This window comes from Paeniglutamicibacter gangotriensis Lz1y (assembly GCF_000348945.1).
In the GTDB taxonomy this organism is placed as follows: Bacteria; Actinomycetota; Actinomycetes; order Actinomycetales; family Micrococcaceae; genus Paeniglutamicibacter; species Paeniglutamicibacter gangotriensis.
Genome location: NZ_AOCK01000011.1, coordinates 112,650 through 196,607 on the forward strand (window position 1 = coordinate 112,650; position 83,958 = coordinate 196,607).

Here is an 83,958-nt window from a genome sequence, read left to right on the forward strand (position 1 = left end):
GCAAGGTGGAGGACGATTCCGTCGCCGAACTCACGGCACTGTGCCGCAAGCTGCAAGACCAACAGCCCGGTTCCCGGGTCCCGCTCATCGATCCGGTCCACGACGTTGATGAGGCCAGGGTTATTTCCCTGCAAATCGCGCCAGGTCCGGGAACCTCATCAGGTTTCCTTTCTTTGCGCAACGATGATCCCACCGCGGCACGGCTTGCTGCAGTCTATGAGGCTGCCGGGCTGGAGCCGCGTTTTGGTATCCCGTGGAATGTGTTTCCGTGGGAACTGCCTGAAGGTGGCACCAAGCTGACCCCGGATCAGGTCAAGGCAGGTATCCGTCCGCTGAAGCAGCTCATGAACATCGCGTACCGCACGTCGGCAATCGTGGCTCATGGGACCGAGGCCAAACGTCTGGTTCAAGCGTGGATCAAGGCCGGCGGTGACCAGGTCATCAACAAACGCGGCATCAAGATCTATGAGGTTCGGTCCACCGCTGACCGAGCATTCCTAGGTTCTGCCGAAAAGCAGCAGGCCTGGTTCGATGAAATGGTCGCGGCTTACACCGATGCCATGGCACGAGCCGGATTGCGTCCAGCCGTTAAGTGAAAATCCTGATTCTCGGTGCCGGGGACCTCGGCACCGAGGCGGGGCTCCGCTTCGTGGCGGCCGGCCACCAGGTCACGGCCTGGCGCAGGCGCACCGAATTACTTCCTGCGACTTTCGCCGCCCAACGGGTCGATCTGGGCGATCCCGCTGCCGACTGGCCGCGTATCGACGCCGAGACCGACACCGTGGTTTTCACTCCCGCTGCGCCCGAGCGTAGCGAATCGGCGTACCGCCGTACCTATCTGCAAGCGGTCCGTCGCCTCGCTCAGACATTGGTACGCGACGGCGTTGCTCCGAGGCGTGTTCTGCTGGTGTCCTCCACCGCCGTGTACGGCGATGCCGGGGGCGGATGGATTTCTGAAGGTGATCCCGTATCTCCGCAAACCCCTACAGCGAAAATTCTGGCCGAGACCGAAACATTGGTCCGCGAAACCCTGAACCACGCCGTGGTGCTGCGCTTGTCGGGCATTTACGGCCCCGGTCGCAACCACCTGGTGAACCAGCTGAAAAACGGAACCGCGCGCAGACCCGAGCGGACCACCTGGACCAACCGGATTCACCGTGACGACGCGGCCGCTGCCATCGTGCACCTCTGTACCATGGACGCTGCTCCCGAGCCGCTCTACCTCGGTGTTGACCACGAACCCGCGGACCTCGCCGAGGTTCAGGGGTTTCTCGCCGAGCAGCTCGGGGTCGCCGCGCCAATGCCGGGCGAAACTGCGGTGAGCCGGGGAGGCGACAGACGGTTGTCCAATGCGCGCCTGCTCTCCACTGGCTTCACGTTCACCTTCCCGAGCTATCGGGAAGGTTATGCCAGCGTGTTGGCCGGCGACGGCGTCCGCCACCCCTGATCCCCCCCCTGCGCTAGCGAGGCGCCGGAGCAACCACCACGGTTAGAGCGGCCGTCGCCGGTTAACGAGGTTCTACTTGGACCAAATGTCGTCGCCACGCAGCGTAGCGTCCGCACCGCCATCAATGTAGATCGTCTGGCCTGTGACGTGTGAGTTTTCCTCGCTGGTCAGCCAGGCCAAGAGACGGGCGATGTCCACCGCTTCGGAGTGGTGGTTCAAGGGCATCGGGACATTGTCATCGGCCAGTTTGCGGCCTTCTTCGGTGGCGAGCATCTCGCGGGTCATATTGGTGATGACGGTTCCGGGGGCCACGGCATTTAGCGGGATGCCGGCACCGGCCCAGGCCGCGGTGATGCATTCGCGGCGCACCCAGCGGGAGATTGCGCGTTTGGATGAGGAGTAATTAAGGTATCCCGCTCGAGGGCCCTGCTCCTCCAGTGCCGCACCTAGGCGCAGCGCCTCCGCCTCGTCGCCCGACAGCATGGCCTCGACCAACGCCTCGGAGTTCGCTTGCAGGGACGCCATGGAGGAAACCACTGCCACGCGCGGAGCCGAGGACTGCGACAATGCCGGCAACAGCCCCTCAAGGAACGCGGTCACCCCGAAGAAGTTGACCGCGAGGGTGAAGGCCTTGGGCGCCGATACCCCGGCAGCCGCGATGATCGCATCGACCCGTCCCCCGGCCGCGGCCAGAGTTTCGGAGATCGCGGCCGCGCGTCCCGCCGCCGTGGAGAGGTCCGCGTTCACTTCGGCGTCGCGCAGATCCACGCCGATCACCTGATGGCCGCGTTCGCGCAGCAATTGGGAGGTTGCTGCACCGATGCCCGATGCGGATCCCGTGACGACGTATGTTCTCATGGAAGCTGGCCTTTCCCGGGGGCCGCGGACGGCCGGGGCGTTTTGCCCCGGGCTCATTCCTGTTGGGCCTGCCCTGTGCTGCCTACGCTACGCCCCAAAGCCCGCACCTGCTGGACGCGTTCACCAACAGCGGGAAGTACACAGAAAGCAAAAACCATTGCTATGTACTGTTTTTACATGGTCCTCGAGTTGCTGGTTAACGTGCGGGACCCCGGTTGATCAGCGCGCGAACTCGGTCCGCACTGATCACCGGGGTCCCGATGGTTCTTCTTATGGGAGCTTAGAAGCCCTTGCGCAGCGGGTTGAAGTGACGGGCCACGGACGGCTTTTCCTTGCCGAGGATGCCTGCGGCGATCATCTTGCCGGACAGCGGACCCAGGGCCACCCCCCACATACCGTGTCCGCCTCCAACGTGTACCCGTGGCGAGCGGGTCACGCCGACCAACGGCATGCCATCGGCGGTGCAGGGGCGACCGCCAACCCATTCTTCCTTGCGGTTTTCCCAGTTGATGCCCGTGTATACCGGGGCGGCAGCAGCCACGATTGCCTCAATACGCTTGGGCTCCAACGGGTGGTTGGCGTCGCGGAACTCCATGGTTCCGGCGATGCGGAAGCGATCCCCGAGCGGGGTGCAGGCAACGCGTTGGGCCGGGAAGTAGATCGGGTGGGTCGGCATGACCTCGGGCTGGACCGTGAAGGAGTACCCTCGGCCTGCCTGCACCGCGACGTTTACGCCAAATTTCTTGGTCAGGTCGTTCAACCAGGCGCCGGTGGCCATAACCACATGATCGGCGGTGATCGAGCGGCCCTCGGAGCCGATGATCGTCACCGATCCACCGTTGTCGCGGATGTCGGTGACGTTGTAGGAACCGATGATGTCGCCGCCGCGGGCGATCACGGATTCGGCCAGCGATTCCATGTACTTCGGCGGATTCAGGAAGCGCTGGTTCTTGATGGCCACGCCGGCTGCCACATCGTCCGACAGGGTCGGTTCGATGGCTCGCAGCTCGTCACCGGTCAGCAGGTCGTATTCGACGGTACCGCCGGTTTTCCGGATCATGTCGAATTCGCGAATGAGTCCCTCACGGTCCTTCAGCGAATTGAAACCGGTCAGGAACGGCTCAGCATTCTTGGTCTTCTCAACCACGCCCGGTCCGGCACTGGTGCCCGCGGCGAGCTCGTCGAACGCGTCGAGCCCGGTGGTGCCAAGCTCGGAGTAGATGCGCATGGCCTCCTGCCACTTCTTGGGAGTGCTGTGCCAGGTGAACCCGATCAGGAAACGAAGCAGTTTCGCGTCGGCCTTCAAGGGGATGTACAGCGGCGAGGCCGGATCCAGCATCATCTTCAGTCCGCTGGAGAAAATGGAAGGCTCGGCGATCGGAAGGGTCAGGGCCGGGGTCAGCCAGCCGGCGTTGCCCCAGGATGCTCCCGAAGCCACGCCACCGCGGTCGACCACAGTGACTTTGACGCCCTCCTGCTGCAGGTACCAGGCGGCGGACAGGCCGACGAATCCGGCGCCGACGATGACTACATGCTCAGGTGTCGTAACGCTGGCCATGGTTCACGCTCCATTCAAGATTTTGCAAACACTTAGTCTCAACCTTGGCGGGAATCGTGCCGGGAATCAACGGCACCTAGCTTTTCGCCGGTGACGCATCACACAGAACCGTGTCGTTTGCATAAAATACGGTTATTTTTTCTTAGATCGCTGTTAATACGGCTACTACTCGGAGAGCCCGTCTTCTGACCCGCCAAGTAGCGTTTAGCTCGCCTTCCTCGCCACAGACACGAGCCCGCTTCTGGCCCCGTCGCCGACAACATCTGTGAAGCTTCGACCATTACGGCCAATGCACCTGCCTCGACGGGAAGCGTGGCGTGGCCATGGAGCAGCTCGATGCAGCACTCGCACGCACCCCACCGAGCCGGCGGAACTACGGATGGAGGACACCAGCCGGCCGCTTCCCCGATACTCAACTCTCCCAAACAGCACCTTGCACCTCTCCACTCCCCCGAGGGTGGTGGGCCGCGGAACTGCTGCAGGACGGCCCGCCCAGCCACCATCGCGCAGTCGCCGATAAAAGATGGTCAAGGCACTTGAATCGGGGGTCGCCCTTGCCCCGGTCGGCCATCGCCTCGGATTCAGCCCTCAGTCGCAGTGCAACGGTTTTAGCACCACTGTGTCGGTGCCCGCCTTTAGACTTGTTACATGCTTTCAGGATCCCCGCTCCTCAATTCCACCACATCGATTCGCGACCTCGTCGGTGCCCTGAGCATGGACCGCGGAGCTACTTATGCGTCGCAGGGACGGGTATTGGACGTCAACTGGGTGCCTGCGATGGGCTTCGTTCGCGCCAGCGTATTGGGCAGCGGCGGCAAAAAATACATCACGGCAGTGCACTCCCAAGTGCGCAACGGTGAACTTATGCCGCAACTGGGAACTTGCACCTGCCCGGTGGGAACAAATTGCAAGCATGCGGCCGCAGCCTTGTTCGCCTACATGTGGGACGAAACGAACTACGAGGACCCCGACCCGCGAGCTCCCTGGGAACGCACCCTGGATTCACTCATCGGCGAGGGCAAACCAGGGACTGGCGACATCGAGGAACGTGCTCTCGGCATCCAGTTCGAACTGCGCCCCAAGACCCTGGCCCGCTACCAAGCTTCGGCACTGCAAAAGATCAAGGCCGGGGCCATCCCCCACACCTCGAAACTTGATCTACAGATTCGTCCGGTACAGCTCAACGAGAAGGGCCGCTGGGTCTCAGGCAACCTGGCGTGGCAGCATTTTCGCTACACCCGGACCGGCGGAATCCCGGTGCTGCCGTTCGACTACGCCTATGACCAGGATCAGGTCGCTTGGTTCTGCACGCTATTGCAGTTGAATGCTTTTGTCGCGTGGAATGGAACCCACCTTTCGACCAGCGATTTCCTCTCGCCCATGATCTGGGAACATTTGGCTCGGGCCGCCGCTTTGGGCATCGAGCTGCGCGGGCAATCGGCGAAGTCTACCGTGACGCTTCACAGCCCCGTCGCGGTGCGCACCGATATCTCTTCCGAAGCAAAGAAACTTCGGGTCCGCCCTTCCCTGGACGTGCTGCCTACGGATTTCGATAGCGACTTCCTCGGGGCCGTTGCGGACCACGGAGTCTTCTGGTGGGATGCCACCGAAGGAATGAAACATGTGAATCTGCATCTGGCACCATCACGGGCCAAGTTGCCAGCATTGGTCACCGGTCTGTTAAACACCGACAAAAAGGTCACCATTCCCGCTAACGGACGGGATGCTTTCGAACAGGAATACCTGCCCAAGCTGGCCAAAGCCTCCGAGCTTTCCTCCATCGATCAGTCGATCGAGGTTCCCACGTCGTTGGAGCCTCACATGGTTCTTCGTATCCAGCACCGCACCGGCGACGAAGGGATGACAGCCAAACAGCTGAAGGCCTCCGCACCGGTGCCGAGTATCGTGCTCCACTGGGGCTTCGCCTACGGCCAACAATTGGTTCCACTGAACCAGGAGCTGGGCCTCACCGAACGCAATCCCAAGGCCGAGCTGGCCCTGCAACGCGAAGTTGCTGCAGCCATCCCCGGTTTCCCCGAGTCCTTCGCCGAGGTCTTCGCCATCCAAGCGCGCAACCGTCCGGCGGGCCTGTGGAATCCTTCGCTCAAAGGTGTGGCCGCGGCGCGATTCGTCACCGATGCGCTGCCCGTCCTCCGACAGCTGGAAAACCTCGAAGTGCTCGTCGAGGGCGAAGAGCCGGAATATGAGGAGCTCACCGCCGACCCGTTGATCACCGTCAAGGCTGAAAACACTGAAACCAGCGACTGGTTCGATCTTGGGGTCGAGGTCGCCATCGACGGCACCAAGATCCCCTTCACCGAGCTTTTCACGGCCCTGGCGCGGGGAGACGAGTACCTGATGCTCCCCGACGGCAAGTACTTTGCCCTCGCCCGACCCGAATTCGAGCAATTGCGCCGACTCATCGAGGAAGCCAAGGCGCTCTCGGATTCCACCATCGACGGAAGCATCCGGATTTCCAAGCACCAGGCATCGTTGTGGGCAGATCTTCAGGAAATTGCCACCAACGTCGAGGCGTCGGAAACTTGGACCCGTTCCATGGAAGGGCTTAACAACATCCTCGAGGTGGCCCAGGCCCCGCTGCCTGCCTCCATCAATGCCACCTTGCGTCCGTACCAGCGCGAGGGTTTCGAATGGCTTTCATTCCTGTACGACAACGGGTTGGGCGGGGTGCTCGCCGATGACATGGGGTTGGGAAAGACGCTGCAGACGCTGGCGCTGATCCAGCATGCCAAGGACAACCACAACAGTGCCGAAGGGAAGATGCCACCGTTCCTGGTGGTGGCGCCCACCTCCGTGGTGTCCAACTGGGAGGCGGAAACCAAGCGCTTCGCCCCGGAACTCCGCAGTATCTACATCACCGAGACCGTACGCCGCGGAGGGGTCACGACCCAGCAGATGGCCGAAGATGTCGACATCATCATCACCTCCTACGGCTTGTTCCGCATCGATCAGGACGAATACGCCGCTACGAAGTTCTCCGGGCTCATCTTGGACGAGGCACAATTCGTGAAGAACCCTGCGACCCAGGCGGCCAAACAGGCCCGGGACTTTCCAGCCCCGTTCAAGCTGGCCATCACCGGCACCCCGATGGAGAACAACCTCTCCGAGCTGTGGTCAATGTTTGCCGTTGCTGCTCCGGGGATCTTCCCCACGCTCAAGCGCTTCGATGAGACGTACCGCAAGCCCATTGAGAAGGAGGGCGACAACGAGGCTTTGAAGCGACTGCGCCGCCGCATCCGCCCCTTGATGCTTCGGCGCACCAAGGAACTGGTCGCCACGGACCTGCCGGAGAAACAGGAACAAGTCCTGGAACTCGAATTGAGTCCCAAGCACCGAGTCATATACCAACGTCACCTGCAGCGCGAACGCCAAAAGGTGCTGGGCATGCTCGAGGATATGGACAAGAACCGCTTCGCGGTCTTTTCTTCCCTCACCAAGCTGCGCCAGCTGTCCTTGGACGCCTCGCTCATCGACGAAGAATACGCCGAGGTTCCCAGCAGCAAGCTCGATGCCCTCCTCGAGCAGCTCGAGGACCTCACCGCAGAGGGCCACAACGCGCTGGTCTTCAGCCAATTCACTTCGTTCCTGTCCAAGGCCAGCGACAGGCTCAAAGCAGCCGGGATCGAGCATGCTTATCTGGACGGCTCGACCACCAAGCGCGCCAACGTCATCGAGTCCTTCACCTCGGGCAAGGTCAAGGTGTTCCTGATTTCGCTGAAGGCCGGCGGATTCGGGCTGAACCTCACCCAGGCGGACTACTGCTTCCTGATGGACCCGTGGTGGAATCCGGCCTCGGAGAACCAGGCCGTCGACCGAGCGCACCGCATCGGGCAGAAGCGCAACGTCATGGTCTACCGGATGATTTCCAAGGACACCATCGAGGAAAAGGTCATGGCGTTGAAGGATAAGAAGGCCAAGCTGTTCACCGCGGTGCTTGATGACGACGCGGCATTCGCCTCCGCGATCAGCGCCGATGACGTGCGAGCGCTCTTTTCCGACTAAGCATCGGCATTTACCGATCCACCAGGACTTTCCGAGAATCAGAGGGGGAACGACACCGACATGTCGAAATCGAAATCGGCCAAAAAGGCCCGCGCCGGACATCCTGGCCGCAATCCGAGGGCAGGAGCGTCCAAGTTTGAGGACCAGGTCCGCGCCGCAATGGTTCCCTACCTCGCCGAGCTGCGCGCCTTCTTCAACCAGCGCCATTCACCCGCAGATTCCGATGCGGGTGTCGAAGGGCTTGTCACGCTGCTGACCGTACACGCCAGGCTCCGCAACAAGGTTGCTGTCGCGGAACTGGAGCATGAAGCACTGGCCATCCAGTTCAAGGACCTGCGGGAAATCGGTGACGAGGTAGCCCAGGCCTGCGCCAGCATGCTGCGCGAGTTCATGCTTTTCCTGGCCGAAAGCGGTCGCTGGTCAGGATCGGTCGAAGAATTCAAGATGGTGTTCGACCTGTTGTCAGTCCAAGGTGGAGAATCCCCCGTGGTTGTCCCCGAACTGGACGAAGCCAGCGCGGATGAACGATGGGCAAAGCTGCCCATCGTTTCTGTGGCACGGGCCCTGCTGGCATGGGTGGGCGAGGGCCGCGAGGTGGATGGTGACGGGTTGCTGCTGGACGCGGATCTTGCTTCCGCTGCCGCAGCGGTGGGCCTCGACGTACGCTACGACCCCGGGGCGGGGCAGGTGCCGGCCCGCTGGCTTCCTGCGGCCGGCTCCGGTGTCTCTTCGCTGGCTCAACTCCCCAAGCTGGGCTCCTACTGGGATGCGCTGCTGCGCGCCGGCGTCTTGAGCTTCCAGACAGACAAGGTTGTCCCTAACCCTGTGGTGGCCGAGGCGTTGGAAGGCGAGCAGGGATTCAGCGCCCGTGGCGCGAAGGACCTGATTGCCGAGGGCCTCTACGCCCACGTCCTGCTCCATGCGGTAGGCCCCGAAGGCGACCACACTGTTACACAGATGACCGCGGCCTTGCTGGCCAAGGCTGGATCTGCCAATCCACCACGCACTGAGCTGGCTCTGGCCATTCCGGCGCCCGGTGAGCTGGAACCGGAACAAGAACACCTGCAACCGTTGTTTGCCCAGACCATTCCCGCGGCTGAGGCGCTGCTGCGGGCCCTCGAAGCGGAGGGGATGGTCCGGCTGGGCAAGCACATCAGGGTGCCGCGCGTACTGCGCGCCCCACTCGAACGCGCGCTGACTCGAGTAGCCGAGGAAGTCTTGGGTCAATAACCAGCCTTAACGCCGCGGGGCGGTGAAGATGCAGTGCATCTTCACCGCCCCGCGGCGTTGCTATGACAGTGTGTCAGATGCTGGTTGTCGCAGCGTCGTTGTCCAGACGCGGCAAACGGTCGAACCACGGGTTATCGCCCGGGGTCCCGACATTGACGATCAGGAAGGAATGGTTGGAGGTTCCCTCATTGATGACTGAGTCCACGCCTGCTGCGTCAAAGCCACCCATGGGTCCGGCATGAAGACCGGCGGCGCGGACTGCCATGATGAAGTAGCCCGCCTGCATCCACGCATTGTTCTTGGCGATTTCGGCCCGCGAGGTGGCATCTTCATCGAACATGGCCTTGCGCTCCGGCGCGTGCGGGAAGAACACCGGGAATTGCTCGTGCCAGTTGGCGTCGTAGCTCAGCACCGCAAGGGCCGGCGCCGTCAAGGACTTGGCGCGGTTGCCTTCCATCATCTTTGCCACAACAGCCTCGCGAGCTTCCTGGCTCTTGACCCAAGTGATGCGCAACGGCTGGTTGTTCATCATGGTCGGACCCATTTTGGTTAGCTCATAAATGGCTTCGAGGGTTTCTTCGGATACCGCATCCTGGGAAAAGGTGTTGGCGGTACGGGCTTCGAGGAAAAGTTTGTCGGCAGTCTCAGCGTCGATCGACAGCTGGTCATAGACAGTAGCGGCGGTTTCAACGCTCATGTGAGGGGTGTGCTCCTTGCGGTTCTGCGGTAGTTGCCGCTGAGAAGAACCAGAACTGTATGCCAAAGTATTCCAAAGACAGCGGTAATGCGCGTCACGCCGCGAAGTTGCCGGCAAGAGTTGAGCCGTTTTCAAGGTTAAACATCAGCACGCCCGACGACGCCGTTGGTGGCCACTCTTGGGGTAGTGGCTACCGAGGAATCTTCAATGCCAAATGCTCCTTGGGGGAAAGCATTTGACGCGATTCCTAAGTGCGGAACAACTTGGGGGCATGTTCCACATTTTGGCGTCGTCTGGCGTGCTGGAAATGGAGTCCAAGAATGCCACTCGCAAAACACTCTTGGTTCCCATCGATCGGCTAAAGCGCCGATGTAGTTACAAGCATATCCGCGGCGCCAGGGCTAGCACATTAGACCTTTGGCCATAGTTGATGAGGTAACCTCAGGACTTCACTGCCGGTCCAGTATCTTGATCTGCTTCTTTTCTGGCCCTATCGATAGAGGCGGCCGGCAGTTCAGCGCGGACGACCCAGTCCCCGCGAACGCGCTTCGCCGAGAGCGTTCCTCCGAAGGCTGCCATTCGGTCAGACATTCCGACGATCCCGGAACTGGGCCCTCCAACTTCGCCCCCTTGGTTCACCGCTTGGCGGGGCAACGCGTTCGCGACTTCCAGCAACACTCGATCCGCAACCACAATAGCCTCGATACGGCAGGCCGCGTTCTGCTCAGCGTGCTTCACAATGTTGGTCGTGGACTCTTGCAAGACCCGATACAGCGCCGCCTGCGCTGATTGAGGCAACGCTGCTAGCCTGGGGTCGACGGTCATCTTCGTTGGATGCCCAAGGTCAATCAGTCGTTCGGCAAAAATTTCAACACCAATGAGTATTTCGAGACTGCTTGCGGCATTGCCTGCGGAGTCAACCAGTGAGCCATCCACCCGAGTAGCGGGCCCATCGGACCGCAGTACATTAAGCATGACCCGCAGATCCTGCAGAGCCTCCTTCGACGTGACTCCTATGACCTTGAGTGCGGCTTGGGCCACGGCGGGGTCACCGGAGAAACCAGCGGCCTTGGCCTGCATGGAAATCACCGTGATGTCATGGGCAACAATGTCGTGAAGGTCCCTAGCAATGGCCTTGCGTTCTGCTTCTACGGCTTCTTTTTGCTTGCGCCGAAGCTCTTCGATGCGCCTTCGGTCAGATTCACGTTGTTCTTGATACTTTCTGGCGAAAAGTGCCACGAAGTAGGCGATTCCAATGAGAGGAACCAGAAGAATCAAGAAACCAACGTCGTAGGTACGTATGACCACGATCGAAGTTGCCCATAGAAGCGTGACGCCGAGATACCGGAAGGAAAACTTGCGTGTTTGGGTCAGAGTGACAAGCCCGAGCAACAAAGGCACTACGAGAAGAGAAAAGAGATAGTGGCCAGTAATAAGCGCCAAAATCATAGGAATAACGGAAACCATTACGGCGGATTTGGCGTTGAACCATAGAAGCCCAAGTGCCAAAGTAAAAGTGATACTGACGACTGTTGCGGCAGCACGTTCACGGAATCTGGCGGGGTCTCCCTCACCCACTAAAGTGACAATATCGGTGACGAGTAACAGAGCAACAATTCCGCTTGAGATGAGAAGGATCGTGCGTCCCAAGGGAGTCGCTGATCGAAGGTTGGTAGCTTGTTCTGTCATCGAGCTAATCATGTAACTATTGCTCCTGGAGTCGGGGCTCACGATAGTGAACCCCGACCATCAAGAATACTTAACGGCCACACAGTGCTCCGAGGTTGCGGCAAACCCAGTCATTGAACGCGTCAGACGCGCCGGCGGGTGAAGCCATCGGAAGGGAGAAGCCCTGGGACGCGGGTCCTTGGGCGACTGCGGCCTGTGCAGGCACTGCGGCCGGCAGAAGTAGGGCCACGGACATTGTTACAGCAGCGAAGATGCGAGTTTTGCGAGTCATGATGCTTATTCTTGCACTAATTCTGTGAAGTCAACAGGTATTTATCGATTATTCGTGCTACACGAGCACTTGGCTCACATTGCCGAGCAAAAGTTTCACTAGACTCTCTTCCGTGACTGTCATCCAAGTTCTCGTTGTTGATAATGAACCACTCATGCGCCAGGCCCTCAAGATCATCCTTGAAGCAGCGCCCGGATTCCAATGGTTGGGGGAAGCAACCAATGGAATCGAAGCCGTCGACTTTTGCGCTGGAAACAATCCTGATGTAATCCTCATGGACATGCAGATGCCGCGCATGGACGGCGTCGAAGCAACAAGAATCATCACCACGAACTATCCCGACGTCGGTGTCCTCGCCATCACTGCGTTCTCCTCCGAGGAATACCTCGTTCCGGCACTCCGCGCCGGAGCCGCTGGATACCTAGTCAAGGACGCGGAGCCCACCGAGATCCTTACGGCCATTCAGGCCGTGCACGATGGAAATGCAGCGATCTCTGCGTCTGTGTCGCAAGATCTCATTCTTGCCATCCGTGATGCACACGAAGTGAAGCCGAACAGCACACTGGGACAGATCCCCATAGCGCTATCTGATCGCGAGCACGAAGTACTGCAGTTGTTGGCGCGCGGCAGAAACAACCCCGAAATGGCCGCCGAAATGCACGTTTCGGAAGCCACCGTCAAGGCTCATCTCAGCCGTATCCTCGCAAAACTTGGCGTCAGGGACAGGGTGCAGGCATTGATCCGGGCTGCCCAATACGGGCTGGTTGAACTGCACATGGACTAGAGCGGGCACCATAGTTCTTGACCTAATCCAAAACTCCATGGTTCAACCAAACCCACAAGCGTGATCGCCGACGACGTTCGCTTCAATGGTCCTCGACGTTCCTCAGCTTGGCCAGGAAACCAAATCGGTATTTCCGAAGCCGTGCTGAATTCACAGCATCTTAGGATTATCCAAATCGGGTGGGATAAGCCACGTTTTTGGAGGTCACCCACTGCAATCGCATAAGCTCAAAAAATGACAACTGAACAGAAAAAGGTGAGCTCTTCGCCACCGGTACACCGGTGGGTGTTTTGGCCAGCGGCCATCATCACCATAGTTTTTGCCACTTTCGCCATGACCATGCCTGGCACGGCTGAGACGTTCTTCTTGTCGGTGCAGTCCAAGATCATCGGCTATTTCAATTGGTATTACGTACTGATCGCAACAGGCTTCGTCGTTTTCAGCCTTTGGCTGGGCTTCGGAAAGTTTGGCGAAATCAAGCTTGGCAAAGACGAAGATGAGCCTGAGTTCTCTCTCGGGTCATGGTTCGCATTGCTCTTCGCTGCGGGAATGGGAATCGGACTCGTCTTCTACGGCGTCTCCGAACCACTAAGTCACTTTGCATCGCCCAAACCCGGAGCTTCGGGTTCCCCCTCCGATCTTGCCCAACAGGCACAAGCCCAAACTTTCCTGCACTGGGGAGTCCACGCGTGGTCAATCTACGTGGTCATCGGTTTGGCCCTTGCCTACGCGATCCACCGCCGCGGGCGCCCCATCTCGATTCGATGGACACTCGAACCGTTGTTGGGGCGCAAGGTCCATGGTGGCTTGGGTAATGTCATCGACGTTGTTGCCCTGGTTGGCACGATATTCGGTGTAGCCACCTCGCTGGGCCTAGGCGTCTTGCAGATCAGTGCAGGCCTGGAAAGTGCCGGACTCATCAAGGCGTCCGAATTCATCAACATCATCATCATTGCCGTCGTCACCGGGATGGTACTCCTATCCGTGCTGTCGGGAGTTGGCAAGGGGATGAAATGGCTTTCCAATACCAACCTGATCCTTGCTGGCGTCTTCGTCTCCTTCCTGTTGATCATGGGTCCGACGCAGTTCCTGCTGAGAAACTTCGTTCAATCGGTCGGCAACTACCTGCAAAACTTCCTCGCTATGTCCTTCAATGTCAGTGCCTTCACCGGCGCCGAAGGCGAGGCCTGGCAGGGCGTGTGGACCACGTTCTACTGGGGCTGGTGGATCTCCTGGGCCCCGTTCGTCGGCATCTTCATTGCCCGAATCTCCAAGGGCCGCACCGTGCGCCAGTTTGTTGGCGGCGTCATTCTCGTTCCCACGGTTGTCACGATGCTTTGGTTCTCCGTTCTGGGTGGAACCGCGCTCTACGGCCAGCTGCAGGGCACCGGCAATCTGGTGGGTTCGGATGGTTCGATCGACACTGAAGGTTCATTGTTCGCCATGCTTGATGCCATGCCTGCAGGTGCCTTGCTCACCATTGGCGCGATCATCATGATTGTCATTTTCTTCGTTACCTCCGCCGACTCTGGGGCTCTGGTGATGGGCATGATCGCCACCGGCGGTGAAGCGGAACCGAAGAACTGGATTCGCATCTTCTTCACGCTCGCCACGTCCCTTCTGGCCGCTTCACTTCTACTGTCCGGTGGTTTGGAAGCACTTAAGACCGCAGCGATCATCATTGCGCTTCCGTTCAGTATCGTGCTGATCATGATCTGTTGGTCCACCTATCTAGCCTTCTCCCGTGAAGTGAAGGTTTATGAGAAGGCCCGCCGCATGGCCTTCGTGGACCACATCGGTGATTTCTACGGCTTGGAAGTCGAGGGGCCGAACAGCGATTCACAGCTCCTCAATCTTCATAGGTTGACCGCGCGACTGCGCCGGGCGGTTCCCAAGGACCCAGATGCAGATCGTGCAGTGCCGCTGACGCTGCTTACCTCGCACCCCGCTGGAAATATCGGCGAGCCGGATTCCAATGGTGGAGCAACCGGACGGCCGCCCGCGGACAGCAACTAGCCGCTTCCAGCCCATATTGAGATAGATCATTGGTTTGCCCTCCCCGAATTCGGGGAGGGCAAATCTCTTGCCGTTGAAAATGGGTAGTCACGGTCTCGCAGACTTAGCCGGTCAATCCGGTTGGTCTGTATCCTGTTGTGGTGCAGGCCCGAACATCGTTGCCGCGGGCCCTTGCGGGGTTGTTCGCGCGCTGAGCTCGGGGTGGTGCAAATCCACCGCGGGTCGTTCCGAACGGATCCGTGGAATCGAATGAAAGTTGTGGCGCGGCGGCGGACAAGAGGTCGCCCATTCCAACGATGCCCCAAAACCCCATGGGTCATCCACGACGATCTTCTTGCCGTGACGATGTGTGGTCCAGACATTCCAGAAGAACGGGATCATTGACGCGCCCAGAATGAAAGAAAATACGCTCGAGAACTGGTTCATGGTGGTGAACCCGTCTTCGGGCAGGTAGTCCGCGTAGCGACGCGGCATCCCCATGACACCCAACCAGTGCTGGATCAGGAACGTGCCGTGGAAGCCCACGAACAGCATCCAGAAGTGGATCTTGCCCAGACGCTCGTTAAGCATGTGGCCAGTCCATTTTGGCCACCAGAAGTAGAAGCCCGCGAACATCGCAAAGACGACGGTTCCGAAGACCACGTAGTGGAAGTGCGCGACCACGAAGTAGGTATCGGTCACCTGGAAGTTGAGTCCCGGAGCCGATAAAACGATGCCGGTGAGTCCCCCGAAGAGAAACGTCACCAAAAAACCGATACTCCAGAGCATCGGGGTTTCGAACGTGACCGACCCCCGCCAGAGGGTGCCGATCCAGTTGAAGAACTTCACTCCGGTGGGCACCGCGATCAACATGGTCATGAAGGCGAAAAACGGCAGCATGACCTGACCCGTTGCATACATGTGGTGTGCCCACACCGAGACGGACAGTGCAGCAATCGAGATGGTGGCGAAGACCAGGCCCTTGTAGCCGAAGATCGGCTTGCGGGAAAACACCGGGAAGATCTCGGTGACGATGCCGAAGAACGGCAGGGCAATGATGTAGACCTCGGGGTGCCCGAAGAACCAGAACAGATGCTGCCACAACATCGGTCCACCGGCTTCCGGGTCGAAAACGTGGGCACCGAATCGTCTGTCAGCGCCGAGTGCGAACAACGCGGCAGCCAGCGGCGGGAAGGCCATCAGGATCATGATGGCCGTGATCAGCGTGTTCCACGTGAAAATGGGCATGCGCCACATGGTCATGCCCGGTGCGCGCAGACAGAGGATGGTGGTGATGAAGTTGACGGCGCCGAGAATGGTGCCGAATCCCGACAGCGCCAGTCCGAAGACCCACAGATCTCCGCCCACACCGGGGCTAAAGGTCGTATTCGCCAAGGGCGCATACCCGGTCCAGCCAAAGGCCGCCGCGCCCTGCGGGGTGAGGTAGCCAGCCAATGCGACGGTCGAACCGAAAGAGAAGAACCAGAAGGCCAGTGCGTTCAGACGTGGGAACGCCACATCCGGCGCGCCGATCTGCAACGGCATCATCACGTTGGCGAACCCAGCAAAGAGCGGCGTTGCAAACATCAACAGCATCATGGTGCCGTGCATGGTGAACAGCTGGTTGTATTGCTCCTTGGTTTGCATGATCTGCATGCCGGGTTGGAACAGCTCCGCACGCATCAGCATCGCCATTACTCCGGCAAGGCAGAAGAAGACGAACGAAGTGATCAGGTACATGTACCCGATTGTTTTGTGATCGGTAGTGGTCAGCCAGCCGACAATCAATTGGCCTTTGCGGATGGGGACTACGCGTGGCTGCGTGGGAGCCAGTTCATTCGTCGCGTACTCATACGTTGCCATTTTTCATCTCACGGTTTCCCAAACCGGTGGGTCTGGTAGCTGAGACTGGCCATTGCCGTCCAACAAACGGCCCACGAGGTTTCTGCGCTAAGAAGGGTGCGGTCCTTTCCACCATCCTCCACTTTTCATCAGGTTACTAGGTCGCGAGAGTCTCCAAATCGTCGCCAGCTGCCAGGACCAGCCGACGGTCCCCTCGCCCCCTCTCAACCCGTTACCCGGCGGCTCTTCATCGGGAGGTGAACCAAAGCCGAGCGGCCCGGTACCCGATCCCCACAGCGAACATGGCCAGACCGCCGGCGACAGCGCCGAACGGCAACGTCGCCACGAGCAAAACGCAACCCATTGCCCCGGCAACTCCCAGCCATGCCGGTCCCAAGCGTTCACCGGCGGGTTGCTTGGAGGCCGCGATGTTGGCGATCAGGTAGTAAACGAGCACGCCAAAAGACGAAAAACCAATGGCAGTGCGCAAATCGAGGAATGCGACCAGCACGATGACGATGGCACCGACTGCCAGCTCCGCACGATAGGGCGTGGAAAAGCGGGGATGGATGCGGGAAAAATAGTGCGGAAGGTCGTGCTCGCGTGCCATGGCCATGGAGGTCCGCCCGATCCCTGCTATCAATGCCAACAGGGCACCGAGGGAAGCCAGCGCCGCAGCTGCCTGGACCAGCGGAAGAGCCCAGGAGTTGCCCAGCGCGACAGCCAACGGCTTGGCACTTTGGGCAATGCCACCGGCGCCCAGAACATTGAGCAGCACCACCGCGACCGCTGCATACAGCACCACGATGATTCCAAGACCGATGCCGATGGCTCGCGGAATGCTCCTGGCAGGATTGCGCACTTCCTCACCCAGAGTCGCGATCCGCGCGTAGCCGGCAAAGGCAAAGAACAGCAGCCCGGCGCCTTGCAAGACACCAAACACGCCATTGCCGGGGCCGGCGATGTGCAGCGGTGGATCCTGATCGCCGCCGAGGATGACGGCCACGACCACACCCAGGAGCACCAGGACGGTCGCCACAATGATCCTCGCCGCTGCTGCAGTACGGGTGACACCCAGGCAGTTGACGCCCACCAAGACTGCCACGGCCAGTGCCGCAACCGGCTTCACCCACCCCTCGGGGACCGTGTACGTGGCAAATGTCAGGGCCATGACAGCGGCCGAGGCGATCTTGCCGATGACGAACCCCCACCCTGCGATGAATCCCGCCCATGGACCCAATACTTCGCGCCCGTAGGCGTAGGTGCCGCCCGAGGTCGGATAACGGGCAGCCAGTTGGGCACTGGATCGCGCGTTCACGTAGGCAATGGCGGCGGCGAGGACAAGAGACACCAGGAGTGCGGATCCTGCAGCGGAAGCCGCGGGTGTGAATGCGGAAAAGAGGCCCGCGCCGATCATGGCACCCAGGCCGATCACGACGGCGTCTGAGGTGCACAATCGACGTTGAAGGCCCGGTTCCACTTCGTCCTTGTCCAAATTGCGCATCCTTCATGTCTACTCGGCTGAGGTTAACGGTAGGTGGATGCAGGTTCGGGCGCCATTGATTGCCAGTCACCGTGCCCGTGTGCCGAGGAACCGCGGGACCAGGTTGACCACCATGGCACCGTGGCCTGTCTTGCCTCCATGCGCCTTACCTCGGGGCGCGGCCGTGCGTCTAGTATCAGATGACATCATTGCTTTCAGGTTGCAACCGGGGGACTTCCATGGGCCAGGGATATTTTGCCGTCATCGATACGGAAACCACGGGGCTGTTCCCGGGAAACCACGATCGCATCGCAGAAATTGCCGTGGTCACTCTGGACCGTTCCGGCACTGTCGTTGACAGATGGGAGACGCTGGTCAATCCCGAACGGGACCTCGGGAAGCAGGCCATCCACGGGATTCGGGCTAAAGACATCCTCGAGGCCCCTCGATTCGCTGATATTGCCGAAGAATTGGACTGGAGGTTGTCCGGCACCACAATCGTTGCCCATAATCTCGGATTCGATGCCAGGTTCCTGCTTGCGGAGTTCCAGCGAGCGGGACGTGCCTTGCCCGATTTTTACCTCCCGCGCGGTCTGTGCACCATGCAGATGGCACGCGAATACCTGCCCGGGGCAGGCCGTTCCCTCCAAGACTGCTGCGATTCATTCAGCATCGAATTGCGCCACGCCCACAGTGCCGGCGACGATGCCGAAGCCACAGCAGTGCTTCTCTCCCGATATATGGAACTCGATCCGGATCTCGACGACTGGGACTACTTGCTCAACGAGGCCGCGGCCACCTCGTGGAATGACTCTCCCCCGACAGCCCGGCTCATCCCGGCCCTTCGTTCATCGGCGGATTCCGAGGAAACACATTTCATTGACCGGATCGTCGTTCACCTCCCAGAAATCCCCGGAGCCGCTGCACACCAGGAATACCTGGCACTGCTTGATCGCGCCCTGCTAGACCGCTATCTATCCGCCCATGAACAATCCATGTTGGTGTCGACGGCATCCGACCTGGGCATCGACCGCAGCACCGTCATGGATCTTCATTCGCGCTACTTTCTGTCCATTGCAGATACTGCATGGGCGGACGGGGTCCTGAGCGTTGAAGAACTCAGCGATCTGGCCACGATCTCCGCGCTTCTCGGGCTCCCTACGGAACTACTCGACGCTGCGACACTGGCACATCCGACGTTTCCTATGCAGCCCCAACACGTGGACGCCAGTTCTGGTTTTTTCCTGCAGTCCGGCGACATGGTCGTACTGACTGGGGACATGACACGGCCACGAAGTGCCATCGAAGCCGATCTTGAATCCGCAGGGTTCAAACCGCACGGGGCGGTGACCAAGAAGGTGAAACTTCTTGTGGCAGCGGACCCGGACAGCATTTCGGGCAAGGCCCGCAAAGCGCGACAGTACGGTATCCCTGTCGTCGGCGAGGAGTACCTCTGGAAACAGGTACTGCGAGCTTCCGACCTCCAACACTAATCCGGGGATACCGGGCGCTGTTCAAAGCGTGGTTGCGCGCTAGTATGCTCAAAGGATCAGCGGCGGTGCCGTTCCATCGGACACGGCCGGCAGCCCCAACTTATGCGGAATGATCATGTCTCACGACGGCCCCAAATCAACGCCCAGGGACGACTCGGAACCAGGCACGGCGGCGCCCGGCCCGATCGTCGTCGACATCGACGTGCACCGCATCCGCCGGCATCTGCTCCTTGTCATCCCTGACTTCGAGACCTGGTGCGTGGACACCAATTTCGATGTCGGTGGCGAAAAGCTCCGCTCCCGAATCACCACTTTTCTGGCCCACTACGCCCGGATTAACGGAAATGATGAAATAACGTTCCTGAATGTTCCTGCCTTCGCGGCAACACTTAATGATTTGATGTTCGTCGGTGGGACCAACGAGTTCCTGGAGATGACACACGTTTTCGGAGCGTATCTCGAGTTCATTCACGCCACCGGCAGATGGACAGGAACCCACGAGGAATACGAACAGGTCCACCACTATTTTCAGTGCGTCAGGTTGCCTGAATTCGAGCCCGATTATTCACCGGTCACCGAGCTGCAAGCGGCCATCATCACCGTTCCGAAAATCACGGAGCAAAATGCCTTCGAGGAAATCCAAAAGCTGCCGGCAACCAGACAAATAATCTCGTTCCTGCAGTGGTTCGGCCCAAAACGCGAAATCACCAGTCGTCGGATCCTGAACAAGAAACACGTCAAGGAAGCTGCCGCTTCTCTCGGAATCGATGCCCTTCCGCTCACCGGTGCAACGCCCGTCGGAGGGCCTCCCAAGACCGGGCCCGTCCTGTTCAAGAGCGCTTCGAATATCGGAGTGCTGTCGTTTTACTGGGACGCTTTGGTGGCTGCGGGCCTGATCGAACTAAGCACAACACGGGCGTATCCAACACGCGAAGCCCTGGAATTCTTGAAGGACCCGAACGCCAAGCTCGTCGAAGTCGTGCGAATCGTCGCCAGCAAAATGTATCGTGCGTTCTCCGTGGAAATCGACGACAACTACGATGCCATGGAGACGGGCTATCTGACCCGGTACTTCCTGCTGGAAGCCGCGGTGGAGCCGATCAGCATAGAAGTGCTCAGGCACCCGGTTCGTGGCCTGGACGATGACGATCCACGCTCGGATCGGAACACCATCGAGCGCGCATGGCGAAGACTGGAACGGTTGCGCGACGAAGGCCTGGTCACGATCGGTTCCAGGCTTTCCATCCCGCCGGTATTGCTCAGACCCCTGGTCCTTGAACTTGCAGGGGGCTCCGAAGTTGCGTACAGGTTTGCGGATCCTGCCGAAGAAGCATCCGATCCGCCTGGCCGTCCCAATACCTGAAACCGAAAGCACCGGCAGGCCTCAGGCCTCGAGTCCAATGTTGTTGGTCGCGAAGTCTTCGGCGTAGGCCCGCGCGGAGGTTGCAGGCACCCGCGGAAGGGTCAGCCGGCCAGCGGGGAAGCGATCTCAGCGCCGTTGACGCTCCGCACCGCCCAAGCACCTTCGTCATTGTCGAGCATCGAGACCGATCCGTTGAGAATGCTGTCGAATTCGCGGTCGGCGAGCGCCGAAAGCGTGTAGCGGATGATCGTCCCGTGGCACACCACTGCAACATTCTTACCAGGGAAATCCGCCGCAATCTGTTCGATCGCCGCGCGTCCGCGCTCCACCACGGAGTCCAACTTCTCGATCCCGCCACCGTTCTTGTTGGGCCACAGCTTTTCCCATTCCGGGTCCTTCATTCCCTCGGCTTGGCCATAGTCCCGCTCGATGAGTTCCTCATAGCTGCGACCCAGTTCGATGCCCAGCCCGGCGGCAATGATGCTGGCGGTCTCGCGTGCCCGGGACAGCGGGGAACTGACGATGGCATCCCAGCTACCTGCGCCGAGAACCGATACTGCGTCGTTGGCCTGCTGCCTCCCCACGTCGTTCAAGGGGATGTCGCTGGAACCCTGCAGGCGTCCTTCCGCGTTCCAATTGGTCTGTCCATGTCGAATGAATCCAAGTTTCATGTATCCATTCTCCCGCGTTAGGCACCGTGTTCCGATTCGGGCGACATAAATTTGCCGACCCGGTGCCGTCGAGACCTTTGAAGACCTCAGCGTCACCTAACCGGAGGCCTAGGTTGAACCGCCGACAGGCACACCCGTCCCATCCCACCCCCTGTCCAAGGATCGGGTTCCGTGCGATCCTCTAAGGGTTGAGAGGTGGGAGACATGAGGCCACATCGGATGGAGGCAGCCCTGGCGGCATTTGAGGATCCGGCCGCCAAGGCCAGGTCCCTGGTGCCGCTGCACCGCGCCTGGGCCGACACCGCGGCCATCCCCTCCCCCGTCCGTGCGGTGGTCGCTCGGTCGTGGCAGCGCCAGTCGCTGAAGAACCCTGCCCTTTCCCCCTTGGGTACCCAAGGGATCACAGACCGCAGGGAACGCGCGGCCGTGCTGACCTCGCTGGTTCCGATGCTTGAGGATCGCCTGCTGCAGTTGGCCGCGGACGCCGGCAACGAGTTGGTCATCAGCGACGACGAGGGCTACGTCCTCTGGGTGGCGGGGCCCTCCCCCATCCGCCGGCGCAGCGAGGACATCGGCTTTGTGGCAGGAGCCCGTTGGCGGGAAACCGATGTCGGCACCAACGGGCTGGGCGCCGCGATGGCCGAACGCACCCCGGTGCAGATCTTCGGGCCCGAGCACGCCCGCGAGGAGCAGCACACCTGGGTGTGCACCAGCGCCCCGATCATCGAGGAACGCACCGGAGAACCCGTCGGCGCCATCACGCTCTCGGGTTCCTACCGCACCGCACACCCCCACACCCTGGCACTTGTCAGCGCCACCGCCAGGGAGGCAGCGGGGTTGCTGGCGGCCAGGCACGACCGGGAACTGCACGCCCTGGCGCTCAGCGCACCCACGCCCGCCGGCCGGTATGTGCTGGTCGACGCCCAGGGCTGGGTTGCAGCGTCCGAGGGCTTTGGCACCGGAGCCCGCCTGCGGCTTCCTGGAAACCTGGTGGCAGGAGCCTGTTGGCTGCCCGGGCTTGGGGCGGTGGTCGCAGAACCCCTCTCCGGAGGATGGCTGCTGCGCGGCACCGGTGTCGCCTCCACGGCATCGCTGGAACTTCGCTGGTCGCCCGCTCCCGTCGCCGTCATCGTCCAGGCCGGGCTACGCACCGAGATCCGGCTCAGCCCGCGGCACGGGGAAATCCTGGCGCTGCTGATCGCCAGTCCCGGCGGACTGGATGCGCACCAGATCATGGAGAGGCTTTCCCACGCGGGCACCCCCGTCACGGTGCGGGCCGAGTTGTCGCGGCTGCGTGCCAAGCTTGGCGGCATCATCGAGTCCCGCCCCTATCGCCTGTCCATTCCCGCCGCCATCCTCCCGTGATCCCGGCCTTGCAACCTCTTGCAACTCTCGCGGGCATGTGACCCGGCTCATAGCATCGTCTTCATTGCACCCTGCTTTGACAAGGAGACGGACATGATGGAATTGAACGCTGCCGCCACGGCGGGCCAATGGCTCGCGGAGCTGGGGCAGGCACTTGAGGCGGGAAACACCGAGGCGGCGGCGGCCCTCTTCGGCACGGAATCCTACTGGCGGGATCTCTCCGCCCTGACCTGGAACCTGCACACCTCCGAGGGGGCCGGGGAGATCAAGGCCATGCTGGACGGGGTCGGGCCCGACGCCTGGCCGCGGGACCTGGCCCTGGCCTCGGCCACCGACGCCGAGGGCGTGATCGAAGCCTGGTACACCTTCACCAACAAGGCGATCGATGGCAAGGGTCTGCTGCGCCTGCGCGACGGGAAATGCTGGACCTTGCTGACCACGGCACAGGGGCTGCGCGAATTCCCCGAGCCCGCCGGAGCGCTGCGCGAACGCGGGGCGGACCATGGCACCCAGATGTCCAGCGAAAACTGGTTGGACCGCCGCACCCAGCGCGAATACGAATTCGGCATCACCGAGCAACCCTACGTACTGGTCATCGGCGGCGGCCAGGGCGGCATCGGGCTCGGCGCACGGCTCAAACGACTGGGCGTCCCGGCCCTGATCATCGACAAGCACCCGCGCCCGGGCGACCAATGGCGTTCGCGCTACCATTCCCTGGCCCTGCACGACCCGGTCTGGTACGACCACATGCCCTACATCCCCTTCCCCGACCATTGGCCGGTGTTCACCCCCAAGGACAAGATGGGCGACTGGCTCGAAAGCTACACGCGGCTGATGGAACTGGACTACTGGTCCAACACCGAGGCCACCTCCGCCATCCACGACCCGGACACCGGCAGCTGGAGCGTCCAGGTGGTCCGCGAGGGCCAGCGGCACACGCTGACCCCCACCCACGTGGTCATCGCCACCGGAATGTCCGGGATCCCCAACGTCCCCTCGTTCCAGGGCCAAGACGTTTTTGCCGGTGAACAGAACCACTCCTCCACCCATGCCGGCGGCGACGCCTACCGGGGCAAGAACGTCGTGGTCATCGGGGCGAACAACTCCGCCCACGACATTTGCGCGGACCTGCACCAAAACGGCGCCAAGCCGGTGATGGTGCAGCGCTCCAGCACCCACATCGTGCGTTCCGAGTCGCTGATGGACACGGTGCTGGGCCCGCTGTATTCCGAGGAGGCACTGGCCAACGGCATCGACACCGACACCGCCGACCTGATCTTCGCCTCCATCCCCTACAAGGTCCTGCCCGACTTCCACCGACCCGCCTTCGAAAAGATCCGCGCCGACGACGCGGATTTCTACCAGGGACTCACCGACGCGGGGTTCGATTTGGACTTCGGCGACGACGACTCCGGGTTGTTCCTCAAATACCTGCGCCGCGGCTCGGGCTACTACATCAACATCGGTGCCTCCGAGCTGGTCGCCGACGGATCCATCGCGCTGGCCAACGGCGACGTGGCGCACCTGACCGAGGATTCGGTGGTGCTCAGCGACGGCACGGTGCTGCCGGCCGATGCCGTCGTCTATGCCACCGGGTACGGGTCCATGAACGGCTGGGCGGCGAAGCTGATCTCCCAGGATGTTGCCGACGCGGTGGGCAAGTGCTGGGGGCTGGGGTCGGAGACCACCAAGGACCCCGGACCGTGGCAGGGCGAGCTGCGCAACATGTGGAAGCCGACCCGGCAGGAAAACCTCTGGTTCCACGGCGGGAACCTGCACCAGTCCCGGCACTATTCCAAGTACCTGGCGCTGCAGCTCAAGGCCCGCTTCGAGGGCATCGAGACCCCGGTGTACGCGCTGGCCGAAACGCACCACACCTCCTGAAGCCCCGCGGTGCCCCGATGACCCGGTATTTGGCCGGGCCTCGGGGCACAATGGTGCTGTGAGCCCCACACACCGCGACCCGGTCCAAACCGAGCTTCCCCTGGATGGTGAAGCCGCTGTTGCCCCGGCGCCGAGTCGCTCGCGGATCTCGGCCCGGGCACAGCCACGGCGCACGACGACGTCGAAGCCCCCTCACCGGTCATTGCCCGTGCCTACGAGGAACGCTCGCCGTCGCACAGGGGTCTGGGGGTTCACCCCCAGCGTCCGGCCCAGGCATCTGCATTAAATAGGTAGGCAGCGTGGCTTTCCGCCCCGACACCAAGGGATGGATGCCACGCTGCCGCCGTTGCGCCAGACGGCGATCTAGCGCAACGGGTTGAAGTGCCGCATCACCGCCGGAGTCGAATCCCCGGTGATCGAGGCGGCCAGCATCTTGCCCGTCAGGGGGCCCAGTGCCACGCCCCACATGCCGTGGCCCCCGGCCACGTGCACGCGCGAAGAACGAGTGGCACCAATCAGTGGCAGGCCGTCGGTGGTGCAGGGCCGGGAACCGACCCATTCCTCCTGGCGGTCCTGCCAGTTGATGCCGGTGAAAAGCGGGGAGGCCGCGGCGACGATGGCTTCAATGCGCTTGGGCTCCAGCCGGTGGTCGGCGTCCCGGAACTCCATGGTCCCGGCAACCCGGAACCTGTCCCCCATCGGGGTGCAGGCCACACGCTGGGCGGGGAAGTAGATCGGATGGGTCGGCATGACCTCGGGGACCACGGTGAAGGAATAGCCGCGACCGGCCTGTACCACGCGCTTGACACCGAACTTCCGCGCCAGCTTGCCCAGCCAAGCACCGGTGGCGATGACCACTGTGTCGGCGCCATGCGTACGTCCTTGCGCGTCGACGACTTCGACCCCGCGGGCATGTTCGCGGATGTCGGAGACCTCGAAGCCGGAGATGATTTCCCCGCCGCGGGCAATCACGGAATCGGCCAGCGAGTCCATGAACTTGGGCGGGTTGATGAAGCGCTGGTTGTGGATCTGCACCCCTGCTTGGACACCATCACCGAGGGTGGGTTCCATGGCACGGATTTCCTCGGCGCTCATCAAATCAAATTCGACCTGCCCGCCGGCGGCGCGGATGCCCTCGAACTCGTGCAGCAGCCCGTCGCGGTCTTTGAGGCTTTTGAAACCTGTCAGGAACGGTTCGGCCGGCTTGCTGGGCTCCACGACGCCCGTCCCCAGGGTGCTGGTGCTTCCGTTGTTTCCGGAGGATCCGCCACCAACGGAGGCATGGTCCTTGGCAGACCGGGTGACGGTGCTTCCCTCGGTGATCTCGTCGAAGGCATCAAGCCCGGTGGCGCCGATCTCGCTGAAAACGGCCATGGCCTCGCGCCACTTTCCGGGCGTGCAGTGCCGGGCAAAGCCGAGCAGGAATCGGATCAGCGAGGGCTTGGCCGAGAATGGAATGTAGAGCGGGGAGGCCGGATCGAACATGGTTTTCAGGCCGTAGGTGAGCACCGAGGGCTCGCTCAGCGGGAGCGTCAACGCCGGGGTGAGCCACCCTGCGTTGCCCCATGAAGACCCTGCGGCGACGCCGTCGCGGTCCATCACGGTCACCTTGACACCGCGTTCCTGGAGATACCAGGCGGTGGCAAGTCCGACCATGCCTGCACCTATGACGACCACGTGTTCCGGATTCGTTGTGCTCATTTCACGCTCCACTCTCTTGCTCGCCAGGCGGGTTCCGGGACGTCGCTGTCCAGGCCAGGCCAGGCCGAATTGCCGATGTTCAAGGTTCGGGGTGCGTGGCCGGGAGTGCGCCGGAAGGTGCATGCGCCTTCCGGCTGTGTCTCTCCCAGCCACGGGGTCTTGCGGTCGGATTTACGGTTTAGACGTAATCCTTGTACTTCTCCAGGTGGCGGACCGGGGTGGACAGCGCATCGCGGCGGAACGGGTCTCCCAGTTCGCGGGTGCACATGACCTCGATGACAGTGGTCTTGCCGTCGGTCATCTGGGCATTCAGCGCTTCCTTGAGGGCCGCGCCGACGTTTTCCAGCTTGTCCACCACGATGCCCTCCGCACCCATGCTGCGGGCCATCTCTGCGAAGGACTCGCCGTTGTCCAGCTCGCCGGCGATGAAGCGGCGGTTGTAGAACTCGACCTGGTTCTTCTTCTCCGCGCCCCATTGGCGGTTGCGGAAGACGACCGCAGTGACCGGTAGGTCGTGACGGACCGCCGTGAGGACCTCGCCCATGCTCATGGCCCAGGCTCCGTCGCCGGCATAAGCAACCGCCGGGCGGTGCGGGGCCGCTGCTTTGGCGCCGATGATGGTCGGCAACGCGTAGCCGCAGTTACCAAAGGACATCGGGGCGAAGAAGCTGCGTGGCTTCTCGAAGCGCAGGTAGCTGTGCGCCACCGAGTTGATGTTGCCGATGTCGGTGGAGATCATGACGTCCTCCGGCATGGCATTCTCCAACTCGCGCAGCACCTGGCGCGGGTGCAGCCAATTGCCTTCCTCGCCCTTGGCTTCCTCGATCACGTCGAGGGAATACTCGTCCTTCTCGTGCGTCCATTCGGAGAGCTCCTGCTCCCAAGCGTTCTTTTCGGCCTTGATGTTCGCAGCACGTGCGGCCTTGGTGGCGTCCGACGCCAGTTCGGTGCCCTCGAGGCGCTTGGACAGTTCAATGGCCACGGCTTTGGCATCGCCGGTGATGCCTACGGAGATCTTTTTGACCAGTCCGAGCTTGGTGTGGTCCGCGTCGATCTGGATGATCTTGGCCTCGGTGGGCCAGTAGGCCTGGCCGTACTGTGGCAGGGTGCCGAACGGGCCGAGGCGGGTACCCAGCGCGATCACGACGTCGGCCTCGGAGATCAGCTTCATGCCGGCCTTTGAGCCCTGGTAACCCAGCGGGCCGGCCCAAAGCGGGTGGCTGGCGGGGAAGGAATCGTTGTGCTGGTAGCTGTTGACCACTGGTGCCCCGAGGCGCTCGGCCAGTGCCTTGCATTCCTCAACGCCGTCGGCCATGACCACGCCGCCACCGGAGACGATGACCGGGCGCTTGGCCGTCTTGAGCAACTCGACAGCGTCGTCGAGGGATCTGGTGCCGCCGGCACCGCGGTCCACGCGGCGCGGTTCCGGGATCTCGGTGATGGACTCGCCGTAGAAGTAGTCGCGGGGGATGTTCAGCTGGGTCGGGCCGTTTTCGCTCATGGCCCGGTCGAAGCAGCGTGCGGTATACTCCGCCATGCGGTTCGGGTGGGTGACGTGTCCCTGGTACTTGGTGAACTCCTGGAACATCGGCAGTTGGTTGGTTTCCTGGAAACCTCCCAGACCGATGGTGTTGGTTCCGGCTTCCGGTGTGACGATCACGACCGGGCTGTGGGCCCAGTAGGCGGCGGCGATTCCGGTAACGCAGTTGGAGATGCCCGGGCCGTTCTGGCCGATAACCACGCCATGGCGGCCAGAGGCGCGTGCATAACCGTCGGCCATGTGTGCCGCTCCCTGCTCGTGCACGACGGGTACCAAGCGGATGCCGGCTGGTGCGAAGATGTCCATGGCATCCATGAAGGCGGAGCCCATGATGCCGAAGATATCGGTGACGTCGTTGGACACCAGCGTCTCAACGAAGGCTTCCGATGACGTCATCTTCTGCGCACCCTTGACGACCTCGCGGGATGTGGCCTTTTCAGTCATTACAAGTCTCCTTCGTGGATCAAGACGCCGCAATCACGCAATGTCTCAAAAAATGATTCGATTTGCTCCCAAAAACGGGATTAATGACAAAGCTATGCGATCCAGCTCACATCCGTCAAGCCCCTATTCCATTTTTTCTTCATACTGATACGATTTAATGAAACTTCACTCATCGGCAGATTGGATCAATCATGGAAAACCTCACGGAACCGGATCTCGGGCCCGCGGGCGCTGTCCAAGGGGAAACACCGGCCCTGCGCCTCTTTGCACTCCTTGAGCTGATCACCACGCGGGACCAACTCTTCACCCTGCAGTCGCTGGTGGACCAGACCGGTTTGCCCAAGCCCACCCTGCACCGCATGCTGCAGCAGCTCGAAGGTGCGAACCTCCTGACCCGGCAGTCCGACGGCCGACACTACGGCACCGGTGCGCGCATGCGCCGCATGGCCGAGGATGTACTGCTCAACGACAGCCGGCACGGCACCCGGCACGCGATCCTGCGCGGATTGGTGGATGAAATCGGTGAAAGCTGCAACATCACCGCGCTGTCCGGAAACGAAGTCATCTACCTGGACCGGGTGGAAACCAACGAACCGCTCCGCGTGCACCTGGGACCGGGTTCGCGGGTGCCGGTGCACTGTTCGGCCAGCGGCAAGCTGATCCTCGCCCAGTTCGGCCCCACACAGCGCGAACGCGTGCTGGCCACCGGTGCCCTGCAGCGCTTCACGACACACACACTCACTCAAATGGACGAGCTCGAGACCGAACTGAACCAGATCCGACTCAATGGATTCGCCGAGGACCGCCAAGAATTCCTGGACGGTCTGGTCTGCCTGGCCGTACTGGTCCCCAACCCTTCTGGCCGCTCCAACCTCTGCGTCGCGGTGCAGGCACCCCTGATGCGCAAGAGCTCCGCGGACCTGATTACGCTGCTGCCCGCCCTGCGCCGGGCGGCCGAAAGCATTTCCCGGATCGAGGACCATGCGGATCTGGGGTCCCCCGAGGCCGAGTCGGTAGCGGCGGGGTGGTAAGGGAGATGAACCAGCAAGCACCCGTTATTCCGCAGCAGGAAACAGTCCGCGTCCGCGAAACCTTCGGCATCGACAGCGACCTGCGAGTCCCCAAATTCACCGAAACCTCCGAACATGTGCCGTCCATTGACCCGGCCTACCGGTTCAATCCCGATGTCACCCTGGCGATCCTTGCCGGGTTCACCCACAACAGCCGGGTGATGATCCAGGGGTTGCACGGCACCGGGAAATCCACCCACATCGAGCAGGTCGCCGCCCGGCTGAACTGGCCGCTGATGCGCGTGAACCTGGACGGGCACATCAGCCGCCTGGATCTGGTCGGCAAGGACATCGTCGTGATCCGGGACGGCGCACCGGCCACCCTCTTCCAGGAGGGTGTGGTTCCCTGGGCGATGGTCCAACCGATGGCCCTGGTCTTCGACGAGTACGATGCCGGGCGCCCTGATGTCATGTTCGTCATCCAGCGGCTGCTGGAGCGCGACGGCGGCTTCACGCTGCCGGACCAAAACCGAGTCATCCGCCCGCACCCGCATTTCCGGCTCTTCGCCACCGCCAATACCGTCGGGCTGGGCAACCTCAACGGCCTCTATCACGGGGTGCAGAGGCTGAACCACGCCCAGCTGGACCGCTGGAACATCGTTGCGGCCCTGGACTACCTGCCGGTGGCCGACGAGGTGGACATCGTTGCCGCCCGCGTCCCTGACCTGGCGCAGAAACCTTCCGGGATGGAACTGATCCACTCCATGGTGCAGGTCGCCAACCTCACCCGGGACGGCTTTGCCGCCGGGGACATCTCCACCCTGATGTCCCCGCGCACCGTGATCACCTGGGCGGAAAACATCTCCATTTTCCGCGATCCCGAACTGGCCTTCCGGCTCTCGTTCATCAACAAGTGCGACGAGGCCGAACGCTTCATCATCTCCGAGTACTACCAGCGCGCCATGGCCACCGAGCTCGACGAGTCCTACGCGCTCGTTCCTGCCGGGGCCTAGCGGACGCCGGCCGCAACGCCATGGACAGCACGGGAATCGCCGAACGCCGCGCCCAGGAAATCCGCCAGCTGTGCGCCGCATCCCTGCGCGCGCTCGGCGCCGACCCGCGCCTGGAGCTGCTTGGCTCCCGGCCCTACCGGGGCAACACGGTGCTGCCTTTCAACGCGCCGCACCTCTACCCGCCCTCCCCCGGCACGGCGTTCGAGTCCTTCCGCGGCGCCAGCGACGGGATGGCGCTGCGCACCCTGCATTCGGACACCCCTGCGCACCTGGCCCTGCTCCCCAAGAACCCCAGCGCCCGAATGGTCTTCGAGGTGCTCGAGCAATTCCGTTGCGAATCCCTGGCCACCCTGCCCGGGGTCGTTTCCAACCTGCGGGCCCGGCACGAGGCCTGGTCCAAGGAATACCTGGCCTCCGGCCTGGCCGAAACCTCGCTGGGCATGCTGCTGTACACGATCCTGCAGGTCACCCGCTCGCGGATCACCGCCGAACCGGTGGTCGCCGAATCCGAGGACATGATCGAGGCGACCCGCGCGAACCTGTCCCCGGTGCTGGGCCCGCTGCTTCCCGCCCTGCGCCGGAACAAGCTCAGCCAGGCCGCCTTCGCCCCGCCCGCGTTGGAGATCGCACGTCTTGTCGCCGACGCCGTCCAGGCCCTGGAATCCCGAGCATCTGCCCGCAAGGCGCCGAAGGCGAAGGAGTCCAAGGCGGCGGCGTTTTCCCTGCTCGTGGACGTCGAGCGGGAGGCCGCGCTGATCGGGAGAACCGGCACCGGAACCAGCGGCACGCTGGAGGCCGCGGCAGCCGGCTACATGGTCTTCACCCGCGCCTATGACGAGGAATCGGCGGCCCGGGGCCTGGTCCGGGAGGACCTGTTGCGCGGCTACCGCGAACGCATTGCCGCCCGGGTGCACACCGAGGCGGTGAACACGACACTGCTGGCCAAGAAGCTCCAGGGGCTGCTCTGCGTCCCGGAGCGCTCCGGGCAGGATTCCGGCGCGGAGGAAGGCCTGCTCGATGCTTCCCGGCTGGGCCAATTGATTGCCTCCCCCACCGAGTCCAGGCTGTTCAAGACCGAACGCTTCGAGCCGGTGGCCGCCGCAACCATCACCTTCCTGGTCGACTGCTCCGGGTCGATGAAGCAGCACGCCGAGGGGCTTGCCGCGTTCCTGGACGTGCTGGTCCGGGCGCTGGAACGCATCGACGTGCCCTGCGAGGTCCTGGGCTACACCACCGGGGCATGGAACGGCGGGCGCGCGCTGAAGGACTGGCGCCGCGCCGGCACCCCGGAAAATCCCGGGCGGCTCAACGAGCTGAGCCACCTGGTCTTCAAGGACGCCGCGACCCCGTGGCGCACCGGGCGCCCGGGGCTGGCGGCGATGCTCAAGTCCACGCTGTATCGCGAGGGCATCGACGGGGAAGCCGTGCGCTGGGCACTGAGCCGGCTCGAAACCCAAGGCCAGGAACGCCGGATCCTGGTGGTCATTTCCGACGGCAGCCCGGCGGACGGCGCCACGGCAAACGCCAATGACGAAAACTACCTGCAGCAGGATTTGGCCGCGGTGCTGCGCGGGGCCGAGGCCGCCGGCTCCACGACCATCCTGGGCCTGGGCCTGGGGCTGGACATGAGCGAGTACTTTCGCCGCAGCACCATCCTGGATGCCGGGCGGCTCGGCGGCTCCGAGTCAGTGCGCGACCTGCTGGGCCTGCTCGAGCGCTCGCTGCGTCCCGGGCGCTGATCCGGCGCCGCCGCAACGCGTGCTTCGCTGCCCCTGCCGCACGGTGCCCCGCGGGGGCTTCACCGGACCGGGGGTACGCTGGGTTCCCCAGCACCATCGCAAGGAGAACCATGGCCGCGAAACTGCCCGCAATGTCGCCGTCCGACCTGCCGGTTGCCCAGGTGCTGGACCGGGCCACGGGGCCACGGCGCGCCGAAGCCGAGGAACTGCTCGCGATGCTCGGCGGGATCAGCGGCGAGACGCCGGTCGTGTGGGCCGGGCGCATCATCGGCTTCGGAGACTACGAGTACCGCTACACGAGCGGGCACTCGGGACGCTCCCCCTTGCTCGCCTTCGCGCCGGGACCGACAAAGCACACGATCTACCTCGTCAACGATTTCTCCCAACGCTGGCCGGAGCTACTGGACCGGCTCGGGCCGCACCGCGCGTCCAAGGCCTGCCTGTACCTCACCCGCTTGAGCGGGGTGGACCGCAGCGCGCTGCGCGAATTGCTGGTGCACTCGCTCGCCGAGACGATGTCGCCGGGGCGCTGAACACCGCACGTTCTCGAACAGCCGCGGAGGTGGCACGATCGAAATAACGCGGGGACGGCAGCTTGGCCCGCGACATTCGGACGTCGTGAAGGTGAACGCCATGTTGGCCGCCTCGTTCAGTACCGGAACTGTTCACGGGCAGCCGGTGCGTGGCCCCGCCATGCGCGTGGGCCTACCCGCAATCTGGGTGCATAAGTCCCCGTTGCCTTTGTTGTTCCCGTCCAAGCCGGTTTGGCCTCCCCCCGGTCTGGCTGGCCGCTGCACATTGTGTTGGTCCGCTTCGACACCCGGGAAACCGCCAGGTTCGCAAACGCCAGGCTCGACGGTGTGCCGCCGGCGCGATTGGGCTTTGGCGCGGACGCGCGGTGCGGCCACGGCGCGTCCGCGCCGGTCTCGCTGGTGGAACCGGCGTAGAACAGGATCCGCCGCGGAATGCCTGACGCCACGGCAGTGAGTCGTGGCGGGGCAGGATCTGCATGGCCCGTCTTCAGGCTCAGGTTCCGCAGAAGGTCCGGTAGGGGCCGAAGCCTTCCGGGGCCGCGACGGCGAACCGCTCGAGGCCGGGACGCTCTTGGAAAGGTGTGCTCAGCGCAGCCAATAGCCGCGAGAGCGGCTCCTGGTCGCCGTCGACGGCGGCGGCGAGCGCCTCCTCGACGAGGTGGTTCCGCGGGATGTAGACGGGGTTGGTCCGGTCCATCAGGTCAGCGTCCGGTTCCAGGGCCCGCCAGCGTTCCAGCCAGGCGTCGAACGCGGCAGGGACGGGGAACATGGAGCGCGCGGACTCAGCCTCACCCCGCGCGGCCGTGCCCAGGGCACGGAAGAAGGACGTGTAGTCCACGCGGGCCTCCTGCAGGAGGGTGAACAATTCCCCGGTGAGTGACGTCGCTGATTCATCGTCGAGACCGTCGGCCAGGCCGAGCTTGGTTTTCATTCCGGCCAGCCACGCGGCGCTGTACCGGGTGTGAAAGGCGCCCAGGGATTCCTGGGCCAGGGCAACGGCCCGCTCCTGGTCCTCGTGGAAGAGTGGCAGGAGGGCCTCCGCGAGCCGGGCGAGGTTCCACTGGGCCACCAGGGGCTGGTTGCCGTAGGCATAGCGCCCGGCTTCGTCGATCGAGCTGTAGACCGTGGCCGGATCGAAAACGTCCATGAAGGCGCACGGCCCGTAGTCGATGCCCTCCCCCGAGATGGTCATGTTGTCGGTGTTCATGACGCCGTGGATGAAACCCACCAGCATCCATTGCGCCACCAGCGACGCCTGGGCTGCGACCACCGCTGCGAACAGGGCGAGATAGGGGTTCTGGCCCTCCGCCGTTCCGGGATGGTGGCGCGCGATCGCATGGTCGGCCAGGCGGCGCAACAGGTCCTGATTGTCCATGGCCCGGGCATATTGGAAGCTTCCCACCCTCAGGTGGCTGCTGGCCACCCGGGTCAGCACCGCTCCGGGCAGCATGCTCTCGCGGCTCACCGGCCGTCCCGTCGCCACCACGGCCAGGGAGCGCGTGGTGGGAATGCCCAGGGCGTGCATCGCCTCGCTGATCACGTATTCACGGAGCATCGGGCCGAGCGTGGCGAGCCCGTCACCACGACGGGCAAAAGGCGTGCGCCCCGAGCCCTTGAGGTGGAGGTCCCGCAGGCGGCCCTCGGCATCGGCAATCTCGCCGAGCAGCAGCGCCCGGCCGTCGCCCAGGCGCGGCGAGTAGGAGCCGAACTGGTGGCCGGCATAGCCCTGCGCCACCGGAGTGGCACCATGGGGCAGCGCGGTACCGATCAGCAACCCCAGGCCCTCGGCGTTGCCCAGGGACTCGGGGTCGAGGCCCAGCTCGGCGGCCAGCGGCTCGTTGAGCACGACCAGTCGCGGATCCGGAGCCTGTTCCGCCTGCCAGGGAACGGCCAGTTCGGGAAGTTCACGGGCAAATTGGCCGTCCAGGAAGACGGTGGATTGTGCGTCGACACTCATCTTTCAAGCGTACCTTCGATATGGTGCGGTCCGCGGGGAAAGACGGAAGCAGGCAACTGCCACGGCGTCGAAGACGCCCCCTGACCTCCGGCGCATCACCATACCGAAAAGCAGGGAAGGGCTCCTCCGCCGGAAACCATCCCGGCAGACGAGCCCTTCGGCTCGGTTCTTGCAACCCCTGCCCTAGAGCTGCAGCAGCAGGACCCCCGCGTAGCCCAGGCCCGCGATCAGCGCCCAGGAGCACAGCGCCATCAGGATCGAGGCGCCCTTTGAGGCGAAGAGTTGGCTGATCCGCACCGCGGAACCCAGCCCGAAGAGCGCGGCGGCCAGCACGATGTCCTGCACGATGGTGGCGGCATCCAGCAGTTCGGCTGGGACGTCGAAGATCGAGCGCACGGCCACCAGTGCCACGAACCCGATGATGAACCCGGGAATGATCGGAGGCAGCTTCAGCCCCTCACTTTCCGAGCCAGCTCCGTGGTTGGTGCGGCGGCTGATGATGCCCGCGGCGGCAACCATCGGCGCCAGGGTCAGCACGCGGGTGAGCTTGACGATGATGGCGATGGCCAGGGCAGAACCCCCCGCGGTCTGCGCGGTGGCCACCACCTGGCCGACATCGTGCACCGACGCTCCGACCCAGGTGCCGAAGGCCTCCGGGCCCAGGCCCAGCGGAACCATCAGCAACGGCAGCACGGCAATGGCAAGGGTCCCGCACAGGGTCACCAGCGCTACCGGGATCACGGTGTCCTTCTCCTTGGACCGGCGCACCGCGCTCATTGCGCCGATGGCCGAGGCGCCGCAGATGGAGAAGCCCGTGGCGATCAGCAGCGGCTGGTCCCCCGGCAGTCGGAACGCCTTCCCCAGCAGGTAGGTTCCGCCAAAGGCCAGCAGCACGATCGCCACAACCACCGCGAAGGTTGCCCAGCCCAGTTCCAGGACGTCGACGATGCTCAGCTTCAGGCCCAGCAGCACGATGCCGGCGCGCATGAGCTTCTTGCCCGCGAACCCCAGCCCGGCCTTCCAGGGTCCCGACACCAGTCCGGACAGGCCCGGGATGTTGGCCGAAAGCACACCGAGCACCACCGCGGTGGTCATCACCGGAATGGAGGGGACCAGCAAGTGCACAGCGAAGGACAGCGGAACGGCCAAGGCACAGGCGGCCAGTCCGGCCCAGTGCTTCACAGTCCAGGAGCGGGCCTTGCCCGCGGGGGAGGAACCTGGACCCTTGGACTGCACCACCGGTTCATGTGTTTGGTTGGCCATGAGGGGGAAGCTCCTTGGAAAAGAGGCGCGGTCGTGGTGCGGCCTGTGGCCGCACCACGAACCACGCATTGGTTATGGTTACCAGTGTGCCCCGAGGCTCACCCGGATGTCAGTTTTCCGCCGGCGGCCGAGGCCTTGAACTTGGTGCCTTCCGGACGCGGAGCGCCCAGCACCAGGACGTCGACCTGTTCATCGGACAGGGTCTTGTTGTGCTTGCGGCGCACCATGAAGAACACGACGCCCAGCAGGGTCCAGACGGCCAACGCCGTCATGGATTCCTTGCCCAGCACCCCCGGGGATCCCGGGATCAGCAGCAGGGCCATGAAGACCAGTGCCGTGACGGCACCCATGGCGCTGAGCACCTTCTTGGAGGTCGAACGGGTGCCTTCGAGATCACCGGGCCGTTCAATGGAGTTGGTTGGACGGAAGATCTTGAACGCGCACAGACAGGTGTAGAGGTAGGCGACGGTCACTCCGACCGCGGACATGTCCACGACCCAGGTCAGTGCCGCACGGCCGAACCACGGGCTGATCAAGCAGACAGCTCCGACGAAGATGACTCCGACGTAGGGGGTCTTGTACTTGGGGTGCAGGCGGGCAAACATCTTGGGAACCATCTGTGCCCGGCCCATGCCCAGCAGGATGCGGCTGGCCGAAACGTAAAAGCCGTTCAGGCCGGTGCTCACGCCCATGGTGATGCCAATGGTCAGCAGCAACATTCCGGATCCACCCAGGACACCTGTCAACGCGTCGGCGGTGCCCCATGCGGAGTCGCCAGCCACGAGGGCCTCCCAGGGTGCGGACATGGCAACCGCGGCGATCATGGCCGCGTAGAGCAGCGCTGCGGCCAGTAGCGCCAGCACGATCAGCTTCATGGCCTTGGCCGGCGGAAAATCGAATTCTTCTGCGGCCTGCGGCACGTTGTCAAAACCAATGAAGGCCCACGGTGCGATTGCCACGATTGCGGCAATCGCGGCAATCGGGTTCACGCCCTCGGGAAACGCGGGCACCGCATTGGCGAAGATGACCTGCGGGCTGGCGATGACGGCCGCCAGGATGCAGACCACGGCGATGAGCATGATGACGCAGGCAATGAACTGGATGCGCCCGGACAACGCGGTGCCGCGGATGTTCAGGTACGCAAATACCGCCAGGGCAGTCATCGAGATGAGGATTTCCACCAGGTACACATCCCAGCCGGCCACCGTGTAGAGGTAGCCCTGCTGCACCACATCCGGCATGAGCTTGCGGAAGAGCAACGCCAGCGCCGAGGCGTTCAGCGCCACGATGCAGGTGTATCCCAGGGTCAGGAACCAGCCGCAGAAGAAGGCGTGGGTGCGGCCGAAGCCGACCAGCGCGAAGGCCAGTTCGCCGCCGGAGACGGGGAACGACTTGATCAGGAATCCGTAGCTGACGGCGATGAGCACCATCAGCGCACCGCCAATCAGGAAGCCGGAGATCGCCCCGAGCGGCCCACCCATGGCCAGCCAGTCGGTGGGCAGGATGAACGCACCCCAGCCCACGGCGGAACCCAGGGCAATGGCCCAGACCCAGTGGGCCTTGAGCGTTTTTGCCAAGCGCTCCGGCTGGCCGTCGTCCGGACCTGGCGAAGCCGAAGCCATGGGAGTTACCACCGTCTTATCTGTTGTGGCTTTCATTTTAACCTCGTTCTGCACGGCGACGCCTGCGTCACCATAGGGGTTTGTCGGTTCGCCCTGGCGGGCGGACCTGTCGGGGTCAAGATTTCTGGGATTGCATCATGCTGATCAGTGAAACGTTCACGATGTCGGCCACTGTTGCGCCGCGGGACAAGTCGTTGATCGGTGCGGCCAATCCCTGCAGGATCGGGCCGTAGGCTTGGGCGCCGGCGAGGCGTTGGGTGATTTTGTACCCAATGTTTCCGGCGGCCAAGTTGGGAAAGATGAAAACGTTGGCGTGGCCTGCCACCGATGACGCTGGGGCTTTGGAGACAGCCACCGATTCAAGCAGTGCCGCATCGAATTGCAGTTCCCCATCGATCTGCAACGTCGGTTCTGCAACACGTGCCAACGTCGTGGCCGCGCGGACGGCGGAAATGCTCTCGTGTTCCGCAGAGCCGGCAGTGGAGAAGGAGAGCATGGCGACCGCCGGTTCTTCACCGGTGAGAGTGGCGAATGTATGGGCTGTAGAGGTGGCGATCTGCGCCAGTTGGGTGGAATTCGGGGTGGGGATCACGGCGCAATCGCCGTAGCCCACGTAGCGTCCGTCGTTCAGCCGCATGAGGAACGAGGAAGAGATGGTGCCCCCTTTCTCGTGGGTTCCCACGATCCTCAGGGCTGCGCGCAAAACGTCGGAGGTCGGCCGGGTGGCCCCGGCGACAGCGGCCACCGCCAGCCCCGCCGGAACAGCGGCGACGGCCAGGGACAACGGATCGTCCATCCACCCGGCGGTCTTGGCCTCACCGAGCTTCGCGACGATTCCCGTCAGGTGGGCTCCGGCGGCCCCTTCACGCAGTTCGGCAGTGTTCATGATGGTGGTGGCCTCGGTGAGCGTGACACCCCCGGTGAACGCGAGGGCTTCAATGTCCTCGCGCTCACCGACCAGGATGACTTCCATGCCGATCTCGTTGAGCACCCCCGCTGCGGTGATGGCCCGCGCGTCGTGCCCGTCGGCCAGGATGATGCGGCCCGAGGCGCCGGCCGTGTGGCCGGACATGAAGCGGGCCAGCATGATTTCGTCGACCCCCTGGGGCCGCACCGGTGAAATGGTCATCTACTCTGGTTTCCTTGTTGCCTTCGGTCCTAGACGGAGGCCAGGGCGGCAGGGGCCTTGAGGTAGCTGTCCACTGCGCCCATGACGTGATCAACCTTGTTCAACAGGTCGTCAAGGACGTCCTGATCGGCGACCAGCGGCGGGGAGAGCACCAGCATCGTGGCACCGCGGTTGTCCGGGCGCGTGATGAGATTGACCTCGCGCATGGCCTGTGGCATCACCTGGGTGAGGACGGCCTTGGATTCTTCGGCAGTGAGCTCGCGACCGGTTTCCCGGTTGCCCATGAGCTCGATGGCGTAGAAGAATCCGGCCCCGCGGTATTCCCTGATGCTGCTGTGAGCGGCAACGATCGCATCCAGTCCGTTTTGGAAGTACGGTTCGAGGCTGCGCACGTTTCCCACGACGTTTTCTTCCTTAAGTGCCGTCAGGTTGGCGACGGCGGTGGCCGTAGCCACCGGGTGCCCTCCCCAGGTGGCCCCATGGCTAAAGATCCCTGCCAAAGGGGAAGCAAGCATGCCGTCGGCCAATGGCTTGCGGATGATCACCCCGCCCAGCGGTGCGTAGCCGGAGGTCGAGCCCTTGGCGAAGGTGATCATGTCCGGGACTACGCCGTATTTGATGCTGCCGAACCACTCGCCGAGTCGGCCGAATCCGGTGATGACTTCGTCGGCGACCAGCAGGATGCCGTGTTCGTCGCAGATGGAGCGCAGTTCCTGCCAGTAACCGGCCGGCGGGACCAGCGCGCCGCGGGAGTTCTGCACCGGCTCGGCGAAGAGCGCGGCGATGGTGTGCGCCCCTTCGCGGGCGATGACCTCGCGGATGGCTTGGACGGAGGGAAGGTCCGCGGCGGAGCCGCCTTCCGGAACGACCTCGCCGAGCGTATGGGGTACGTGGAAGACCCCGGGCATCAGCGTGCCGAAGGCCTCCTTGTAGGCGGGGATACCTGTGACCGCCAGGGCGCCGAGGGTGGTGCCGTGGTAGGCCATGTCGCGGGCGATGATCTTGGTGCGCTCGGGTTCACCCTGGCTGCGGTGGTACTGGCGGGCGAACTTGATGGCGGATTCGACGGCCTCGGAGCCGGAGTTCACGAAGAAGACAACGTCCAGGTCACCGGGGGCCAAATCCGCGATCGCGGTGGCCGCGTTGACGGCGGCCGGGTGTGCCGAGCCCCAGTTGGTCCAGAAGGCCAACTTCGACATCTGCTCGTACGCGGCCTTCGGGATGTCCTGGCGTCCGTGGCCGATGTTGGCGCAGAAGAGTCCGGCCAACCCGTCCAGGAACTTATTGCCGGATTCATCGAAAAGGTAGCTTCCCTCGCCCCGCGTGATGATCGGCAGGTTCGGGTCGTTCCACACCTGGCCGGTGGTGAAGTGCGGGTAAAGATGCCGCTGGGCACGATTGCGGATATCTGAGTTGGTCACGGGACCCCTCCATTCAAAGTTTTCCTGACAGGACCCGAAGCAACCTCGCTTCGGTCCTCGCCACCCATGTCTTGCTGTGGTGCATATCACTCTGCCCGCATGCTGGGTCCTTTCCCAGACCCAAATTGGCTTCCCTTTTTAGGTACCAGTTAGCTGCCTACAAGTAGATCCGTGGCACCCTGGACCCGATGCGCGTCAGCACCTCGTAGGGAATGGTCCCCGCGGCCCGGGCCCACGCCTCCACATGCGGCTCCCCGGAATCCCCCGGTCCGAAGAGCAGCGCCGCGTCCCCCGCAGCAACTGCGTCGTCTCCCACATCGATGACGAACTGGTCCATGCAGACCCTGCCCAGCACCCGGTAGTCCTGGGACCCGATCCGCACCGGGCCCGCGGAGCTGGCACCTCGGAAGACGCCGTCGGCGTAGCCCAGCGGCACCACCGCCAGCGTGGTCTCCCGCGCGGTGGTTTCGGTGTGCCCGTAGGACACCCCGGCCCCGGCCGGGGCGCGCTTGGTCTGCACGACCGCGGCACCAAGGGTCATGGCCGGACGCAGGGCCGGGCAGCTTCCGCGGTCTTCCTCGGCCAGCGGATTCACCCCGTAGACGGCCAACCCGGGGCGGACCATGTCGAAGTGCGCTTCGGGGCTCGCCAGGGTCGCGGCGGAGTTGGCGATGTGGCACAGCTGTGGCTCCAGCCCCAACGCCCGGGCGGTGGCGATCGCCACCCGGAAGACCTCCAACTGCGCGGGGACGGAGACGTTGCCCGGCTCGTCGGCACAGGCCAGATGGGACCAGACGCCCAGCACCCGGATTCTGCCGTCGATTTCAAGCTCTCGGGCCGCGGCACACAGCTGCGGCCAGTCTGAGGGCGCGGCCCCGCCGCGCCACATCCCGGTGTCGATCTTCAGGTGGATCCTCGGGACCATTCCGGCCAGCGCACCGGCGTCGGCGATATCCCGCAGCTGGCCCAGCGAGTAGGCGGCAAGTTCGATGTCCTCGCTGATGGCTCGGGCGTATGGCGCCCCGGGCGCGCAGAGCCAGGAGAACAACGGGGCAGTGATTCCGGCGGCGCGCACCGCGAAGGCCTCTTCGAGCACCGCCGTACCGAGGTAATCGGCGCCGCCTTCCAGGGCAGCCAGTGCCGCGGGCACGATGCCGTGCCCGTAGCCGTCGGCCTTAAGTACCGCCATGAGCTTGGACCCCGTCGCAGCTCTGCGCAGGGCACGGACGTTGGCCGTGATTGCGGCGGTCTCGATGTAGGCGGCGCGTTGCGGGACGAACCCCTCGGCGTTGCGGTACGCGGATGCGGTGGTGTTTTCGAGCGTGCTGGACCGGTTCATAGCGTGGACTCCTTCGTCCTGGATGCACTTTAGCGTTGTTGGATTCAACTCTTCTTCACCGATGGCCGCTGGCCCAGATCCAGATCGGGGGTGCTTCCATGGGTCCAACGGGCCGCGGCGGGACGCTACTGCGCGTCGAGCTCAGCGATGACCCGGCCCAGTTCCTCGATGCCGGGACGGATGGCCTCCAGCTGAATCGCGGCGAACCCCAGACGGAAGTGGTTGCGGTTTGCCGCCGGGTCGTCGAAGAACACGTCCCCTCGCTCGATCACAATCCCGGCCCGAAGTGCCGCGGCGGCCAGCGCCACGCAGTCCAGGTCCGCTGGTCCCTGGATCCAGATGCTCACCCCTCCCGGAGGCGCGGTGATCTTCCACGGCAAGAAGTCCTCCAGCGCTTCGGTGAGCACCTGCCACTTGCGCTGCAACTGGGTGCGCCGCCGGGAAATGGTGCGGTGGTACTGTCCGGATTCGATCAGCAGGGCCATGGCCCGCTGGGGGTGTCCGGGAATATGCCGAATTTTGTAGCGCCGCTGGTTCCGCAGCTCGGTGATCAGCTCCGATTCGGCCACCAGATAGCCCATGCGCAGGCCGGGCGCAAGGAATTTGGTGAACGATCCGAGATAGATGACGTGTTCGGAGTCGGGCAGCGCCTTGAGCGCCGGGGTGGGCTTGCCACGGTAGCGGAACTCGGAATCGTAGTCGTCTTCGATGACCAGCGCCCCTGCCTGCCGTGTGCCGGTCAGGATTTGCCGCCGCCGGCTTCCCGAGAGCGTGACATTGGTGGGGCTGTGGTGGCTTGGGGTCAGATACAGCAGGTCCAGTTCGCCCAACGAATCCGGCGGCACCAGTCCGTGCTCGTCCACGGCCAGCGGGCGCAAAGTGGCCCCGGTGCGGGCAAAGGTGTGCCGGGCGTCGACGTAGCCGGGATTTTCCACTCCCACCACGGTTTCCCGTCCCATCATGGTCTGCGCCAACAGGTCCAGGCCCTGCTGGGAGCCGGCGGTGATCAGAATGTTCTCCGGCTGCACGATGATGCCGCGGGCCGGCAGTACCCGCTTGCACAGTTCCTCGATCAGGAACGGGTCGTCTTCGTCCACCGAGTCACGCAGTGAGTAGAACAGATGCGGTGGATCCAGTGAGTCTCGCAACGCCCGCGACCAGGCCAGGCGTGGGAAGTCGCGCACATCGACCTGACCCGCCACGAATGGATACGGGTAGGCCGACCAATCGCGCACCTTGGTGATTTCCGGCATGCCCGCGTCCTCTCGGGGCCGGATGTGCCGGGACCAGTCGATCGCCGAAGCATCCATCGGTGCCGGGCGCCCTGCCGGAACGGCTTTGCGCAGCATTTCGGTGTTGATGAAGTAGCCGCGCCTCGAGTGCGACTCGATGATGCCCGACGCCAGCATTTCTTGATAGGCAGCGTTGACAGTGTTTCGCGAGAGGCCGAGCTCGCGCGCCAGCTCCCGGGAGGACGGCAACGGCTGGTTCGGCACGAGCGAACCGGAGAATATCTGGTGCTCGAGCGCCTGACGCAGTTGCCGATAGAGCGGCTCAGCGGATTCCGTGGATACCGCAATGGGCGCCCTGACCCCATCGCATGCTTCCGCTGGTTGCCGCTGGGCGTCCGGGCCCGGGAGACGCCGGTCCCTAGATATATCCATGGTGGGCGTCCGCCGGGACGAGGACATAGAAGCGCGGGACAACCACGATGGGAACCGGAAGTGCGCGCAACATCTTGTTCGCGGTGGATCCTAGGAAAATCCTGCTCCGCTCCGCCAAGCGGCTCGAACCAAGCAGGACGATCTCGGATTCGTCCCAGTCAAGGGCTTCAACGGCGGCTTCGGTCGAGCGGCCCTGGGCAACGTCGGCTGTGACGATTGTTCGGTTCCGCACGCCCGCGATGGCGGTTTCGAGGGTCTTCCGTGCGTGGACGCGTGCCGCATCAATCCGGTCGCCGCGGTATTTCTCGCCATCCATGGCCACCAGGGAGACCAACCTCAGCGGAACGTGGCGGACGGCGGCCGCATCCACGGCGGCCTCCAGCACCGAGTCTGCACCGGCACGGGTGCCCAGCGCGCACGTGATGCGGGTAATTTCCCGGGGCGGGAGGTATCCCGAGGGCGCCAACGCCACCGGAACCGGAGATGAGTGCAGCAGGGCATTGGCCACTGAGCCGACCGTGAACCGGCGCAGGGGCCCACTACTGGCCGCGCCCACCACCACAAGGTTCGCTCTGAACACGGCTACGGCTTCGAGCAGCCCCTCGGCCATCGACGCCGCAAAGCGTATGTGGGTACGCGCGCTCATGCTGGAGGGCACAAGAGCCAGCGCGCGGTCCATCCATTTCTGGGCGCCCTGCTGCAGGAATTCCTGATACACGCGCTCATTGCGGGTGGCCGCCTCCGCCGGCGGAACGCCCGGGATGATGTGGACCAGCTCGAGCTCGGCGTTCGTGGGCTCGGCTAGGGATCGGGAAAGCGCCAACGCCAGGGAAATCGCCTCGCGTCCGCGTTTGTCCTCGGTGCATCCAACGACATACCTCATGGCGTGCGTTCCTCTTCATTGGGAGTCGGTTTGGGTAATCCCCTCATGCCTACCAGTTCGCGTCGCGCTGCGGAAAGAATGACTGGCATATGACGAGAGTCACTATCGGTCACCCGAGTGCTGGGCCAGAAAAGAATATACCTCGGTCTCATCCACCCCGGGGAAGGCACCTTGCGGCATGGCGGCCAGCAGATGCGTCTGTGCCCTGGCGCTGGGCCAAGCCTGCCCCGCCCATTGCTGCTGCAGTGCCAACGGCGGACGGCGGCAGCACGAATCGTCGGGGCAGGTTGAGGTGGATCGTTCGGTGGTGTCGCGCCCGCGGAACCACTTCACATGCACATACGGCACCCCGATGCTCAGCGAAAACTTCCCTGCATTGGACCGTTCGGTGCGCGCGGTGCACCAGAAGGTGCCCACCGTGGTATCGGTGTACTGGTTGTAGGCACTGAATTGGTCGGCCACGTCGAAGACCTCGCGGCTGGTCCAATGCCTGCACACCGTCTGGCCCTCGATGGAACCGGTGTGGTCCATCGGGAAGTTCACCCCGTCGTTCTCGTAGGCCTTGTGGATGATGCCCGATTCGTGGACCTTCTGGAAGTGCACCGTGATGCCCAGGTGTTCGGTCGCCAGGTTGGTGAAGCGGTGGGCTGCGGTCTCGTAGGAGACGGCAAAGGCATCGCGGATGTCCTCGACGGCAAGTTCCCGGGCACTCTTGGCGCGCTGCAAAAAGTCGACCGTGGCCTTTTCCGGCATCATCAGGGAGGCAGCGAAGTAGTTGGTGGCCACCCGTTGACGCAGGAACTCGGCGTAGTCGCCCGGAGTCCTATGCCCCAGGACGTGGTGGCCAAAGGCCTGCAGCAGCACCGAGCGGGTGGAATGTTCCGAGCGCTGGGACTGCGTGAGGTAGATGCGCATGTTTTTCAGGTCCGTCACCGATCGGGTGGAGTGCGGCAGGTCCGAGACGTTGTGCAGCGAAAAACCCAGGTGCGTGGCGATGTCCGCGACCTGGTGGTGCGACAGTGGGCCGGCCGCATGCCCGATGGCCTTGAGTAGCCTGGCAGATTCCTTCTCAATCTCCGGGAAGTAGTTGTTCCGTTCCTTCATCTCGCCGCGAAGCTCGGCATTTGCTCGGCGGGCTTCCTCCGGCGTTGCCGATTGCTCGTTGAGCCGGCGCTCCAGCTCTCCCTGCAGCCCGACCAGGGACTCGAGCACATCCATGGGCAGCCGGGCGGATATCCGCACCTTGGGCAGATCAAGTGCCTGGTAGAGCGGGCCCCGCTGGGCGCGCTCCAGCTCGATTTCCAGGGCCGCCCGCCGGGTGGGCGGTTCGGAGCCCAGGAGCTCATCCAGCCCGACGCCGAAGATCCCCGCCAGGGTTTTGAGCATGCTTAGTTTGGGCTCGCGCTTGCCGTTTTCCATCAATGAAAGCTGGCTTGGCGCGGTGCCCACGGCCTCGGAGAGGTCATCGAGGGTCATCGCCTTGGCCTTGCGCAGGTGGCGTATCCGCCTGCCGAGGGAAATGATGTCCAGTTCCTCGGTGTCTTCCGGGGACAGGATGTGCTTCTCCGGCATCGCGGGCCGGTTCCATGTGGGGGTGCTCACGTTTTCAGGGTACGCGAAGAATCGGAGATCTTCCCGTCGCTTCACCCAGCGGCATCGTTCAGGAAGCACCAAATGCACGTCTTCAGCAATTTCTTCCCCTGGATCGACAGTGTGCCGTGCCCGGGGGCTTTCACCATGTTTTGCCCCCCGCTCATGGCTTTCGCCCAAGGATTCGCCGATCCGGGAGCCTCCTCCCAGCAGGGGATTGTCCCGGAGGCGCGGCCCTGCAAGCATGAACCCGATGGCAGAGCCCAATAAATACCTCAAGGCCTACAACGATCAGCTGCGCACCGACGCCGAGACTCCCAGTGCCATCCAGGTGGAGAAGCTGGATGTCCTGCGTCTGGCGACGTTTGCCGGTGGACGCGGCTTCATCACCTACCGGGATCTGGGCTCCTAGAACGAAGACGGAATCAGCGCACTCGTCGGCGGTCGCTGGAGCATTTCCGCCGGGACCCGGAGATCACCACTATCGAATGGAAAAGCAAGGGGCCACGACCATGCTCCGGGGCTGCACGAGGCCCTGCTGGCCCATGGCTTTACCCCGAATGAGCCCGAGTCGATCATGATCGGTCCGCTTGAGGCTTTGTGTTCCGATGCGCCAACGCCCGACGGGGTCCACCTGCGGCAAGTCACGAGGGACGCCGAGGTGCGCGCCATGAGTGAAATGGTTGACGAGGCGTTTGGCGACCCGGCCAGCACCCGTCAGGCCGACGCGCTTCTTGCCCGTCTCGCACGCAACGACGGCATGGAGCTGTGGGTGGCCGAGACGGCTGGTCGCATGGTGGGTGCCGGCCGACTCGAGCCGGTGCCCGGAACCGGTTTCGCCGGCATCTGGGGCGGTGCCGTCTTGGAGCCATACCGTGGGCGCGGCATCTACCGCGCGCTGACCGCGGCGCGTGCACAGTCGGCACTCACCCAAGGCAAAACACTGGCCCACAGCGACTCAACTGAATACTCGCGACCCATCCTGGAACGCTCCGGCTTGGTGAAGGTGTCGACAACGACGCCATACAACTGGTCCCGCTGATGTTCCGCCCCTCGGCCGCTTGAACGAGTAGAAGATTCCGGGGCTCATTCGGGGTGCGGGAATCTGGAATTGAAGTACTGAAAGGGAACGGGCGATCACCATGCATCACGCCCCCAGGACATTCTGCGGACCCGGCAAGGGACACCACGCGGCTGGGCTCAACCGTCCTGCATGGATCGGCTTGGAGCCCTGGAATACCCAACCTCGCCGACGCCCAGATTCCCGGCCGGGAACCCGGCACGTCCTCTATGGCGAAGGCGGACGGTTAACTGACGCAACAGCAGATCTATGGGAGTTCAAGGGCCACCTGGGGAATTCCGGCCCAATCGGTGGATTCATCAGCAAGTTGCTGGGCTGCTGGGCACCTCTCCGGGCGGCAAGATTCCTCATCGCCTGCGGAACCGCTGAACCAGAAGTCCCTCGGAGTCGAGACTCGTTTCTTTCCTCTTGCCGGGCTGTCCTCCAACGATCAAGCAACAACAAAAATCGAAACATCCGTCGATGTTGCGGCGGATAGCGTTTCAGCAGGAACCCAGCGACACCGTAGATGAATGCACCGAAGGTGCCCTGGAAACGCCGTTATGCACTCGTCCTTGCAGGGCTGGGCGACGGATGATGCGCTCGAAGTCCGTGCCACAACGTTGTCCTTGTTCGCGGCATCGCTGTTCCTGGGTGGCTCCTTGGGCAACTTCTCCACGGCTTCCTTGGCCGAGACAGGGGCGTATGCCACACCTTTGGCCATGGGCTACTGGTGAGCTCGGTGCTCACCGTGGCCGCGACCATCGCGCATTCGCTGTGGAAGCGCCGGCACAGCGAACCCGCCACCGCGACGTAGCAAGCTACACAGGCCCACGACGCCATGTCTGGTCCGGACACCGCCACCACGGTCTTCCAGGAAGCGGTGGCCCGGTGCTCGCCGCGGGCACGATGCTTTCCGCCTCCGCCGGGGCAGCCCCCCGCCCAGGATGACTGGGAGGCTGGCGCCTACCGCGGAGCCGTCGACGCGGTTGAATCCAAGGGCGCCAACAACCAAGATTCCCTCGAAGACGTCGTTTTCGACGATACAAACAAAAATTCCGTTCTTGACGGCAATCAACGGGGCCTAAACGGCGTGGAAGTGTCCAACGGACGCAAAATCGCCACGACCGATGCGAAGGACCGCTACGAGCTGCAGGCTTTTGGAAACATGACCGTCTTCGTCACCCAGCCGCGTGGCTACCAGGTTCCGGTCGACGAGAACAACGTCGCCCAATTCTTCTACAACCACCTGCCCGAAGGATCCCCACAGCTGACGTACGGCGGGATCGCACCCACCGGCCAGCTGCCGCAGGCAGTGAACTTCCCGCTGGCCGCGAGCAAGCTGACCCAGTCGCCCGGGCAGCATTGCGCCATCGGCGCCGATATCCAGTCCTGCAATCAGAAAGAGGTCGAGTTCGCCCGCAACGGAGTGTTCGCGGACCTCGCCGCACGCCAGGACTACGCCGGTTGCGGCGCACTCTTCATCGGCGACCTGGTCGGGGACGACCTTTCGGTCTTCACCCAGACCCGCGAGCTGACTTCCATGCTCAACGGCCCGGCACGGTGACTGCCCGGGGTGCTGACCCTAGACATCAAGAACATGTTGGTCACGGAGCGGTTCACTACGCGCGGGGGCGACGGTTCGGATCAGATGGTGCTGAGCCTGAACACCTCGAAGTACAGGGCCTGGTACGCCGAGAACATCACTAAACCCCGGAGTTCGGCTGACGAGCTGGAAAACCCGTTGGAGGTGTCGCGAGACGAACTGGCCGAACAGGCGTGGCTGACCACGAATTTCTGGATGGGTTCCACCGGCTCCACGGTTGAGGCTGCGATAGACGGGGGCGGCCCGGTTGTTGCATCACGGACCCAGCAGCTGCGCGGGGAGGACCCGCTCATCGGCGCCGAGTATTCGGACCCCGTGGCCATCATGGAGCAATTCGTCCACGGTGGTGGACTTGCCGATCGCTCCATGCACCTGTGGCGCTTGGCCCTGCCCGCCGATCTTGAGGTCGGAGAGCACACCGCCAAGGTCACCTCGACCGATGTGCATGGCCGAAAGTTCACCGAGACGTTGGTTTTCGAAGTCACCAAGTAACTCCCTGCTTCACACGTTCACACACGCCAGCGGTGCGTCGCGGCCTTCGGGTCGCGGCGCACCGCCGCTGCTTGTTCGGCGGCCCCGCGACCGTGCCCGGTTGCAGTTCCCATGCTCGATGTCAGGAGTGTTGTGTCTGCACCAGCATGAAGTCACGTGCAGCGTGCACCTGCTCCGGGGTAGGCGTCAGACCGGTGTAGAGAACGAACTGTTCCACGGCCTGCAGCGTTGCAACATCGGCACCTGTCACCACCGGCTTCCCCGCGTCGCGCGCGGTACGGATGAGAGGGGTCTCAGCCGGCATGGCGACCACATCGAACACCATCTGGGCCGCGGCGACCTGCTCCGGTGTAAAGAGCATCCGATCCGCGTCCTGGCCACCGGCCATGCCGATAGGGGTGACGTTGATCAGCAGTTCTGCGCCGTCGACGGTTTCTTGTGCCCACTCAAACCCATAGGCCTCGGCCAACTTTCGCCCGGCTGATTCGTTGCGGGCCACCACCACGACGTCGCCAAACCCGGAGTCCCGCAGCGCTGCCACCACTGCCTTGGCCATGCCACCGGAGCCCCGGACCACGGTTCGCAGTGCAGGAGAAACCTCGTGGGTCCGCAGCAGTTCAACCACCGCCGTGTAGTCGGTGTTGTGGGCAGTGAGCACGCCGTTGTCGTTAACAATGGTGTTCACCGACTCGATGGCCGCGGCGGACGGGGCCAGATGGTCAACGAGCGGGATCACCGCTTCCTTATAGGGCATGGAAACGGCGGTTCCTCGGATGCCCAGCCCGCGGACGCCGGAGATGGCTTGGGCCAGGTCTGTGGGGGCGAAGGCCTTGTAGATCCAATTCAGGCCCAGCTGGTCGTACAGGTGGTTGTGGAACAGTGTCCCGTTGTTGCTGGGGCGCGCAGCCAACGAAATACAGAGTGTCATGTCTTTGTTCAGAATCGGCATGCTTCAGTCTAATCCGGCGGCATTCGGGCTGCGGCGCACCGCCGCCGTTCGTATATCTAACGCCCCGGCATCCAACCCATGCAGTAGTCAAGGTTCGCAATGACGGTGGCAACCGCGGCGTCCCCGTCCCCCGCCTCGATCGCCTCGAGAAGTTCCTCGTGGCCAGTGGTCAGGGCGCCATCGAAACCCGCTTCGAGCCGCTGGACCATTTTCGTCCCGTGGAAAACGTCCCCGAAACTGTCATAAAGCTCGTGCAGCAGCGCATTGCCGGAGGCCTCGGCCACCCGCAGGTGGAAGGCCCAGTCGGCTGCGGACCAGGCCGCGTAGTCCTCGGCGGCCCAGCTATCGCGCCGACGCTCCAGCAAGTCCCGCAGCTCGGCCACGATGCCCTGAGTGGCCGAGGCGGCGGCGAGCCGGGCGGCCTGGGTGTCCAAGGCAAAGCGCACCTGCAGCACGTCCTCGTCTGTGTGCTCCCGGTAGACCCGTTGCGCAGTGCCGCTGATCTCGCTGGTGGCCCGGACGTAGGTGCCGTCCCCGCGAAGGACCTCAAATAATCCGGCATGCGCCAGCGCCTTCACCGCCTCGCGCAGCGTGCCGCGCGAGACGCCGAGCTCGGCCACCAGTTCGGTTTCGGGTGGGATCTTCTCCCCCACCACCCAACGCCCGGAGGCGACTGCCTCACGCAGCCGGGCGACCACTTCGACGGCCAATGGCGGACGCAGACCCGGGACGCTCATCGTGGACCTACCGTTTCCGGATCAAGGGGCTCGGATGGCGGACGCCCGGAACCGCTGATCCGGTAGCCGAGGAATATTTGGAGCAGCGTGACACCCACAAGGATCACCAGGGGAACGGTCCAGGAACCAAGCACGCCCTGCAGCAGCCCGAGCCCGAACGGACCCAGCGCGGCGATCAGGTAACCGACGGACTGGGCGAGCGTCGAAAGCGCCGTGGTCTCTGCGGCGTTGTTGCCGCTGCGGCTGATCATCAGCATCAGCAGCGGGAAGATGCCCAGCCCCAATCCGGTGAGCACCGAAGGAACTACCGAGAATTCGACCGGGAGCAGCAACAGGGCCAGGAACCCCGCAACTGCGGCCCCACAAGTCAGCATGAACGCCGGGCGCAGCAACCGCGGCTTCGAGGCCATCCACAGCAAGAGCAGCACGGTGGGGATACTGATCGCTTGAACCAGACCGAGCATGAAGCCCGCGGTGGCAGGGTCCGATCCGCGCGAAATCAGAATGTGCGGCAACCAGCTCAGCAGCGAGTAGACCAGTAGCGCCTGCACGCCGAACATCGAAGTGAAAAGCAGTCCCTTGCGGGTGGCCAGCATGGGCCACGGGGAGACGTGTGGTCCCGCGGGGCCCGTCTTGCGGCTTCCCGCAATGGCCAGCGGCAGGAAGACCAGCAGGGCCAGGGCCGCCGGGATGGCCCAGGCGGCCAGCCCGAGCGTGGGCGAGCCCAGGCTCGCAGCGACCGGCACGCTCAGTGCCGCGGCGCTGGTGGCACCCACCGACATGGTCACGGTGTAGGTGGCGGTCATCGAGGCGGTGCGTTGCGGGTGGTGCTCACGGATGAACGAGGGCATGGCCACGTTGCAGATGGCCAGCCCGCACATCCCCAGCACGGTGCCGGCCAACAGCAGCCAGGTGGATTCGAAGGCGCGGACCGCCAGCCCCAGGGTGAGCAGCAACAAGGCGATCCCGATGGCACGTTCCAGTCCGGTGTGCTTGACCAGCCAGGCGGTTCCCGCCCCGGCAAAGGCGAAGCAAAGCACCGGGATGGTGGGCAACAACGAGGCCACGAGGGTGCCATAGCCCAGCAGGTTTTCCAGGTCGTGGAAGAGCGGTGCAGCGGACGCGATCCCGGCACGCAGGTTCAGTCCAACCAGCACCACCGCGGCAATCATCAGCGCCCCGGTGGTCCAACTGCTTCGGGTCGCCGGCAACGGAACAGCTGCCGGGGCCGCCACCATGGCTTCCACTTCGGTTGTCGCTTCGGCAAGAACTTCGGCGGGTTGCAGCGGGTGGGGCGGATTTCTGGTTGTCTCTGAACTCACCACTAAACATTAGACGTCTGACGTTTGTTACGTCGAATTTCGTGCGTCGCATAGCGCCACACGGCGGCCCGGACACCCTCCGATAAGCTGACAGCACGATCCCTTCTTTGCACGCTCAGCCGCTCCCGTCATCACCGAAAAATCCGAAGGAGCACCGCCACGCACCGCCACCCGTCCCCACGCACCGCCTTGCCGTGGGTCATCGCGGGCATCGTGGTCGTGGCCTTGAGCCTGCGGGCACCGATCATCGCCCCCACCGCAGTGATCGGCGATATCCAAGCCGGCACGGGACTCTCGGCCGTGGGCGCAGGCCTGTTGACGGGCCTGCCGGTATTGCTGTTCGCACTGGCCACCCCGCTGGCCACGCGCAGCATCCGCCGTTTCGGCCCGGAGGCCACCATCATCCTGTGTCTGGCAGGAGTGCTGGCCGGAACCGTCATCCGCTCGACGGGCCCCTCTTCGGTGGTGCTGGCCGGAACCGTACTGATAGGTGCGGCGATGACCCTGGGGAACATCGCGGTACCGGTGTTGATCCGCAGGGATGTTCCGTGGAACAAGATCCCCGCTGTCACCGGCGCCTACTCGGCCACCATGAACGTGGGTTCCATGGCCACACTGCTGGGCACCGCGCCGCTGGCCGGACTCGTCGGTTGGCGCTGGGCCATCGCTGCCTGGGGCGTGGTGACTGCCGCAGGACTGGCCTATTGGCTGCTGCGGCAACGGCGCGGCCGCTTTGCCCCCACGCCCCGCGAATCCGCTGCCGCACTCGCCCCGGTGGACCCGGCGCTGCCCGAGGGTTCCGAGGCGACCGCCGCAAGCACACGCACCCCCGCGGAGCGAACCCGTTTCCGCCGGGTCGTCGGGCTGCTGGTCTTCGCCTTCTGTGGGCAGTCCGCCGCGTATTACGCAACGACCGCGTGGTTGCCCCTGCTGCTATCCGACACCCGGGGGCTGGCCCAAGCATCCTCCGGCGCGACGGCCTCGCTGTTCCAGATCGCGGCGGTCATCGGGGCGTTCGGGGTCCCGCTGTTGGCCGCACGGACAAAGCTGTGGATCGCCACCGCCGTCATCGCGCTGTTCTGGGTCACCCTGCCGATCGGACTGATCGTTGCCCCCGAGGCCTTCGTGCTGTGGGCGATCATCGGCGGCATCGCCCAGGGTGGCGGATTTACGGCGATCTTCTCGATCATTCCCCGTGTCGCCCACAACAACGCCGACACAGCCAGCGCCTCCGCCCGCATCCAGGCCGGCGGCTACCTCGCGGCCACCTGCGCCCCGCCACTGGCCGGCTGGCTGAACAGCATCACCGGGGCCTGGAACGCACCGCTGCTGCTGATCCTTGCAGCCACCCTCTCCTTTAGCATCGGATCCCTACTTGCGGTGCGCCTGACCGACCGACGTTGAGCCGGCACCGTGCCCTACCGGGAATAGAGCAGGTGGACGCCGTGTTGGCCTACGTTGTGAAGAACATCGGATTCCTGTCATTCGGCCACTGGACCGACCACCCGTCATCCGCCACGCGCAGCGCGTCTGACGCATTGCTGCAGGCCATCGAGCTGGCGGTCGCGGCCGAGGAACTCGGCGCTGACGGCGCTCACTTCCGCGTCCACCACTTCGCCCAACAGCATTCCTCCCCGTTCCCGCTGCTCGCAGCGATCGGGGCGAAAACCAGCCGCATCGAGATCGGCACCGGCGTGATCGATATGCGCTACGAGAACCCGCTCTACATGGCCGAGGATGCCGGCGCTGCCGACCTGATCTCCGGCGGCCGGCTGCAGCTGGGCATCAGCCGTGGTTCACCCGAGCAAGTCATCGACGGCTGGCGCCACTTCGGCTTCTCCCCCGCCGCGGGCGAGTCGGACGCGGACATGGGTCGGCGACATACCGAACGCCTGCTGAAGGTTCTCACGGGCGAGGGTTTCGCGGAGCCGAGCCCGAATCCAATGTTCCCCAACCCTCCGGGTCTGCTGCGCGTGGAGCCGCATTCGGAAGGTCTGCGCGAGCGCATCTGGTGGGGTTCGGGATCCAATGCGACGGCCGTGTGGGCCGCGAAGCTGGGCATGAATCTGCAAAGCTCCACGCTCAAGGACGATGAATCCGGCAAACCCTTCCATGTTCAGCAGGCCGAACAGATCGAGCTGTACCGGCAGGCGTGGAAGGATGCGGGGCATAGGCGTGAACCGCGCGTCTCGGTCAGCCGCAGCATCTTCGCCTTGACCGAAGACCGGGACTGGCAGTACTTTGGCCGCGACCGCCACAGTTCTGACCAGATCGGGAACATCGACGCAAAGACGCGCGCGGTCTTTGGCAAATCCTACGCCGGGGAACCCGACGAGCTGGCCAAGATGCTGGAACAGGATCAGGCCATCGCCGCTGCCGACACCCTGCTGCTCACGGTCCCGAACCAGCTCGGTGTCGAGTACAACTCCCACGTGATCGAATCGATCCTCACTCACGTGGCACCGCTACTAGGCTGGCGCTAATCCCGCCGCCGGCGGGCGGAACCTTGCTGGTTCAACGCCGCGCCGGCACCTCCCGGCCCTAGCCAACGGTCTATTTGCTGTTGCACAATCAGGCATGCATACTCCTGATGACGAGAACCAGGGCCGGGACACGCTGCGCTACCTGCGCTTGATGCTCTTGGTCATTCCGCTCCTGCTCCTGGTGGCCATCGCCCTGTACACCTGGTGGACCGGACGCATCGGGGACTCGATCAGCTCCTACTACCTCGGCCCGGCCCGGAACCTGTTCGTGGCGATGATGGTCTCCACCGGTGTACTGCTGGTCATCTACAAGGGGCCGCCACTGGAGGACCAGGCGCTGAACCTTGCCGGCTTCTACGCGATGTTCGTGGCCTTCGTCCCGGCCGGACTAGGCCAGACTCTGAGCACCTTGGACCCCACGGCGGAACGTGAGCTCATCCGCTCGATCCAGGTCTCCGTGGTGGCGGTGTTGGTGGTTGCGGTGGCGTTCGCATGGCTGGAGTTCAAGACCCGCAGCTGGTCTCCGAGCTCCCTGCTGCGGCGCACGGGATCGCGTTGGCTGGCCGCGGCAAGCACGCTGCTGGTGGCGGGTTTCCTAGTGCTGTTGCTGTGGAGGACGCTCGAGGGCAAGGATTTCGCCGGTGTCCACCTGTCCGCAGCCTTGCTCCTACTTATCAGCATGGGCATCGCGATCGCCAGCCACTTAGGCAGCGGCAGTCTTGGTGATACCGACACCAGCGGCGGGCGGGCAACCCACTACGCGGGGCTGCTGATCCTGATGGCGCTGGGAGTGGTGGCTTGGGGTGTGCTGGCCGCTCTCGGAGTCAGTCAGGCGGTCTTCTTCATCGAGTGGTACGAGATCGCACTCTTTTTGTACTTCTGGTATCTCGAGGCCCGAAGAACTTGGAATCCGGGCCCTGCCCCGGGCACCGCGCCGGGCAGACACACACCCGCATGAGGCAAGGGCTGCCACCAGGGGAAACGACCCCTGCGCGGGTCAGGATGCTTCTTCGCGGCGGGCTCTTTCGTCACCGCCAGATCGACGACCGGACCGGTGTTGAACGCGGCGACGATCATGCGCTCCTGGGAATTCTTGGCCTGATGCAAGGCCCGCAGCTCGGCGTGCTTCGCAGGATCACGAAGCCGATCCCCAGTGCCACAAACCAGATCGGGGTCAAGAACAGCGCCGACAGGGTGTCGACCTGCGTGGTCAGCGCCCAGAAGATGAAGCCGAAAAGGCCAGGACCACGTAGGGCATGAACGTTCCGCCGGGTATCTTGAACTTGCTGCCCGCGTGCAGTTGCGGGCGGCGCTCGCGGTAGACCAGGTAGCTCACCAAGACGATCGACCAGACGAATATGAAGCACGGAGCCGAGATGGTGGTGACCCAGGTGAGCGCCGCCGCCACGCCGGCGAGCAGGAACATGCAGGAGAACAGCAGTGCGTTGCGCGGAACCTTGGTCCGGGAGAGCTTTGCGAAGCCCTTGGGAGCGTCGCCCTCCGCGGCCGTTGCAACTAGGCCCTTGGCCACCAGCCCAACCCGCGCAAACCGGCCGCGGCGCAGGCCTGGGACCAGGGCCGCAGCCCTCCCACGCATTGGAGTTCCGCACGGGGTCACAACGGCTGGCGACGGACCAACCGGGTGCCTGTCTTGACCAGCATCAGCACCAACAGCAGGATGCCCACGTAGCCGTTGATCACATAAACGATGTTGACCATCTGGGAAAACGGCAGAACCAAGCCGATCGCGGTGCCGAGGACCGCCAGGCCGATGGTCAGGTACTTGAAGCGGGGCGTCTTGTCGGCGAAGAACCGCGAGGAGACCGTCCACAGCAACGGCACCGCCGTCGTGTAGATTCCGGCGAGAATCATGACCGAGATCCCCGCGGCCAGCACCGGGCTCACATCCCTGGCCAGCACAAGCATCGGAATCTGGGATCCGCCGACCTGTACGACATTCGCGAGCAGGCCCAGGCCGACAATGATGCAGGCCACCGAGAAGGCAATCGATCCAACCATGCCGCCGGCGGCCGCCTCCTTGCGGCTGCGCGCCGTCTTTCCGAGGGCGGTCAGGAAGGCCGCCAACCACAACATACAGAAGCCGACGTAGGACAGCCCCGCCATGAACCAGTTGGTGGAGGCCTGGGTCAGGTCCAGGGTCGGCAGCAAGGCGCTGCCCTCGGCAATCCCGCCCGGGCTGCGGAATATCCCTAGCAGGCCCAGCGCAATGGCGACCACGACGATGACCGGACCGATCTTGCCGATGACGTCAACCAGGGACTTCAGGCCAAACCAGACGCTGATCCCGACGACCACGGCCAGGCCGATGCCTCCGGCGTAGCGCGAGAGCCCATAGTGCTCCTCGAAGACGGCGCCGGCCCCGGCGACCATCACGGTGAAGCTCAGGAAGACGAAGATGATGGAGAAATAGTCGAAGAACGTCCCCAGGTACTTGCCGCAATAGTAATGGAAGATCCGCGACGGCCGGTCGAACTTCTTGGCCTGGCCGACCACGAAGAATTCGACGGCGACATAGGTCATGAGCACTAGGACCAGTGCCCCGGTGCCGAAAACACCCCAGTAGCCGTATGAGGTGAAGTACTGGAGGATCTCCTGCCCGGTGGCGAAACCGGAACCGATGAGGAACGCAATGATCGCACCCGCGTAGGTGAGGATCCGCAGGAAACTCGTCTTCTCGACGGTACGAAGGTGCGCCCGAGTGGGGGCTTTCTGTGGCATGGTGCTGGTTTCTCCCGTGGTTCTCCACGACGCCATTGAAGGCATGTCGCATCCTGATATATCAATTGCCAATGAACGATATGTCTCGAACGTGATCCAGTCAACACCTCGCCCTTACATGACGCACCTCACGTTGACGCGAGTGGCTTCCGAGCCGGGGGCGGTCGGCCCGGCTGGGTAGCCTCGAGACATGATTGATTTCAACAATGCTTCCGTATTCAAACTCAGCCCCTGCAACCCAAACGACGTCGCGGGCGAGGTTTCTCCGCTCTTTGTGCAGGACGAGGAACTACTCGCCTCGTTCAAGGGCGCACGTGACTATGTGGTCTTCACCAGCAAGAGACTCATCGCGGTAAACATCCAGGGCCTCACGGGCAAGAAGAGGGACTACACGTCGTTGCCGTATTCCAAGATCCAGGCCTTCTCGGTGGAGACCGCCGGGACCTTCGATCTCGACGCCGAGCTTGATATGTGGTTCAGCGGCCTGGGCAAAGTCCGACTCGAATTCAAAGGAAAAGTCGACGTTCGGGCACTCTCGCAGCTGATCGCCTCCTACGTCCTGTAACGCAATTTGCTCCTAGCGGCGGCGGAGTCTGCTCGATTCACGGGAAACGCCCAGCCAGTTTCCGGCATCGACCCTAGCCTTTGATTCGTTGGAACAAGGTGTAGGACCACCGATTCAACCACTGGAGCCCTTTGCTTTTATTCCGCGCACCCACTTCGACCATGCCTTCCAACCCACCGGAAGCACGGCCCAAGTATGCCCATCAGGAAGACTTGTCGCACCGCCGGACCGTGGTATTGCTGGGGATCGATGGAGCCGGCAAGACCACAACCGCAACTGCGCTGATGGCGTCCATGCGCGCTTCCGGGATCCGCGCCCAGTTGCTGCGCAATCCGGGTGGGCGCCGCTGGATGTCACGTGTGGCAGCTTGGTTCGGAACGGCGCCGACTCCAGCATGGGCCAACCTATTCGAATCGATCGTGCGGTGCATCAACGTGTTGCTCGCCCATGCCCGGGCGTCCGGATTCCCCGGAACCACCATCATGGATCGCCATGTGGCGTGCCAGCTGGTCCTGCGATCCGTTCGCGGCCAGCCCCAAGGTGTCTTGCTTCCCTGGCTGCTGGCCCGGCTGCCACGCCCCGAGGCCATCATCTTGATCGATGTCCCTGCCGACATCGCCCACGCGCGGATTCTCTTGCGCGGGGAAGACAGCGAGACACTCGCGTACTTGGAATCATCGCGCAAGGCCTACTTGAAAATCGCGCGAGCCAAGGGCTGGCACATCATCGACGGGTCCGGGACCCCACCCCAGGTAGCACTCACGGTCTTGTCGGCCGCGTCCCCCAAGGTTTGGGACGACAGTATTCCCCTCGTCGGTCTCGGCCCAATGCCGCGGTTGATGCGCCGACGTGCGCGGCAATGATTGAGCTCTTCTTCAGCTTGCAGTAAGTCCGGGACTTTTTCGGCCGATTCCCGAGCGGAACCACCACTTTTCGAGTTTCCAGCACGGATCGATGTGCGGAGGACTACATTTTTAGATTATGAGAAGAAGTGCGAATCTTTCCGCTAGAACCCTCTAGCCGGGGCTGGATTAGTACGGAAATGTAGTTCCTACGCAGAAAGAACGCCGGAACAACCTACCGAGATCACCAATGAAGACGATCCCGAACCGGCACCGGCAATCCAGCAAGGAGAAGGCAATGACCGAGCAGAACTCGACAGAGAACCGTATCGCAGCAATCGAAGAGGATTGGGCGAGCAACCCCCGCTGGACCGGCACCACTCGTGATTACTCTGCAGCAGAAGTAGTCAAGCTGCAGGGCTCCGTGCAGGAAGAGCACACCCTGGCCCGTCGCGGCTCCGAAAAGCTCTGGAAGCAGCTCACCGAGGAAGCCCCGACCGGCGGCTACACCAACGCGCTGGGCGCCCTGACCGGCAACCAGGCCGTACAGCAGGTCAAGGCCGGCCTCCGTGCCATCTATCTTTCCGGTTGGCAGGTCGCCGCAGATGCCAACCTCGCCGGCCAAACCTACCCGGACCAGTCGCTGTACCCGGCCAACTCGGTTCCGCAGGTGGTCCGCCGCATCAACAACGCACTGCTTCGCGCCGATCAGATCGAGCATGCAGAAGGCATCAAGACCGTTGAGGACTGGCTCGTGCCGATCGTTGCCGACGCCGAAGCCGGCTTCGGTGGCCCGCTGAACGCCTACGAACTGATGAAGTCGATGATCACTTCCGGTGCCTCGGGCGTCCACTGGGAAGACCAGCTCGCTTCCGAGAAGAAGTGTGGCCACCTCGGTGGCAAGGTCCTCATCCCGACCCAGCAGCACGTTCGCACGCTGAACGCAGCCCGCCTGGCAGCAGACGTCGCCGGCACCCCGTCGGTCGTCATTGCCCGCACCGACGCCGAGGCAGCAACCCTGATCACCTCGGATGTTGATGACCGTGACAAGCAGTTCGTCACCGGCGAGCGCACCGCAGAAGGCTTCTACAAGGTCACCAACGGCATCGAACCCTGCATTGCCCGTGCCAAGGCCTACGCACCGTATTCCGACCTCATCTGGATGGAGACCGGCACCCCGGACCTGGAACTGGCCCGCAAGTTCGCCGAGGCAGTCAAGGCCGACTTCCCGGATCAGATGCTTTCCTACAACTGCTCACCTTCCTTCAACTGGAAGAAGCACCTGGACGATGCAACCATCGCCAAGTTCCAGCGCGAACTCGGCGCCATGGGCTTCACCTTCCAGTTCATCACCCTCGCTGGCTTCCACGCCCTGAACCACTCGATGTTCAACTTGGCCCACGGCTACGCCCGTGACGGCATGAGCGCCTATGTCGAGCTCCAGGAAGCGGAATTCGCCTCCGAGGTAGACGGCTACACCGCCACCAAGCACCAGCGCGAAGTGGGCACCGGCTACTTCGACGATATTGCCACGGTCCTGAACCCGAACGCCTCAACCCTGGCGCTTGCGGGATCGACCGAAGCCGGCCAGTTCCACTAAACACACCACGGCGGTTGCCGCCGCGGTTCAGGTGGGGCCGGTGCACGATCACCGGCCCCGCCTGAATACCCGTATTTCCCTCAGCTTCCCCGGCACACCGCCACCCACAGACATTTGATTGACGAAGGAGTCACAGCCATGAACGATCCAATCACCCTGAACGGTATTACTCTGGTCGCTGCCCCGGTTCGCCGGCAGGAAGAGATCCTCACACCCCAGGCGCTGGATTTCTTGGCCCAGCTCCACAAGGCATTCGACGGGCGCCGTGCAGAACTCATGCAGACGCGCCAGCTGAATCGCGCCCGGATCGCCAATGGCTCGGACCCGAAGTTCCGCCCTGAGACCAAGTCCATCCGCGACGATGCGACCTGGCAGGTTGCTCCCATCGCCCCCGGCCTGGAGGACCGCCGCGTGGAGATCACCGGCCCCACCGACCGCAAGATGGCCATCAACGCACTGAACTCCGGCGCCAAGGTCTGGCTGGCGGACCTCGAGGACTCCTCGACCCCCACCTGGTCCAACGTCATCAACGGGCAGCTGAACCTGCGCAGCGTGTTGGACCGCAACATCGACTTCACCTCGCCGGAGGGCAAGGAATACAAGCTCTCCGGTGAAACCCTCGCCGACCTGCCCACCATCGTGGTCCGCCCTCGCGGCTGGCACTTGCCCGAAAAGAACCTGCTGGTGGCCGGCAAGCCCGTTTCCGGCGCCTTGGTCGACTTCGGCCTGTACTTTTTCCACAATGCGCAGCGCCTGATTTCCCAGGGCCGCGGCCCATACTTCTACCTGCCGAAAATCGAGAACCACCTCGAGGCCCGCCTCTGGAACGATGTCTTCGTGCTGGCTCAGGACCTCATCGGGATCCCGCAGGGCACCATCCGCGCCACGGTCCTGATCGAAACCATCACCGCAGCTTTCGAGATGGAGGAGATCCTCTACGAGCTGCGCGAGCATTCCGCCGGATTGAACGCCGGGCGTTGGGACTACATCTTCTCCATCATCAAGAACTTCCGTTCCCGCGGCCCGCGCTTCGTGCTCCCGGACCGTTCCATGGTGACCATGACGGCCCCGTTCATGCGCTCCTACACCGAGCAGCTGGTGCGGGCCTGCCACCGCCGCGGTGCCATGGCCATCGGAGGCATGGCCGCCTTCATCCCCAACCGCAAGGACGAAACCATCAACACTTTGGCCTTCGAGAAGGTCCGTGCCGATAAGACCCGCGAGGCCAACGACGGCTTCGATGGTTCCTGGGTGGCCCACCCGGACCTGGTTCCGGTGGCCCGCGAGGTCTTCGACTCGGTGCTTGGCGACAAGCCAAACCAACGCGAGCGCACCCGTGAGGACGTCACCCCGGATGACAAGGAGCTGCTGAACATCGCCGGCACCGAGGGCAAGATCACCGAGGGCGGCATCCGCAACAACATCGAGGTAGGCATCCGCTACATGGAAGCCTGGCTGCGCGGCAACGGAGCGGTGGCCATCCACAACCTCATGGAGGATGCGGCCACCGCGGAGATCTCGCGTTCGCAGATCTGGCAGTGGATCCAGCAGTCCGCCATCACCGACGAAGGTGAGCTGGTGTCCCGGGCCTGGGTCGAGGACCTGACCGAAGAGGAATTCGAGAAGCTTTCGCGCTTTGAGGGCGACCGTTTCGACGACGCCCGCGAGATCTTCGAGGCTTGTGCCCTGCGTGAGGATTTCCCGACCTTCCTCACCGTCCAGGCGTACAACCGCTACCTGCGCGAGGCCAAGGCACTCGAACCGGCAGCATAGACCCGCTGTGGTGGCGGGGGCAGGGGGCAAGCGCAACGACGCGAATACCCCTTGGTCCCCGTCACCAAGCAACAACTGAATAGACTTCGATCGTCCCCACCGGCAGAGCTGCCCATGGCGGGGACGATCGTTTTCTGTCTGGATTTAAGCCCTGCGTTGGCTACTGATCATCACCAAACTCAATGCGTGGTCCCTGTGAACTAACATGATGGAAACTGGTGGTTTAGAGACGAGCGATTCTATTCGCTGCACAGCAAAACTTGGGGGTCAACATGAACGAGAAGAATGCCGATGATTCGGTCGACGAACCGGTCCTGAACCGTGTCTGTCGGTATTGCAGTGTCCAGTCGACGGCTTCAGGTAGCTTCTGTCCGAACTGCGGGAAGCCCTTCGGAAAAAAGACTGCACCTTCCCCCAAAATTCTGTGGACCGTGATTACTGCTGTGGTTGTGGTCCTGGGAGTACTTGCCATCGTCTTCTTTACTCAACAAGAAGCCACCAAAAGGGCCGCGGACGACGCTCACGCTTCGCAAGTCGCAGCGGCTTCTTCAGCAGCCGCAAGTTCATCCGCTGCGGGAGCCGCAGCATCCGCAGAGGTAGTCGCGGCTGCTTCGGCGGCCGCCGCATCCGAAGAGACGGAGCGGGCGGTCCGCAACGTCTACGTTTCGGAACTTGAGGCCAGCATTGAAAAGGACGCGAAGGCCCGCGTGAAGCAGGGAACACTCACCGGTCCGATCAAGCGCGTTTCCTGCACACCGACTGGCGGTGGCTCTCTCGACGACCTTACGAGCCTCACCACGACCTTCGAATGCATAGCGGTGAACGAGACCAATAAAGACAAGACAGAAAGTGGTTATGTCTTTACCTCCACCATGAATTGGGACGAAGCCACATATTCTTGGCACTTGGGTCGATAGCAAGCTTTTACACGAGCAGGCTTGTCAAAACGCGACACATTTATCAGGCGCCTGTTGGCAACGACACCACCGGATGCGTCACGAAAGGCTCCCTTACCTAGATGCGCTGGCCGATAATTGGAGGTGGCTCCTGATCGGGGCCAAAACTGTGAATTAGCCTAAGGAGCCCGGTGAGCCAGCCACACGATCCGCCAACAAAACTCTTCACTCGGGACTTCCTGCTTGCCGCCGTCGCAAATCTTTTCATCTCCATGGTCTTCTACCTGCTGATGACTTCAATGGCGCTCTACGCCGTAGACAGGTTCCAAGCCTCCGACAGCGCCGCCGGCCTGGCCTCGAGCGTATTCATCATCGGCTCGGTGACCGCCAGGCTCTTCGCCGGCAGACTGTTGCTCGTGCTGGGGCGCAAACGACTGATGGTCATCTCCCTGTGCGTCTTCGTCCTGGCTTCGGTGCTCTACATGGCCAGTTACACCTTGTGGCTGTTGTTGCTCGTCCGTTTCGTCCACGGCATGGCCTTCGGCGCGGGCAACACCGCGATCGCCACCGCGGTGCAGTCGATCATTCCGCCGGCGCGGCGCAGCGAGGGGACCGGATACTTCGGGCTCTCCACCACCTTGTCCACCGCCGCCGGCCCATTCCTGGCGGTCCTGTTGGCAGCGGGAGGCAATTACACCTCGGTCTTCGTCTTCTGCGCCATTTCCTCGGCGGTGGCACTGACCGTGGGCCTGCTGATCCGCATGCCCGAGCCACCACGTGCCAGCGTCAGGAACTCCTCCGGGGCTCGACCTGGCGGATTCATCCGTTCGATTATCAGCCCCGCCGCGCTACCCATCTCCCTGGTGCTGCTGGTGTGCGGCATCGCCTACTCGGGGATCATTTCATTTCTGGCCCCGTTCCTGATTTCCCGTTCCATGGCCGAGGCCGCCAGCTGGTTCTTCCTGATCTATGCCGTCACGGTGCTCTTGTCCAGACTCTTTGCCGGACGCATCCAAGACCGGCGCGGAGACAACGCCATCATGTATCCCCTGCTGCTGGTCTTTGCCCTGGGCATGGCCGCACTGGCGTTCACCCCGTCCAACCTGACCATCGCCGCAGCTGCGGCGCTGACGGGGTTCGGGTTCGGTGCGCTGATGCCCTGTGCGCAGGCGATTGCCGTGAATGCGGTTCCCGCCGCGGAGTTGGGTGTCGCAACCTCGACCTTCTTCCTGATGCTTGACGTGGGGATCGGATTCGGTCCGGTGGCCTTGGGCCTGCTGATCCCGCATCTGGGATACACCGGCATGTTCGCGGTATTGACGGTGCTTTCGGTGCTGGGCATTGCCTTGTACTTCCAGGTGCACGGGCGCCACCCTCGTGCCTCCGTAGGTCGTACGGCTTAGCTGGAGCTCTCGCGGTTCCACCAGCGCGGGCTGTCCCGCACGAACGCGACGATCGTCCACCCCACCAGTGCCAGCGCGGCCACCCACAGGATCAACAACCCCACCTGCAGGTAGAGGAAAGCACCGACGAAGGACCCGAGGGTGATCATGCCCCAGAGCGCACCATAGGGCAGCCAAGCCCCTTTCGGTCCGCCCAGCAGGGCACCGGCCAGATGCTGCCCCATCTTCACCAGGGCCCCTGTCATGTAGGTCAATCCCACAGTGACTTCCCCTCGGCGCGTGTAAGTTGCGTTGATGGCACCCATCGACATGGCCATGAGGACCGCCGTCCAGATGCCTCGCGCGGTGCCCAGTGTGGTCAGCGCCGAGGCCAGGAGGAAGATCGAGGATACCGAGAGCACTGCCCCGCGCCGATGCACGGAGGGCACCTGGCTGGCCACGGTCGCCGCGGCCACGCCCAATACGAAGCTGAGCACCAGCCCGATGGCAATGGCCCACTCAAAGACGTTGCCTTCGGCGAGGCCCGCGCTGGAGCGGGTCGAGTTACCGCTCATGAACGAGACGAAATACCCGCCGAAGTGGATGAAGGCCACCCCATCGACGAAACCGGCTATTGCGGTAAGCCCACTGGCATAGGCGATGCCCCGCCATCCCAACGACCGCGCCACGTGTGTTCTCCTCGTCCGGGCCCCGACCAGCAACGATGCAAGGCCACAGGGCTCCATAAGTTTTCGGACCGCCACCAGCGCAACGCGCTTCCGGTCCCACACCAGTCTATTGTTATGCGCAATTCGCACCGCCGCGGCACATGCAAAGCCCAGAATGGCTTTGCTCCCTTGCCACCAAAGGCCACAGAGTTCCGGGAGTGATCCGCGCCACCGAATCATCTCCGATCCGGGCCTCCGACTTACCATTGGATACGTCCCCCTTTCCGAGCAAAGGTTTCTCCGTGCCACAATTCGCCCAGGCGCTTGCCCGCGGCCTGAACGTCCGCCACGTCCGATTCATGGCCCTAGGCTCGGCCATCGGCACCGGATTGTTCTACGGCTCCGCCTCCGCCATCCAGGCCGCCGGACCGGCGGTGCTGCTGGCATACATGATCGGCGGCGCAGCAGTCTTCATGGTGATGCGCGCACTGGGAGAGATGGCCGTGCGCCACCCCGTGTCCGGGTCCTTCGGACAGTACGCCTCCAAGTACCTGGGTCCCTTCGCGGGGTTCATCACCGGATGGACGTTTGCGTTCGAAATGGCGATCGTGGCCATCGCGGATGTCACGGCGTTCGGCATCTACATGGGGTTCTGGTTCCCCGACGTGCCACGCTGGATCTGGATTCTGGCCATCATCTTCATCATTGCCGCACTGAACACCATGAAGGTCAGGGTCTTCGGCGAGACCGAATTCTGGCTCTCGTTGATCAAGGTCTCCGCGATCATCGCCATGATTGCCGGCGGCGTCCTGATCGTGGTCTTCGGTTTCGGTCTACCTGCCGAGGCGAACCCCGGGATCGCGACCTTGCTGGGCGCCGGAGGGTTCTTCCCCAACGGGTTCTGGGGCCTGCTGGCGTCCTTCTCCATCGTGATGTTCGCCTTTGGCGGCATCGAAACCATCGGCATCACCGCCGGCGAGGCGGAGAACCCCAAATCCGTGGTGCCCAAGGCGATCAACACCGTGCCGGTACGTATCTTGCTGTTCTACGTGTGCACGCTGGGCATCTTGATGATGATCTACCCCTGGAACGAAATCGGCACCGAGGGCAGCCCATTTGTGCAGATTTTCGACAACCTGGGCATCCCTGCAGCCGCACACATTCTCAACGCCGTCGTGATCACCGCCGCGATCTCCGCGATCAACTCGGATATCTTCGGCGCCGGACGGATGATGTTCGGCCTGGCTCAGCAGGGCCACGCCCCGGCCTCCTTCGGCAAGATCTCCCGCAATGGCGTGCCCTGGATGACCGTGCTGGTCATGGGAGCTGTGCTGCTCGTGGGTGTGTGGCTCAATGCGGTCATGCCCGAATCGCTCTTCCTGCTCATTGCCTCGATCGCCACGTTCGCCACCGTGTGGGTGTGGTTGATGATCCTGCTCTCGCACATCGCCATGAAGCGCTCGATTGCCCGGGAGAATCTGCCCGCCTCCGAGTTCCCCTCGCCGTTGTGGCCCGTAGGTTCCTACCTTGCCCTGGCCTTCATGGGCTTTGTGATCGTGCTGCTGGGCATCATGCCCGGCACCCGAGTGGCTCTGCTGGTGGGTGTCGTATGGATCGGGTTCCTCTTCATCGCCTACAAGGTGTGGGTCCGCGGCAAGGGCCATGAAAGGGCCGAACTCGAGGACGAGACCGGACGCGATTACGTCTCCATCGATTAGCGCTGTTCCCCCGCTTCGCTAGGGAATAGGCGGACGGAAGCCGGTGTTGCCCAAGACATGACTGAAACTCGCTTGAGCGTTGACATCTATTCCGACATTGCCTGCCCGTGGTGCTACATCGGCAAACGCCGCTTCGAGAAGGCCGTCTCTGCCCTGCCCTTTGGCGACAAGGTGGACGTCAAATGGCATGCGTTCCAGCTGGATCCCGCGCTTCCGGAGCACTATGAGGGAAGCGAAATCGACTATCTGGTCCAGGCCAAGGGCATGCCCGCCGACCAGGTTGCCGGCATGCTCGAACACGTCACCACCCAGGCAGCCGCTGAGGGACTGGACTACGACTTCGACTCCCTCCACGTCGCCAATTCCTTCACCGCGCTGCGCCTGCTGGCCCTGGCCAAGGAACGGGAGCTGGGCGACCAGATGAAGGAAGCGCTGCTTTCGGCGCATTTCGAGCAAGGCATCAACACCGGCAGCGTTGAAGCGCTCCAGCAGATCGCCGACACGGTGGGCCTGGACCCGGCCGAATCCGCGCAGGTGCTGGCCGGCGACAAGTACACCGACGAGGTGCGCGCAGACAGCGTGCGGGCCCGCGAGCTGGGTGTGACGGGGGTGCCGTTCTTCGTTCTGGAGAACAAGTACGGAATTTCCGGTGCCCAGCCCTCCGAGGTCTTTGAACAGGCACTGGGACAGGTCTGGCAAGAAATCGGCGGCGACTCGCTGCAGATGCTCGGAACACCCTCGACCGACGGTGAGACCTGCGGGCCGGAAGGGTGCAACTAGCGGCGGCAGCGTCCTACTTGTCCTTCGACGGCGCGGACTTGGCCGGAGCCTTCGTTTCCTTGGCTTCGTCCTTGGGTTTCGGCGCGGTGCAGCCGAGCTTACCGGCCTTCGTGTTGACCGATTTCTCCTTGACCAGGTCCTTGTACTTGGTGCCGATCACCACGTCCACGGTGCTACCGGGGCGCTTTGCATCGTAGACGTACGTCAGGCCCTTGATGTTGCGTTGCACCGTCATCGCCTGGGCGTAACCGTCGGGGCCGGATCTCACAGCGCCAACCACCTCGACGGGGGAAAGCCGGGCGTTGCCCACATCCACGACCTTGAACCCGCGTTTGCGTAGTTTGGTCGCCGTGGCACCTGCAAGCCCCGAGATCTGGGTGGCATTCATGACGTTGACCTTCATCTTGCCTGGCTCGATGTAGCTGAACTCCGTGGTGGGGCAGGCCTCGTTAAACGCTACAGAGGATTCCACAGTCTGTTGGGGTTCCAGAGCATCGATAACAATGGCACGCGTATTAATCAGGTAGGCCATCACCATGGCCGCAGCCAGGACCAGAACCACCAGGGTCAAGATGATCCCGTGGCGGATGGCGCGTCGGCGCTTAAGCCGGGCATCGGTGGTGAATTCGGGGCTCGCCAACTCATCCTCGGTGATGATGCGGTGGCCGTGCCAATCCTTCGGGTCCTTGTCGCGCGCCATGACTGTTCCCCCTTCAGCCTTCCAAAAGCAGCACGCGGGCGTGCAGAATCGAGCGTTGGTGCAGAGCTGTGCGAACCGCCCGATGCAGCCCGTCTTCGAGGTAACGGGTTCCCTTCCACTGCACAACGTGGGGAAACAGGTCGCCGAAGAACGTGGAGTCCTCAGCCAACAACGCGGCGAGGTCCAAGGTGCTCTTGGTGGTCACCAACTCATCGAGGCGAACCTGCATGGGCGCAACGGCGGCCCAGTCCTTGGGGGTGACGTATCCATGTTCCGGATACGGGCGCGAATCGCCGACAGATTTGAAGATCACTTGACCAGCTTAGGAAACTTCCGGCGACAAATGGAACGAATCGCCGGATTCTGTGCGAGTCGCGGTTCCTCTAAGCTGTTTCAGAGTCCGCGTCAAGGGTCACGACGCATGGATTCACAGTACGGAACGTGAAGTAACTTGTGCTGTCACAAACCACCCGTGCGGGTGCATTGTTGAACTATGAGTACAGTCCTCACCACCGTTCCGGTCCTAGATATGTCTACCGCACGCAACGCCGATGGCTCTTTTGATGAAGACTTCATTACGGCACTGCGAGATGCTGCCCACCGCGTGGGCTTCTTCCAGATCACCGGATTCGGTGCTCCAGATGGCACGACGCAGAACCTGCTCAAGACCCTGGCCGATTTCTTTGCGCTGCCAGTAGAGCAAAAGCTGAAACTAGACAACCGCAGCTCGGCACAATTCCGCGGTTACACCCGACTTGGCGCCGAGATCACCCGTGGCCGGGCCGACTCACGCGAACAGATCGACTACGGACCCGAACGCGAGGTCCTCTCCGAAATCCCCGCCGATGCCCCCTACCTGAACCTCCAGGGACCGAACCAGTGGCCCGCCGAGTTCCCACAGCTTGAAAACGTGGCCATGGACTGGGCAACGCTGATGAACCAGGTGGGCTCCGAACTGCTCTCCGCACTTGCGGTTGGCTTGGGCCTGCCGCAGGAATACTTCGCAGAACCCTTCGACCATGCCCCGGCATGGATGGGCAAGCTGGTCCACTACGTCGGCGGCGGGATCGTCCCGGAAGCCGGCACCCAGGGCGTTGGCGCTCACGCCGATTACGGCTTCATCACGCTGCTGCTGCAGGATTCCGTCGGCGGCCTACAAGTCCAGCCCTACGGCCAGGACGAATGGATCGAAGTGGCACCGATAGAAGGCGCACTAGTGGTGAACATCGGAGAGATGCTCGAAGTCGCCACCAACGGTTACCTGATGGCCACCATCCACCGGGTCACCGCTCCCCCGGCCGGCGTGGACCGCTACTCGGTTCCATTCTTTTACTCGCCACGATTGGACTCGGTGATCAGCCCCGTGCCGCTTCCGGCCAAGCTTGCGGCCGATGCCCGAGGCGTCTCCGACGATCCAGAGAATCCGATGTTGGCCTCCTACGGTGCCAATGTCCTCAAGGGCTGGCTGCGTGCCCACCCGCAGACCGCGCAGAAGCACTACCCCTCCTTGTTGAAGTAACACCAAAGGGACTGGACTGACTCCGTCGACGGCGGGCCGGAACATGGATGACTTGGTCATTCGCATTCCAGTCCGCCGCTGCCGTTGCAGTGGGAAACCGGGGCCGGAACATATGCTGTATCCATGAGTGCCACACACGCCGGAACGCAGCGCCTCGCCGGCCATGGTTTGCAATCGCTGATCTCCCGGATCGTCACCAAGGGAGTTCCCTTTTCCGAACTGCCGCTTCGCCACAAGGCCGGCTGGTCCCAAACACCGATGATGCTGGCAGTCGGTATATCCTGCCTTTTGGCCCTGGTGACCTCCCCGCAGGAAATCTTCGGCGATGCGCTTTTCGTCTCCGGCGTCCTGCTGACGGTGCTATGCCAGATCCTGGCGTGGACCATTCCCTGGGATTCGTTCAAGGCACCCCAGGCCTACCTCGCCATCCCGTCATTGGCCATGGTGGCGGCGGTACTCATGGGCGTGGGTGCCTACCCGTGGCTCTCTGGGGTTTCCCTGCTGCTGGCTTTTCCGGTCTTCTGGTTCGCTTGGTCGGACTTCTTCCCACGGCTGACACTGCTGCTGTCCTTTATGCTGCCGCTGGCCACCATCTGGCTACAGCTATGGAACCGTGACATCCCCATGACCTCCGATGCCATGATCAGACCGATGCTGATTCCCTTGGCGATCTGGGCCTTGGCAACCACCACGGTGATCGCCGCACACAATGCCACACTCGGTGAACGGCAGCTCCGCGACACCCTGGCTGCTTCTCGGCGCCAGGAACATCTGCTGAACGCAGTCCTCAACGCCGCAAACGTCGGCGTCGTGGTGGTGGACCGGGAGGGGAACGATGTGTTCATGAACGACGTCCAGCGCTTCCAACATCACCATGCCTCCCCCAGCGGGCATCCGGATCCTACCGAAGCAGAATTGCTGGTGCGTGAGGTCTCCCCCACTTATGAACCCAACCCCGAGCTCCTACCGCCCGAGCGCCGTCCAGTGGTGCGATCAATCCGCCAGGAGGAGTTCACCGACGAGCTCTTTGCGCTGGGCCCGTTGGATGACCCGATGTACCTGTCTGTTTCTGGACGTTCGTTTTTTGACGAAGACAGACAGTACGACGGTGCGGTGACCATGTTCAAGAACATCACCCCGCTCTTGGAGGCGTCCAAGACACGGGACCGTTTCCTTGCAAACGTGAGCCACGAACTGCGTACCCCGCTGACCTCGATCCTTGGGTATGTGGAACTACTTCAGGAAAATGGGGAGCTGGACGCGGCCCAGCGAAAATCTGTGGATGTGATCTCGCGGAACGCAGAGAGAATGCTGCTCATGGTCACCGACCTGCTGACTGCCGCTGCAGGTCAGCACGAGGTCAAAATCGCCGCGATCGATTTGGGCGAGGTAATCCACCGGCAGCTTGAATCATTACATCCCAGGGCCGTCGCAGCAGGCATCACACTCATCGAGGGTCGAATGTGCCACGAAACGGTATTGGGTGACGCACTGCGCCTCGGACAGGTACTGGACAATCTGGTCTCCAACGCCATCAAGTACACCGAGGTCGGCGGCACGGTGACCATCGCCATGAACTGCACCAACCAAGAGATCTCGCTGCAAGTCAGTGACACCGGGCAGGGGATCGCCGAGGACGATTTGAACGGCCTGTTCACCCGATTTTTCCGCACCGAATCGGCGCGCCGCTCCGGGCTGCCCGGTGTCGGGCTCGGACTGGCGATCAGCCAGGAGCTGGTCGTTGCCCATGGGGGGAAAATCACCGCCGAAAGCACCGTGGGCGAAGGAACGCGCATGACCATGGTGCTGCCGCGCAGGCATCCCGCCGGCGGCGCGTTCGGTGTCCAGCCCTTGGGGCTGCCGACCATCCGCAGCGGAATCATATAAGCAAGTTAAACGGCATTGCGTGGGCCCCGGGTAATCCCGGATCCCACGCAATGCCCAGGTTCACTGCTCTGCACTCAAGCCCCCAAGACGTGAGTGACGAACCTCGATTTTGTATCAGGGACTCATCACGTTCCCCTTACATCGGTCCTCACGAGTGAGCCGCGCCTTCCGATAAAAAACACTATTCCCTACCAACATCAAGTTTTCGTCCAATCGTGGACAAAATTGGCTCAAGTTAAGCTCAAGATTCCGGGCGTCTACCTTGAGCTTAACTTTCGCTAATTTGGGGGCAGTTCGTGAGGTTGACGGTTGATGATTGGTCCATGAAGTCCCTGCAACCAGACCCCGGCGCCGAGATGTGTATGCGGACACTGGGAAAACTGTGCGAGGAACTTGGCCCGGATTCCGTCGACGAATACATCTTAATGTTCAAGTCGCTGTGGCCCTCGCGCGTGGCGCGCTTGCGAGATGCGTTGTCTTCCAACGATCGAGATATGGGGGAAGACGCAGCACTGTCCCTACGCTCCTCGGCCACCATGGCCGGGGCCTACGAGTTGGCTGGCCTCGCATTGCAACTCCAACAGGCATTCCGGGAGGGCACCGTGGGGGCACGGACCGAGCTGGTCCGCAGCATCGAATATTCCGGAAAGATGGTGCTGAGAGTGTTGGAGACACCCGGATTCACTGAACGGGCGCTGCGTACCTACCGCGAATCCGTCAGCGCTTAGCCACCGTCCGGTATCCAACCCCGCGTACTGTTTCGATCCAGCGCGGCTTTTGGACCGAATCGCCCAGCTTGCGCCTCAGGTTCCCCACATGGACCTCCACCGAACGTTCATCCGCGGCAGAGACGTAGGTCCCCGCGTCAAGTTCTTCGTCACGCAATCGCCTGACGAGATCGGTCTTGGTACGGATATGGCCGCGGGCGCCGACCAGTGCTTCAAGCAAAGTGAATTCCGTGGGCGTAACGATCGTGGGCTGCCCATCGACGTGGACCGAATACATTGCCACATCGACCACCAACCCATTGAGCGCGCGCAAATGGGCTGTATCGAAGGCGACTTCGGTGACCGAGTCATCAACTGCCTGCACCGCCGGCTGCCCTTCGGTAGGAGAGTCTCCGCGCTGGACTCCTTCAGTGGAAGCGCGACGACGCATGATTGCATCCACCCGGGCGCGCAGCTCCCGTGGCCGGAATGGCTTGGTGACGTACTCGTCGGCGCCCGACTCGAGGCCAAGGACGGTGTCGATCTCGTCGGAGCGTGCGGTGAGCATCAGAATGTGGGCATCGGAAACGCGGCGGATCCGTCGGGCGGTTTCAAACCCGTCAATGTCGGGGAGTCCGATGTCCAACGTGACTAGGTCCGGTCGATGTTTTTCCGCCATTTTCACGCCTGCTACTCCGGAATCGGTGGATAGGACGTCGAATCCCGATTGCTGCAGGACCACCTCCAGCAGTCCCCGGATGTCCGCGTCGTCTTCCACGACCACGGCAATGCGTCGTTCGATCACCAAGTCCGCCCTTCAACTACGTATGCTGGGCATCAGCGGTCTCGAGCCAAGCCCTAGTCGTTAGTCTAACGACTAGGGCTTGGTGGTGGAGCCTAAACGAAAAAGGCCCTGACCTGATTTCTCAGGTCAAGACCGATTTCGTATCCGCGGAGGATGGGGGATTTGAACCCCCGAGGGCGTGAACCCAACACGCGTTCCAGGCGTGCGCCATAGGCCGCTAGGCGAATCCTCCAGCTTGCTCCAAAGAGCAGGTTCCAGCATAGCGGACATTTTCGGTGACAACTAATCGATCCTTGGTCCTCGGTTCCCGGACCGCACTGAGGCAGCTTTCGTCCACTATCCCGCACACCCGCGACCAAGAACCCAGCAATCCACGGCCGGATGCCGAAGGGCCACCGGCCCTCGAGCTCCGGGTTGAACTAGAACATGGGAAAGTTTGCGGCTCACCAGAGCATTCAAGGACCAGAAGTCCCCGGCATACCCGCCGCCGGGTCACGCTACTATGCCGGTCTGGACGGCGCCTGGAGCCTCGTGGTCGAAGGACATCTTCAACACTCGCCCTTGGCCCAGGCGGTAGCGAAGCTCACATCCAGCCCCTGCCCGCGCACCCCCGGGCAAGGGCTGGAGCAGTTGCGCCAGCTCGGCCACATCAGGGCCATGATCGACGGATTGGAATCCACACTGTTGGCCGATACCTGCGAAATGGTGCAGCGCGGTATGCCCACCCCACTGTCGGAGGAGAATCCCACACTCTTTGATTACAAACGCGAGCTCGAGGAACACGGTTATCCGCTCACCCGCATGGATGCCGATCTGAACCGCTCCTCGTTCGTGGCCGAAGCCTCCCTGGCGACTCGAACCTCGGAACGCTCCACATTCAACCGGTTGGCCACCGCCGAAGGCCTACGCAACATCCACGAGGATTCACTTTCCGCCCTGCACAACGGCACCATCACCGCACGCACTGCGGCGGCCTTGGTCAAGCAGACCCGAGACATTCCGCTCGCCACGGCCAAACAGATCGAGGCGATCCTGCTGCCCACCGCAGCAAACGCCTCGGATGCCGCCATGGCCCTGCGCATCAAGCGCGCGCGGGAACGGATGCATCCGGAACCAGCGGCCGACCGCCGTTCACGGGCGGAAGCGGGACGGTCGTTGATGTGGTGGCCCGAAGAAGACGGAATGGCGGTGCTGCAGGCTTATCTCCCTGCCGAGGACGTGCTGGCAATCTACAACACCGTGTCAGCGCATTCGAACCTCCTACTCGCCGGCGAGGAGATGCGTTCGTTGGGGCATCTGCGGGCCGATGTGTTCCGGGATTCGCTGATCGATGGCTGGCCCGGCGCCGGGCCTAAGAAGCCCCCTCCCTTTGTGGGGTTAACGATCCCGGCCTTGGAATTATTGGCCAACCCGGAACGCGGGACAGCGAATCTGGAAGGGTACGGGCCGATCCCTCTGGGGATCGCGGTGCGACTGGCCGCGGACGCACCGTCAATGCGAGCCATCCTCACCGACCCGTGGACCGGTTCGGTCCTGGATTTGGGTCGCAAACGCTACAAACCATCGAAGGCGCTGCGTGATTTCCTGCGAGTGCGCGACGAACACTGCCGCTTCCCGGGGTGTCGGCGTGCCCCAGAGTTTTCCGAGTTCGACCACATCGAGGACTGGGCCGCTGGAGGAGGAACCTCGGTGGCCAATGCCCAATTGCTGTGTAAGCGACACCAAATCTACAAGCATGTCCTCGGCTGGCAGGCGGTGCACCTGGGCAACGGGTCGTTGCAATGGCGCACCCCGCACGGCACCACCACAGTGGAATTGCCCGATGGGCTGCTCTATCCCCGCCCTCTGGGGCCCAAGATGCCTGCGCTGCAGCTGATGCTTCCGGGAACGACCATCGATGCACCCGCCAAACGGTTGCTGGGCTGGGACGACTCCGATCAAGTTCCGCGTATCCCGGACGCCGGCCCCGAGAATCGGTGACCCTGGGGGCGTGCGGCCCAACCTCCCATGGATTTCGGGCCGGGGCCCTGTTTCGGGTAGACTATTTGACGGCCCCTCATGTGGTGTCATCCTGTTGAACTCCCCCAGGACCGGAAGGTAGCAAGGGTAGATGGGCTCTGGCAGGTGCATGAGGGGCCTTTACTATTTCCCCGCTTCCGAGCGCCGGTTCCCACCGCCTCGACGCCGGGTGTCGAGAGGGAGTGGATCCATGGGTGCCGGACGATTCGCCCCTAGCCCTTCTGGCGAGCTCCACCTGGGCAACCTACGCACCGCGATCCTCGCCTGGCTCTTCGCCCGCTCCACGAACCGTCGTTTTCTCCTGCGAATCGAAGACCTAGACCGGGCCCGCGCGGGCGCCGAAGAACTTCAGCTGGCCGATCTTCGAGCCATCGGACTGGAGTGGGACGGCCCCACCGTCCGGCAGACCGAGCGCACCGAGTTGTACACCGCGGCGATCGAAGAACTGCGCTCACGCGATCTGCTCTTCGAGTGCTTCTGCACCCGGCGCGATATCACCGAGGCCTCCAGCGCTCCCCATGCCGCACCGGGAACCTACCCGGGAACCTGCCGTGATCTGAGCGCTTCGGAGCGGGAAGCAAAACGGGCGGTGCGTCCCGCGGCACTGCGGTTGCGCAGTGATACTCACGAATTCGCCATCACCGATGTACTCCACGGCCGATTCACGGGCATCGTCGACGACTTTGTGGTGCTGCGCAACGACTCGGTCCCTGCATACAATCTGGCGGTGGTCGTCGATGACGGAATCCAGGGCATCGACCAAGTGGTTCGCGGGGACGATCTGCTCACTTCGGCACCCCGGCAGGCCTACCTCGCGCAGCTGCTGGGCTACCGAGTTCCGACCTATGCCCACGTCCAGTTGGCGCTAAACGGGGAGGGCAGGCGCCTGGCAAAACGCGACGGCTCGGTAACCCTAGGCCAGCTGGCACAGCATGGCACCTCGCCCGAGGCGGCCCGCACCATGATCCTTGCCTCGTTGGGACTGCCGACCTCCTCGCTGGACGCGGCGCTCGACGCCTTTGATCCGACGCTCCTGCCCACGCATCCGTGGGTGTTCACAACCGATCCGAATGCGCTTGGCACCGGAAAACCGATAGGGTGGCCCTCGTGAGTACAGCTCTTTACCGTCGCTACCGTCCAGACACTTTTGCGGACGTGATCGGGCAGGAACATGTCACCACGCCGCTGATGACGGCCCTTGAAAAGAACCGGGTCAACCATGCCTATCTCTTCTCGGGTCCGCGCGGTTGTGGCAAGACCACGTCCGCCCGCATCCTTGCCCGCTGCCTGAATTGTGCCCAGGGCCCGACGCCAACCCCGTGCGGCACCTGCCCCAGCTGTGTCGAATTGGCCAGCGGCGGCCCGGGCTCCCTCGACGTGATCGAGATTGACGCGGCCTCCCACGGCGGCGTCGACGACGCCCGCGACCTGCGCGAACGTGCCACCTTCGCCCCGGTCCGCGACAAGTACAAGATTTTCATCATCGACGAGGCCCACATGGTCACCTCGGCGGGCTTCAACGCGCTGCTGAAGATCGTCGAAGAACCGCCAGAGCACATCAAGTTCATCTTTGCCACAACCGAACCTGACAAGGTCATTGGCACCATCCGCTCGCGCACGCACCACTACCCGTTCCGGCTGGTGCCGCCCGAGCCTCTGATCAAGTACCTCGAGTACCTGTGCACCGCCGAGGGCGTCGAGGTGGCACCAGGGGTGCTCTCTCTGGTCATCCGGGCCGGCGGCGGTTCGGTGCGCGACTCGCTCTCCGTCCTTGACCAGCTGATTGCCGGTGCCGGGCCCCATGGCCTGGACTACGAGCTGGCGGTATCGCTGCTCGGCTACACCCATGCTTCATTGCTTGACGACGTGGTCGATGCGCTGGGTGCCGGCGACGCAAAAACCGTCTTTGGCGCCGTGGACCGCGTGGTGCAGACCGGGCACGACCCGCGACGGTTCGTCGAAGATCTGCTCGAACGCTTCCGTGACCTCATCATCGTGCGTGCAGTTCCCGAAAACGCCGCCCAGATCATTCGTGGGTTGCCCGAGGACCAGCTGCACCGGATGCAGGCTCAGGCCGCCGGACTCGGCCAGTCCGAGCTCAGCCGTTGGGCGGATGTAACCAATGCGGGGCTGACCGAGATGACCGGTGCGACGTCCCCGCGCCTGCACCTCGAGCTGCTTTGCGCCCGATTGCTGCTGCCTGCCTCCGATGCCACCGAGCGCGGTTTCAACGCACGCATGGACCGGGTGGAGCGACGGCTGGCCTTCGCGGGCGACGAGCTTCCCCCAGCACCGTCCAGCGACACCGGGGGCATCGGTTCCTCAAGCGGATCCGGCGGCTACGAGGGCGAGTCCTCGGGCCAGGGTGCCGCAGCTGTACGTGAGGCGCTGCGTGCAGCCCGCGCGCAAAAGGAAGCGGGCAACTCTGAGGCTCCTGCCGCAACGGTTGCTCCGGAGGCTAGCGCCCCCGTCGAGCCAGTCCCGGAAGCACCTGTTTCCGAGGAACCTGCTCCGGCACCGGAGGCCGAGTCCGCACCGGTGTCCGTCGAGCCTGTTCGGCCGACAACTTCTCAGGCTCCGGAGCCGCAGTTCGCGGCGCCTGCCCCCGCGCAGCCAGATCAACCCGAGGAACCCACCGCGAACCCCGCCGATTGGGGCGGCACGTGGGGCCCCGTTCCCGAGGGCCCGATCAACCCGGTTACCGAACCGGTCTCAGCCGCGCATGGCTCCACGGTGCACCCGCCGGCCAATGTGCCGCCGTTCAGCATTCTTCCCGACCGGGCTGCCGAGGACGTCCCCGCCGGGGAGCCCGTGGCGCCGGCCCCGGAGCCCGCACCCATCCAGCAAAACCAGGCGATGGCGGACTTCACCAAGAAAGCCAAGGCCGAGCAGGCTGAGCGCGAACGCGTCGCTGCCGAACGTGCAGCCGCCGAGCAGGCCGCGCAGGAAAAAGCGGCGGCCGAGCAGCGCGCCGCCGCAGAACGTGCTGCCCAGGAAAAGGCAGCTGCCGAACAACGGGCCGCCCAGCAGCAGGGGCAACAGCAGCAACGCCAGATTCCACCCCAACAAAACCAGCAGCCACGGAACCCCGCAGCAGGCCAGGGGCAGATGCCTCCTCAGCAGCAACAGGGACAGCAGCAGCAGCGCCAGATGCCACCCCAACAAAACCAGCAGCCACAGAACCCCGCAGCAGGCCAGGGGCAGATGCCACCTCAGCAGCAACAGGGGCAGCAGCAACAACCTCCTGCCGCGCAGCAGCAGAGCCAAGGATCCGGAGCCGCTTCCGGCGGCACCGGATCGGTGGAAATGTTCCGTCGTGCCTGGCCTGACATCCTGGAAGAACTGAAGAATAACAAGAAGTTCGTCTGGGCGATGGTGGCCCCAAACGCCTCCATCACCGGATTCGACGGTCGCACGCTGACCGTGAGCTTCGCACACTCCGGGGCCATGACGGCATTCACCGGGCGGCACGACAACGTGGCGATCCTGGGCCAATGCATCCAGAAGGTGCTCGGCGTGAACATTGAGTTGGTCATCGCAGAGGGAGGCTCCGCACCTGCGGGTGGTGCCGGCCCAAAAGTTGATCGCCGGCCCGAGCCGGCGGTGACCAACGGTCCAGCTGAATCCGCATCATTCCAGCGCACTGCCGCAGCCAACTCCGGTGCGCCCGCTGCCAGCCAACAGGACCGGGACGCCGCAGAGCCCCGCCCTTCCTCTCCGTCACCGCGGCACCCCGCGGAAGCTGAAAAGCCGACGGCACCCGTGCCTTCGATGGCCCCTGCCGCACCGCAGCCTGTCGCGCAGCCGGTCGTTAGCCAGCCGCAGCCAGATCCGGCACCCGAACCATCCGCGTCCTCTGCACCATCCGCGCCTTCCGCCTGGACAGCATCTGATGAGGATCCAGGTTTCGGACCGGAACCGACATGGGATTCCGAACCGTGGGACGACGGCGGCGGCGACTGGGACGCAGCTTCCGTTCCGGTGCCCGACTGGGAATCAGATCCGGGCACGCCTGCCCCCGAAGCGAGGGTCGATGACTCCAGGTATGCTCCTGCCGGAGCATCGCGTCCAGCGGTCCCGGCCCCGGCGAGACCCGAGGGCTACGTAGCTCCTGCCCCGTCGCTGGGCGACGCCGGCCGTCCCGTGGCACCGCCGCCGGGTGCCTCCGCAGCGACCTGGGGCATGCCGGTTCCCGCCCCCGAGCCAACAGCCGCTCCAACCACCGGTGCGTCTGCACCGGCCAATGGCGCAAAGCTCAGCCGCTACCAGCGGCTAATGAACCGTGCCGCAGGCATCACCGATTCCACTCCGGCGCCCGTGCACGCCCCGATCACCACCGACCCGGCGGCCGGCGCCTGGGGTAACCCCGACGACGCACCGGATTTTGCCCGTCCACGGCCGGCCGGCGATCCCGGTCCACCACCAGCGGGTGCACGGCCAACCCCGGTAGAATCGGATGAGACGGAATTCGTCCCCAGCGACGACGACATCGAGATCGAGGATTCCTCGCTGATCGGGGTCCCGGCCATCGAACGCATCCTCAACGGTCGCATCATCGAGGAACGCGATGCGCAGGGCAACGTGATCGAAAGGCCCAACCGGCCCCGGTGAGAAACCCCGCGCGCAAGCGTCGGGGGCGGCATGTAGTCTCTGGTGCACGCAAACCCCAGATGCAGCGAACAGCAGATTAGGCAGTGTGAAACCAAGTGTACGAAGGCGCAGTACAAGAACTGATTGACGAGTTGGGCAGGCTTCCGGGCATCGGTCCCAAGTCGGCGCAGCGCATTGCCTTCCACATCCTCGAGGCCGATCCGCAGGACATGGTGCGGCTGGCCCAAGCCATCTCCGTGGTGAAGGAACGGGTGAAGTACTGCACCATCTGCTTCAATGTCTCCGAGTCCGAGACGTGCACGCTTTGCCGCGACGAACGCCGCAGCGACGAGATCATCTGCGTCGTGGAGGAGTCCAAGGACGTGGTGGCCATCGAGCGCTCACGGGCATTCTCTGGCAGGTACCACGTGCTGGGCGGGGCCATCAACCCGATCAACGGCATCGGTCCCGAACAGCTGCACGTGCGTGAGCTCATTGCCCGGCTGGGCGATGAGCGCATCACCGAAATCATCCTGGCCACCGACCCCAACTTGGAGGGCGAGGCCACCGCGACCTACCTGGTGCGCACGCTGCGTCCGCTGGGCATCAAGATCAGCCGTTTGGCCTCCGGGCTGCCGGTGGGCGGAGACCTGGAGTATGCCGACGAGGTGACCCTGGCCCGCGCCATCGAGGGCCGGCGCAACACCGCACCGTCGGCACCTGCCGCACCCCTGGTCAGAACCCCGTTGCCGGCCACGGAACCGACTTCCTCTTCCTGATCCCCGGGCGCCCGGGTGTTTCGGGCGCCGGGCTAGGCGATCCGTGTTCCGGAAGCGAGCTTTCCCGCCGGGGTCTTGAGCTTGTTGCGCCCCGCCACGAGGATTCCGGCGGCTAGCAACAGCTGGATGCCTAGGCCCAGGGGCCATAGCGGACCGGGGTTCTGCGCCTGAGGCGGGTCGACGCTCTTGACGCCGTTCAAACAGGGGATTTGCGATTTGGGTCCGGCCTGCGAATAACGCACTCCCTCGCTGATGGCGCCCATGGGCCCTGCGGCGTTGAACATCTGCTCATCGGCCGGGGCGGGAGCCTGGGGAACTGCGTCGGCAACCACAACAAAGGGGTTCGCGGCCAGCAACCACGTGATGCGTTCGGTGGCGAAGCTCTGCTCTGGGTACAGCCGAGTTCCGCAGGTGTAGTTCTCTTCGTCCCACGTTCCGTAGAATTCGCCGGACTGGTATTCCTCGGGCCAGACTTGCTCCGAAACTTGCACCTCGACCTTGACCAGCTGCATGCTCAGCCCATAGGCGATCAGCGTCCCCAACCCGAGCAGGGCCACCAGCAGGTAGGTCACCATCACGGCAAAGAGGGTGCGGTTTGCCAGGGCCGAGATTCCGACCCCCAACGCGCAGACGATGCCGAGCTCCACCGCCAGCATGCCCACAAGCACCGGGGCCGCCGGCAGATACACGTCCCCGTAGGTCATGGCCCATCCGATCAACGGGATCGTGACCACCAAGAAGCCCAGCGACGCCGCCCACGACGCCAGCCATTTGCCCCACAGCAATTGTCCGGGGGTTAAAAGCGTGTTCTGCAGTATTGCCAGTGTTCCGTTGGCGCGATCCCCGGTGATCGAGTTGGCGCTCAGCGCAGGGGCAATGAGCATGCCGAAAAACAACACGAAAGCGATGACGAGCTCGAACATCATCTGCCCGGGGCCCACTTCTTCCAAGCCAACGCTCAGTGCTGCAAGGCCCACGACCGCAGCGACCACCACGAACCAGATGCCCAGCATGATGTACCAGCCGCGGTTGCGTACGCGCTGACGGATTTCCAAGCCGAACACCGTGCCGATGCCCGAAAGATATCCCAGCTTCGATGCAGGGACCGCCGTCCGCGGGGGCGTGGAGATGCTCATGGCATTTCATCCTCAAGACTCAAGTAGGTCTCCTCGAGGAGACCCGACGACGGGGCAAATGCAGTGATCGGGATGCCGGCACCAACCAGGGCGCCCAGCAGTTGGGCTGCCCGGTTTTCACCGGGAAGCTTGAGCTTGGCGCTTCCTCCGCGGTTTTCCAGATTCCCCAGGTAGCTGGCTTGGAGGTTGTTGGATTCCAATCCGGCGCGCAATGCGGCCAAGTCCAGGGAGGCGATGGTGTAGCGGCGATCCTGTGCTCCGGCTTCGGCCAATGACTGGCTGCGGACCGTTTTCCCTTTGGAAAGGAATACCGCCGCGTCAGCCATTTCGTCGAGCTCCACCAACACATGGGAGCTGATCACGACGGTCTTGCCGCTGTCGGCAAGGCCCCGCACCATGGTGCGCAATTGAACGCGGGCGCCTGGGTCCAATCCGCTGGCAGGTTCATCAAGGAGTAGCACCGCGGGGTCGTTGATCAAGGCCCGGGCCATCGAGAGTCGTTGGGCCTGCCCACGTGAAAGAACCCTGGCCGGGGTATCGGCCAGTTCTCCGAGGCCCACCACGTCCAACAGTTCGTTGGCCCGAACCTTGGCCCGTGCTTTGTCGATTCCGTAAAGGGCCGCGACGGTGGTCAGAATTTCACGGCTGGTCAAGGCTTCCCAGAAACCCAGGGTGTCGGGCATCCACCCCAGCATGGAGCGCACCGCTCGAGGCTCGGCAAGCGGATCGAGGCCGTTGACTCGAATCGTTCCGGCGTCGGGGCGCAACAGGGACGCCAGCATTAACAACAGCGTGGTCTTCCCCGATCCGTTGGGGCCGATCAGTGCGGTGACTCGCCCCGGTTCCGCATGAAAATCGATGTTCTCGACCGCTTTAACCGATCCAAAAGACCGAGCCAGACCAGTGGCGGTAATCCCCTGGTCGAAAAATCGGTGTTGCTCGATCTCGCGGCTCATTCCCGTGGTTTTCATGGGAGCCCCTATCCTGTGATGTGTTCCGTGGCTCCCCCGAGACCAATATTTCAAAGCTACGCACTTTGACCTAGCAAGTCACGTGTTTATCCAACTCGTTACCAAATAGAAGTAACCGAGCAAACGTTCTTTTATGCCATGTCGTCGAAGGCGATCTGGTCGACATTTGATCGAGCAATCAGACCAGCTTCACCCGGCTTTATGACCTGTAACGGTCACGCGATGGGGGTTCGGTGCGTCACATTGGCTAACATAGGCAGGTGTTTGTAAAAAACGCACCGTTAGAAGTCCCTCTAGTCCCACCCCATGGAGTGTGCTGACGCATGAGCCTGATTGTCCAGAAATTTGGCGGATCTTCCGTTTCAGATGCCGAAGGCATCAAACGTGTTGCCCGTCGGATTATTGACACCAAGTCCGCCGGCCACGATGTTGTCGTAGTGGTTTCCGCTATGGGCGACACCACCGATGAATTGCTCGACCTCGCCGGTCAACTGACCACCAAAAAAGCCCCCGCTCGCGAGATGGACATGCTGCTGTCTGCCGGCGAACGAATCTCCATGGCCCTGCTGGCCATGGCCATCGATGGACTGGGAGCCAAGGCCGCATCCTTCACCGGCTCACAGGCCGGCATGATGACAGACGCCATTCACGGCAAGGCGCGGGTCATCGAAGTTTCCCCGAAGCGCGTCCGCCGGGCCATCGACCGCGGTTTCGTTGCAATCGTTGCCGGTTTCCAAGGCATGAGCAAGGAATCCAGAGACATCACCACCATGGGCCGTGGCGGTTCCGACACCACCGCGGTCGCCATGGCTGCCGCATTGGGCGCCGATGTCTGCGAGATCTACACCGATGTCGATGGCATTTACACCGCCGACCCCCGCGTGGTTCCGACCGCTCGGAAGATCGACACCATTTCCAGTGAGGAAATGCTTGAAATGGCAGCCTCCGGCGCCAAGATTCTTCACCTACGCTGCGTTGAGTACGCGCGTCGCTTCGGGGTTCCGCTTCACGTACGGTCCTCGTTCAGCACCAATGAGGGGACATGGGTCCTACCCAGCCCCGATGACCAGATCAAAATTCAAGAGGGAGAACCCTTGGAACAGCCCATCATCTCCGGCGTCGCCCACGATCGCTCCGAAGCCAAAGTCACGGTTGTCGGCGTGCCCGACATCCCTGGCAAGGCGGCCCACATCTTCCGCGTCATTGCCGGCGCCCACGCCAACATCGACATGATCGTGCAGAACGTCTCCAGGTCCGATACCGGCCGCACTGACATTTCGTTCACGCTGCCAATGGTCGATGGCGAGGCTGTCAAGGAAGCGCTGCGATCCTCCCAGGAGGAAATCGGCTTCCAAGAGATCTCCTACAACGAAAACGTCGGCAAGCTTTCGCTTATTGGTGCGGGCATGCGGTCCAACCCGGGCGTATCCTTCACCTTCTTCGAGGCGCTGCACCAAGCAGGCGTGAACGTGAACATGATTTCCACCTCGGAAATCCGCATCTCCATCGTCACAGATGCCGACAAGCTCGACGATGCGGTTCGTGCCATCCATGCCGCATTCGATTTAGACACCGATGACGAGGCCACTGTTTACGGCGGCACCGGGCGCTAAACCAGCGCATTTTCAACAACCTCGGGGTTCGCGGTACCGAAGGCAGACAAGAACGATTGTCTCCCGGTGCCGCGGGCCCTTTTTGCTGCGCGTAAGGCATGCGGGATGGGTTGATGGTG

At 63.2% G+C, this 83,958-nt stretch carries 68 protein-coding genes, 1 tRNA gene and 1 other RNA gene (1 of these 70 cut by a window edge); 39 read left to right on the forward strand and 31 right to left on the reverse strand.

The window, feature by feature from the left end:
• Together ADIAG_RS16640 and ADIAG_RS16645 are read left to right on the forward strand one after the other, a co-directional pair.
• A protein-coding gene (locus ADIAG_RS16640) for a uracil-DNA glycosylase family protein (protein ID WP_007272592.1) crosses the window boundary here: on the forward strand, positions 1-596 show its 3' portion. It extends 34 nt beyond the left edge of the window; only the last 596 of its 630 coding nucleotides appear in the window; the start codon falls outside the window, past its left edge; it ends in the stop codon at positions 594-596.
• Positions 593-1,447, forward strand: coding sequence for an SDR family oxidoreductase (locus ADIAG_RS16645; protein ID WP_007272593.1), 855 nt, complete (start codon positions 593-595; stop codon positions 1,445-1,447). The genes ADIAG_RS16640 and ADIAG_RS16645 overlap by 4 nt, the downstream gene beginning before the upstream one ends.
• Before the next feature lie 72 nt (positions 1,448-1,519).
• On the opposite strand, the gene ADIAG_RS16650 is transcribed toward ADIAG_RS16645, so the two are convergent.
• Together ADIAG_RS16650 and ADIAG_RS16655 are read right to left on the reverse strand one after the other, a co-directional pair.
• Positions 1,520-2,305, reverse strand: coding sequence for an SDR family oxidoreductase (locus ADIAG_RS16650; protein WP_007272594.1), 786 nt, complete (start codon positions 2,303-2,305; stop codon positions 1,520-1,522).
• Positions 2,306-2,585: 280 nt separating this feature from the next.
• Entirely contained in the window at positions 2,586-3,863 is a 1,278-nt protein-coding gene (locus ADIAG_RS16655; protein ID WP_007272595.1) for an NAD(P)/FAD-dependent oxidoreductase, read from the reverse strand.
• Positions 3,864-4,511: 648 nt separating this feature from the next.
• Between ADIAG_RS16655 and ADIAG_RS16660 the strand changes: the two genes are divergently transcribed.
• On the forward strand, positions 4,512-7,886 hold the full coding sequence (locus ADIAG_RS16660) for a DEAD/DEAH box helicase (protein ID WP_007272596.1): 3,375 nt from the start codon (positions 4,512-4,514) through the stop codon (positions 7,884-7,886).
• Between the two features lie 60 nt (positions 7,887-7,946).
• Entirely contained in the window at positions 7,947-9,116 is a 1,170-nt protein-coding gene (locus ADIAG_RS16665) for a hypothetical protein (RefSeq protein WP_007272597.1), read from the forward strand.
• A 73-nt stretch (positions 9,117-9,189) separates the two neighbouring features.
• Here ADIAG_RS16665 and ADIAG_RS16670 read toward each other — a convergent pair whose 3' ends face one another.
• The 3 genes from ADIAG_RS16670 to ADIAG_RS21485 form a co-directional block, all read right to left on the reverse strand.
• Positions 9,190-9,813, reverse strand: coding sequence for a malonic semialdehyde reductase (locus ADIAG_RS16670; RefSeq protein WP_007272598.1), 624 nt, complete (start codon positions 9,811-9,813; stop codon positions 9,190-9,192).
• Positions 9,814-10,254: 441 nt separating this feature from the next.
• Complete coding sequence (locus ADIAG_RS20480; protein ID WP_007272599.1) at positions 10,255-11,514, reverse strand: sensor histidine kinase; 1,260 nt, start codon at positions 11,512-11,514, stop codon at positions 10,255-10,257.
• 58 nt (positions 11,515-11,572) lie between these two features.
• Positions 11,573-11,773, reverse strand: a complete 201-nt coding sequence (locus tag ADIAG_RS21485; protein ID WP_149619399.1) for a hypothetical protein — start codon at positions 11,771-11,773, stop codon at positions 11,573-11,575.
• 154 nt (positions 11,774-11,927) lie between these two features.
• On the opposite strand from ADIAG_RS21485, the gene ADIAG_RS16680 reads away from it, so the two are divergent.
• Complete coding sequence (locus ADIAG_RS16680) at positions 11,928-12,557, forward strand: response regulator (protein WP_007272600.1); 630 nt, start codon at positions 11,928-11,930, stop codon at positions 12,555-12,557.
• A gap of 234 nt (positions 12,558-12,791) precedes the next feature.
• Complete coding sequence (locus tag ADIAG_RS16685) at positions 12,792-14,573, forward strand: BCCT family transporter (RefSeq protein WP_007272601.1); 1,782 nt, start codon at positions 12,792-12,794, stop codon at positions 14,571-14,573.
• Between the two features lie 111 nt (positions 14,574-14,684).
• Here the strand turns inward: ADIAG_RS16685 and ctaD are convergent, their stop codons facing one another.
• Together ctaD and ADIAG_RS16695 are read right to left on the reverse strand one after the other, a co-directional pair.
• Positions 14,685-16,415, reverse strand: a complete 1,731-nt coding sequence (gene ctaD / locus ADIAG_RS16690; RefSeq protein ID WP_007272602.1) for an aa3-type cytochrome oxidase subunit I — start codon at positions 16,413-16,415, stop codon at positions 14,685-14,687.
• Between the two features lie 226 nt (positions 16,416-16,641).
• Entirely contained in the window at positions 16,642-17,898 is a 1,257-nt protein-coding gene (locus ADIAG_RS16695) for an APC family permease (RefSeq protein WP_007272603.1), read from the reverse strand.
• Positions 17,899-18,116: 218 nt separating this feature from the next.
• Here ADIAG_RS16695 and ADIAG_RS16700 point away from each other — a divergent pair, with 218 nt between their 5' ends.
• On the forward strand, positions 18,117-19,370 hold the full coding sequence (locus tag ADIAG_RS16700) for an exonuclease domain-containing protein (protein ID WP_007272604.1): 1,254 nt from the start codon (positions 18,117-18,119) through the stop codon (positions 19,368-19,370).
• Positions 19,371-19,485: 115 nt separating this feature from the next.
• Complete coding sequence (locus ADIAG_RS16705; protein WP_007272605.1) at positions 19,486-20,733, forward strand: hypothetical protein; 1,248 nt, start codon at positions 19,486-19,488, stop codon at positions 20,731-20,733.
• A 101-nt stretch (positions 20,734-20,834) separates the two neighbouring features.
• On the opposite strand, the gene ADIAG_RS16710 is transcribed toward ADIAG_RS16705, so the two are convergent.
• Positions 20,835-21,404: a histidine phosphatase family protein gene (locus tag ADIAG_RS16710; protein WP_007272606.1), complete on the reverse strand. Its 570-nt coding sequence runs from the start codon at positions 21,402-21,404 to the stop codon at positions 20,835-20,837.
• A gap of 204 nt (positions 21,405-21,608) precedes the next feature.
• Between ADIAG_RS16710 and ADIAG_RS16715 the strand changes: the two genes are divergently transcribed.
• Positions 21,609-22,769, forward strand: a complete 1,161-nt coding sequence (locus tag ADIAG_RS16715; RefSeq protein WP_149619395.1) for a helix-turn-helix domain-containing protein — start codon at positions 21,609-21,611, stop codon at positions 22,767-22,769.
• A 93-nt stretch (positions 22,770-22,862) separates the two neighbouring features.
• Positions 22,863-24,653, forward strand: coding sequence for a flavin-containing monooxygenase (locus ADIAG_RS16720; protein WP_007272608.1), 1,791 nt, complete (start codon positions 22,863-22,865; stop codon positions 24,651-24,653).
• A 363-nt stretch (positions 24,654-25,016) separates the two neighbouring features.
• Here ADIAG_RS16720 and ADIAG_RS16725 read toward each other — a convergent pair whose 3' ends face one another.
• Together ADIAG_RS16725 and xsc are read right to left on the reverse strand one after the other, a co-directional pair.
• On the reverse strand, positions 25,017-26,354 hold the full coding sequence (locus ADIAG_RS16725) for an NAD(P)/FAD-dependent oxidoreductase (protein ID WP_007272609.1): 1,338 nt from the start codon (positions 26,352-26,354) through the stop codon (positions 25,017-25,019).
• A 178-nt stretch (positions 26,355-26,532) separates the two neighbouring features.
• Positions 26,533-28,338, reverse strand: a complete 1,806-nt coding sequence (xsc, locus tag ADIAG_RS16730; RefSeq protein ID WP_007272610.1) for a sulfoacetaldehyde acetyltransferase — start codon at positions 28,336-28,338, stop codon at positions 26,533-26,535.
• 191 nt (positions 28,339-28,529) lie between these two features.
• Between xsc and ADIAG_RS16735 the strand changes: the two genes are divergently transcribed.
• From ADIAG_RS16735 to ADIAG_RS16750, 4 genes are all read left to right on the forward strand, one after another.
• Positions 28,530-29,369, forward strand: a complete 840-nt coding sequence (locus tag ADIAG_RS16735; RefSeq protein WP_007272611.1) for an IclR family transcriptional regulator — start codon at positions 28,530-28,532, stop codon at positions 29,367-29,369.
• Positions 29,370-29,374: 5 nt separating this feature from the next.
• A complete protein-coding gene (locus ADIAG_RS16740; RefSeq protein ID WP_007272612.1) occupies positions 29,375-30,361 on the forward strand; it encodes an AAA family ATPase in 987 nt (328 codons plus the stop codon).
• A 20-nt stretch (positions 30,362-30,381) separates the two neighbouring features.
• Positions 30,382-32,100 (forward strand): cobaltochelatase CobT-related protein, encoded by a 1,719-nt coding sequence (locus ADIAG_RS16745; RefSeq protein WP_007272613.1) that lies wholly within the window; start codon positions 30,382-30,384, stop codon positions 32,098-32,100.
• A 110-nt stretch (positions 32,101-32,210) separates the two neighbouring features.
• Complete coding sequence (locus ADIAG_RS16750) at positions 32,211-32,633, forward strand: DUF1801 domain-containing protein (protein WP_007272614.1); 423 nt, start codon at positions 32,211-32,213, stop codon at positions 32,631-32,633.
• Between the two features lie 493 nt (positions 32,634-33,126).
• Here the strand turns inward: ADIAG_RS16750 and ADIAG_RS16755 are convergent, their stop codons facing one another.
• The 9 genes from ADIAG_RS16755 to ADIAG_RS16795 form a co-directional block, all read right to left on the reverse strand.
• Positions 33,127-34,590: a protein adenylyltransferase SelO gene (locus tag ADIAG_RS16755; RefSeq protein WP_007272615.1), complete on the reverse strand. Its 1,464-nt coding sequence runs from the start codon at positions 34,588-34,590 to the stop codon at positions 33,127-33,129.
• Positions 34,591-34,773: 183 nt separating this feature from the next.
• Positions 34,774-35,853 carry a YeiH family protein gene (locus ADIAG_RS16760; protein WP_007272616.1) on the reverse strand — a complete coding sequence of 360 codons (1,080 nt, stop codon included), beginning with the start codon at positions 35,851-35,853 and terminating at the stop codon, positions 34,774-34,776.
• Positions 35,854-35,951: 98 nt separating this feature from the next.
• Positions 35,952-37,511, reverse strand: coding sequence for an APC family permease (locus ADIAG_RS16765; RefSeq protein ID WP_007272617.1), 1,560 nt, complete (start codon positions 37,509-37,511; stop codon positions 35,952-35,954).
• Between the two features lie 79 nt (positions 37,512-37,590).
• Complete coding sequence (locus tag ADIAG_RS16770) at positions 37,591-38,604, reverse strand: phosphotransacetylase (RefSeq protein WP_007272618.1); 1,014 nt, start codon at positions 38,602-38,604, stop codon at positions 37,591-37,593.
• A gap of 29 nt (positions 38,605-38,633) precedes the next feature.
• Complete coding sequence (locus tag ADIAG_RS16775; RefSeq protein ID WP_007272619.1) at positions 38,634-40,025, reverse strand: aspartate aminotransferase family protein; 1,392 nt, start codon at positions 40,023-40,025, stop codon at positions 38,634-38,636.
• Positions 40,026-40,182: 157 nt separating this feature from the next.
• Positions 40,183-41,364 (reverse strand): alanine racemase, encoded by a 1,182-nt coding sequence (alr, locus tag ADIAG_RS16780; protein ID WP_007272620.1) that lies wholly within the window; start codon positions 41,362-41,364, stop codon positions 40,183-40,185.
• Between the two features lie 125 nt (positions 41,365-41,489).
• Complete coding sequence (pdxR, locus tag ADIAG_RS16785) at positions 41,490-43,028, reverse strand: MocR-like pyridoxine biosynthesis transcription factor PdxR (protein ID WP_007272621.1); 1,539 nt, start codon at positions 43,026-43,028, stop codon at positions 41,490-41,492.
• Entirely contained in the window at positions 43,015-43,911 is an 897-nt protein-coding gene (locus ADIAG_RS16790; RefSeq protein WP_007272622.1) for a universal stress protein, read from the reverse strand. Before ADIAG_RS16790 ends, pdxR begins: the two co-directional genes overlap by 14 nt.
• 102 nt (positions 43,912-44,013) lie before the next feature.
• Positions 44,014-45,483, reverse strand: coding sequence for a helix-turn-helix domain-containing protein (locus ADIAG_RS16795; protein ID WP_007272623.1), 1,470 nt, complete (start codon positions 45,481-45,483; stop codon positions 44,014-44,016).
• 271 nt (positions 45,484-45,754) lie between these two features.
• Between ADIAG_RS16795 and ADIAG_RS22570 the strand changes: the two genes are divergently transcribed.
• The 5 genes from ADIAG_RS22570 (at position 45,755) to ADIAG_RS22265 (ending at position 48,659) form a co-directional block, all read left to right on the forward strand.
• Positions 45,755-45,913 carry a hypothetical protein gene (locus ADIAG_RS22570; protein WP_321162836.1) on the forward strand — a complete coding sequence of 53 codons (159 nt, stop codon included), beginning with the start codon at positions 45,755-45,757 and terminating at the stop codon, positions 45,911-45,913.
• A gap of 258 nt (positions 45,914-46,171) precedes the next feature.
• Positions 46,172-46,543 (forward strand): GNAT family N-acetyltransferase, encoded by a 372-nt coding sequence (locus tag ADIAG_RS22575; RefSeq protein WP_321162837.1) that lies wholly within the window; start codon positions 46,172-46,174, stop codon positions 46,541-46,543.
• Between the two features lie 581 nt (positions 46,544-47,124).
• The gene (locus ADIAG_RS21695; RefSeq protein WP_007272627.1) at positions 47,125-47,298 is read left to right on the forward strand and encodes a hypothetical protein; all 174 of its coding nucleotides are present in this window, start codon (positions 47,125-47,127) and stop codon (positions 47,296-47,298) included.
• Positions 47,299-47,402: 104 nt separating this feature from the next.
• Positions 47,403-48,128, forward strand: coding sequence for a metallophosphoesterase N-terminal domain-containing protein (locus tag ADIAG_RS22260; RefSeq protein ID WP_007272628.1), 726 nt, complete (start codon positions 47,403-47,405; stop codon positions 48,126-48,128).
• Between the two features lie 9 nt (positions 48,129-48,137).
• The gene (locus tag ADIAG_RS22265) at positions 48,138-48,659 is read left to right on the forward strand and encodes a calcineurin-like phosphoesterase C-terminal domain-containing protein (RefSeq protein ID WP_007272629.1); all 522 of its coding nucleotides are present in this window, start codon (positions 48,138-48,140) and stop codon (positions 48,657-48,659) included.
• 121 nt (positions 48,660-48,780) lie between these two features.
• On the opposite strand, the gene ADIAG_RS16815 is transcribed toward ADIAG_RS22265, so the two are convergent.
• From ADIAG_RS16815 to ADIAG_RS16825, 3 genes are read right to left on the reverse strand one after another with little or no spacing between them, the layout of a single operon-like run.
• Positions 48,781-49,608 carry a shikimate 5-dehydrogenase gene (locus ADIAG_RS16815; protein ID WP_007272630.1) on the reverse strand — a complete coding sequence of 276 codons (828 nt, stop codon included), beginning with the start codon at positions 49,606-49,608 and terminating at the stop codon, positions 48,781-48,783.
• Positions 49,609-49,664: 56 nt separating this feature from the next.
• Positions 49,665-50,345, reverse strand: a complete 681-nt coding sequence (locus ADIAG_RS16820) for a FadR/GntR family transcriptional regulator (protein ID WP_007272631.1) — start codon at positions 50,343-50,345, stop codon at positions 49,665-49,667.
• Positions 50,342-51,667 (reverse strand): MFS transporter, encoded by a 1,326-nt coding sequence (locus ADIAG_RS16825; RefSeq protein ID WP_235045947.1) that lies wholly within the window; start codon positions 51,665-51,667, stop codon positions 50,342-50,344. The genes ADIAG_RS16820 and ADIAG_RS16825 overlap by 4 nt, the downstream gene beginning before the upstream one ends.
• A 189-nt stretch (positions 51,668-51,856) precedes the next feature.
• Here ADIAG_RS16825 and ADIAG_RS16830 point away from each other — a divergent pair, with 189 nt between their 5' ends.
• The 3 genes from ADIAG_RS16830 (at position 51,857) to ADIAG_RS16840 (ending at position 55,108) form a co-directional block, all read left to right on the forward strand.
• A complete protein-coding gene (locus ADIAG_RS16830; protein ID WP_007272633.1) occupies positions 51,857-53,071 on the forward strand; it encodes an MFS transporter in 1,215 nt (404 codons plus the stop codon).
• 56 nt (positions 53,072-53,127) lie between these two features.
• On the forward strand, positions 53,128-54,150 hold the full coding sequence (locus tag ADIAG_RS16835; protein ID WP_043475664.1) for an LLM class flavin-dependent oxidoreductase: 1,023 nt from the start codon (positions 53,128-53,130) through the stop codon (positions 54,148-54,150).
• Between the two features lie 94 nt (positions 54,151-54,244).
• A complete protein-coding gene (locus tag ADIAG_RS16840) occupies positions 54,245-55,108 on the forward strand; it encodes a hypothetical protein (RefSeq protein ID WP_007272635.1) in 864 nt (287 codons plus the stop codon).
• Between the two features lie 252 nt (positions 55,109-55,360).
• Here ADIAG_RS16840 and ADIAG_RS16845 read toward each other — a convergent pair whose 3' ends face one another.
• Together ADIAG_RS16845 and ADIAG_RS16850 are read right to left on the reverse strand one after the other, a co-directional pair.
• Positions 55,361-55,747, reverse strand: a complete 387-nt coding sequence (locus ADIAG_RS16845) for an amino acid permease (RefSeq protein WP_007272637.1) — start codon at positions 55,745-55,747, stop codon at positions 55,361-55,363.
• A 17-nt stretch (positions 55,748-55,764) separates the two neighbouring features.
• Positions 55,765-56,889 carry a YkvI family membrane protein gene (locus tag ADIAG_RS16850; protein WP_043475667.1) on the reverse strand — a complete coding sequence of 375 codons (1,125 nt, stop codon included), beginning with the start codon at positions 56,887-56,889 and terminating at the stop codon, positions 55,765-55,767.
• A gap of 190 nt (positions 56,890-57,079) precedes the next feature.
• Here ADIAG_RS16850 and ADIAG_RS16855 point away from each other — a divergent pair, with 190 nt between their 5' ends.
• From ADIAG_RS16855 to ADIAG_RS16880, 6 genes are all read left to right on the forward strand, one after another.
• Positions 57,080-57,454 (forward strand): PH domain-containing protein, encoded by a 375-nt coding sequence (locus ADIAG_RS16855; RefSeq protein WP_007272639.1) that lies wholly within the window; start codon positions 57,080-57,082, stop codon positions 57,452-57,454.
• Positions 57,455-57,615: 161 nt separating this feature from the next.
• Positions 57,616-58,317 (forward strand): dTMP kinase, encoded by a 702-nt coding sequence (locus ADIAG_RS16860; protein ID WP_007272640.1) that lies wholly within the window; start codon positions 57,616-57,618, stop codon positions 58,315-58,317.
• 277 nt (positions 58,318-58,594) lie between these two features.
• Complete coding sequence (aceA, locus tag ADIAG_RS16865) at positions 58,595-59,896, forward strand: isocitrate lyase (protein WP_007272641.1); 1,302 nt, start codon at positions 58,595-58,597, stop codon at positions 59,894-59,896.
• A 138-nt stretch (positions 59,897-60,034) separates the two neighbouring features.
• Positions 60,035-61,669 carry a malate synthase A gene (aceB, locus tag ADIAG_RS16870; RefSeq protein ID WP_007272642.1) on the forward strand — a complete coding sequence of 545 codons (1,635 nt, stop codon included), beginning with the start codon at positions 60,035-60,037 and terminating at the stop codon, positions 61,667-61,669.
• Between the two features lie 272 nt (positions 61,670-61,941).
• A complete protein-coding gene (locus tag ADIAG_RS20495; protein ID WP_007272643.1) occupies positions 61,942-62,586 on the forward strand; it encodes a hypothetical protein in 645 nt (214 codons plus the stop codon).
• A gap of 170 nt (positions 62,587-62,756) precedes the next feature.
• Positions 62,757-63,968 (forward strand): MFS transporter, encoded by a 1,212-nt coding sequence (locus ADIAG_RS16880; RefSeq protein ID WP_007272644.1) that lies wholly within the window; start codon positions 62,757-62,759, stop codon positions 63,966-63,968.
• On the opposite strand, the gene ADIAG_RS16885 is transcribed toward ADIAG_RS16880, so the two are convergent.
• Positions 63,965-64,636, reverse strand: coding sequence for a YoaK family protein (locus ADIAG_RS16885; protein ID WP_007272645.1), 672 nt, complete (start codon positions 64,634-64,636; stop codon positions 63,965-63,967). The genes ADIAG_RS16880 and ADIAG_RS16885 overlap by 4 nt on opposite strands.
• Before the next feature lie 338 nt (positions 64,637-64,974).
• Between ADIAG_RS16885 and ADIAG_RS16890 the strand changes: the two genes are divergently transcribed.
• The gene (locus tag ADIAG_RS16890) at positions 64,975-66,333 is read left to right on the forward strand and encodes an amino acid permease (RefSeq protein ID WP_235045950.1); all 1,359 of its coding nucleotides are present in this window, start codon (positions 64,975-64,977) and stop codon (positions 66,331-66,333) included.
• Between the two features lie 57 nt (positions 66,334-66,390).
• Positions 66,391-67,113: a DsbA family oxidoreductase gene (locus tag ADIAG_RS16895; RefSeq protein ID WP_007272647.1), complete on the forward strand. Its 723-nt coding sequence runs from the start codon at positions 66,391-66,393 to the stop codon at positions 67,111-67,113.
• A 13-nt stretch (positions 67,114-67,126) separates the two neighbouring features.
• Here the strand turns inward: ADIAG_RS16895 and ADIAG_RS20500 are convergent, their stop codons facing one another.
• Positions 67,127-67,813 carry a LytR C-terminal domain-containing protein gene (locus ADIAG_RS20500; protein WP_007272648.1) on the reverse strand — a complete coding sequence of 229 codons (687 nt, stop codon included), beginning with the start codon at positions 67,811-67,813 and terminating at the stop codon, positions 67,127-67,129.
• 13 nt (positions 67,814-67,826) lie between these two features.
• Positions 67,827-68,126, reverse strand: a complete 300-nt coding sequence (locus ADIAG_RS16905; RefSeq protein ID WP_007272649.1) for a type II toxin-antitoxin system VapB family antitoxin — start codon at positions 68,124-68,126, stop codon at positions 67,827-67,829.
• A 180-nt stretch (positions 68,127-68,306) separates the two neighbouring features.
• On the opposite strand from ADIAG_RS16905, the gene ADIAG_RS16910 reads away from it, so the two are divergent.
• The 3 genes from ADIAG_RS16910 to ADIAG_RS20505 all read left to right on the forward strand — a co-directional run bounded on the left by ADIAG_RS16910 (position 68,307) and on the right by ADIAG_RS20505 (position 71,947).
• On the forward strand, positions 68,307-69,332 hold the full coding sequence (locus ADIAG_RS16910) for an isopenicillin N synthase family dioxygenase (RefSeq protein WP_007272650.1): 1,026 nt from the start codon (positions 68,307-68,309) through the stop codon (positions 69,330-69,332).
• A gap of 123 nt (positions 69,333-69,455) precedes the next feature.
• Positions 69,456-71,219 (forward strand): sensor histidine kinase, encoded by a 1,764-nt coding sequence (locus ADIAG_RS16915; protein WP_007272651.1) that lies wholly within the window; start codon positions 69,456-69,458, stop codon positions 71,217-71,219.
• Positions 71,220-71,542: 323 nt separating this feature from the next.
• Positions 71,543-71,947 (forward strand): Hpt domain-containing protein, encoded by a 405-nt coding sequence (locus tag ADIAG_RS20505; RefSeq protein WP_051059992.1) that lies wholly within the window; start codon positions 71,543-71,545, stop codon positions 71,945-71,947.
• On the opposite strand, the gene ADIAG_RS16925 is transcribed toward ADIAG_RS20505, so the two are convergent.
• On the reverse strand, positions 71,937-72,731 hold the full coding sequence (locus ADIAG_RS16925) for a response regulator transcription factor (RefSeq protein ID WP_007272653.1): 795 nt from the start codon (positions 72,729-72,731) through the stop codon (positions 71,937-71,939). The genes ADIAG_RS20505 and ADIAG_RS16925 overlap by 11 nt on opposite strands.
• A 147-nt stretch (positions 72,732-72,878) precedes the next feature.
• Positions 72,879-72,963: transfer RNA gene (locus tag ADIAG_RS16930), tRNA-Ser, on the reverse strand.
• Positions 72,964-73,157: 194 nt separating this feature from the next.
• Here ADIAG_RS16930 and ADIAG_RS20510 point away from each other — a divergent pair.
• The 5 genes from ADIAG_RS20510 (at position 73,158) to recR (ending at position 80,119) form a co-directional block, all read left to right on the forward strand.
• Entirely contained in the window at positions 73,158-74,711 is a 1,554-nt protein-coding gene (locus tag ADIAG_RS20510; protein WP_007272654.1) for an HNH endonuclease signature motif containing protein, read from the forward strand.
• 67 nt (positions 74,712-74,778) lie between these two features.
• Positions 74,779-74,875: signal recognition particle sRNA small type (gene ffs / locus ADIAG_RS21055), an RNA gene on the forward strand.
• Between the two features lie 65 nt (positions 74,876-74,940).
• The gene (gluQRS, locus tag ADIAG_RS16940; protein WP_007272655.1) at positions 74,941-75,861 is read left to right on the forward strand and encodes a tRNA glutamyl-Q(34) synthetase GluQRS; all 921 of its coding nucleotides are present in this window, start codon (positions 74,941-74,943) and stop codon (positions 75,859-75,861) included.
• The gene (locus tag ADIAG_RS16945; protein ID WP_007272656.1) at positions 75,858-79,361 is read left to right on the forward strand and encodes a DNA polymerase III subunit gamma and tau; all 3,504 of its coding nucleotides are present in this window, start codon (positions 75,858-75,860) and stop codon (positions 79,359-79,361) included. Before gluQRS ends, ADIAG_RS16945 begins: the two co-directional genes overlap by 4 nt.
• A gap of 95 nt (positions 79,362-79,456) precedes the next feature.
• Positions 79,457-80,119 (forward strand): recombination mediator RecR, encoded by a 663-nt coding sequence (gene recR, locus ADIAG_RS16950; protein ID WP_007272657.1) that lies wholly within the window; start codon positions 79,457-79,459, stop codon positions 80,117-80,119.
• A 32-nt stretch (positions 80,120-80,151) separates the two neighbouring features.
• On the opposite strand, the gene ADIAG_RS16955 is transcribed toward recR, so the two are convergent.
• Together ADIAG_RS16955 and ADIAG_RS16960 are read right to left on the reverse strand one after the other, a co-directional pair.
• Positions 80,152-81,255: an ABC transporter permease gene (locus tag ADIAG_RS16955; protein WP_007272658.1), complete on the reverse strand. Its 1,104-nt coding sequence runs from the start codon at positions 81,253-81,255 to the stop codon at positions 80,152-80,154.
• The gene (locus ADIAG_RS16960) at positions 81,252-82,226 is read right to left on the reverse strand and encodes an ABC transporter ATP-binding protein (RefSeq protein ID WP_007272659.1); all 975 of its coding nucleotides are present in this window, start codon (positions 82,224-82,226) and stop codon (positions 81,252-81,254) included. The genes ADIAG_RS16955 and ADIAG_RS16960 overlap by 4 nt, the downstream gene beginning before the upstream one ends.
• Positions 82,227-82,549: 323 nt before the next feature.
• Here ADIAG_RS16960 and ADIAG_RS16965 point away from each other — a divergent pair, with 323 nt between their 5' ends.
• On the forward strand, positions 82,550-83,839 hold the full coding sequence (locus tag ADIAG_RS16965) for an aspartate kinase (protein WP_007272660.1): 1,290 nt from the start codon (positions 82,550-82,552) through the stop codon (positions 83,837-83,839).
• Positions 83,840-83,958: the final 119 nt, after the last annotated feature.

Coding starts and splice junctions, on each gene's coding strand:
- ADIAG_RS16650 (WP_007272594.1), bottom strand. CDS start 2,305: ATGAGAACATACGTCGTCACGGGATCCGCATCGGGCATCGGTGCAGCA.
- ADIAG_RS16655 (WP_007272595.1), bottom strand. CDS start 3,863: ATGGCCAGCGTTACGACACCTGAGCATGTAGTCATCGTCGGCGCCGGA.
- ADIAG_RS16660 (WP_007272596.1), top strand. CDS start 4,512: ATGCTTTCAGGATCCCCGCTCCTCAATTCCACCACATCGATTCGCGAC.
- ADIAG_RS16665 (WP_007272597.1), top strand. CDS start 7,947: ATGTCGAAATCGAAATCGGCCAAAAAGGCCCGCGCCGGACATCCTGGC.
- ADIAG_RS16670 (WP_007272598.1), bottom strand. CDS start 9,813: ATGAGCGTTGAAACCGCCGCTACTGTCTATGACCAGCTGTCGATCGAC.
- ADIAG_RS20480 (WP_007272599.1), bottom strand. CDS start 11,514: ATGATTAGCTCGATGACAGAACAAGCTACCAACCTTCGATCAGCGACT.
- ADIAG_RS21485 (WP_149619399.1), bottom strand. CDS start 11,773: ATGACTCGCAAAACTCGCATCTTCGCTGCTGTAACAATGTCCGTGGCC.
- ADIAG_RS16680 (WP_007272600.1), top strand. CDS start 11,928: ATGCGCCAGGCCCTCAAGATCATCCTTGAAGCAGCGCCCGGATTCCAA.
- ADIAG_RS16685 (WP_007272601.1), top strand. CDS start 12,792: ATGACAACTGAACAGAAAAAGGTGAGCTCTTCGCCACCGGTACACCGG.
- ctaD (WP_007272602.1), bottom strand. CDS start 16,415: ATGGCAACGTATGAGTACGCGACGAATGAACTGGCTCCCACGCAGCCA.
- ADIAG_RS16695 (WP_007272603.1), bottom strand. CDS start 17,898: ATGCGCAATTTGGACAAGGACGAAGTGGAACCGGGCCTTCAACGTCGA.
- ADIAG_RS16700 (WP_007272604.1), top strand. CDS start 18,117: ATGGGCCAGGGATATTTTGCCGTCATCGATACGGAAACCACGGGGCTG.
- ADIAG_RS16705 (WP_007272605.1), top strand. CDS start 19,486: ATGTCTCACGACGGCCCCAAATCAACGCCCAGGGACGACTCGGAACCA.
- ADIAG_RS16710 (WP_007272606.1), bottom strand. CDS start 21,404: ATGAAACTTGGATTCATTCGACATGGACAGACCAATTGGAACGCGGAA.
- ADIAG_RS16715 (WP_149619395.1), top strand. CDS start 21,609: ATGAGGCCACATCGGATGGAGGCAGCCCTGGCGGCATTTGAGGATCCG.
- ADIAG_RS16720 (WP_007272608.1), top strand. CDS start 22,863: ATGATGGAATTGAACGCTGCCGCCACGGCGGGCCAATGGCTCGCGGAG.
- ADIAG_RS16725 (WP_007272609.1), bottom strand. CDS start 26,354: ATGAGCACAACGAATCCGGAACACGTGGTCGTCATAGGTGCAGGCATG.
- xsc (WP_007272610.1), bottom strand. CDS start 28,338: ATGACTGAAAAGGCCACATCCCGCGAGGTCGTCAAGGGTGCGCAGAAG.
- ADIAG_RS16735 (WP_007272611.1), top strand. CDS start 28,530: ATGGAAAACCTCACGGAACCGGATCTCGGGCCCGCGGGCGCTGTCCAA.
- ADIAG_RS16740 (WP_007272612.1), top strand. CDS start 29,375: ATGAACCAGCAAGCACCCGTTATTCCGCAGCAGGAAACAGTCCGCGTC.
- ADIAG_RS16745 (WP_007272613.1), top strand. CDS start 30,382: ATGGACAGCACGGGAATCGCCGAACGCCGCGCCCAGGAAATCCGCCAG.
- ADIAG_RS16750 (WP_007272614.1), top strand. CDS start 32,211: ATGGCCGCGAAACTGCCCGCAATGTCGCCGTCCGACCTGCCGGTTGCC.
- ADIAG_RS16755 (WP_007272615.1), bottom strand. CDS start 34,590: ATGAGTGTCGACGCACAATCCACCGTCTTCCTGGACGGCCAATTTGCC.
- ADIAG_RS16760 (WP_007272616.1), bottom strand. CDS start 35,853: ATGGCCAACCAAACACATGAACCGGTGGTGCAGTCCAAGGGTCCAGGT.
- ADIAG_RS16765 (WP_007272617.1), bottom strand. CDS start 37,511: ATGAAAGCCACAACAGATAAGACGGTGGTAACTCCCATGGCTTCGGCT.
- ADIAG_RS16770 (WP_007272618.1), bottom strand. CDS start 38,604: ATGACCATTTCACCGGTGCGGCCCCAGGGGGTCGACGAAATCATGCTG.
- alr (WP_007272620.1), bottom strand. CDS start 41,364: ATGAACCGGTCCAGCACGCTCGAAAACACCACCGCATCCGCGTACCGC.
- pdxR (WP_007272621.1), bottom strand. CDS start 43,028: ATGGATATATCTAGGGACCGGCGTCTCCCGGGCCCGGACGCCCAGCGG.
- ADIAG_RS16790 (WP_007272622.1), bottom strand. CDS start 43,911: ATGAGGTATGTCGTTGGATGCACCGAGGACAAACGCGGACGCGAGGCG.
- ADIAG_RS16795 (WP_007272623.1), bottom strand. CDS start 45,483: ATGCCGGAGAAGCACATCCTGTCCCCGGAAGACACCGAGGAACTGGAC.
- ADIAG_RS22570 (WP_321162836.1), top strand. CDS start 45,755: ATGGCAGAGCCCAATAAATACCTCAAGGCCTACAACGATCAGCTGCGC.
- ADIAG_RS22575 (WP_321162837.1), top strand. CDS start 46,172: ATGAGTGAAATGGTTGACGAGGCGTTTGGCGACCCGGCCAGCACCCGT.
- ADIAG_RS21695 (WP_007272627.1), top strand. CDS start 47,125: ATGCACTCGTCCTTGCAGGGCTGGGCGACGGATGATGCGCTCGAAGTC.
- ADIAG_RS22260 (WP_007272628.1), top strand. CDS start 47,403: ATGTCTGGTCCGGACACCGCCACCACGGTCTTCCAGGAAGCGGTGGCC.
- ADIAG_RS16815 (WP_007272630.1), bottom strand. CDS start 49,608: ATGCCGATTCTGAACAAAGACATGACACTCTGTATTTCGTTGGCTGCG.
- ADIAG_RS16820 (WP_007272631.1), bottom strand. CDS start 50,345: ATGAGCGTCCCGGGTCTGCGTCCGCCATTGGCCGTCGAAGTGGTCGCC.
- ADIAG_RS16840 (WP_007272635.1), top strand. CDS start 54,245: ATGCATACTCCTGATGACGAGAACCAGGGCCGGGACACGCTGCGCTAC.
- ADIAG_RS16845 (WP_007272637.1), bottom strand. CDS start 55,747: ATGCGTGGGAGGGCTGCGGCCCTGGTCCCAGGCCTGCGCCGCGGCCGG.
- ADIAG_RS16850 (WP_043475667.1), bottom strand. CDS start 56,889: ATGCCACAGAAAGCCCCCACTCGGGCGCACCTTCGTACCGTCGAGAAG.
- ADIAG_RS16855 (WP_007272639.1), top strand. CDS start 57,080: ATGATTGATTTCAACAATGCTTCCGTATTCAAACTCAGCCCCTGCAAC.
- ADIAG_RS16860 (WP_007272640.1), top strand. CDS start 57,616: ATGCCTTCCAACCCACCGGAAGCACGGCCCAAGTATGCCCATCAGGAA.
- aceA (WP_007272641.1), top strand. CDS start 58,595: ATGACCGAGCAGAACTCGACAGAGAACCGTATCGCAGCAATCGAAGAG.
- aceB (WP_007272642.1), top strand. CDS start 60,035: ATGAACGATCCAATCACCCTGAACGGTATTACTCTGGTCGCTGCCCCG.
- ADIAG_RS20495 (WP_007272643.1), top strand. CDS start 61,942: ATGAACGAGAAGAATGCCGATGATTCGGTCGACGAACCGGTCCTGAAC.
- ADIAG_RS16890 (WP_235045950.1), top strand. CDS start 64,975: ATGGCCCTAGGCTCGGCCATCGGCACCGGATTGTTCTACGGCTCCGCC.
- ADIAG_RS16895 (WP_007272647.1), top strand. CDS start 66,391: ATGACTGAAACTCGCTTGAGCGTTGACATCTATTCCGACATTGCCTGC.
- ADIAG_RS20500 (WP_007272648.1), bottom strand. CDS start 67,813: ATGGCGCGCGACAAGGACCCGAAGGATTGGCACGGCCACCGCATCATC.
- ADIAG_RS16910 (WP_007272650.1), top strand. CDS start 68,307: ATGAGTACAGTCCTCACCACCGTTCCGGTCCTAGATATGTCTACCGCA.
- ADIAG_RS16915 (WP_007272651.1), top strand. CDS start 69,456: ATGAGTGCCACACACGCCGGAACGCAGCGCCTCGCCGGCCATGGTTTG.
- ADIAG_RS20505 (WP_051059992.1), top strand. CDS start 71,543: ATGAAGTCCCTGCAACCAGACCCCGGCGCCGAGATGTGTATGCGGACA.
- ADIAG_RS20510 (WP_007272654.1), top strand. CDS start 73,158: ATGGGAAAGTTTGCGGCTCACCAGAGCATTCAAGGACCAGAAGTCCCC.
- gluQRS (WP_007272655.1), top strand. CDS start 74,941: ATGGGTGCCGGACGATTCGCCCCTAGCCCTTCTGGCGAGCTCCACCTG.
- ADIAG_RS16955 (WP_007272658.1), bottom strand. CDS start 81,255: ATGAGCATCTCCACGCCCCCGCGGACGGCGGTCCCTGCATCGAAGCTG.
- ADIAG_RS16960 (WP_007272659.1), bottom strand. CDS start 82,226: ATGAAAACCACGGGAATGAGCCGCGAGATCGAGCAACACCGATTTTTC.
- ADIAG_RS16965 (WP_007272660.1), top strand. CDS start 82,550: ATGAGCCTGATTGTCCAGAAATTTGGCGGATCTTCCGTTTCAGATGCC.